The 115,343-nt window shown below is 46.3% G+C and carries 101 protein-coding genes and 2 pseudogenes (2 of these 103 cut by a window edge); 41 read left to right on the forward strand and 62 right to left on the reverse strand.

The window, feature by feature from the left end; genetic code table 11:
• Positions 1-529 carry the 3' portion of a paraquat-inducible protein A gene (locus tag L5L98_RS12670; protein ID WP_263141510.1) on the forward strand. The gene continues 107 nt to the left of window position 1, outside the view, so the window shows 529 of its 636 coding nt (coding positions 108-636); its start codon lies off the left edge, out of view; the stop codon is at positions 527-529.
• Positions 530-602: 73 nt separating this feature from the next.
• Here L5L98_RS12670 and L5L98_RS12675 read toward each other — a convergent pair whose 3' ends face one another.
• Genes L5L98_RS12675 through L5L98_RS12690 form a run of 4 tightly spaced genes read right to left on the reverse strand, consistent with a single transcriptional unit; the run spans position 603 to position 6,208 of the window.
• Positions 603-908, reverse strand: coding sequence for a DUF3240 family protein (locus L5L98_RS12675; RefSeq protein WP_006079422.1), 306 nt, complete (start codon positions 906-908; stop codon positions 603-605).
• Entirely contained in the window at positions 905-3,958 is a 3,054-nt protein-coding gene (locus L5L98_RS12680; RefSeq protein ID WP_263141338.1) for an efflux RND transporter permease subunit, read from the reverse strand. Before L5L98_RS12680 ends, L5L98_RS12675 begins: the two co-directional genes overlap by 4 nt.
• Before the next feature lies 1 nt (position 3,959).
• Positions 3,960-4,988, reverse strand: a complete 1,029-nt coding sequence (locus L5L98_RS12685; protein WP_263141339.1) for a membrane fusion-like protein — start codon at positions 4,986-4,988, stop codon at positions 3,960-3,962.
• Entirely contained in the window at positions 4,985-6,208 is a 1,224-nt protein-coding gene (locus L5L98_RS12690) for a metal transporter (RefSeq protein WP_219251444.1), read from the reverse strand. The genes L5L98_RS12685 and L5L98_RS12690 overlap by 4 nt, the downstream gene beginning before the upstream one ends.
• Positions 6,209-6,353: 145 nt before the next feature.
• Here L5L98_RS12690 and L5L98_RS12695 point away from each other — a divergent pair, with 145 nt between their 5' ends.
• Both L5L98_RS12695 and L5L98_RS12700 read left to right on the forward strand, forming a co-directional pair.
• Positions 6,354-6,899: a helix-turn-helix transcriptional regulator gene (locus L5L98_RS12695; protein WP_263141341.1), complete on the forward strand. Its 546-nt coding sequence runs from the start codon at positions 6,354-6,356 to the stop codon at positions 6,897-6,899.
• A 113-nt stretch (positions 6,900-7,012) separates the two neighbouring features.
• Positions 7,013-7,159 carry a hypothetical protein gene (locus tag L5L98_RS12700; RefSeq protein WP_105253023.1) on the forward strand — a complete coding sequence of 49 codons (147 nt, stop codon included), beginning with the start codon at positions 7,013-7,015 and terminating at the stop codon, positions 7,157-7,159.
• A 23-nt stretch (positions 7,160-7,182) separates the two neighbouring features.
• Here L5L98_RS12700 and L5L98_RS12705 read toward each other — a convergent pair whose 3' ends face one another.
• Together L5L98_RS12705 and L5L98_RS12710 are read right to left on the reverse strand one after the other, a co-directional pair.
• Positions 7,183-8,133 (reverse strand): YeiH family protein, encoded by a 951-nt coding sequence (locus tag L5L98_RS12705; RefSeq protein WP_219251443.1) that lies wholly within the window; start codon positions 8,131-8,133, stop codon positions 7,183-7,185.
• Positions 8,134-8,419: 286 nt separating this feature from the next.
• The gene (locus L5L98_RS12710; protein ID WP_011845404.1) at positions 8,420-8,983 is read right to left on the reverse strand and encodes a malate synthase; all 564 of its coding nucleotides are present in this window, start codon (positions 8,981-8,983) and stop codon (positions 8,420-8,422) included.
• 255 nt (positions 8,984-9,238) lie between these two features.
• Here L5L98_RS12710 and L5L98_RS12715 point away from each other — a divergent pair, with 255 nt between their 5' ends.
• The 4 genes from L5L98_RS12715 (at position 9,239) to L5L98_RS12730 (ending at position 12,588) form a co-directional block, all read left to right on the forward strand.
• On the forward strand, positions 9,239-10,771 hold the full coding sequence (locus L5L98_RS12715) for a DUF3612 domain-containing protein (RefSeq protein WP_263141342.1): 1,533 nt from the start codon (positions 9,239-9,241) through the stop codon (positions 10,769-10,771).
• Positions 10,772-10,781: 10 nt separating this feature from the next.
• Positions 10,782-10,955 carry a hypothetical protein gene (locus L5L98_RS12720; protein WP_263141344.1) on the forward strand — a complete coding sequence of 58 codons (174 nt, stop codon included), beginning with the start codon at positions 10,782-10,784 and terminating at the stop codon, positions 10,953-10,955.
• 225 nt (positions 10,956-11,180) lie between these two features.
• Positions 11,181-11,699, forward strand: a complete 519-nt coding sequence (locus L5L98_RS12725; protein ID WP_263141346.1) for a hypothetical protein — start codon at positions 11,181-11,183, stop codon at positions 11,697-11,699.
• Between the two features lies 1 nt (position 11,700).
• Positions 11,701-12,588 (forward strand): DUF4868 domain-containing protein, encoded by an 888-nt coding sequence (locus L5L98_RS12730; protein WP_259566200.1) that lies wholly within the window; start codon positions 11,701-11,703, stop codon positions 12,586-12,588.
• A gap of 326 nt (positions 12,589-12,914) precedes the next feature.
• On the opposite strand, the gene L5L98_RS12735 is transcribed toward L5L98_RS12730, so the two are convergent.
• The 17 genes from L5L98_RS12735 to L5L98_RS12815 form a co-directional block, all read right to left on the reverse strand.
• A complete protein-coding gene (locus tag L5L98_RS12735) occupies positions 12,915-13,241 on the reverse strand; it encodes a DUF3325 domain-containing protein (protein WP_263141348.1) in 327 nt (108 codons plus the stop codon).
• Positions 13,238-14,827: a PepSY-associated TM helix domain-containing protein gene (locus L5L98_RS12740; protein WP_263141349.1), complete on the reverse strand. Its 1,590-nt coding sequence runs from the start codon at positions 14,825-14,827 to the stop codon at positions 13,238-13,240. The genes L5L98_RS12735 and L5L98_RS12740 overlap by 4 nt, the downstream gene beginning before the upstream one ends.
• The gene (locus L5L98_RS12745; protein WP_263141350.1) at positions 14,824-15,192 is read right to left on the reverse strand and encodes a hypothetical protein; all 369 of its coding nucleotides are present in this window, start codon (positions 15,190-15,192) and stop codon (positions 14,824-14,826) included. Before L5L98_RS12745 ends, L5L98_RS12740 begins: the two co-directional genes overlap by 4 nt.
• Positions 15,185-18,352 carry an efflux RND transporter permease subunit gene (locus tag L5L98_RS12750; RefSeq protein ID WP_263141352.1) on the reverse strand — a complete coding sequence of 1,056 codons (3,168 nt, stop codon included), beginning with the start codon at positions 18,350-18,352 and terminating at the stop codon, positions 15,185-15,187. The genes L5L98_RS12745 and L5L98_RS12750 overlap by 8 nt, the downstream gene beginning before the upstream one ends.
• A gap of 4 nt (positions 18,353-18,356) precedes the next feature.
• Positions 18,357-19,406, reverse strand: coding sequence for an efflux RND transporter periplasmic adaptor subunit (locus tag L5L98_RS12755; protein WP_105250718.1), 1,050 nt, complete (start codon positions 19,404-19,406; stop codon positions 18,357-18,359).
• A gap of 27 nt (positions 19,407-19,433) precedes the next feature.
• The gene (locus tag L5L98_RS12760) at positions 19,434-20,075 is read right to left on the reverse strand and encodes a nickel transporter (protein WP_105250717.1); all 642 of its coding nucleotides are present in this window, start codon (positions 20,073-20,075) and stop codon (positions 19,434-19,436) included.
• Between the two features lie 39 nt (positions 20,076-20,114).
• Positions 20,115-22,301 (reverse strand): TonB-dependent siderophore receptor, encoded by a 2,187-nt coding sequence (locus tag L5L98_RS12765; protein WP_263141354.1) that lies wholly within the window; start codon positions 22,299-22,301, stop codon positions 20,115-20,117.
• Between the two features lie 402 nt (positions 22,302-22,703).
• Complete coding sequence (locus tag L5L98_RS12770; RefSeq protein ID WP_168826177.1) at positions 22,704-23,951, reverse strand: glutamate-5-semialdehyde dehydrogenase; 1,248 nt, start codon at positions 23,949-23,951, stop codon at positions 22,704-22,706.
• 48 nt (positions 23,952-23,999) lie between these two features.
• The gene (gene proB / locus L5L98_RS12775) at positions 24,000-25,100 is read right to left on the reverse strand and encodes a glutamate 5-kinase (protein WP_105250714.1); all 1,101 of its coding nucleotides are present in this window, start codon (positions 25,098-25,100) and stop codon (positions 24,000-24,002) included.
• An 11-nt stretch (positions 25,101-25,111) separates the two neighbouring features.
• Positions 25,112-26,608, reverse strand: a complete 1,497-nt coding sequence (gene putP, locus L5L98_RS12780) for a sodium/proline symporter PutP (RefSeq protein ID WP_263141356.1) — start codon at positions 26,606-26,608, stop codon at positions 25,112-25,114.
• Positions 26,609-26,611: 3 nt separating this feature from the next.
• Positions 26,612-26,788 carry a hypothetical protein gene (locus tag L5L98_RS12785; protein WP_168826181.1) on the reverse strand — a complete coding sequence of 59 codons (177 nt, stop codon included), beginning with the start codon at positions 26,786-26,788 and terminating at the stop codon, positions 26,612-26,614.
• A gap of 163 nt (positions 26,789-26,951) precedes the next feature.
• Positions 26,952-29,024, reverse strand: coding sequence for an FUSC family protein (locus L5L98_RS12790; RefSeq protein ID WP_263141359.1), 2,073 nt, complete (start codon positions 29,022-29,024; stop codon positions 26,952-26,954).
• 5 nt (positions 29,025-29,029) lie between these two features.
• Complete coding sequence (locus L5L98_RS12795) at positions 29,030-29,893, reverse strand: HlyD family secretion protein (RefSeq protein WP_263141362.1); 864 nt, start codon at positions 29,891-29,893, stop codon at positions 29,030-29,032.
• 6 nt (positions 29,894-29,899) lie between these two features.
• A complete protein-coding gene (locus L5L98_RS12800; RefSeq protein WP_113940196.1) occupies positions 29,900-30,100 on the reverse strand; it encodes a DUF1656 domain-containing protein in 201 nt (66 codons plus the stop codon).
• Between the two features lie 181 nt (positions 30,101-30,281).
• Positions 30,282-31,637, reverse strand: a complete 1,356-nt coding sequence (gorA, locus tag L5L98_RS12805) for a glutathione-disulfide reductase (RefSeq protein WP_113940197.1) — start codon at positions 31,635-31,637, stop codon at positions 30,282-30,284.
• Positions 31,638-31,783: 146 nt separating this feature from the next.
• Complete coding sequence (locus L5L98_RS12810) at positions 31,784-32,350, reverse strand: hypothetical protein (protein ID WP_198572471.1); 567 nt, start codon at positions 32,348-32,350, stop codon at positions 31,784-31,786.
• Between the two features lie 152 nt (positions 32,351-32,502).
• Positions 32,503-33,294: a hypothetical protein gene (locus tag L5L98_RS12815; protein ID WP_263141366.1), complete on the reverse strand. Its 792-nt coding sequence runs from the start codon at positions 33,292-33,294 to the stop codon at positions 32,503-32,505.
• 269 nt (positions 33,295-33,563) lie between these two features.
• Between L5L98_RS12815 and prlC the strand changes: the two genes are divergently transcribed.
• Positions 33,564-35,603 (forward strand): oligopeptidase A, encoded by a 2,040-nt coding sequence (gene prlC, locus L5L98_RS12820; RefSeq protein WP_105250706.1) that lies wholly within the window; start codon positions 33,564-33,566, stop codon positions 35,601-35,603.
• Positions 35,604-35,779: 176 nt separating this feature from the next.
• Positions 35,780-36,310, forward strand: a complete 531-nt coding sequence (locus L5L98_RS12825) for a thioesterase family protein (protein WP_011791203.1) — start codon at positions 35,780-35,782, stop codon at positions 36,308-36,310.
• 24 nt (positions 36,311-36,334) lie between these two features.
• Here the strand turns inward: L5L98_RS12825 and L5L98_RS12830 are convergent, their stop codons facing one another.
• Positions 36,335-36,982: a glutathione S-transferase family protein gene (locus L5L98_RS12830; protein ID WP_168826194.1), complete on the reverse strand. Its 648-nt coding sequence runs from the start codon at positions 36,980-36,982 to the stop codon at positions 36,335-36,337.
• Between the two features lie 206 nt (positions 36,983-37,188).
• On the opposite strand from L5L98_RS12830, the gene L5L98_RS12835 reads away from it, so the two are divergent.
• The 5 genes from L5L98_RS12835 to L5L98_RS12855 all read left to right on the forward strand — a co-directional run bounded on the left by L5L98_RS12835 (position 37,189) and on the right by L5L98_RS12855 (position 43,748).
• A complete protein-coding gene (locus L5L98_RS12835; RefSeq protein WP_105250704.1) occupies positions 37,189-37,878 on the forward strand; it encodes a DNA-3-methyladenine glycosylase I in 690 nt (229 codons plus the stop codon).
• 814 nt (positions 37,879-38,692) lie between these two features.
• Complete coding sequence (locus L5L98_RS12840) at positions 38,693-39,838, forward strand: efflux RND transporter periplasmic adaptor subunit (protein WP_105250703.1); 1,146 nt, start codon at positions 38,693-38,695, stop codon at positions 39,836-39,838.
• Positions 39,839-39,847: 9 nt separating this feature from the next.
• Positions 39,848-42,982 carry an efflux RND transporter permease subunit gene (locus tag L5L98_RS12845; protein WP_105250702.1) on the forward strand — a complete coding sequence of 1,045 codons (3,135 nt, stop codon included), beginning with the start codon at positions 39,848-39,850 and terminating at the stop codon, positions 42,980-42,982.
• Positions 42,983-43,123: 141 nt separating this feature from the next.
• Entirely contained in the window at positions 43,124-43,387 is a 264-nt protein-coding gene (locus L5L98_RS12850; protein ID WP_263141372.1) for a hypothetical protein, read from the forward strand.
• 37 nt (positions 43,388-43,424) lie between these two features.
• The gene (locus L5L98_RS12855; RefSeq protein ID WP_263141375.1) at positions 43,425-43,748 is read left to right on the forward strand and encodes a hypothetical protein; all 324 of its coding nucleotides are present in this window, start codon (positions 43,425-43,427) and stop codon (positions 43,746-43,748) included.
• Between the two features lie 56 nt (positions 43,749-43,804).
• On the opposite strand, the gene L5L98_RS12860 is transcribed toward L5L98_RS12855, so the two are convergent.
• Complete coding sequence (locus tag L5L98_RS12860) at positions 43,805-45,427, reverse strand: AbgT family transporter (RefSeq protein ID WP_263141378.1); 1,623 nt, start codon at positions 45,425-45,427, stop codon at positions 43,805-43,807.
• A gap of 559 nt (positions 45,428-45,986) precedes the next feature.
• On the opposite strand from L5L98_RS12860, the gene L5L98_RS12865 reads away from it, so the two are divergent.
• From L5L98_RS12865 to L5L98_RS12875, 3 genes and pseudogenes are all read left to right on the forward strand, one after another.
• Positions 45,987-46,553 carry a LemA family protein gene (locus L5L98_RS12865; RefSeq protein ID WP_173497831.1) on the forward strand — a complete coding sequence of 189 codons (567 nt, stop codon included), beginning with the start codon at positions 45,987-45,989 and terminating at the stop codon, positions 46,551-46,553.
• Positions 46,554-46,602: 49 nt separating this feature from the next.
• Positions 46,603-47,639 (forward strand): annotated as a pseudogene (locus L5L98_RS12870) (DUF3137 domain-containing protein).
• Positions 47,639-48,394, forward strand: coding sequence for a lytic transglycosylase domain-containing protein (locus L5L98_RS12875; protein ID WP_263141382.1), 756 nt, complete (start codon positions 47,639-47,641; stop codon positions 48,392-48,394). Before L5L98_RS12870 ends, L5L98_RS12875 begins: the two are co-directional and overlap by 1 nt.
• A 69-nt stretch (positions 48,395-48,463) precedes the next feature.
• On the opposite strand, the gene L5L98_RS12880 is transcribed toward L5L98_RS12875, so the two are convergent.
• The gene (locus tag L5L98_RS12880; RefSeq protein ID WP_263141385.1) at positions 48,464-49,309 is read right to left on the reverse strand and encodes a 23S rRNA (adenine(2030)-N(6))-methyltransferase RlmJ; all 846 of its coding nucleotides are present in this window, start codon (positions 49,307-49,309) and stop codon (positions 48,464-48,466) included.
• 93 nt (positions 49,310-49,402) lie between these two features.
• Entirely contained in the window at positions 49,403-51,667 is a 2,265-nt protein-coding gene (locus L5L98_RS12885) for a GGDEF domain-containing phosphodiesterase (RefSeq protein WP_105250693.1), read from the reverse strand.
• A 266-nt stretch (positions 51,668-51,933) separates the two neighbouring features.
• Here L5L98_RS12885 and L5L98_RS12890 point away from each other — a divergent pair, with 266 nt between their 5' ends.
• Entirely contained in the window at positions 51,934-52,680 is a 747-nt protein-coding gene (locus tag L5L98_RS12890; protein ID WP_063882138.1) for a class I SAM-dependent methyltransferase, read from the forward strand.
• Positions 52,681-52,908: 228 nt separating this feature from the next.
• Positions 52,909-53,556: a CatB-related O-acetyltransferase gene (locus L5L98_RS12895; protein ID WP_263141391.1), complete on the forward strand. Its 648-nt coding sequence runs from the start codon at positions 52,909-52,911 to the stop codon at positions 53,554-53,556.
• A 46-nt stretch (positions 53,557-53,602) separates the two neighbouring features.
• Here the strand turns inward: L5L98_RS12895 and L5L98_RS12900 are convergent.
• Positions 53,603-54,567, reverse strand: a pseudogene (locus L5L98_RS12900) (LysR substrate-binding domain-containing protein).
• Positions 54,568-54,752: 185 nt separating this feature from the next.
• Here L5L98_RS12900 and L5L98_RS12910 point away from each other — a divergent pair.
• The 5 genes from L5L98_RS12910 (at position 54,753) to L5L98_RS12930 (ending at position 60,408) form a co-directional block, all read left to right on the forward strand.
• Entirely contained in the window at positions 54,753-55,502 is a 750-nt protein-coding gene (locus L5L98_RS12910; protein WP_263141399.1) for a 3-oxoacyl-ACP reductase family protein, read from the forward strand.
• A gap of 413 nt (positions 55,503-55,915) precedes the next feature.
• Positions 55,916-56,326 carry a hypothetical protein gene (locus L5L98_RS12915; protein WP_212599483.1) on the forward strand — a complete coding sequence of 137 codons (411 nt, stop codon included), beginning with the start codon at positions 55,916-55,918 and terminating at the stop codon, positions 56,324-56,326.
• Positions 56,327-56,725: 399 nt separating this feature from the next.
• On the forward strand, positions 56,726-58,837 hold the full coding sequence (locus L5L98_RS12920; RefSeq protein WP_263141401.1) for a protein-disulfide reductase DsbD family protein: 2,112 nt from the start codon (positions 56,726-56,728) through the stop codon (positions 58,835-58,837).
• 136 nt (positions 58,838-58,973) lie between these two features.
• Positions 58,974-59,858, forward strand: coding sequence for a DsbA family protein (locus tag L5L98_RS12925; RefSeq protein WP_263141402.1), 885 nt, complete (start codon positions 58,974-58,976; stop codon positions 59,856-59,858).
• A 25-nt stretch (positions 59,859-59,883) separates the two neighbouring features.
• Positions 59,884-60,408 (forward strand): protein disulfide oxidoreductase, encoded by a 525-nt coding sequence (locus L5L98_RS12930; RefSeq protein WP_219254368.1) that lies wholly within the window; start codon positions 59,884-59,886, stop codon positions 60,406-60,408.
• A 111-nt stretch (positions 60,409-60,519) separates the two neighbouring features.
• Here L5L98_RS12930 and cyoE (L5L98_RS12935) read toward each other — a convergent pair whose 3' ends face one another.
• The 6 genes from cyoE (L5L98_RS12935) to L5L98_RS12960 form a co-directional block, all read right to left on the reverse strand.
• A complete protein-coding gene (gene cyoE, locus L5L98_RS12935; RefSeq protein ID WP_263141405.1) occupies positions 60,520-61,452 on the reverse strand; it encodes a heme o synthase in 933 nt (310 codons plus the stop codon).
• Between the two features lie 13 nt (positions 61,453-61,465).
• Positions 61,466-61,807, reverse strand: coding sequence for a cytochrome o ubiquinol oxidase subunit IV (gene cyoD / locus L5L98_RS12940; protein WP_168826283.1), 342 nt, complete (start codon positions 61,805-61,807; stop codon positions 61,466-61,468).
• Positions 61,807-62,427 (reverse strand): cytochrome o ubiquinol oxidase subunit III, encoded by a 621-nt coding sequence (cyoC, locus tag L5L98_RS12945; RefSeq protein ID WP_011787513.1) that lies wholly within the window; start codon positions 62,425-62,427, stop codon positions 61,807-61,809. The genes cyoD and cyoC overlap by 1 nt, the downstream gene beginning before the upstream one ends.
• A gap of 1 nt (position 62,428) precedes the next feature.
• The gene (cyoB, locus tag L5L98_RS12950; RefSeq protein WP_173248333.1) at positions 62,429-64,408 is read right to left on the reverse strand and encodes a cytochrome o ubiquinol oxidase subunit I; all 1,980 of its coding nucleotides are present in this window, start codon (positions 64,406-64,408) and stop codon (positions 62,429-62,431) included.
• 2 nt (positions 64,409-64,410) lie between these two features.
• On the reverse strand, positions 64,411-65,514 hold the full coding sequence (cyoA, locus tag L5L98_RS12955; protein WP_263141412.1) for a ubiquinol oxidase subunit II: 1,104 nt from the start codon (positions 65,512-65,514) through the stop codon (positions 64,411-64,413).
• 189 nt (positions 65,515-65,703) lie between these two features.
• On the reverse strand, positions 65,704-66,093 hold the full coding sequence (locus L5L98_RS12960) for a hypothetical protein (protein ID WP_317633955.1): 390 nt from the start codon (positions 66,091-66,093) through the stop codon (positions 65,704-65,706).
• Positions 66,094-66,707: 614 nt separating this feature from the next.
• Here L5L98_RS12960 and L5L98_RS12965 point away from each other — a divergent pair.
• Together L5L98_RS12965 and L5L98_RS12970 are read left to right on the forward strand one after the other, a co-directional pair.
• A complete protein-coding gene (locus L5L98_RS12965) occupies positions 66,708-70,355 on the forward strand; it encodes an EAL domain-containing protein (RefSeq protein ID WP_263141416.1) in 3,648 nt (1,215 codons plus the stop codon).
• A 97-nt stretch (positions 70,356-70,452) separates the two neighbouring features.
• On the forward strand, positions 70,453-70,929 hold the full coding sequence (locus L5L98_RS12970; protein WP_263141419.1) for a cytoplasmic protein: 477 nt from the start codon (positions 70,453-70,455) through the stop codon (positions 70,927-70,929).
• 24 nt (positions 70,930-70,953) lie between these two features.
• On the opposite strand, the gene L5L98_RS12975 is transcribed toward L5L98_RS12970, so the two are convergent.
• The 10 genes from L5L98_RS12975 to L5L98_RS13020 form a co-directional block, all read right to left on the reverse strand.
• Complete coding sequence (locus L5L98_RS12975; RefSeq protein ID WP_168826299.1) at positions 70,954-72,018, reverse strand: sulfate/molybdate ABC transporter ATP-binding protein; 1,065 nt, start codon at positions 72,016-72,018, stop codon at positions 70,954-70,956.
• A gap of 27 nt (positions 72,019-72,045) precedes the next feature.
• Positions 72,046-72,897 carry a sulfate ABC transporter permease subunit CysW gene (gene cysW, locus L5L98_RS12980; protein WP_198572436.1) on the reverse strand — a complete coding sequence of 284 codons (852 nt, stop codon included), beginning with the start codon at positions 72,895-72,897 and terminating at the stop codon, positions 72,046-72,048.
• 4 nt (positions 72,898-72,901) lie between these two features.
• Positions 72,902-73,726 (reverse strand): sulfate ABC transporter permease subunit CysT, encoded by an 825-nt coding sequence (gene cysT, locus L5L98_RS12985; protein ID WP_263141424.1) that lies wholly within the window; start codon positions 73,724-73,726, stop codon positions 72,902-72,904.
• Positions 73,727-73,794: 68 nt separating this feature from the next.
• Entirely contained in the window at positions 73,795-74,808 is a 1,014-nt protein-coding gene (locus L5L98_RS12990) for a sulfate ABC transporter substrate-binding protein (RefSeq protein ID WP_263141427.1), read from the reverse strand.
• A gap of 89 nt (positions 74,809-74,897) precedes the next feature.
• Positions 74,898-75,071 carry a YezD family protein gene (locus tag L5L98_RS12995; protein ID WP_011790691.1) on the reverse strand — a complete coding sequence of 58 codons (174 nt, stop codon included), beginning with the start codon at positions 75,069-75,071 and terminating at the stop codon, positions 74,898-74,900.
• A gap of 69 nt (positions 75,072-75,140) precedes the next feature.
• Positions 75,141-75,791 carry an alpha/beta hydrolase gene (locus tag L5L98_RS13000; RefSeq protein WP_263141432.1) on the reverse strand — a complete coding sequence of 217 codons (651 nt, stop codon included), beginning with the start codon at positions 75,789-75,791 and terminating at the stop codon, positions 75,141-75,143.
• A 259-nt stretch (positions 75,792-76,050) separates the two neighbouring features.
• Positions 76,051-77,553 carry a DUF3300 domain-containing protein gene (locus L5L98_RS13005; protein WP_263141434.1) on the reverse strand — a complete coding sequence of 501 codons (1,503 nt, stop codon included), beginning with the start codon at positions 77,551-77,553 and terminating at the stop codon, positions 76,051-76,053.
• A gap of 148 nt (positions 77,554-77,701) precedes the next feature.
• The gene (locus tag L5L98_RS13010; RefSeq protein ID WP_263141436.1) at positions 77,702-79,066 is read right to left on the reverse strand and encodes an ATP-binding protein; all 1,365 of its coding nucleotides are present in this window, start codon (positions 79,064-79,066) and stop codon (positions 77,702-77,704) included.
• Entirely contained in the window at positions 79,059-79,754 is a 696-nt protein-coding gene (locus tag L5L98_RS13015) for a response regulator transcription factor (RefSeq protein ID WP_105250672.1), read from the reverse strand. Before L5L98_RS13015 ends, L5L98_RS13010 begins: the two co-directional genes overlap by 8 nt.
• A gap of 2 nt (positions 79,755-79,756) precedes the next feature.
• The gene (locus L5L98_RS13020) at positions 79,757-80,059 is read right to left on the reverse strand and encodes a PepSY domain-containing protein (RefSeq protein ID WP_105250671.1); all 303 of its coding nucleotides are present in this window, start codon (positions 80,057-80,059) and stop codon (positions 79,757-79,759) included.
• Positions 80,060-80,426: 367 nt separating this feature from the next.
• Between L5L98_RS13020 and L5L98_RS13025 the strand changes: the two genes are divergently transcribed.
• Complete coding sequence (locus L5L98_RS13025; protein WP_263141439.1) at positions 80,427-81,374, forward strand: choice-of-anchor H family protein; 948 nt, start codon at positions 80,427-80,429, stop codon at positions 81,372-81,374.
• Between the two features lie 80 nt (positions 81,375-81,454).
• Positions 81,455-81,928 carry a peroxiredoxin gene (locus L5L98_RS13030; protein WP_113940228.1) on the forward strand — a complete coding sequence of 158 codons (474 nt, stop codon included), beginning with the start codon at positions 81,455-81,457 and terminating at the stop codon, positions 81,926-81,928.
• Between the two features lie 71 nt (positions 81,929-81,999).
• On the opposite strand, the gene L5L98_RS13035 is transcribed toward L5L98_RS13030, so the two are convergent.
• From L5L98_RS13035 to L5L98_RS13045, 3 genes are all read right to left on the reverse strand, one after another.
• A complete protein-coding gene (locus L5L98_RS13035; RefSeq protein WP_105250668.1) occupies positions 82,000-82,389 on the reverse strand; it encodes a YgiW/YdeI family stress tolerance OB fold protein in 390 nt (129 codons plus the stop codon).
• A 154-nt stretch (positions 82,390-82,543) separates the two neighbouring features.
• A complete protein-coding gene (locus L5L98_RS13040; protein WP_131525517.1) occupies positions 82,544-83,809 on the reverse strand; it encodes a sensor histidine kinase in 1,266 nt (421 codons plus the stop codon).
• Positions 83,781-84,449 (reverse strand): response regulator transcription factor, encoded by a 669-nt coding sequence (locus tag L5L98_RS13045; protein ID WP_263141443.1) that lies wholly within the window; start codon positions 84,447-84,449, stop codon positions 83,781-83,783. The genes L5L98_RS13040 and L5L98_RS13045 overlap by 29 nt, the downstream gene beginning before the upstream one ends.
• A gap of 86 nt (positions 84,450-84,535) precedes the next feature.
• Between L5L98_RS13045 and L5L98_RS13050 the strand changes: the two genes are divergently transcribed.
• Positions 84,536-85,828, forward strand: a complete 1,293-nt coding sequence (locus L5L98_RS13050) for a DUF5666 domain-containing protein (RefSeq protein WP_263141446.1) — start codon at positions 84,536-84,538, stop codon at positions 85,826-85,828.
• A gap of 37 nt (positions 85,829-85,865) precedes the next feature.
• Here the strand turns inward: L5L98_RS13050 and L5L98_RS13055 are convergent, their stop codons facing one another.
• The 3 genes from L5L98_RS13055 to ompR all read right to left on the reverse strand — a co-directional run bounded on the left by L5L98_RS13055 (position 85,866) and on the right by ompR (position 90,049).
• Positions 85,866-87,836: a methyl-accepting chemotaxis protein gene (locus L5L98_RS13055; RefSeq protein ID WP_263141449.1), complete on the reverse strand. Its 1,971-nt coding sequence runs from the start codon at positions 87,834-87,836 to the stop codon at positions 85,866-85,868.
• Between the two features lie 128 nt (positions 87,837-87,964).
• Positions 87,965-89,281, reverse strand: coding sequence for a two-component system sensor histidine kinase EnvZ (envZ, locus tag L5L98_RS13060; protein WP_263141451.1), 1,317 nt, complete (start codon positions 89,279-89,281; stop codon positions 87,965-87,967).
• A gap of 42 nt (positions 89,282-89,323) precedes the next feature.
• Complete coding sequence (gene ompR / locus L5L98_RS13065; RefSeq protein ID WP_006079507.1) at positions 89,324-90,049, reverse strand: two-component system response regulator OmpR; 726 nt, start codon at positions 90,047-90,049, stop codon at positions 89,324-89,326.
• Positions 90,050-90,443: 394 nt separating this feature from the next.
• Here ompR and greB point away from each other — a divergent pair, with 394 nt between their 5' ends.
• The 3 genes from greB to L5L98_RS13080 all read left to right on the forward strand — a co-directional run bounded on the left by greB (position 90,444) and on the right by L5L98_RS13080 (position 95,656).
• The gene (greB, locus tag L5L98_RS13070; protein ID WP_105250662.1) at positions 90,444-90,947 is read left to right on the forward strand and encodes a transcription elongation factor GreB; all 504 of its coding nucleotides are present in this window, start codon (positions 90,444-90,446) and stop codon (positions 90,945-90,947) included.
• Between the two features lie 162 nt (positions 90,948-91,109).
• A complete protein-coding gene (locus tag L5L98_RS13075; protein ID WP_263141456.1) occupies positions 91,110-93,473 on the forward strand; it encodes a Tex family protein in 2,364 nt (787 codons plus the stop codon).
• A 218-nt stretch (positions 93,474-93,691) separates the two neighbouring features.
• Positions 93,692-95,656 (forward strand): LTA synthase family protein, encoded by a 1,965-nt coding sequence (locus L5L98_RS13080; protein ID WP_263141458.1) that lies wholly within the window; start codon positions 93,692-93,694, stop codon positions 95,654-95,656.
• 99 nt (positions 95,657-95,755) lie between these two features.
• Here L5L98_RS13080 and L5L98_RS13085 read toward each other — a convergent pair whose 3' ends face one another.
• Positions 95,756-96,313, reverse strand: coding sequence for a hypothetical protein (locus tag L5L98_RS13085; RefSeq protein WP_263141460.1), 558 nt, complete (start codon positions 96,311-96,313; stop codon positions 95,756-95,758).
• 61 nt (positions 96,314-96,374) lie between these two features.
• Positions 96,375-97,169: a pimeloyl-ACP methyl ester esterase BioH gene (bioH, locus tag L5L98_RS13090; RefSeq protein WP_263141462.1), complete on the reverse strand. Its 795-nt coding sequence runs from the start codon at positions 97,167-97,169 to the stop codon at positions 96,375-96,377.
• 32 nt (positions 97,170-97,201) lie between these two features.
• Here bioH and L5L98_RS13095 point away from each other — a divergent pair, with 32 nt between their 5' ends.
• From L5L98_RS13095 to nfuA, 7 genes are all read left to right on the forward strand, one after another.
• Positions 97,202-97,984 (forward strand): ComF family protein, encoded by a 783-nt coding sequence (locus L5L98_RS13095; RefSeq protein WP_263141465.1) that lies wholly within the window; start codon positions 97,202-97,204, stop codon positions 97,982-97,984.
• 177 nt (positions 97,985-98,161) lie between these two features.
• Positions 98,162-98,908: a helix-turn-helix transcriptional regulator gene (locus L5L98_RS13100; RefSeq protein WP_263141468.1), complete on the forward strand. Its 747-nt coding sequence runs from the start codon at positions 98,162-98,164 to the stop codon at positions 98,906-98,908.
• 2 nt (positions 98,909-98,910) lie between these two features.
• Complete coding sequence (locus L5L98_RS13105) at positions 98,911-99,588, forward strand: response regulator transcription factor (protein WP_263141470.1); 678 nt, start codon at positions 98,911-98,913, stop codon at positions 99,586-99,588.
• Positions 99,575-100,819: a sensor histidine kinase gene (locus L5L98_RS13110; protein ID WP_263141472.1), complete on the forward strand. Its 1,245-nt coding sequence runs from the start codon at positions 99,575-99,577 to the stop codon at positions 100,817-100,819. Before L5L98_RS13105 ends, L5L98_RS13110 begins: the two co-directional genes overlap by 14 nt.
• A 174-nt stretch (positions 100,820-100,993) precedes the next feature.
• Positions 100,994-101,758, forward strand: a complete 765-nt coding sequence (locus L5L98_RS13115; RefSeq protein ID WP_263141474.1) for an outer membrane protein OmpK — start codon at positions 100,994-100,996, stop codon at positions 101,756-101,758.
• 92 nt (positions 101,759-101,850) lie between these two features.
• The gene (gene urdA / locus L5L98_RS13120; protein ID WP_263141477.1) at positions 101,851-103,599 is read left to right on the forward strand and encodes a urocanate reductase; all 1,749 of its coding nucleotides are present in this window, start codon (positions 101,851-101,853) and stop codon (positions 103,597-103,599) included.
• Positions 103,600-103,838: 239 nt separating this feature from the next.
• A complete protein-coding gene (gene nfuA, locus L5L98_RS13125; protein ID WP_006079591.1) occupies positions 103,839-104,417 on the forward strand; it encodes a Fe-S biogenesis protein NfuA in 579 nt (192 codons plus the stop codon).
• 84 nt (positions 104,418-104,501) lie between these two features.
• On the opposite strand, the gene L5L98_RS13130 is transcribed toward nfuA, so the two are convergent.
• Together L5L98_RS13130 and L5L98_RS13135 are read right to left on the reverse strand one after the other, a co-directional pair.
• Entirely contained in the window at positions 104,502-106,439 is a 1,938-nt protein-coding gene (locus L5L98_RS13130) for an alpha/beta hydrolase family protein (RefSeq protein WP_263141481.1), read from the reverse strand.
• Positions 106,440-106,519: 80 nt separating this feature from the next.
• Entirely contained in the window at positions 106,520-107,887 is a 1,368-nt protein-coding gene (locus L5L98_RS13135; RefSeq protein WP_263141484.1) for an MATE family efflux transporter, read from the reverse strand.
• A 22-nt stretch (positions 107,888-107,909) separates the two neighbouring features.
• Here L5L98_RS13135 and L5L98_RS13140 point away from each other — a divergent pair, with 22 nt between their 5' ends.
• On the forward strand, positions 107,910-108,956 hold the full coding sequence (locus L5L98_RS13140; protein ID WP_263141486.1) for a polysaccharide deacetylase family protein: 1,047 nt from the start codon (positions 107,910-107,912) through the stop codon (positions 108,954-108,956).
• Here the strand turns inward: L5L98_RS13140 and L5L98_RS13145 are convergent, their stop codons facing one another.
• The 5 genes from L5L98_RS13145 to L5L98_RS13165 form a co-directional block, all read right to left on the reverse strand.
• Positions 108,957-109,589, reverse strand: a complete 633-nt coding sequence (locus tag L5L98_RS13145) for an SCO family protein (RefSeq protein ID WP_263141488.1) — start codon at positions 109,587-109,589, stop codon at positions 108,957-108,959.
• A 47-nt stretch (positions 109,590-109,636) separates the two neighbouring features.
• Entirely contained in the window at positions 109,637-110,542 is a 906-nt protein-coding gene (cyoE, locus tag L5L98_RS13150; RefSeq protein WP_219251879.1) for a heme o synthase, read from the reverse strand.
• A gap of 14 nt (positions 110,543-110,556) precedes the next feature.
• Positions 110,557-111,534, reverse strand: a complete 978-nt coding sequence (locus tag L5L98_RS13155) for a COX15/CtaA family protein (RefSeq protein ID WP_263141492.1) — start codon at positions 111,532-111,534, stop codon at positions 110,557-110,559.
• On the reverse strand, positions 111,534-112,079 hold the full coding sequence (locus L5L98_RS13160) for a hypothetical protein (protein WP_263141494.1): 546 nt from the start codon (positions 112,077-112,079) through the stop codon (positions 111,534-111,536). Before L5L98_RS13160 ends, L5L98_RS13155 begins: the two co-directional genes overlap by 1 nt.
• 90 nt (positions 112,080-112,169) lie before the next feature.
• Entirely contained in the window at positions 112,170-112,934 is a 765-nt protein-coding gene (locus tag L5L98_RS13165; protein WP_263141516.1) for an SURF1 family protein, read from the reverse strand.
• Here L5L98_RS13165 and L5L98_RS13170 point away from each other — a divergent pair.
• Positions 112,933-113,151: a DUF2909 family protein gene (locus L5L98_RS13170; protein WP_105250645.1), complete on the forward strand. Its 219-nt coding sequence runs from the start codon at positions 112,933-112,935 to the stop codon at positions 113,149-113,151. The genes L5L98_RS13165 and L5L98_RS13170 overlap by 2 nt on opposite strands.
• Positions 113,152-113,155: 4 nt before the next feature.
• Here L5L98_RS13170 and L5L98_RS13175 read toward each other — a convergent pair whose 3' ends face one another.
• The 3 genes in view from L5L98_RS13175 to ctaD are tightly spaced (at most 1 nt apart) and all read right to left on the reverse strand, a layout consistent with a single transcriptional unit that may run on beyond the window.
• Positions 113,156-114,031: a cytochrome c oxidase subunit 3 gene (locus L5L98_RS13175; RefSeq protein ID WP_263141496.1), complete on the reverse strand. Its 876-nt coding sequence runs from the start codon at positions 114,029-114,031 to the stop codon at positions 113,156-113,158.
• Entirely contained in the window at positions 114,028-114,609 is a 582-nt protein-coding gene (locus L5L98_RS13180) for a cytochrome c oxidase assembly protein (protein ID WP_263141498.1), read from the reverse strand. The genes L5L98_RS13175 and L5L98_RS13180 overlap by 4 nt, the downstream gene beginning before the upstream one ends.
• Position 114,610: 1 nt before the next feature.
• Positions 114,611-115,343, reverse strand: the final stretch of a protein-coding gene (gene ctaD, locus L5L98_RS13185) for a cytochrome c oxidase subunit I (protein WP_105250642.1). It continues 860 nt past the right edge of the window; the window shows 733 of its 1,593 coding nt (coding positions 861-1,593); its start codon lies off the right edge, out of view; it ends in the stop codon at positions 114,611-114,613.

The following is a 115,343-nucleotide window of genomic DNA, read 5'->3' on the forward strand; positions in this document are numbered from 1 at the left end:
CGATAAGGCCAAGCTGGCGGAACAAGGCATAGAGCAAGTTGCCCAAAGCTTTGATGAGGACTCTGGGCGTGACAGTGCCCGCGGTATGTTAAGCATGGTCAGTGGTTTGCTTGGGTTTAATAGTCTTAAAGGTGAAGTCCAAGTGTTGCAGAAGACTCGTAGTATTTGGGGAACAGTGACCGAGCTTTATCACTCTGGTAATGGACTCGTCGCGGGATTAGTCATGTTATTCAGCGTGGTGGTGCCAGCCTTGAAGTTGAGCTTAATGTTGGCACAGCAATGTGTTAGCTCGATTGGCCTGAAACTGAGGATTAATGCCGTCGTCAATGCACTCGCCAAGTGGTCGATGGCCGATGTGTTTGTGGTAGCGCTGATCATCACCTTTATGGCGGGGAACGCCTCAGGTGGCATGGGGGAAATGTTAAAAACACAGGCGCAATTTGAAAACGGTTTTTATTTCTTTACCGCTTACTGCATTTTATCGATTCTGAGTGGGTTTTTAGTGCGGCGTCCAACGCCAATTCTTTAGTTATTTTAAAGGCATACTGACTTTAGTGACAAAGTGAGTATGCCTTGCTTAGTGAGATCAACATCAATCTAGATTAAGACAGAGTACCATTTTGATAGATGGGCATAATCCAATAGCGACAGGGATTATGTTTGCAGACCAACGCCAGTGCCGCGAGCAGCGCCGCTTGTTGTGCAGCGGGGTGCATGATTTCGAATTTACAAAACTCCCGATAACCTTCCACTTGTTCCTTGATATTAAAATGGCTGTGTTCACGGCTAAAACCACAAATATTACCTAGGCTAAAGCCCGATAAAAACTCCAACTCTATCAAGGTATCGACTATGTCGTCCTTAATATCATTTTGGGCGATCAGTACTAACAGTTGTTCTGTGCTCATTTACGTTTCTCCAGCCAAAAATACAGAATTGGCAGTAAATACAGTGTGGTAATGGTTGAAGTGAGCAGACCGCCAATCACCACAATCGCTAAAGGTTTTTGAATTTCAGCCCCAGGACCTGAGGCAAACACTAGCGGCATAAGACCAAACATAGCCGTTGTCGCCGTCATCAAAATGGGGCGTAAACGCCGCGCCGCACCTTGTTCTACCCGTTCGCGCAGATTACTGAACATGTGCTTGGTTTGTTCGTAATAGCTGACCATCACCACGCCATTGAGCACAGCAACCCCAAGTAGGGCGATAAAGCCAACCGAGGCGGGCACGGACAAATATTCCCCCGATAAATACAGGCTAACTATGCCGCCCATCATAGCGAAGGGAACATTGGCGAGGATTAAGCCCGCTTTGGCCAGTGAGCCAAATGTGGTGAATAAAATCAAAGTGATCAGTGCGATAGCAATGGGGATCACTAACAGTAAATTGCTGGTGGCTCGCTGCTGGTTTTCAAACTCGCCACCAAAACTCACGCTATAACCGCTCGGGAGTTTGATTTCCTTTGCGATTTTAGCGTTGAGCTCTTCTACAAAACTCACAATATCGCGACCCTGCACGTTGGTGGTGATCACTGAAAAGCGATTCCCTTGCTCACGCTCGATAAGGATGGGGCCTTGCTTATAGCTTAAGGTGGCGACATCACTCAGGCGTTTTAAGGAGTGATCTGGCATCACCAGTAACTGATTTTTAAGCTCATTAATGCTGCTTAAGTGGCTCTGATTATTAGCCATCAGTACGGGTGTGCGCTTCTTACCTTGCAGCACTTCGGTCACGATCACGCCTTCGAGTTGGCTTTTCAGGTAGCGAGCAAACTCCATGGTGCTCATGCCAAAGCTACGGGCGAGCTCGTTATCTAAGGTGAGGTTGATAAAAGGACTGCCTTCGATCATCGCCATTTTCACATCGACGCTGCCGCTGGTGGCATTAACGAGCTGTTGGATCTGGCTCGTGAGCTGGCCTAAGGTGTCGATATCATTACCAAAGACCTTAATCGCCACGTCGCCAATACTACCAGTGAGCATTTCGGACACGCGCATTTGTATCGGTTGAGTGAAGTTAAAATTAACGCCGGGATAGTCCAATAACACAGTGCGGATCGCATCGATAAGCGCTTCTTTATTGGCAAAGCGCCATTCGCTGCGGGGCAGAAGTTCTAAGAATACATCGGTTTCATTGAGCCCCATGGGATCTAAGCCGATTTCATCCGCGCCAGTACGCGCCACCATTTGTTTGATTTCAGGAACTTTAGCCAGCAAGGTTTGCTGAATTTGCTTGTCGATGGCAATCGAAGCTTCGAGTGAAATCGACGGGGATTTCTCCAGCTGCAGGATAATGTCGCCTTCATCTAAGGTCGGCATAAAGGTTTTTCCCACTAACCCGAACAAGCCTAAGCTGACGATAAGCAAGCTAAAGGCGATCACCATAAAGCGTTTTTGATGGCTAAACGTGCTCTTGAGGCTGGCCAGATAAAGCTGTTTAAGCTTTTCAATCGCCTTAGGTTCCTTGGCGGCTTTTTCGTTGACGAGATAAGAAGCGATAACCGGAATAACGGTTAACGACAACACCAGCGCCGACAGCATGGCAAACACGATAGTGACCGCAACTGGGGTAAAGAGTTTGCCTTCGAGCCCGCTCAAGGTCAGTAAGGGCGAGAACACTATCATGACGATCACAGTGCCCGACACTACGGGAATGGCAACGTCCTTGGTCGCGCGAAAAATCAAATGCAGCCGCGGTAATCTCTGCTTAGTAGCGATAAGATTCACCATGTTTTCGACTACGACCACAGATGAATCCACTAACATGCCGATGGCGATAACTAGTCCGCCTAGGCTCATTAAGTTCGCAGAAAGATTGAAGTAATCCATCATCAAAAACGTCATCAACGCGGCAAGAGGCAGCGAGAGTGACACGACCAATGCGGCGCGCACGTTACCTAAAAATAGCGCCAGCAAGATGATCACCAACACTACGGCTTCGAATAAGGCATTGGAGATAGTATCAATCGCGGTATTGATCAGATTCGCGCGGTCGTAAAAGGTGTTGATCTGGCTGCCTTCTGGCAAGGTTAGGCTGATTTGATCGAGTTTCTCTTTAATGTTTTTGACTACTTGTGCGGTATTGGCGTCTTTCAGGGCGATGATTAAGGCTTCGGCGGTTTCATTGCCGTCTTTCGTGACTGCGCCATAGCGGGCTAAGTGGCCAATTTGAATATCGGCTAAATCCTGCAGTCGATACACTCTGGCATCATCGGCCTTGATCACCAATTGTTTGAGTTCGTCGATATCATCGATGCGACCTTCGGCGCGTACTATGATGGTATCTGTACCAATCGTGAGCTTGCCCGCACCTTCGTTGTGATTATTCTCAACTATCGCCTGTTGCAGCGCCGCAAAACTTACGCCCGCGGCCGCCATAGCCGCAGGTTTGGGGGTCACACTAAAGCTTTTGGCATAGCCACCGAGGATATTCACATCGGCGACACCTGCAACGGTTCGCAGTAGCGGACGGATTTCCCATTCGAGCAACTGCCGTCTTTCCATCAGCGAAAGATTGGGATTTTCGAGTGAAAACATAAAGATTTCGCTGAGCGGCGTACTCATAGGCGCTACGCCGCCCGTCACACCTTCAGGAAAACTGTCCCACACGGCGGCGATGCGTTCGCTCACCTGCTGGCGCGCCCAATAGATATCTGTGCCTTCGTCAAAATCGAGGGTGATATCGCTGATGGCGTATTTAGTGGTTGAGCGCAGAATCGATTGATGGGGAATACCTAGCAGTTCGGTTTCAATCGGCACGGTAATTTGCGCTTCGATTTCCTCCGGCGTCATGCCGGGTGCCTTGAGGATAATCTTCACTTGGGTGGGCGAAATATCGGGAAAGGCATCCAAAGGAATGGAAAACCAGGCTCGCGCTCCCGCTAACATGATGATCAGCGCCACAATCAGCACAAATAAGCGCTGCGTAAGCGAAAAGCGGATGACTGAGGTCAGCATCTTATTCGCCTCCTAGGCCAAGCATTATGCCTTTGACTGCAGCAACCGACTGGGATAACACTTGGATTTGGCTGAGTTCTTGATCGCTTTCAACGATATATTGCTCTGGGGTTGAACCGAGAATATCGATCGTAATCGAGGTGAGCGTGTCTGCGGTTTTAGTGAAGACTTGGCTGTCTTGCTCCCAACTGAATACGCTATTTTTAGGCAATAAATACACCGCCTTTTGATACTCGGGTATCACAGTGATCTGTTGTCCTAACAGTAAGTTACATTCCTGCGGCAAGGGTGATGACCAAGCGGTCACAAAGGCACCTTCGGCGATGGCCGACACGGACTCAATGGCGATATGGCACTGATTGATATTCACCGCCGAAAGTGAGTGCGACTGACTCATTGGCACACTGACCTTGACGCGAATGCTGTCGCTGGGCACCAGTGAGAATAGCTGTGAACCCGCCATATAAGGCCCATTCACTTGGTTGAGTTTAACGATCCCCGCCACTGGCGTGCCTACCACTAGGGAGTCTGTGGTGGCATCTGTGCTTTTGACTATCTCCATAAAATGCTGCATGTGCTCGTATTCGAGGTGAGTGCTGAAGTAGTCTTGGCTGATCTCGCGCCATTTTTCGGCGCTGATACTGCCATTGTTTAATAAGGGTTTATTGCGCTCATAACGGCTCTTTGCCAGTTGATATAAGCTGCCAGCAGCTTCGACTTGTGTGAGGTAGTGGAACACTTCTGGCCCAGTCAGTTTAACTATTGCTTGGCCTTTAGTGACGAGCTGGCCTTGGCCGACGAGGAAGCTGATCTGCTGGATATTCTCCGGCGTGCTGATCCAATAATCGTTACCGGGGAGGATTTCAACCTGCGCGGGCAACGGGCTGCCCTCATAACTGGCGACTTTCTGTGGTTGTACGTAGCTCAGGTCTAAATTACCGAGGGAGCTTATCGTTAAGGATTCAGCCTGCACTAAAGTGGCAACACTGGCGGATAAACAGAAAAGGCATGCGCCGTACTTGGCCATCATAATGAGATTCCTAAGGCTTGCAGTTGTTGGGAGTGCAGTTGTTGCTGCGCGACTTGGTTCAGTGCTAAGCGGGATTCGGTATCGAGGGCATCCATATAGCGGCGCAGCCAGACTTCGTAGCTAACTTGGTTTTGGTCTTTGACCTTGGCCAGCTCTTCAGTGATGGTGCGGCTAAGGTGTAAGGCTTGGGTTAGCAATGTTTGTTTGTCGAGTAAGTTTTGTTGCTGTTGCTCTAGCTTTTTAAGCTGAGTTTTTAGCTCGATATAGGTACGGTCGAGGTTGAGCGTGTGCTCGGTATTGGCTTGTTGCCATTGGGATAATTCGGTTTGTGATAGGGCAGAACCTAAGGTCAGTGGTACAGAAACGGCGATGCCAAGTTGTTGATCATCGACTTGATTATCGGCGGTATTTTTGGCCGTGAGTGAGACAGCCCAAGGATCGTTATTCCCTGCTTGCTGACTCTGGATGATCAACAGCTGTTGCTGCTTCTGCAGGCTCAATAGTTGCCATAATGGATGCTGCGCGAGCATGTCATTGGGTTGGTTGTTGGCAGAAAGTGGCCGCGCGGTTTCGGCTATGTTCTGCGGTATTTGCTCTTGTCCGGTGAGTTGTTGATAGAGGGCACGCGCCTCGGCCTGTTGCTGATTAAGATCGACCCGCTCCAGTGCAATATCCACCAGTTCGCGTTCTAACAAGAGTATGTGGGCAATCGGCAGTTCGCCCGCATCTGTGAGTTGCTTTTGCTGACTATGAAGCTTGTCGAGTAATTGGCTCTTGCGATCTAATTGGGCCAGTTTCACTGCAGCAAGACGATGTTCCCACAGGCTTTGTCGCAATAATCCCGATAAATACAGGCCTTGCAGCGCGGCTTGTTGCACCTGAATGCCTTGGGTGAGTTGTTTAATTTGCTTATCGCTGCTGTGCAAAGCAGGGGATTTTATTGGCAAATTGAGTGAGAGTTCCTGCTCGTAGCTGTTACCATTATCTAGGCTACCTAAGTGACTCAAGCTAATGCTCGGCAGGCCATTGAGCCAAGATGAACTGCTTAAGCTTATTTGTGATTGCGGTAACTGACCGCCTGATTGAGATAGAGAATGTAATCTTGCTTGGCTGGTGGTGAGTGCTTGAGATAGCTCGGAATGCGCGGCGTGGCACAGGAAACTGCTGCTGACTAAGGTCGCCAACAGACATAACTTGATACAAGACGTACTGACAGACATAGGACGATTCTATGGTAATAAAGTGTGCTGTTAGTGTAGGGATTGGTGGGCGAAAGTCGTGGGGGACATGTATCATAAAACCGTCTATGGTACATATGTCCCATAAATTAATGGGTTGATTTTGCTTTTATTTAGGAGTTTTTCGATGAAGGATCTTGTCATTATTGGTCTGTTGGCCTTGATCATATGCTTTAAGCTTTTTGACATCACTTCCGACATTCAATTGGGCATTCCCCAATGGCATATTGCCCAGGAAGCCATGTTATTAGTGCTCACTGTGATTGGTGCCATGTACTTAAGTTATGACCTTATGCGTCGCTCCCGCGAAGTGAAAGCGTTGGCTAAACGGTTGGAGCATGCGGATAAAAAAATCGACAATATGTCGACGCAAATGCGCTCTGCCAGACAAGAATACAGCCAAGCGGTGTCGCAGCAATTCGAGACTTGGGGCTTTACTAAGAGTGAGCAGCAAGTGGCATTTTTACTGCTTAAGGGTTTAAGTTTTAAAGAAATTGCTGAAGTGCGCCAGACTAAAGAAAAAACCGTCAGACAACAGGCATCGACCATTTACGGTAAAGCGGCAGTCGATGGACGCCATACTTTTTGTGCTTGGTTTATGGAAGATTTTATTCAAGAACATAATCAAGATCTTGCTGCGAATGAAGCGGCATCAAGCCCTAAGGCGGCTTAATCAACGCAGGATTGGCTTAGCTGTTATAGCTATTTGTTATTGAAAATCGATATTTGCTGAGTTTTTAGTTCTAAACAATAATGAGCATCCCCTAAGTTTGCAGGAAGATGCAATTGAAAAACTGGCTGATTATCGTGTTTTGCCTGATTGCCTTGGTCGCTTCGACGCAAACCACAGGACTCGTGCGCTCACTTATCGAATTCTCCGCCTTTGTTGGCGTCCTCTACTGGGCTTGGCGAATGAAGCCGACAGCAGAGTAGATTGGCTTTGAGTTAAATCTTAGCTATTGAAAATAAAGAATATACACTAAAGACGTGATACCAATCGCTGCCCACAGCATCACCCCAAGCAACAAAGGTTTGGGGCCACTCGCCCGCATCTTCTGCACTGTAATTCCTGCACCAATCAAAAACAAACACAGGACTAATGCCCGTTTCGACACCATAAATAAGGTGTCATAAACAGCGTGGAATTGTGGCAACCAATGGGCCACGGCAATGGCTAAACAATAAAAACCGATAAAATACGGCAGGTTAAGCTTGCGCTTATTGCCACCAAACAACATAGCGCTGACCAATGCGATCGGGATAATCCACAGGGCGCGGGCGAGTTTTATGGTAGTTGCGGTTTTTAAGGCTTCATCGCCGTAGGCTGAAGCCGCGCCAACAACCGATGAAGTATCGTGGATGGCGATGGCACTCCACACGCCAAAATCGTATTGGCTCATATTGAGCAAGTGGCCGAGTGCAGGGAATAAAAATAGCGCGACTGAATTGAGCACAAATACGCAGGCTAATGCAGTGGCGGTTTGATCGTTACGCGCATTGATGGCCGGAGCGACTGCGGCAATGGCACTGCCACCGCAAATAGCGGTACCAGAGGCGATTAAGTGGCCCGTGACATGATCAAATTTCAGGGCGCGGGTGAGCACAAACCCTAAGCTGAGGGTGAAAAAGATTGAGCCAACAATCAGGCCGAAGTTGTGGGTGCTCGCCTCGATCGCCGCGTTTAAGTTAATCCCAAACCCTAAGCCAATGATCGAATAAGACAGGAGTTTTTTGGTGAGTGCGGCGATATTCCATTGCACTGGCACCCAACCAAGGCTGGCTAAGGTAAAACCGAGCACTAGCGCCATGGGCGATGAGATAAAAGGCGCGAGGCATAACAAACCCGCACAGATGAAAACAATGCGATGAGTCTTATTATCTTGCTGTGATGTTGATGAAGAATTCATAACGCCTTAGGCTCGAGCGATTCGGTTTATCGTTCCAACCACAGATCTTCACATTAAGCGACGGATACAAAATGGCGATCAATTGGATTGATCATGGAGACAGATGCAAGAGGGCATTATAGCTGTGTGTATGATCCTCAATAAAATCAATTAAACTTATCTAGTTAATCAATTTTATTGACTCTTAGAAGGTTTGGCAAAGCAGGAGGGTAAATCGAAGAAGATGAACTGAGCTCAGTTCATCTTCTTAGCTAGATAATAAATGGCGAGGTTACAAAACGTGAAATTATAAATTTACGATACTTTTCAAGTTGTAATCGCTGCCATCCTTTGCGGTAAACAACTTATCTTGGGTGTCGTTGGCGCTGGACATACCCGCATGTAATAGGCTGAGCCAATGGCGCGATGCGGCAGAACGTGACTCTGGTGTTCCGACTACCATGTTTAATGACGTTCCGATTTGGATATCTTCCAGATTGGCAACGTCTCTCGCACCTATCATGCCACTGCGGTCGAAACTGAGTTCAACGTGGCAACCTAGGTCCTGTAACACTATGGCGCAAGGCGCATCTTTAGTGCCGTTAAAGGCCACAAACTGTTTTGGCTGACGTAAACCACTGTGGCTGCCGTCGGCAAAAAAGGCCAACAGGTGTTGGTAGTAAACCACATAGCTGCTCACATCTTGGTGTGAACCAGAGTTAAGTGGAAAGAGGCGGTCGAGGAATTGTTTCGCATTAGCGATCTTCTCGTGCTCGGCGACATTCACTTGGGCCACGGCTAGCACTTCTTCTGCGATGAGGCTGTTTAGATTCGGTTGGATCTGGTTGCTCTTGATTATTGACATATTCATCGCTTGTTCCTCTCACTCTTTCAATTTAAAAAAATTCAGGGTTTTGATTTAACTTTTGGCTTATCAAAGTTTGTCTTCAATTTGGTTTGTCCGCTTTGAGTGCTTAGCCACTTTTAGTGGGGGTGGTTAAGCATTTCTTGTACTGGAATGGCTTAGCTTGTTCGCATTAGCCTTTCCTTGATTGCTTGATTTGTAGTCTAGTCTTTTTTTGACTACAATTTCACAATAAAAATTTTACACTGTGAATTTTACAAAATGCGCAATGACCAGAGCTTGATGAGAAAATCACATTTCCTAGGCACAAAAATACGTAACCTACGGAAACGTAATAATTTAACTATGGAAGATTTGTCGGCACGATGCATTCGAGTCGACGCGGGAAGTGCGCCTTCTGTGTCATATTTGTCGATGATCGAACGTGGCAAGCGTGTGCCGAGTGCCGGAATGCTGGCTGTGATCGCCGCGGTTTTTCAAAAAGACGCCGAATGGTTCTTAGACGATGTGCCTGAAGAAAACGCCATTACGCCAGACAAGGGCCGACGTGGTGGCATAAGTGGTATGGCACTCGAACCCAGCTTTTTGTTTTCCAATGATATTTTACAAATAGCGATACCTGAGATGCTGTCGCAGACAGGGATCTCAGGTAGGCAGTTTGCCCATTTATTGATCCGCGCCCATCAAGAACACCATCAAAATCATTTCCCCGACCTTGAACGTGCCGCCGAAGAAGTCGGCCTCAAACGTATGCCCTTATCTCTGGACGACATGCTGGATATTGCTAAGGGAATGGGATTAAAAATCAAGTGGATAGATAGTACGCCGCAGGAAGTTATCGATGAAATGGGCGTGAGTTCACGTCAGTTGGTCACCTCATTTATTGAGCCGCCGAGCACGATTTATGTCAATAAAATCCTCAAAAATCGCCCCAACAGACTCAAATATGATTTAGCCGTGCACATAGGTCATTGCGTGTTGCACAACAAGGACGGCCTCAAGAGTGTGATGATCTCAGGCCGCAAATTAGAAGTGGATGAAGAGGCGGGTATGCAGTCCAATACCTTGAACGCGCAGGATATCTTGCATGCGTGGCGCGATTTTGAATCGAGCTTCTTCGCCGGTGCGCTGCTGTGCCCTAAAGTGCCTTATCGCCAATTACTCGACCGCCACGGCTATGAGATTGAAGTACACAAGCAACTGCAAGTGTCAGCCTCAGTCGCCATGCGGCGCATGACAGTGGTATCTCCTTATCCTCATTGGCATTATTTCGACGCTTACGCACCAGGCAAGCTCAAGGCCGTTTACCGTGGTAACGGTATTCCACTGCCTTGGGGCAATATGCGGTTAGTGGAAGACCCTTGTCAGCATTGGGCCGTCTTTAGGATGATCAGTGAGCCGACGGTCGGTACTTCGGCACAGATTTCGATTTTAAACGTCGGCAACGAACCCCGCATTTACTGCTGCGAGTCGATTAAAGTCGAAGACTCGGCGGGCAACCCGCATGTCCTCTGTGCCGGTATCGATTTGAATCCGGCGATTGAAGCCCAAGGCAAAGATGCCCTGTCTATCGCCCACGATTTGAAGAATGCCTGTGTCGCCAGCGGCGGTTCAGTCGCTATTCCCAAACACATTAAAAGCGATCTGGTGAGCGTCGCAAAAATCCTCAATATCAACTGGATAGAGCGCGGGATCAAAAACGACGCCCGCCTTATTTGCTCTCGCGGCGCCGTATGCCCACGCCAACCCAGTTGCTATCAAGCTGGTAAATCACAGTGTGATGGTACTGAATAAAGTATCGCAGATGGGATTGATGTTAAGCACTCTCACTCCAGTGACTCGCCGTAAACTCGTCCCTGAGGGCTCGACGACGGCATCCATGCCGCCAACGGTCACTGCCGCGAGAGTGCTTAATGTAATTAACCTTTTTATCTATCTGTTGTATGCGAAAGTTAATATTTCACACAGTATTAAGTAAAGCGTGGGTTGTTCGGCAAGGGTTGTTAAATTATTTGTTTCAAAATTGTATAAAAACAACTACCAAGCTAAAACAAATTCCTATAGCATGAAAACTAGATAATATGGATGTTGCAGTTTATAAGTCTAATTCTCGCAGTTGTTCCTTATAAACGGCACAAGGCTTAAGTATTAATTCGTCTATAAGTTAGTAATACTCAGGCCTTAATTAAAATAGGGAGATTATGTGTTAAGCACTGTTGCAAAAATACTACTTACAAGTACGGCCATTGCTCCAGTGGGGTTTACTTATGCGTGGGTAGCTTGGTTTAGCGGAGATAAAGTTTTTTCAGGATTGGCAATTGCAGCGTCACTATTTTTAGTTTTAGTATGTATTTGGATGCTTCGATATGCAAAAAGAAAAATGGAGCGTTTTAATTTCTCTGTGGCCACTGTAGAAGCAGCTGATCGAGAAAATATGGGTTTTTTGCTGCTTTACTTGTTACCACTATTTACTTCGAGTTTTAACTCACTTAATTGGATGGTGTGGGTTCCTACATTGGTTATCTTCGCTATCATTACAAGCACAGGTTACAGCTATCATTTCAATCCACTTTTAGGTGTAATGAAATGGCATTTTTATAAAGTAGGAACTCCAGAAGGCGTCACTTATGTTCTCATTACAAAAAAAGAATTGAGACATGCTAGCCAGCCTTTAATTGTAGCGCAATTAACAGAATACATAGTTATTGACGTAGAGGATTGAAATGACAGCACAGCAAAATTTTTTCGCATTTATTAAGGATGATAGCGGTAGCTGTCAAATTAAACGGGTTGGAGTTAATTTACCACTTCAAACAGAGCTTATTAGGATTTTTGAAGAGCAACGTGCATTATTCGAGCTTAATATTGATACTGAAGTGGTATTCAATGGTGACTGGAAACCTGAAAGTAATGAAGTTCTGACGCTGAATGATGTTACTGAGTCTCAAATGATGATTGATGCAGTTAATGCTAATGCAACTTCTTTTTCTAATTTAGTTTTGTCAAATTTTATACGTGAGCCTATAAGAGCATTATTTACAGGAATGACAGTAAGTGGTGTAACTAAAGTTTTCGTACAAAAGTTCTCTTCGAGGCAGGCATTATCTTTATACCAGTTACCTATTATTAAAATGCAGACTGGGAACATATTTGTTAAATCGACAGATGATATATTCACCATTGATAATAAGCTAGTAGCTATAATTGAAGGTAATAAAACAAAGTTCAAAAGCTTTCATAATGCTCGCATGGTTTTTGATCTTGTAGATTTCTATAAAGAAGCCACTGATGATGATTTAACAGAGTTATCACAACATGGGTCTATAGAAATTAATGATTTACCCAATTTCATAGAGCAAGCTGACTCACAAGTCAGGAAAATGGTTCATTCTATTAAAAGTTCAGATATCCTTAATGCATACAGTGTAAATGATATTTCGACTGCTGCCGCTAATTTTGCTAATTTACATATAGTTATGAATAATGGAAAAATCACGCTACCTAGCGATAAGAAAGAACTTAAAGAAGTTCTGCACTTCTTGTTAGAGGACCTTTATAAAGGGCCTCTATCAGGCAGCGATTACCTAACAAACTCCAAGCGTGTGCGGTAATTAAGCTTTAAATGTAGAGGTTACAGAATACTTCAGGTGTTAACGAGATTAAGCACTCGCGTGTAAGTGACCGTTGGCGGCATGGATGCCGCCGTCGAGCCTATAGGGATATATTCACGGCGAGTCACTGGAATGAGAGTGCTTAATCATTTCAGCGTCGCTTATTAATATGTTCGGTCTAGAATTTAAAGGTGCGATTGGCTTCAATCAGAACCATTATCTAGCTAATGGTTAGCGGATAGCAGCATTAATTCCAGTAGTAAAAATTCCCTAAATCTTGTCTGTATTGAGCCTGATTGACGCCATTTGGTGTTTAAAATCATGGATTAATACAACAAACCGAGCAAACACACTACGGTGCTGGCGGGCAATATGGGTTGTAGCCAGTGTGGTTTGTAGCTGAGTAAAATTACTAGGATTATCGAACTCAAACATACCCAGCCGAGCAGTAATACGCTGGCGTACGCTGGGCCGTAATGACGACTGGCAAGCCAATAGCACAGGACGAGCGTTGCAGTACCAGCGGTGCGAAATCCGCGTTCCTGTGCATCGGTTAACGGGCGGTTACGCACGGCGCGGTGGTGGCTAAAATAAGATAAGGCCAACAGCCCCATGGCGATAAAACAGGTTAACAATTCGCCTGTGGCTGTCATGATTCAACTCCTAATTCTGCCGTCGTTTTGGTTACCCGTGTAGCCAGCACTTTTTTAGGGCTACGCAAGCGTTTGGCTGCCATGTAAAACAGCGCTGCAAGTGCGAGCATCATGAGATCAAATCCTGCGAGAACATAGGCTTGGCGCTGTAGATTGCTTATCAGCTGATACTGTGAAGTCATGGCATTAAGCAGAGGTAGCAGGCCATAAAGCAAGGATGTGAGTAAAAAAAGTCGTTGCCATGTTTGTTTATCTCGTTTGAAACAAGCGAGCAGTGTGACTAACGCCCAACTGATAAAGAAACAATGGATTTCCCAGTACTCTCTATCCGCAAAGGTGACGGGTAAGAGTCGATTGGCATAAAAATAACAGGCTAGCGCAATGGGCAGGCCAGCAAAGGTGGCGAGATTCAACATGTTCACTAGCGTCAGCCCACTATGATTTTTATCTTTTTTAAGCTGCTTTTGTGCCAGTTTATCGGCCCACATAATTGCGCCGCTGGCGATCATCACGCAGCCTGTTAATCCCGCCAGTAAATACAGTAAACGTAGGCCTTGGCCTGCAAAGCGACCACTGTGCAGGGCTATCATGACACTTTGGGTTTGATTCGCTCCCGAAGTCACAGCCGACTGCGCCAACACAGCACCTGTCACAGTAGACAAGTGATACCAAGGCGCTTGCTGATTTAAGCTGTGCTCAGGGGAGATTTTGACTGTTACGCTGGCATTGCTGTCGTTGAGATTATCAAACTGCAAGCCTTCAAGTGGCGACTCACCCACGACACTGTGAATCGCACTGAGTAAACTTTGACTATCGAGCATAGTGGCTGGTGTGCCAGTGGCGGCGGGAGTTTGGTAAATGGGTTTCCATTGCGAATAAAAGGCTTGAGTTTCATCACCATATTGCGTGTTAAGTCCCCATGGCATATACATAAACATCAGGGTCACTAGGCCGGTATAAGTGATCATAAGATGAAAGGGCAATGCGAGAACTGAGCTGGCGACATGGGCATCTAACCAAGAGCGCGGGCCTTTTCCGGGGCGAAAACTAAAAAAATCCTTAAAAATACGTTTGTGGATCACTATCCCGCTGATGATGGCGACCAGCATGAACATAGTGCAAAAACCGACGATCCAACGCGCCGTGAGTACACTCATGTAGTACAAGTCGAAATGCAGTCGATAGAGAAAGTCGCCCCCTCGGCTTTCCCGTGCTTTAGGTAAGGCTTCACCTGTCGCAGGGTTAATAAAGCCTTGATGATAATCACCAAATCGCTGGCCTTCAGCGGCGGGATCGCTCCATGCATAGGTCAGTAATGGCACCCGTTGTGTGGGTAAGTAAATCCACCATGACTCAGCGTCAGGCGCTTGTTGTGCCAAGGACGTGAGGCCATTGAGTATCAATTGTTGATTATCCGCATTGGCATCATATTGGCTGCCGTGGTTTTCGGGTTGCATCCACAGGTTGATTTCAGCACGGTAATAGGCCGCTGTTCCGGCGAAAAAAACCAGAAACAACACCCAGCAGGTTAGCAATCCAACCCAAGTGTGTAGCCAAGTCATTGAACGAAAAAAGGAGTCTTTCATAATCCACTCCCTTGAGCACTTGTTGCATCAAACGCTTTAGCTGCGAGGTAAGCTAAATACAGCAGACCGCTGAGCGCGAATAAATCCAGCCAGTATCGCCATGTTGATTTAACGCTGAACACCCAAATCACGGCGCAGGTGTACACAGTAAATGACAGCATCATGGCGGTTAACACCCGATCAACCTGAGATAACGGCAGGATTTGCGCGAATAAAATAGTCGCTACTGCACTTAACAAATAGCCGCCAAAGGTTGCTGCGAGGCAGCGATTACCTATGTGCAGGCTATCGCTCCAGATGGCTGACGTTTTCCAGCGCATCAGTCTTTGTGTTAACGGCGGAGTCATGTTGGTTTTTTCAGTCATGATGGTGTGCCACTTCTGCTGAATTTGTCTTGTGAGTGCGGGATAGCACAGAGATTAACAGGGCGGGTAAAAAGGTTAAGCTGAGTAGCGTTGCCACGATAAGACCTGCCAATACCACTATGCCAACGCCGCGGTAGAGTTCGCTGCCAGCACCGGGGAATAACACCAGCGGCAATAAGCCAAACAAGGTCGTCGCGGTAGACATTAGAATCGGTCGTAATCGACTGGCAACGGCAGATTTGACGGCATCAACGACACCAAGCTGACCCGATTGCAGGTTTTTACGGCTCTGTTCCACGATCAAAATCGGGTTGTTAACGACAGTGCCGAGTAGGATTAAAAATCCAAGCATAGTAATCATATCAAAGGGTTGGTGCCAACCTTGGCCGCCAAGATACGCAAATAAGCTGCCAATAGAATTAAGCGCTTGTAAGCCGATTAAACCGCCCGCAAGTCCGAGCGGGATAGTGATCAGCACAAACAACGGATAACCCCAGTGATTAAAAATCGCGACTAATAACAAATAGATGATCAACACGGCGACCAGAAAATTGCTGGAGAGTGCCGCTTTCGTCGCTTCGAGCTGATCGGCTGCGCCCGAAATATCCAAACTGACATCTTTGCCGACAGCACCCTGTTGATAGAGGATGGGGACTAATTCTTCCCGCACCTTAGCCACTGCGGTTTCCAACGCAATGGAACGCGGCGGAATAATGTAAAGGGTCACGGTTCTGCGGCCATCGACGCGGCGTAAACTGTCGCTATCCATTTGCTCGCTAATGTCGGCCAAGGCTTGCAGTGGCAGTACATTACCTTTAGGCGTGACTATCGGAGCGAGTGCCAATTGCGACAGACTCTGTTGATTGCCTGCCAGACTTAATAGAAAGATATCCACCTTGTTATCATTGAGGAAAAACTCGTCGACATAGGCGCCATCGCTCAGTGCCGAAACCGCATAGCCAAACTCGCTGCCGCTAAAATCTTGTTCTACAAGACGTTGCCAGCGAGGGGAAATCTGCCAAAGTGGTTGGTCTAGCGACAAGGTCGATGGGTCAGAATACAGCTGAGGTTCGGCAAATACTTTTTCCGCCGCTTGATACGCCGCTTCTGCAGCACGATAGAGGCTGGCTTGATTTGGGCCAGAAATATCCAAGGCGACAGCGCGGGTTCCACCATCGTTGCTGGAAATAATGGAACCCCGCGATGAATAGGCGCGCATGCCCGGATATTGCTCAAACAAGGCGGTGAGTGAGCTCATCATGGCATCCATATCTTGGCTGCGAACGGGCTCGCTCATCACCCAAATACTGCCGACACCCACGCTGAGGGTATAGTATTTTAGCGGCGGGATCTTTTGCTCACCACGTTCAAAGGATGCCGCCTCGGCATTGACTCTCGCGGATAGCTGAGTCGTTAATTCTTCAGCAATTTTAGCCATTTCCGATAGGTTGTAACCCGGCGGCGCGACCATAGAAGTAAAGGCTTTTGGTTCTTCGCCTTCGGGTAAATATTCGGCCGGAGGCATCAGCCAAGCCGCAAGCCCGATCGTCGAGACGAGTGACAGCACAATCACAAAGGTGCGGCGTCTTGCCGACAGTACAAGTTGGCTGACTAAGCTCAATATGCGTGATGCTTTGGGCGGCTCACTTTGGTTTGTCTGCGCCGAGTGCATCTTACCGAAACCAAAACGGGCAATAGCGGCGGGTACGATGAACACCGCGACCAGCATAGAAGCGATAATGGATGAAGCGATGGCAATCGCGATATCCGAGTACAGTTGCCCCGCTTCTTGTTTGATAAATAGAATGGGTACAAACACTAGCACTGTGGTGAGCGTCGAGGCTAATACTGCGGGCCAGACATCGTAGATACCACTTATGGCTGCTTCGATACGCTCTAATCCGCGTCTGCGCGCTTGTTCAATACTTTCGAGCACCACGATGCTGTTATCGACCGTCATGCCTATGGCAAAGGCAACACCCGCCAGCGAAATGACATTAATAGTGCGATCAAACACCAGCAGCCCGACGAAGGCGGCTAAGGTACATAGCGGAATACCGATAACACCAATCAGGGTGGCTCGATTCGAGCGCAAGAAGAGGTACATGACCAAGGTTGCCAGTAAGGCTCCAAGACCTAAATTGACCCACACATTTTCAACCGAATTTTGCACATAGCGCACATCATCACTGAATAGCTCTAACTGCATGGCGTGCTGGGCGAGTTGATTTTGATTAATCTGCGCTACCACTGGCATCATGGCATCTTTGATGGCGATAACGTTAGAACCAACATCCCGTTTGACCGCTAAGCTGAGGGTGCGTTCTTGTTCGGCAAAGGACAGTTCACGGATCTCGGCGTGGTCTAGTTTTATCTCGGCCACGTCTTGCAGCAGAATATTAGTATTACCTTGGCGTTTTAAAATCAGTTGCTTAAGTTGATTTAAATCCTCGAAACGGCCAATCACCCGCAGTAAATAACGTTTTTTACCACTGTCGATATCGCCAGCTGAGGTGTCCTTGTTGCGATCTCTAATGGCTTGGCGTACATCCATAATGCTGATGCCGCGTTGGGCGAGTTTGGCGGGATCGAGCCGTATTTGAATTTGCCGTTCGGCGCCGCCTTGAATGGTGACGGAGGAAACGCCTTTGACGCGTTCCATTTGTGGGCGAATAAAGTCGTTAGCAAAATCGCGCATCATGTCTATGTCTAGATTCAGCGGGTTCCCCGCGACAGGCACGAGGCGGAAATACATGAAAGCGTTGTCTGAATATGAACTGCTATAAAGCCGTGGTTGGTCGACGTTTTCTGGATAAGACGATACTTGGCTGAGCGCATTGCTAACACGAATAAGCGCGTCACTTATCTCAGTGCTTTGGGGGAATTCGAGTTCGATCCATGCCGAACCCGTATCAGCCCAAGATGTCATGCGTTGTAAGTTGGGCAGGGTGCGCAGGTAGCGTTCCTGCTCAAGCAGAATTTCTTTCTCGACGTCTTGCGGTGTTGCTCCCGGCCAACCTGTGGCGACACTGATGGTGCGCACATCTAAGTCGGGGATCATTTGGATTGGGATACGCAGTGCTACAGCCGTGCCCAACACGCAGAATATCAAGACGATGACAGACAGTAAGGTGCCATGTTTAATTCCAAACTTCAGCATCCCACTAACCTCCTACAGCAGAGTTGAGTACAGAGACTGGCTGTTGGTCTTGTAGGCTCTCGTTACCGCGGATCACCACGGGCGCGTCTTTGGGTAATGGGCTAAGGATTTCAATCCCTATGGCGCTCGTGTGGCCCACTTGAACGGTATGCCGTTGGGCTATGTTGTTTTGCACGGTAAAGACACTGAACTGGCCGTCCGGGTGACGGACTAGCGCATCTTGCGGCACGACAACACTGTGTTGCGCCCGCTGTAAGTGGAAGGTCGCAGTGGCCGATGTGCCGGGCATCAAAAGTCCACTCGCATCAGGAATGGTTAAGCGCACCAAGAAGCTGCGAGCATTGTGGTCGCTCACGGGGACGAGTGCATTCACATGGCCGATAAACTGCTGTTCAGGCAGCATATCTGCGGCAATATCGACTTGAGTTGCAGTGGCTATGTTTTGGAACATTTCCTGTGGGACTTGAATATCGAGCCAGAGCTGTTCTTGGGATACTAAGGTGAAGATTTCAGTGCCGACATTGACCCATTCACCAGTTTCAGTTTGTTTGCTTGAAATCACTCCCGCAAACGGCGCGATCAGTTGGTGGCGGGCGACCACCTCTTTTTGGTGTGCTAATGCCGCCGTTAAACTCTGCAGATTAGCTTCGGCTTCGGTTAACGCCGCTTGGCGAATCGCGCGCTCAGTTTCGGGGAATAATTGCTGAGAACTGAGTGTTTGCGCTTCGGTGAGGAGTCGCTGTTTTTCTGCCAGCATGGTCTTAGCGGCCATTACATCGGCCTGACGCTGTGCTAATTGGTGTATGGCTAAGGTGTCATCGAGTGCGAGTAGAGGCTGGCCAGCGCGGACTTGCGAGCCCGCATCGACCAGCACTTTGGCGACTAGGCCATCGGTACGTGCAGATAAGCGGGCTACCCGTGCGGATTTAATGGAGCCACTGAGTGGCAAAAGTTCATTGGTACTGCCTGTTTGGGGCAAGGCGACTGTTACAGGTGCTGTGCTTGCGTGGACTGCAGAACACAGCATGTATAAACCTATCATTAAATAACGCACGTTAACTCCATCTCACTATTAAGATTATTACTGAGTGATAAAACTCGTGGTGGTGATGTGTAAAACGCTATCAACCTCGTTGCCTGCGAGTGTTTGTTTACCTTCTGTGGTGTGATTACTGACGAGTAAGTAGCGGCCCGCATCTGGGGTATCGAGGGCGAATTTACCTTGGGCATCGGTGGTGAAAGACTTGCTCCAAAAACCGGGGCGATACACTTGCACTGGATGATTCACCAGTGGCGCGCCTTTATAGCTAAGCACAAACTCGGGAACGCCTGACTTTACTGGCGTAAATTCAAAATCTTGCAGCGCTTTTGTGTGTTCTTGTCCCGTGCGGGCATAGAGTATTGCGGCCTGCAATCCGGTCTCGGTTTTCCATGGTTGCCACGCGGTATCGGCATAGAAACTGATGTCACTCTTGCTATCTTGGGTTTTGACCAGTAGATGATCGGCCTGTGCTGTGGCGGTTAACGGTGTCTTGGCATTGGCGGCGAAAATACGCGCCGCGCTTAACGATGCTAACTCTTCTGCCGAAGCCTGCTCTGAACCCGGTTCGCCAAATTGCACTTTAACCGAACCATCGTTATTACGCTCAAGCCATACTTCATGTGCTTGAGCCGAAAAAGCGATACCGCCGAGTAAAGTGAGTATCACAAGTGCTTGTTTCATTTGATCATCCTTAATGTTATTTGGGGTTAGGGCTATGTTTTAGAGCGTCCAACGTAGTGATAGTGTGGCATTACGTGGCTCGCCAAAGTCGGCGTAACCCCAGAGTGAACGGTTGTAGTTCTTGTCGAAAATATTGTTAATGTTCAATTGCATAGAAATAGAAGGTGTGATTTGGTAGCCAAACATTAAGTCAACGAGTGAGTAGGCGGATTGTGTTTGGCGGTAAGCCACATTCGGCGCGCCATCGACACCCCAAATAGTGCCTTGATAGAAGGTGCTGCTCTGCCAGCGCCAGCTCGCACCTGCAGTAATGCCCGGCAGAATGTCTTCAAAGTTATATTTAGTGGTGAGTTTGAAGATATCTTCGGGCAGATAAGTTTGACGACGTAGGCCATCTTTATCTTCTGCATTGTTGTGGGTATAACCACCGCTGATATCCCATAAGTCGGTAAGACGTCCGGCTATTTCTAACTCATAGCCCTTGGTGGTAATCCCATCCACACTTTCGTAGATAGAGTCGCCGGAAGGTAGTTGACCTTTACCTGCATATTCGGGTTCGTTGTCTTTATTGGTTTCGTAGACTGCAGCTGACATGTTTAGCGTGTCATCGAACAGCGCGACCTTGACGCCGCCTTCGACGTTTGTGCCTTCTGCAGGTTCGAGCAGTTGGCCATCTTCACCAAAATAGGTGCCAGGTTTGAAGATTTCAGTACGGCTAGCGTAGACAGCGATCTGCTCGGTCACATCGTAGACTAGGCCGTAGTAGGGGATGAAAATACCGGTTTTTTCCATGGTCGCATCTGTGCTGTTACCCACGAGATCATGCTTTTCATAGGACCAGTTACTTACGCGTCCACCGACCATTAATTTCAGTGAATCCAACAGATTGACACGGACAGTGCCGTAAACACCCGATTGGCTTTGCTCATTGGTTTGGCCATTGGTGGGTGAATTAGGAATATTAGGCTTGGGGTAATTGCCCTGATCCGCGACGTTATAGCGACGTTGAGGGGCGGAGTTCGTGTTGATGTTATCGAACTCGTTGTCACCATAGTTAAAACCGATCACAGCGCTATGTTCACGGCCGAGTAAGTCGAAGTTACCCGTTGCATACAGGTTGAAACTGTTGGTATCTGACTCGCGATCATGTTGGGCGGCATAAGTATCGCCCCAAGGGCCAACAAATTCGCCGGTTGATTTGACGATATAATCGCCTGGGTAAAAGGCCAATGCGTCTATGGTGGCGTTGGCGATACGATAGGCACTGACGAGTGACCAGTCGTTATCGAATCTATGTTTAAATTCGGCCATGAGACTCTTTTGGGTCACGTCCCAATGGGTCCAGTCCTGTGAGCTAGAGTAGTTGCGGCCAAAATCGACAGCTGTGCCATCGGTATAAAATGCGGGATTAGAGTTCCAGTTATACACACCGTCGGTTTGTGATTTTTGATAGTCCGCAAACAGTGACAAGCTAGTATCGGTACTTAGACTCGTTTCAACTACGCCATAGAGCACTGTGGTATCGCGTTGATAGCGATCGATAAAAGAATCGCCTTTCTTCACTGCACTTACGAATCGACCTTTCACATTGCCCGAATCCGTTAGCCAGCCAGAAACATCGGCCTCAAGTCTATAGGTATTCCATGAGCCATAACTTGCACTTGCCGTGGCACGGGTGTCATCCGTTGGACGTTTACGAATAAAATTAACCGTGGCAGAAGGTTCACCTAAACCGCTTAAAATCCCTGCCGCCCCTTTTAATACTTCAACCCGTTCGGCAATCACAGGGTCTAAACCTTGATCAATTGAGCCGCTGTAAACATGGGATGAAGAGGTTGTGATTAAGCCGTCAATTTGAACACCGCTGTCTAGTGCATAGCCGCGCACGAATATCTGACTATTTTCAGAGGCATCGCCCACCATAGTCACGCCAGGAGTGTGATTTAACACTGACTCCATAGTGACCAAACCTTTGTCGCTAATCATCTCTTCGGTAATCAAAGTGACGCTTTGTGGGGTTTCTTTGAGTGACATAGACAAACCCGTGGCGCTATTCATTGCCGCGCGGGTGTATGTTCCTACCACGTTCAATCTTTCTATCTGTTCTGTATCTTTTTTCTCATCTTGCTTAGGGTCAGTATTGGCTTGAACCGTCAGAGTAAGTGTGCTGAGAAGTACAGGGATCAATGGCGAGCGCCAAGACGTTAAAACAGATAGGGGAGGCATGGTATTTCAATCCTTTCAGGCGATTTCAGATTAAATAATGATTGGTGATCCTGAGTGCAAATAAAGTGTTTAGGTGCAAATGAGAATCGATCGCATGATAGGTTTGTTGAAAATAAATGCAATATGCTCAATGTGTAAATTGTTTAAGCTGGGTTGTAACTTATTGGCGAATAGCTTGTCAGCGAGCTGTGACAAGCCGTCGCAGTAGGATCTGCACTTTTAGCGCATGCCTTACTATAACTCGGTTTCAGGGCATTGACTGGGAACTCAGGCTGTTGTGGATAGGGTCAATTTAGCCAACAAAAAGGCCACAGACGTTACTGACTGTGGCCTTTAATCTTTACAATTGAATCGAAATCCAGCGGACTTGTTAAGCCTAAAAGTGTGATTTACACCTTAGGTTTATGCCCGTACTTGGCCTGTGCCTGAGACTAAATACTTCTCAGCGGTCAAGGATTCGAGTCCCATTGGGCCATAGGCATGTAGCTTAGAGGTCGCGATGCCGATTTCTGCTCCAAGGCCGAGTTCGCTGCCGTCGGAGAAGCGCGAAGAGGCATTGACCATTACCACAGAAGCATCGACCGCACGTTGGAAGTGTGCGGCTGTGACTTCGTTTTCGGTGCAAATCACTTCGGTGTGCTGGCTACCAAAACGGGCAATATGTTGGATAGCATGGTCAAAGTGATCGACTTGGCGAATGGCAATTTCGAGATCTAAATACTCTTGGCCGAAATCGTCTTCTTCCATGTAAGTACAGTTTTCAAAATAACCACCGGCTTGAGTACAAGCATTGATTTTAACCTTATGCTCGGCCAGCGCTTTGGCTACTTTAGGCAGGAATTGCGAGGCAATTTCTTGGTGTACTAATAGGGCTTCGAGGGCATTACATACGCCAGTGCGCTGGGTTTTACCGTTGAGCAGTAAGTCCATAGCAATATCCAGATCGGCATCTTTATCGACGTATAAATGACACACGCCTTTAAAATGCTGGATCACTGGGATTTTACTGTTGTCAGTCACAAAGTTTATCAAGCCTTCGCCGCCGCGGGGAATGATCACATCGATATAATCTCGTTGCTGCAGCAGTTCTAGCATGAGGGCGCGATCTGGGTCTGGCACCACTGTGATTAACGCCTCGGGCAAACCGTATTGTTTCAATACGCTTTGCAAAATAGTGGCGATAATTTTACTGCTGTGCAGCGCCTCTTTACCACCGCGCAGGATCACGGCATTGCCGGATTTAAAGCACAGGGCACCCGCATCGGCGGTGACATTGGGGCGCGCTTCATAAATCATACAAACTACGCCTAAGGGAACGCGCATCTTACTGATGGATAAGCCGTTAGGTCGCTGACCAATATAGCGTTCGTTGCCAATCGGATCGGGTAAGGCGGCGATGGTTTCAATGCCTACCGCCATAGCTTCTATACGCTCTGGCGTTAGCGTTAATCGGTCGAGCATGGCTGGGCCGACGTTATCGGCGGTCGCTCTGTGTAAGTCGATTAAATTTGCGCTTTGGATTTCATAGGACTTTTCGCGTAATGAGCGTGCCATATCGAGGAGTACAGTATTTTTAAGCTGTTCGTCAACTTGGGCGAGGATCAGAGCCGCCTTGGCAGCTTCTTGAGATAAATTTTTGATTAAAGTCATATTTACTCCGCTTAGATGTTTACTCGCTTAGTTTTATTCGGCTGATGCTTATTCGAGAATGGCGATGTTTTTCTCGGAAATAATCGGCCCAGTCTTTTGCTGAAATTCACTGGCAAACTCGCGATCGTCTTGGTCTGTAATAAAGCTAAGTAAACAACTGCTGTAATTGGATTTGGCCTTGGCCAATTTAGTGCCATCGTCTTTGCGTACTAAAATGGTGTCACCGACAGAAAAGTCCCCATTGATGGCAACGACATCGTCACTGGTCAATTGCTCGCTATGGATATCAAGGGCGATATTAAAGTCATTTTCAACAATGACTTCGCCTTGAGCCTGCGAGGTATGTGTCATCCAGTGCAAGTGATCCTGCATTGGCTTCTCATCGGGGGTAAATAAGGTTCCTGGGTTTTGGCCCTTCAACAATTGGTTGAATGAGTCGGCATCAAAACCATTGATAATAAAGGTTTCGATCCCGTGGGAAATCGCCTTCTTGGCGGCTTGTATCTTAGTCCGCATTCCCCCCGTACCGACGGCACTGCTGGCGCCGCCTGCCATGGCGTAGATCTCGGCATTAATCTCGGTCACCTGCTTGATAAGCTGTGCATCGGGATATTCATGGGGGTTTTGTGTGTAAAGCCCATTCACATCCGAACAGATAATCAGCGTATCGGCATCGGCCGCCGCGGCGACCATGGCCGAGAGATTATCGTTATCGCCAACTTTGAGCTTGTCGGCGGTGACGGCATCGTTCTCGTTGATGATAGGCAATAGCCCATGTTCGAGTAGGCTGAAAATCGTGTCTTTAATACTAATGTAACGATCTCGATTGCGTAAATCACCGTGGGTTAACAGTAGCTGTGCGGTTGGGAAATCGAATAACTTGTTCCATGTGGCCATCATATCGGCCTGACCCGCTGCAGCCATGGCTTTCTTCACTGTGACGCTCGGTTTATCAACCTCGCCAAAGTGATGCCATCCTGCAGCGACTGAGCCCGAAGAGACCAAGACAACTTGGATCCCTTGGGCACGACAATAAGTAATAAATTGGGCAATGCCGAGTAAGTAGTGGCTGCTGCAACCTTGTTTGTGTGGAGCAATCAGGGCACTACCTACCTTAACGACAATGCGTTTCCAGGGTAAGTCAGTCATACCTGCGCGCCTCATCTGTCTTCGGCTAAAACACGGCCAGCCTTATGGAATAATTTAGTGGTTTTGGCACAGGGATCAGTATCGAGTAACGAGACTATCCAAATCACCACACTGCTCACGGCAAAGCCGGGGATCATCTCATACACCACTGTGGTTAAAGCTTTACCGTCAGCAAGTACTGGTGCATAAATCCAAAACAGCACTGTGGCTGCGCCTGACACTATGCCGGCAATCGCGGCTTTGTGGGTTAGGTTAGCTTTATACAAGCTAAACAAGACTAACGGACCGAAGGCGGCACCGAATCCTGCCCATGCATTACTCACCAATGACAGCACACTGCTAGAGCGGTCAAGCGCTAGTAGACTTGCGACAATTGCCACGCCAGCTACGCCAAAGCGTCCCATTTTCACCATGTCTTTTTCGCTAGATTCTTTCTTCGACATCACGCGATAGATATCTTCCGTTAGCGAGCTTGATGACACTAATAGCTGCGATGAAATGGTGCTCATGATCGCGGCCAGAATTGCGGCTAATAAGAAGCCACTAATGATCGGATGGAACAACAACTCAGAAAACACAATAAAGATGGTTTCAGGATCGGTCAGCTTCATGCCAAATTTATTGGCGTAAGCGATACCGACAAGACCTGTTGCCAGTGCACCCACAATGGTCACTGTCATCCAGCCCATACCTATGTGTCTGGCGGTTTTAATGTCAGCGACTGAACGAATTGCCATAAAGCGCACAATAATATGCGGTTGGCCAAAGTAACCGAGTCCCCAAGATAAGCTTGAGATAAGCCCTAACATAGTGACGTTCTGCATGGCATCGGTGAAGTGTGGAATCGATTGATACGCAAAGTTCAGCATAGTGTCAGCGCTGGTAAACTCTTGATATGCCACCACAGGCACTAAGATTAAAGCGACAAACATGATACAGCCTTGGACAAAGTCAGTGAGGCTCACTGCTAAGAATCCGCCCAACAAGGTATAAGAAACCACTACGCCGAGGGTGACGACTAAACCTATGTCGTAGTTCAGGCCAAATGCTGACTCAAATAACTTACCGCCAGCCACTAAACCCGCTGAGGTATACAAGGTAAAGAAGATCACAATGATCACGGCCGAGATAATTCGGATACTGCTGTTGGCATTGCCGAAGCGTTTAGCAAAAAACTCCGGGATAGTAAGGGCGTTATCCGCGACTTCGGTATAGACCCTTAATTTGGGTGCAACGACCAAGTAATTAATTAGAGCACCAATCAATAGTCCAAGTGCGATGTAAATGGTTTCGAAACCAACCAAAAACATTGCGCCGGGAAGACCCATTAGCATCCAGCCACTCATGTCAGATGCACCTGCTGAGAGTGCGGTGACCTGTGGGCTCACCTTGCGGCCGCCCAAAATATAGCCGGATACATCGCTGGTGGATTTTTTATAGGTGAATAAGCCAATAGCAAGCATGGCGATAAAGTAAATCGCTAAGGAAACGTAAGCCAGGTAATTCATGGGTTATTTGTCTCCTAACGCTTTGTTATTTTGAATAATACTCGGTTTCAAAATGACAAAGAGATAGGTGCTTAATATTGCGCATAAACACATAAACTGCATGGTTTCCTTGGCGTGTAATCGGGTAAAGCTTGCTACTTGCGAGATAAGATTTTCCTCTGGTGGGTTCTCCGTAGACATAATTGCTCCTTGGTTGATAATTGAATTTATATCACCAATATAGTTAGTGATCTAATTATATTAAGGCATTTTATCGGCCAAATATCAAGCTTCTATTGGATTTAAATGGTTTTGGCGGCAGCACGAGAGTGGCTTTTTCGGCGGAAAATAGTTTGAGAACTGACTATTTTTTAGAGGTGTTTTTCTGCTCGGCGATATTGTGGGCAGTGCGTTCGAAGGTTAATGTGATGCGTTCAAACATCCCAGTAATCAGAGTGAATTGTTCGTGGGGTAACGGGCATTGCGCCAGCGCTTGTAATAAGGCTTCGCTGCTGGTGTTAAACTCTTCTGCGACTTGGCCGTGGGCGCAGGCGATAAATGCCTGACCTAAATTGTGTTGCCAGAGGTTGAGTGCATTTTCTAAGCCTAAGTCTGAGTGCGTATCTGAAATCCCCTGCAACATGCGCCGCATTCGAATCGACACATGGCCTAGATTCAGTGCAGTGAACACCAGATCGGTAAATACCCTCGAACTCTTGCCCGAGCCTTTTTCGTAACTGGCTATCCGCAGCAGTCGATCGCCCATGCGGGCGTTAAACCAAGGCTCAGGATCATCATGTTGCGCGATATGCACTAGATCTTTTTGGATAGATTGCAGCAGACGATATTGCATCAACCGCTGGCTAGGTTCGGTAATCAATTTAAACAACCAATACAGCACAGTGACGCCAACAAAAATCGCTAAGGCATTGCTGACGGTGTTTTCTATCGCAAATGAAATGGTATTACTGGGCTGTACTAATACCGCAAACGGCACGCAAATCCCGAGACCATAGGGTAAAGTCGGTCGATTCGCTAAAGCGAGTAGCCCAATAAAAAAGGGGCCTGCGAGCACTAAAATGAGGATTTCGAAATCGCCGCTACTCTCTGCCAGCAAAGGTAAAGCGTAAAACACTGTGAGGGGTACAGCGATAGTGATACCGACAAGAATACGGCGCAAAATCGTGGTTAGCATCGGCAGTGGCTGGCGCGCCATCATGATGGAAAAAACCACTGGCATCAGGATCATCATGAGTACCGCGCTCGATCCTGTGCCGATCCACAGCGAAGCCCCAATGACAAATACCGCCATGCTGCGTAGACCGGTCGTAAACCCTATCAGTGGATCTCGGTGAAATTCCATTGGCGGCGCGTTGAGTTGTACCGCAGAATTGCTTGTCAGTACGTTATAACTCTTGAGCACCATGATCAGATCGGCGCTTAACTCCATCGCAACTTTGAGTAAGCGAGTCTCTAATGGGGTTCGGTCGCGGTATTGCATCAGGTTTTGTTGGAGTTGATACCTTAAAGTACGCGCCATTTTGTAGCATTCTTGGTCATCAGTGGATTGCGCCATCAGGGTAAAACTGCTGCGCATATTGGCTAAGGTTTTCGCGAGCGGTTCGCTGACCAGATGGGAGTGATTACGTTGTAGTCGGCCAAATATTTGGATTGCCGCCAACAGCGAAAGGGTTTTATTGCAGAGAAAGTTCGCCGCATGGCTCTGCCCGCGTCCTTCGGGACCTTCATAAATCACCGCGCTGGAGTCGTCACTCAGCGCCGATACTGATTCCATAATAGTGTCGATATGTTCATGGCGGCTCGCATGTACGCCCTGTAAATCGAGTTCTAATGCAAGATAGTTAAGCGTTTGATTAATTGTGTTTTTAGCATGCAGTTGCAGGCCATGTTTTACCTTAGTCGGCCAAAGTAGCGAACTGACCAAGACGGCACAAATTGCGCCGACGATAATTTCGCTGATCCTCGCCTGCGCCACATCGAATATTTTTGCACTATCGGCTGTGCCTGGGCTCGCCATCACAATGAGCACTATCAAGCAGGCTGTCATGCCCGCCATAGCAAAGGCATAGACAAAGTTTTGCTGGCGCACCATGGCCGACAACCCAGAATTTAACCCTATCCAGCAGGCGAGTAATCCTAAGGCGAGTTCGGGATAGGGTGTAAACCCGTTGAGTATGGCAATCCCTGCAAGTGCGCCGACTAAGGTGCCGCCAATTTGGCATAAGCCCTTTTCGATCACGAGGCCACTTTCGGGGCGAATTTGCAAAAATACCGCTGACACCAGCGCCCAATATGGCCGTTCTAAATTTAAAAACATGGCCACATATAAGGCGAGCGCCATCGAGATCACGCCTTTAATCGCGAAGATGAGGGTTCGTCGGTCAGGAAAAAATAAACTCTTAAGTAACAGCGTCATAATGACTATTTGTCAGTCTGTAGCTGGATGGAAACTGTCATGCCGACGCTCAGCTCTATGTCCTTAGGAATGCTATCTAGCTGGATATCGACCGGAATCCGCTGCGACAACCTCACCCAATTAAAGGTTTGGCCGATTTGCGGCAATAACTGCCCATTAGTGGTGACATTGGTATTGGCAATCGCCTTACCTATGCTGACCACTTTGCCGTGCAAGACATGGCCGCCACTCATTAGGCTGACATCGGCGTTTTGACCTATGTGAACCAAGGGGATTTTGGTTTCTTCAAAATACCCTGTGATATAGAGAGAGTCTTGTTTAACGAGCGAAAATACTGAGTTGCCTTTGCTGACATAGTTGCCATTACGCAGGCTTAAATTGATCAGGGTGCCATTTTCGGGAGCGTGAATTTGCGTCCGCGCTAAGTCAATTTTGGCGGTATTCAATTGTGCCTGTGCGAGTTCATAACTGGTTCTTGCCAGTTCGGTATTGATAAAGGCTTCGTCGAAGGTTTCTTTGCTGACTAAGTTGGCGTTGGTCAAACCGATACGGCGTTTGTATTTATGTTTTGCCAGTTCCCATGTCAATTTTTGGCTTTCCGCTTTGGCATTCAATTCGGCAATGGTGGCTTTGTAGCGGGTATCGTCCACTGTGAACAATACATCACCTTTATTAACGACTTGATTGTCTTTTACATTCAGTTGGTTTACCCAACCGGATACATCTGGCGCTATGGTAATGATTTCGGCGCGAACTCGGCCGTCGCGGGTCCAAGGAGAATAAAGGTAGTGCGACCATATCCAATGTCCGGCGATACCTGCAATCGCGACCACAATAAGGGTGAGGCTGATACGAAAGATTTTTCCCATGAACAATCAACTCCCAAGCAAGTAAATGACCGACGCCAGATAGCAGATAAACAGCCCAACTTCGAACCAAGCTGCGCGCCACAGCTTGTGATAGAGCCCAGTTTGATAGAGTACCCCGCGAGTGATGCAGGAAAGCAGAAAAGCTAAGGGGATAAAGATAATTAATGGACTAAATAACAAACCATCGAACGCGAGTTCTTTAAGCATTACGCTATTCATCCCGATAACAGTGGCGCAGCGATAACCGCGCTAGGTGTTTAAAATGCAAAGTACTCAGTCGAGATTATAGGAAAGTCGCGTGAGAGTTAATGGTTTTATGCTATCTGTGATCAATTAGGGCCAGCATAAGCTGGCCCTAAATATGATGAAATCAAAGCGAAAATCGCTTCTATCTCATAGTAACAAACTCTTCCGCGCCCGTTGGGTGGATAGCAACGACCGCATCGAAATCGGCCTTAGTTGCGCCCATTTTCATGGCGACGCCGAAACCTTGAAGGATTTCGTCCATACCAAAACCAATACCATGAATACCGACGACTTTTTCGTCCTTGCCAGCGCAGACTAGCTTCATCTTACAGGCTTGGCGATGGGCCGTGACGGCTGTGTACATGGAGGTAAACGTCGAGGTATACACTTTGACGTTATCGTCGCCGTATTGAGTACGGGCTTCTGGTTCGGTCAAGCCCATAGTGCCGATAGGTGGATGGCTGAATACAACTGTTGGGATCAGGTTGTAATCCATTTTGGCATCTGTCATACCGTTAAATAAACGCTCGGATAACAAACGGCCCGCTTTAACCGCAACAGGGGTGAGCTCTACGCCGCCCGCCATAATGTCGCCGACACAGTAAATCCCTTTGTGAGTTGTATTTTGCTGCTCATCAGTGATGACATAGCCTTTGCTATCTAATTGCACTTCGGTATTTTCTAGGCCGATATTGCCTGTTGCAGGTGAGCGGCCAATTGCCCAAATCAAGCAATCGACTGTAATGCTTTCACCGTTTTCTAAGTTTAATGTCAGGCTGTCATCGGCATTTTTAACCACGGCTTTTGGTACGCTATGGGTGTGTAATGTCGGGCCTTCGGTTGCCATCGCATCGACGAGAGCATCGACTAATATAGGGTCAAAGTTACGCAGCGGCGCATGTTTACGCACTAATAAGTGAGTTTCACTGCCCAGAGCGTGTAACACGCCAGCGACTTCAACAGCGATATAACCCGCGCCAACAACGGCAACGCGCTTAGGTTGCTCGCGTAGGGCGAAGAAACCATCGGAGTCGATACCGTATTGCGCGCCAGGAATGTTCGGAATCGTCGGCGCGCCGCCAGTGGCGATAAGGATGTGATCGGCAGTGTAATGTTCGCCGTCCACTTCGATGGTGTTGCCATCCACAAAACGGCCGTAGCCATTTAACAGCGTCACTTTGTTGTTGGCAAAACCACGGCCATAGGCATCGTGAATACGACCAATGTAGGCTTCGCGGTTTTCGACCAAAGTGTTCCAATCGAATTTATTAACAGTGACGTCGAAACCATAATCTTTGGCGTAAAGGTTCATCGCTTCGGCAACATGGGCGCCATACCACATGACTTTTTTGGGTACACAACCTACGTTTACACAGGTGCCACCCACGTGTTTGGCTTCGATGAGTAGAACCTTAGCACCACGCATTGCCGCTCGGTTTGCTGAGGCGATACCGCCGCTGCCTGCGCCTAGGCAGATATAGTCAAAATGTTGAGCCATGAGTTTCTCCGTCTTACTTCAAGGATGAGATGCTTTACAGCAGAAGGTCATTGTAGGGGGCTTTGCGGTAACAGACCAGCCTATTGCATCACTAACGTATAAGGCATTGCTTTTAATAAAAATACTCCTAAAGTTGCATTCAGTTGTTATCGTGTGGCTGTTTCGCGGCGATATTGGCACTTAGAGTGATCGTTTTGAGCTGGGCCTTCTGCACCACATTTCAAACATTGCCACTCCTTTTGGCGGGCGCTGAGTTCATCGGCTTGATGCTGAGCAGCGTTATCTTGCTTGTCGCCGAGTAGGGACTCTAGCTGATCCATACGTTTATCGAGCCAACGGCAGTTAGGATCATTGGCGACATGTTCACGACTGGCGAGCTGTTGTTTGCGACTGAGTTTTTTACTCTTAGCGGCTTTGTTCGATTGAGTGGCTTTAGTTGATTTAGTGGTTTTGGATGGCTCTGCGGGTGTGACAGTGGGGGGTGAATACTCGAATGCACTTTGCACTTGGTTAGGCACATTAATCGGCTTGCCCTCATTGTCGAGCAAAGTGCCTAGGGGCAAAGGCGCGGTTTGTGTCGGTTGCGCTAAGGACTCTAGACTCGGTTCAGGCTCAGATACCTGTTGCGCATTAGTCGAGCTTGTCACTGGGATAAAAAGCAGGGGCAAGGTAATGATAGCGGTTCGGATAAGATAGAAATGATGCGTTAACATTCCCTGTTCCTCGGCAAAATCGATATGAATAGTGAGTCGCTCCGTCGACATTTTGAGTTTAGTTAGTGAGCTTTGTTTTTGCCAAATGTCGCGGGATAAATTGACAGAGGAAGGTTGCAATACAGCGCTAGAAACACAGAGCTAAAACGACGTTAAAACGTTATTGCAAAGTGGATGCCTGCATAGGTTTGATCCTGTGAACTCATATCGCCGTTGGCTGAGGCTTCTTGCTCAATATCACTCTGGGCAATGCTGTGGCTAATGTGCCCGCTAATATTCATGCTTGGGGTCAGTTGATAATTCGCTTCGAGGCCAAACTGCAGGTTATTACTGCCATCGTGTTCTTCTGTGCGGTATTTAAAATCAAACCCTTGAGTGATATAGGGCGTGAGGCTGAATTGGTCTGTGATATTCCAATAACTGTGCAAACTCACTTCAATAAAGTAGCCTGCCGCCTCTGTGGAATAGACATAATTCACCGATGGTACCAACCAAGCTGTGGCGCTGTAGGCGAGTTCTGCAAATAGCTCGTTATCTTGGCAGCGGCTATTGCTATAGCCTTCAATGCGCTGATATCCCAGATTGGCCTCTAGGTTTTCGGCTAAGTCGAACCCATATTCAAGGCCGATATTCCACTCTGTATAGGCTTGGCTATCACCGCGTCCGACTAAGGCATAAGTGGTTAAGTTGCCGTGTTGAACAGCAGCATTGAGCCAATAAATACCCCCATTTTGCAAGTTATTGCGACCCTGTGAGACATATTTGCTGTCCCAACCTAAATCCAGCGTCACCGCCAAAGGTTCTGTTATCTGGCGGGGTAATATGGTGTTTGAAATACTATCGACTTGTTCTAGGCCCTCATTAGCAACTGCGTTGTGACTAAGGCAGTTGATCCCTAATGTGCAGAGGACGCTGGCGATAAGTTTCACTGAGTGTGTTGCCATATTTTTGCTGATTTTGGTCGAGGTACGTTAGTTATGCAGATAATACCTTTCCCACATACAAACATTAATGCGAATTGATTCGATTTGCGATCGAGATTGCAACAATGTGTAGGTAAATAAAACGTAAATCCTAAATGCGAACTAGTTCACTTTTTTTCAAGGGAAATAGGGTTAAGTAAGGCGTTCGAAGGGGACAATCGGTTTTCTCGCCTTGATAAATAGGCCATTAGCCCTTATTTATAACAGATACAGATTGTTGAGGAGTCAATATGAGCAACCCTTTGCTTAGCGGCGCAAAATTACCGCTTTTTTCACAGATTAAACCGGAACATATTCAAGTCGCCGTTGAGCATGCCATTGCTCAGTGCCGCACTAAGATTGATGAAGTGCTGCAGAACCAAGGTCCTTTTACGTGGGACAACTTGGTCGCGCCATTAGAACAGGTTGACGATGAGCTAAGCCAAATTTGGTCGCCCGTTTCTCATATGAATTCAGTGACTAGCACAGATGAGTGGCGTGCCGCCCATGATGCTTGTTTACCTCTTTTATCGGAATACGGCACTTACGTTGGCCAACACCAAGGTTTGTATCAAGCCTATAAAGCGCTGCGAGCATCCAATGAATTTGCACAATTGAGCCAAGCGCAGCAGATGGTGATAGAGCACAGCCTGCGCGACTTTGAATTATCAGGTATTGGCTTAGATGACGCGCAAAAAGTGCGTTATGGCGAGATTGTAAAACGTCTTTCTGAACTCACCAGTGGCTTTTCGAATCAATTACTGGATGCGACGCAAGCTTGGACTAAGTTGATCACTGATGAAGCTGAGCTTGCTGGTTTGCCTGAGTCTGCCAAAGCCGCCGCTAAAGCGATGGCGCAGTCGCGTGAGCTAGAAGGTTGGTTATTTACCTTAGATTTTCCATCTTACCTACCCGTCATGACCTACAGCGAAAACCGCAGTCTTCGGGAAGAATGCTACCGTGCGTTTGTCACTCGCGCTTCAGATCAAGGTCCCAATGCCGGAGAGTTTGATAACAGCCCGCTGATGGACGAAATTCTTGCTTTACGCCACGAACTCGCATTGTTACTCGGTTTTGACAGTTTTGCTGACAAATCCCTAGCGACGAAAATGGCTGAAACGCCGGCGCAGGTGATGGCATTTTTAAATGAATTAGCGCTGCGCTCAAAGGATCAAGCTAAGGCAGAACTGGCTGAGCTGAGAGCGTTTGCCGAGGCCGAATATGGCGTGACTGAAATGGCCTCTTGGGACTTAAGTTTCTATGCTGAGAAGTTGCAGCAGCATAAGTATGAGATTTCACAGGAAATCCTGCGTCCGTATTTCCCCGAAGATAAAGTGCTCTCGGGTTTGTTCTACACTGTATCGCGTTTGTTCGGCCTTAAAATCCTTGAGCAAAAGGATTTTGACCGTTGGCATAAAGACGTGCGTTTCTTCGATATTTTCGACGAAACTGACGAACACAGAGGCAGTTTCTACCTCGATTTATATGCCCGCACAGGTAAACGTGGTGGTGCTTGGATGGATGACTGCCGTGTGCGCCGTCAAACCGCCAATGGATTGCAAAAGCCAGTGGCTTATTTGACCTGTAACTTTAATGGTCCGGTCGATGGCAAACCCGCGCTGTTTACCCATGATGAAGTGACAACCCTGTTCCACGAATTTGGCCATGGTATCCACCACATGCTGACCAAAATCGATGTTGCAGGCGTGTCGGGTATCAATGGTGTGCCTTGGGATGCGGTCGAGTTACCAAGTCAATTTATGGAAAACTGGTGTTGGCAGGAAGAAGCATTAGCCGAAATTTCTGGCCACTTTGAAACCGGCGAACCATTACCTAAAGCCTTATTAGATAAAATGCTGGCGGCGAAAAACTTCCAGTCTGGCATGATGATGCTGCGCCAACTCGAGTTCTCATTGTTCGATTTTAGAATGCACCACGAATACGACCCAGCTAAAGGCGCGCGCATTCAAGAAACCTTAGACGAAGTGCGTCGTCAGGTAGCCGTATTAACACCGCCAGATTTTAACCGTTTCCAACATGGTTTTGCCCATATTTTTGCGGGGGGTTATGCCGCAGGTTATTACAGTTATAAATGGGCTGAAGTGCTCTCGGCGGATGCGTTTTCCCGCTTCGAAGAGGAAGGTATTTTTAACCCTGAAACGGGTCGTCGCTTCCTGCACAATATCCTCGAAATGGGTGGCTCAGCCGAACCTATGGACTTGTTCAAACAGTTTATGGGACGCGAGCCGAATATCGATGCCCTGTTAAGACATTCAGGTATTGCTGCATAAGCAATTGTGAGTTTTGATAAATCAGCCCATTTTAATGGGATGATTATCTGAGGGTATTTAGCTTAATCGAACGATAAAAAGACGCCTTAGGGCGTCTTTTTTTGTGAGCTATATCCCGCTTGCCCTGTGGTATGACCTCTGTTAGCCTGTGGCTCTTATTTCAAGGGTGGCGCGTTATGAATCTGTATTTTCGTTTGTTTTGGTTGTTATTCTGGCGCACGCGCCATTGTCGTAAGATCGATTTTCTAGGGACAAGCCGTATCACTTATCGTGCTTTACCGAGCGATTGCGACATTAATTTCCATCTGACTAACTCCCGCTATCCCGCGTTTATGGATCTGGCGCGGACCTATATGTTGGCTGAGATGGGTCTGCTGAAACGTTTCTTAAAGTTGAAGTGGATGCCGATAGTCAATGCCGCCGAATTTACCTATATTCGCGATATTAAGCCGCTGAAAACCTTTGAGATTGAAACCAAAGTCGTCGGTTGGGATGAAAAATATTTCTATATTGAACAACGTTTTGTGAGCGAACGTGGCCTACATTGTATCGTCCATGTACGCGGTGTGTTTGTGTGCAAAGGTAAGCAAGTGCCGCTAGATGTGTTAGTGAAAGAGGCTGGTTATACCGATCCTGCACCTGAGTTGCCGCCCGAAGTCGTGAAGTGGAAAGCGTTTTTGCAGTTGAAGAAAGAACGCAATATGTGATTGTGTTGAGGCATGACTTACTCGCTAAGGTATGCCTCTTATTCCTGCCGTTTCCTCCATCTCAGCCAGTAACACCTCTTCTTGTACTAACATCCAAGCGCCACGCAGTTGTGCCTGTTGCCAATAGCGCACGATTTCATCTAAATCCAACAGGTTTAGATGTTGGAAGCTATAGCTTAAGCAAGGGATGAGTGCACAGTCGGCTAAGGTAAAACTGTCGCCACAGACCCAATGATGTTGTGTGAGTTGCGCGTCTAAGCGTTGAAACTGTGCCAGTAGTTGCTTCTCTAATTGTTTGATTTCGAATTCATTACTGTCTTCTATATGCTTTAACTTTTCTAATTGAAATAATGGGTTGTTAATATCATTGTCTATGATGCGATCGAACAAACGTACCTGTAAGTTGCGTTGTGGTTCTTGTGGCAGCAGCTGGGTACTGTTTTCAAAATGCCTATCTAAGTACTCGATAATAATGCTGGATTCGGGTATCAGCTGTTCATTTTGGGCTTTAAGCAGGGGGATTCGCGCTTGCGGATAACGTTGGTGAAATTCCTTGCGGGACAAAGGGTCGCGTAGATCTATGATTCTGGGATAGAAGTTGGCCTGCTTTTCATAAAGTGCGATGAGCACTTTCTGTGAATAGCGTGATAACGGGTGATAAAAAAGCTCCATAGGCACTCACTCCAAACCCAGTCTTTTGCGGACTTTACGTTTTAACTTTAGTCGTAATTGAAGCGCCTGCTGTAAGAGTTTTTTTAAAAAATGCTGGAACAAACACAATTTTTCTTGGCAAAGCCAAGTGATCCATCAGGGATAAAAATCGGTATTATGAGCCCATATAGAAAGTGTCGGGATTTAATCATTTTAAAGGTAATAATATGAGCCAGTTAGAGCGTTTTTCATCTATTTATGCCAGAGCCAGTGAGCGCAAAGGCGGACCTGCTGGACTCGAAGCCTTATTGTCTGGTTGCCTGTCTGATGATGAAATTCGCCAATATCGGGATGCTGAATTATTGTCGGCGATGAGCCGTCAGGTGTTTCAAAGTGGTTTTGTATGGCGGGTGGTTGTGAACAAATGGCCCGAGTATGAGAAGTCTTTCTTTGGGTTCGAACCGCATAAAGTATTAATGTTATCGCCTGAGCAAATTCAAGCGCGGGCAAGTGATGCGACCTTGATTCGCCATCTTAAAAAGACTCAAGCCATTTATGATAATGCTCTGATGATCCACGATGTTGCTCGCGAACATGGCAGCTTGGCGCAGCTGATCGCCGCTTGGCCGACGCAGGATATTATTGGTTTGTGGGCGTTGTTGAAGAAACGAGGTACTCGATTGGGCGGCAATACGGGTCCCTATTTTCTGCGCGGTATTGGCAAAGATACTTTTTTGTTAACCGATGATGTACAAGGCTATTTTAAAGCACATAAGTTAGTCGATACGGGTTTTTCATCACAAACGGCGCTTAAACAAGTGCAAGCCGTATTTAATCAGTGGCAACAGGAGTCGGGTCGTTGTTTGGCTGATATCAGCCGTATTTTGGCTTGCAGCGTGGGCGATAATCGAATTTAGTCCTGTTAAGTTGTGATTGAAGATGAACAAATTAGTTTTAATAGACAAATATTGCTTTGCTAGCAATATTTTTCATTACAGAAGCATTATTTGTGGGAGTCTGAGTTTCATTTAATGGGGTATTAATCTGAATTTCGGGTTTGCTCCGTTTTGGGGTAACCACTAAAATAGCCCGCTAGCTATTATTTGTGACGGTTTAATTGTGTGGCGTTGACTCATAACGCTGGCGCTGCCTTTTAGCCGTGCACAAATAGTAGATGTAATAAACTGCACAGCAATCCGCTATCGGATGTATTCATGTTTTTACGCACAAGCAGTCTGAAGCCAGCTCTTTGCTTACTCTCTTTCGGTATTGTCAGTCTTGATAGGGTCGTTTTTAACGACTTGATGCTGAGAGTGGCCTGAGTAAAAACAAGCGCGCTGCGTTTTCGTCTCTATGTACAAATTATTGCAACAAGTGACGGTTAAGCTAACGTCATTGAGCTGTGGGCCTTGGCCTGCCGCAAGTCTAGAATATGAACAGATTTGCAACATATTCAATATGGAGTAGGCTTATTGGGTGTTTTACGGCATATCCCCCTAACAATGCCACTCAAAGTTAACCGATTTTTTAAATCGAATAACAATTCGATGAATATAGTAATGCTGAATGAGTGAAAATTTTCATTAGTTTACAATTTAGTTTCGTTATCTTCCTTGTTGATTCATATAGGCTATGAGATAAATAACGGATTTGATTTTAGTTACAATTACGGCTCGTGTCAGCGCAATAAGTGTACTGGTATGTGGGCAGTTAATATTTGAAGGAGTTCTCATGCGGCAGACAATTAAACTTGCCTCAGTTATAAGCGTGGCGTTATGGATGGCAGCTTGCAGCCCTCAAGAAGAGAGCGCTCAGGCGGGTGCTGGTCCACGTAGTATGGAAGTGGGAATCCTTAATGTTGTTGCCCAGCCACAAGTGATTCAGGTGGAATTACCAGGACGCAGTAAAGCTTTCCTCGAGGCTGAAGTTCGTCCACAGGTTAACGGTATTATCACTAAGCGTAGTTTTGTTGAAGGTGGCAATGTGAAACAGGGTGAATCCTTGTATCAGATTGACTCTTCAACTTATAAAGCTGCTTTAGTGAGTGCCAATGCTGATTTAGCCAGAGCGAATGCGGGCTTAGCCTCAGCAAAAGCTAAGGCGGCACGTTATCAGCAATTGGTAAAAACCAACGCCATCAGTAAGCAAGAGTTCGATGAAGCTGAAGCGGCTTATAAAGAAGCATTGGCAAATGTTACCGTGGCTGAAGCTGCGATTAACACCGCTAAAATCAACCTGCAATATACTGAAGTATTAGCGCCTATCTCTGGTCGTATCGGTAAATCGAGTGTGACTGCGGGGGCGTTAGTGACTGCCAACCAAAGCCAAACGCTGGCGACGATTCAACAACTTGATCCTATCAATGTGGATATCGCGCAATCGAGTGCTCAGTTGTTACGTCTTAAAGCTAAGTTGCAGCAAGGTAAGCTACAAGCTTCAGAAAATGCAGACGTGAAATTATTGCTTGAAGATGGTACTCAATATAGTCATCCGGGTAAGTTGCAGTTCGCTGAAGTGAGCGTGGATCCAAACACTGGCTCCGTTATTCTGCGCGCAGAATTCCCTAACCCTGAAGGTATCTTGTTACCTGGCATGTATGTTCGCGCTATGTTAAATGCGGGCACTGATCCACAGGCTATCTTGGTTCCACAAAAAGCGATTACGCGTAACTCTAAGGGTGAAGCTGTGGCTATGGTGGTGAATGACCAAGGTTTAGTCGAAGCGAAAACAGTGACGACCGCAGAAGTGATTAACAACCAATGGCGAGTCACTTCTGGTTTAACTGTGGGCGACAAGTTGATTGTGGAAGGATTACAGAAAGTTCGTCCCGGCGCTCCAGTAACCACCAAAGTTATTTCTGAAACGCAAGCACAATAGGGCATAGCTATGGCACGTTTTTTTATTGATCGCCCCATCTTTGCGTGGGTGATCTCCTTGATTATTATGCTGGCGGGGATCCTCTCGATCCGCTCGCTGCCAGTGTCCCAATATCCTAACATTGCACCACCAACCGTGGTGATCAGTGCTAACTATCCTGGCGCTTCCGCTAAGATTGTTGAAGATTCTGTGACTCAGGTGATTGAGCAACGTATGACGGGTATCGATCACCTCCGTTATATCGCCTCAGCCAGTGACAGTTTTGGTAATGCTGAGATCACTTTAACCTTTAACGCTGAAGCCGATCCGGATATTGCACAGGTTCAAGTGCAGAACAAGTTACAGGGCGCTATGACCCTGTTACCGCAAGAGGTGCAGGCGCAAGGGGTTAACGTTAACAAGTCGAGTTCAGGCTTCTTAATGGTATTAGGCTTCGTATCGACCGATGGTTCGTTAGATAAAGGCGATATCGCCGACTATGTTGGTGCGAACATTCAAGATCCTATGAGTCGCGTACCGGGCGTAGGTGAAATTCAGCTGTTTGGTGCCCAATATGCGATGCGTATATGGCTAGATCCGTTGAAATTGACTCAATACAACTTGACCAGTTTAGACGTTATCGCTGCGATTCGTTCTCAAAACGCTCAAGTTTCAGCTGGACAGTTAGGTGGCGCGCCCTCTGTGGCTGGCCAAGAGTTGAACGCAACTGTATCGGCTCAAAGCCGCTTACAAACGGCAGAAGAGTTCCGCAAAATTATCCTTAAATCGGATATTTCAGGCGCAAACGTCTTCCTAAGTGATGTGGCACGAGTTGAATTAGGTTCTGAAAGTTATGCTGTGGTGTCACTGTATAACGGTCAACCTGCGACAGGGTTAGCGATTAAGCTGGCAACGGGTGCTAACGCGCTTGATACTGCTGAAGCTGTTCGTGAAAAAATTGCTGAGATGAAACCTTTCTTCCCGCAAGGGCTAGAAGTTGTTTATCCTTACGATACAACGCCTTTCGTTGAAAAATCGATAGAAGGTGTAGTGCATACCTTGCTTGAAGCTATTGTACTAGTGTTCATCATCATGTACCTCTTCTTGCAAAATTTCCGCGCAACTTTGATCCCGACTATTGCGGTACCTGTGGTATTGCTGGGAACCTTTGCGATTCTGTCGTTAGCGGGTTTCTCGATTAACACTTTAACCATGTTTGCTATGGTGCTCGCCATTGGTTTGTTGGTGGACGATGCGATTGTGGTGGTGGAAAACGTTGAGCGGGTAATGGCCGAGGAGGGCTTAAGTCCACTGGAAGCGACGCGTAAGTCGATGGATCAAATTACCGGTGCTTTAGTCGGTATCGGTCTGACCCTCTCCGCAGTGTTTGTCCCTATGGCATTTATGTCAGGTTCAACGGGGGTTATTTATCGTCAGTTCTCTATCACTATCGTATCTGCGATGGCGTTGTCTGTTCTAGTTGCTTTGATTTTAACACCTGCACTTTGTGCGACTATGCTCAAACCGATTAAGAAGGGCCATGCTCATATCGAAACTGGCTTCTTTGGTTGGTTTAACCGTAGTTTCGATAAACTGACTAATCGTTATGAGTCGAGCGTTGCTGGGATCATCAAGCGCGGCTTTAGAGTGATGGCGATTTACGTTGTGCTGGTTATTGCAGTGGGTTGGATCTTTATCCGTATGCCTACGGCGTTCTTACCAGATGAAGACCAAGGTATTTTGTTCACGCAAGCCATTTTGCCGACTAACTCAACTCAAGAAAGCACCTTAAAAGTATTGGAGAAAGTGTCTGATCACTTTATGGCTGAGGAGGGCGTGAGATCGGTGTTTAGCGTGGCGGGCTTCAGTTTTGCGGGTCAAGGGCAAAACATGGGTATCGCCTTCGTTGGTTTGAAGGATTGGTCTGAGCGTGAAGCACCTGGTATGGATGTGAAGTCTATTGCTGGTCGCGCTATGGGTGTGTTCGGTCAGATGAAAGATGCCTTAGTATTCGCCTTCGTACCGCCTGCGGTAATCGAGTTGGGAACAGCGAACGGTTTCGACATGTACCTGCAGGATAAGAACGGCCAAGGCCACGAGAAGTTAGTGGCGGCACGTAATCAACTGCTTGGTATGGCGGCACAGAATCCAAATCTGGTGGGTGTGCGTCCAAACGGTCAAGAAGATGCGCCAATTTATCAATTACATGTAGATCACGCTAAGTTGAGCGCGTTAGGCATTGAAATCACTAATGTGAACAATGTGCTTGCAACGGCTTGGGGTGGTTCTTATGTGAATGACTTTATTGACCGTGGCCGCGTGAAGAAAGTATATGTGCAAGGTGATGCCCAGTATCGTATGCAACCGGGAGATTTAGATTCTTGGTACGTGCGCAATAACAAGGGTGACATGGTGCCATTCTCTGCGTTTGCCACAGGTGCATGGGAATACGGTTCTCCACGTTTAGAACGCTTTAACGGCTTACCATCGATGAACATTCAGGGTGCCACGGCTCCTGGTTTCAGTACCGGTGCAGCTATGACAATTATGGAAGACTTAGCCAAGCAGCTTCCTCCTGGTTTTGGTGTCGCGTGGAACGGTCTATCGTATGAAGAACGTCTATCGGGTAACCAAGCACCAGCGCTGTATGCTCTGTCAATCTTAGTGGTCTTCTTAGTATTGGCAGCACTCTATGAAAGCTGGTCGGTACCCTTTGCAGTTGTGCTCGTGGTTCCGCTTGGGATCATCGGTGCCTTGATTGCAATGAATGGTCGCGGCTTGCCAAACGACGTGTTCTTCCAAGTGGGGCTGTTAACCACAGTAGGGTTAGCGACTAAGAACGCCATCTTGATTGTGGAATTCGCTAAAGAGTTCTATGAGAAAGGTTCAGGCTTAGTTGAGGCGACCTTACATGCGGTGCGTGTGCGTCTTCGCCCCATCTTAATGACGTCTCTAGCCTTTGGTCTGGGTGTTGTGCCGTTAGCTATCAGTACCGGTGTAGGCTCTGGTAGTCAAAACGCCATTGGTACAGGTGTACTCGGCGGTATGATGAGCTCGACTTTCCTAGGGATCTTCTTCGTACCATTATTCTTCGTGATAGTGGAGCGTCTCTTCAGTAAGCGCGAGAAGAAAGGTAAAGAACAGAAGCCAAACTCAGCTGAATAAGCTCGATCGTTTCTAAACTTCTAAACTAAAGCCCTGCAATTGCAGGGCTTTTTGTTATTTTAATGCTGTTAGTTATAAAGATGGATAGGCACTGTCCGCGAGTTCTGGCATATTGCGCTGAGGCAGTTAAGAGGACGAAACATGGATGATGCTGCGTTGGAATTGCAAAAACTAGATGCACTCATTGCTAAGGGTAAGATGTACGTCATTTTGGTCTTTGGCGTATTGTTCTGGGGTATGCTGACGTCCCTCGTGGTCGCCTTAATACATTATTTTATCTCGGGCGATCCATTCTGGGCGGAACTGCAAAGAGCGCTCTATATTTATCCCATTGGCGGTATTTTATTTGGTTGGTTTGTGTGGGTGCAGATTAATCGTAAGCGAGATAAACTTCGCGCCCAATAGTATCAATAGTTCTGGTTAAGCTGAGTGTAGGAGTGACATGGCGTTTTCGTGGGGTAATCTTGCCACTAAGCAACTTATCGTGGGAATGGTATGCCATGGCATAGCGCTGGCATTTTTGGCCTATGGCATTTATGCATTTTACTTGCAGGAGCTTGTACTACCAGAGTTAACTCGCTGTGTCGGTGCTGCAGTGTTATTTGTAGGAATGGGGTTAGCCCCTCAATTATTTTTTATGTCAGTGAGCCAGATAGTATCGCAAGCTGAGGACTCGACATTAAAATCTACCCTACAGACCTATGTGTTTAATCTAGGTATTTTTTTGATGATCTGCAGTCTGTTAATGGAATGGCTATACGACTAAAGCTATCGAATAAAGAAAGGGCGTCGACTTCACCATCGACGCCTTTTTTATTGCGATTAAGGCGTGTAGTAAGTCGCGGCTCCCGGCCCAACGGGCAGACCAAAGCCAAATACCCACAGGAAGAAGAACGCTGTCCAACCCACGAAAAACACGAGCGAGTACGGCAGCATAGTGGCGATCAGCGTACCTATCCCTAGGTTTTTCTGGTAACGACAGGCAACCGCTAAGATTAAACCAAAGTAGCTCATCATAGGTGTGATTAAGTTAGTCACCGAATCCCCAATACGGTACGCCGCTTGAATCGTTTCGGGCGCATAACCAACCAGCATCAGCATAGGCACAAAAATAGGAGCGGTAATGGCCCACTGGGCCGAGGCACTGCCAAGCATCAAGTTGATAATGCCGCAGAGCATAATAAAGAACAAAAATACGATCGGGCCCGTCAAGCCAATGGATTGCAGAGCATCTGCACCTAACACCGCCAATACTGCACCTAAATTACTCCAGTTGAAGAAGGCGACAAACTGCGCGGCGAAAAAGACGAGGACGATATACATGCCCATAGTGCTCATGCTGTGGGACATGGCATTGATGACATCTTTATCATTTTTGATGCTGCCCACGACTTTGCCGTAAATAAAGCCAGGTATGGCAAAACAGATAAAGATAAAGGCGACTATGCCCTTGAGGAATGGCGAACCTGAGATGAGACCGGTTTCAGGATGGCGCAGCGGTGCGCCTTCTGGTACGACTGAAATCGCTAAAATAACCGCGAGCACTAACATAGATAACCCAGCCCATTTTAAGCCGCGTTTCTCAATAGTACTGATGCTCTCCATCGATTGCAGTACGGTTTCGTCTGCATCATCATCTTGGTATTGACCTAACTTAGGTTCGACGATTTTTTCGGTGACAAAGGCGCCAAGGAAAGTGATCACAAAGGTGGAGACAAACATGAAGTACCAGTTTACTTCTGGGCCGACGTTGTATTGAGGATCTATCATGCGCGCCGCAGCTTCGGTAATGCCCGATAGCAAGGGATCGACAGTACCAAGCAACAAGTTAGCGCTATAACCTCCTGAAACCCCGGCAAAAGCGGCAGCTAAACCTGCAAGTGGATGGCGGCCAAGGGAGTGGAAAATCATCGCCGCCATAGGGATAAGTACCACATAGCCAAGCTCGGCAGCGGTGTTGGACATAATGCCGGCAAATACTATGGTCACAGTGACTAATCGTTTAGAGGCACCCATGACTAAGGCGCGCATAGCCGCAGATAATAAGCCAGAGCGTTCGGCAATCCCGACGCCGAGTAGCGCCACGAGTACAGTGCCGAGCGGCGTAAAGCCGGTAAAGTTGGTCACTAGATGCGAGACTATCATCCGCAAACCTTCGGCGTTCATCAGGCTCACCACATGGATTAAACCGTCGGCACTGTGGCCGTGTGAGCCAATAGGTCTAGGATCGACCACGGTTAACCCAAAGTAGCCCGCAATACCTGAAATAATGACCACGGCAACGCAGAACAGTGCGAATAAGGTGATTGGATGGGGCAGCAGATTGCCTAAGCGTTCAACAATATTGAGAAAACGTACAAACCAACCACTAGAGCTGATATCGCCCTGTTGTGGATTGGGTTCAGAAGCTTTTTGTGGGGGAATATCGCCGGAATTAAAACTCATCGTCCTTCCTTTATGTCGACCTTTACGCAGCGCAATATTTTGACCCTATAACAGACTCGAGACATTGCCGACGGCCGATTGTGGATGACGTGGCTGAGGGGATAACTCTAGGTGCAAGACTCGGAGTGAAAGCTAAGGTAAAAGTTAAAAAATTAGCGGCAAAGTATGATTGTTAAGTTTTAATTGAAACTTAAATGTTGCTATTGTCTGTGTTGAGGTGAGGAGGGCTAAAATTAGGATAAAAAAATGGACTCTCGAGGAGTCCAGTATTCACGAGCAAAATTGGATGCTCTAATGTTGTGCCATATCACTATAGACCTTGTTTGCTGTATCGGAGCTGAATATCGATAAATTTATAGGTTAAATACTGTTTTTTATGCAGATGATCACTTTTCATCGCTGAATATGGCCAGTTTCGTTGATGATTGCTCGTTAGATGACATCGCCAGCTCTGACCAGCGAGTAATTTCATTGTCTTAATCAGCCCGCAGGTGAAATTTTCACTCATTTATGGTTAGCTGTATCCTATTAACAAGAATAAGAAACCTAAGGATGGAAGATGGAAAAATTGTTATTGGGATTAACGCTGATTTTTATCGTGACCTATCTTTGGTACGTCAGCCTAGTCAAAAAGCGCAATACCGCGCTCGAAGCCTTGTCGGGTATTGATGTACAGCTGACCAAGCGTGCCGACCTTGTGCCTAATATTCTAAAAATTGCTAAACGATTTATGGAGCATGAAAAGTCATTGCTCACTGAAATCACCGAATTACGCACTCAGCTCAGCAATAATTACAACAAGGCCGATCCGAGTGCCGTTAAAGAGCATTTAGTTCAGGCCGAGCGGTTGAACGACAAAATGAGCACCTTGATGGTGAATGTGGAGAACTATCCCGAGCTCAAATCTGACAACACTATGTTGCAGGCGATGCAGACCTATAACGAGGTCGAAGCGCATATCTCAGCTGCGAGGCGTTTTTACAACTCGGCAGTTTCCGAGCTTAATACTGCGGTAGAAATCTTCCCCGGCTCGATTATCGCTTCTATGGCGAGTATTAAAGTGATGCCATTCTATGAGGTAAGTGAAGCGGCAAAAGCGCCCGTAGATGCGGCCGAATACTTGTAAGCTTAGCTGTGCAGGGTGAGTTATCACCCTGCAATACTATGACATCAATATGAATATCATCACTTTTATTTTAGGTAGCCCGATTCGGACTTATCGGGGCCTGTTGGTTTGTCTGCGGATTTTGACGAACTACCTCAACTCGAAGCGTATTACGAAGAACATATCGCGCCCATCAGTCGCAAATATGAAACTAAGCGTGTGGCTTGCCTTAAGGCGGCGCGTAAACGTTTGTATTTGAGTTTGATGATAGTGCTTGGGCTGAGCTTGCTCACCGTTATTGGCTACTACAGCGGCGGCGCTTATTTCCCGCCTTTGCCATTGCTTGCCTTAGTCGGATTAAGCTGGTGGAGCTTTGCTCCGACTCGTGAGTTTAAGCATTTGGTTCAAAATGATATTTATCCGCTGATGTTTAAATATTTCGGCGATGATTTTATTTATAGCCGCGAAATGCGCCTCGACATGAATCGACTCGTTGCGGCTAAAGTATTACCGCGATACGACAAAGTCAGCTTCGGTGACTATATACAAGGCTGCTATAAGGGCGTTGAGTTGACGGTCAATGAGCTTACCTTGACCAAGAATGTGCAAGTCGAAGAGCTGGATGTCGGTACGAATAGCCGCAGAAGTGTGACCCGCACGGAAACCCAGTTTCGTGGCTTAGTGGTTGAGCTGAGTAGCCATAAAGCGTTTATGGGTCATACTGTGGTGCTGAGGGATCGCGGTGGTGTAGCAAATTTCCTGTCCGACAGCCATGCGGGACTGGTACGAGTCAAACTTGAAGATCCGCAATTTGAAAAAGAGTTCGACGTGTTTTCAACGGATCAAATCGAGTCACGTTATTTGCTCAATACGGCATTTATGGAGCGCTTACAGGAGCTTGCCAAACATTTCGATGGCAATATTCAATGTGCATTTTTCCGCAATAAACTAACTTTGTTCCTGCCGAATCGCAGAACGCATTTTCAAATGCAGTCCATTTTTCATGGCGCAACCTTTTCAGTAGAATTTAGTCAGATAAACCGAGAAATGAAGCAACTCTTTGCTATTATTGAAGTACTTAAACTTAATCAGTACACGGGACTTTGATGTTGCTTACTCGCTTAGCGCTTGCTCGTACACTGACTTTTGCAGCCTTTTCATTGCCCTGCAGATTTGAGGTGTTAGGCCTGTGCTTATTATTGATATCGAGTTTGATGATAAATGCAAATGCTGAGGAGGCGCGCGAAAAAGCTAAGCCGCGTATTGTGGCGCGGTACTCACAGAGCGGCATAGTGAGTAGTGAAGGTCTAGAAAAACTCAAAATTTATCAATACCAACAAGCTAATGGTGTCACCGTATTTACCGACAAAGCCCCCGCAAATAACCAGTATCAAATTTTGTTATATGACTGTTTTGCCTGTCGTCCCGATTCGACCATAGACTGGAATGGTATTCGGCTATTTACCGCTAATTATGATGCCTTGATCTCCCATGCAGCCCATAAGCATCAACTTGATCCCGCCTTAATCCGCGCTGTGATCCACGCGGAATCAGCCTTTAATGCGCGTGCACTTTCGCGAACTGGCGCCATGGGATTAATGCAATTGATGCCAGAAACAGCAAAAGAAATGGGTGTAGCGAATGCATTTTTACCCGAAGAGAATATCTTAGGTGGCAGCAAGTATTTGGCACAAATGCTAAAACAGTTCAATGGTGATGTCGCATTGGCCTGTGCGGCTTACAATGCGGGGCCGACGACCGTGGTTCAGTACAATGGTATTCCGCCCTATCCTGAAACCCAAGCCTATGTTGAGCGTGTGAAAATTTTATTGAAGCGTTACCGCGAGCAGAAGGACGTTTAGTAACCGTATTGATAAGCTAAAATGAAGTGGCGAAAATCCGGAGATCATCGCCGCCATTTGAGTCGAAGGTTACTCGCCGACTTCCCATTTTACGGTAATGTCACCGTCCACTTGTCCAAGTGTTTTACCCAAGTAATCCATTAATTCAGTTGCGATTTCGTCTAACTGCCAAGGTGGATTGATGATCCATAATCCTGCCGCTGTCATGCCAAATTCATCTGAATCGGGCTTAATGGCTTGTTCAATTCTCAGCTGACGTTTAATGCCACTGCTGGCTAGGCGCGATAACATACCTTCGGTCTGAGCGCGATTTACGACTGGATACCACAGGATAAACACACCCGTAGCAAAACGCTTGTGCGCTTTTATCAGGGTTTCGGCCACATCTTGGTAGTCGGTTTTCATCTCGTAGCTAGGATCTACTAGCACCAGAGCACGACGCTCTAATGGTGGTACTGCGGCGATAATGCCTTTTAAGCCATCACCTTTGATCACTTTAACTTGTCTGTCTTCGCAGAAATAATCATCCAATAACACATAATCAGTGCTGTGCAGCTCGTGCAAGACCATGCGATCTTTAGGCCCTAGCTCCATGTCGATAATGGCGGGTGAACCTGGGTAGAAGTTTAGTTCGTCTGGATTTTCTTCATTAAAATGGCGCACGGCGGCGACATAGTCCTGCAGTGATTGTGGTAGGTCAGTTTTATCCCAAAGCTTAGCTACACCTTCGAGGTATTCACCTGTTTTCTGTGCAAATTCATCGCTTAAAGCATAACCACCCGCACCTGCGTGGGTATCGATATACACGAGTGGTTTGTCTTTTTTGTGCATCAGCTGCAAGGTTTGTAGCAAGATGGCGTGTTTCAACACATCGGCATAATTGCCAGCGTGATAACCATGACGGTAACTTAACATGGGGTAATCCTAGTAATTTGCAAACATAGCAAAGAGAGGCAAATGCCAGTCGGCAATTATACCTGCGATGGTTCTAGGCGTAAATTTAATGCCTCAGTTGGCGCTCTTTTTATTGGCAAACCAATGTGTGGGGGTTTGCATTTGAAAGGTTTTCAGCCAGAGATTCGCTGGTGCGGGTTTACCGAATAAATAACCTTGAAATTGTTCGCATCCTAGCGCAGTGAGTTGCAATAATTGGGCTTCGGTTTCGATACCTTCGGCAATGACGTTGAGTTTTAAGCTCTTGGCTAACAGGATGGCGGCGTTAACAATTTGGGTATGGCGTTCACTAATGCCCATTTGACTGACAAAGTAACGGTCGATTTTAATTGTGTCGGCACTGATATCAATGAGCTGGCTTAATGACGCATGGCCAGTGCCAAAATCGTCAATGGCGATAGAAACCCCCATGCGAGCTAAGGTGTTTAAGCGTCGTCCTGTTTCTTTATGGGTTGAAAATACAGAGGTTTCAGTAATTTCAATTTCCAACAATGGGATGAGTTCAGGATGATTCATATAGGTTTGGATCAACACCTTAAAGAAGCGATCCGACAGAATATCTTGCCCAGATAAATTAAAGGCAATCCTAACCAGAGGCACATTTTTAGGCCAAGAACGGATCAGTTGTAGTAATTGCCTGAAGACTTTTATCGCAAAAATCGCCTGCAATTGAGATGACTCTATGATGGGGATAAAAGTGTTCGGCATGATCATAGTGCCGTCTTCATCAAACATTCTGGCTAGCGCTTCAAAGCTAGTAATGTGGCCATTGGCCATCACTTTAGGTTGCAGCCACATTTCAAGGCGGTTGTGTTTCAGTGCGTCACGGATTCTGGCTTTTTGCGATGAAGCTTCGAGAAGATTGTTAATCAAACCAATGTAATACACCATCACTGGGCTAGCTTGGGTGGTTTGTTTTATGGCAATTAAACATTGCTCCGCGGCTTGCTGCGGTGAGGCTTTATTACCTGAGCTGCAACCGACTCTGCACTCGAGATGATATTCAGTCTGTTGTTCTTGCTTAAGTTGTAGGTTTGTTGGAATACGCTCGCGTAATTGTAGCGCTAGGTTTTCAGGGGAGATAAGCGGCAGGCTAGTAAACTCGAGTGCAAACGATGCTCCTCTAAATCGGTATATTTTTGCGATATGACCAAAGCGATTTTTGAGTTCAATAGCAAAGGCTTTTAGGATGGCATCTCCGACGCTGATACCGAAAGCAGCATTAATTTGGCTAAGATTATCAATTTTGATTAAGGCTACGGTCATTTCCTGATGGATCAAGCTTGGCGCTGGGTTATACCAGTGATTTTCGTTGGGTAATCCTGTCACTAAATCATAGAAATGCGTGCTGATGTGGTGCTTTTTAAGTCGACTCAGTTCAATCGCATGGTTTGCCTGTTCTGTGACATCGTGGCAGTGAAACAACAAAGTATCATGGTGCTGTAATGAGGCTTTTTGCAGCAGATATTTAGTGCTGTTATTGTTCTTTAAATGGGTCGGAAACGAGGCCGCCAGTAAATTCGTGCTGGTATCTTCGGTAAGTTCAAAAATGTCACATAGGCGAGTGCTGTTTAGTGTGACTTCTCCAGCGATTTCCCTCGCGGCATTATTCAGGTTGAGAATGACTCCATCCTCATTGCAGAAGAAGGAGGCTGTACCATTATTTTCAAAGATTTCAGCATATTGATCTAATGTATGTTGCAGTGCATTTTGATGCTGGATCATTTGCTGTGCATGGATTTTCTGGGTTTTTAGCAGGCGCATCGCCGACAACGGGATGCAGATATTAAAAAACATAAACAGCAAACCGTTTAGATAAGCGTGGGTCGCAGGTAGGCTGATATCAATATCGATAATGGGAGGCAGGTTTTGGTTACGCAGTAGCAGTAAAAAAGGCAATACGTTGAAACACATCATAATAAAAGCGACTTTTCTGCCAAACAGGAAAAGCGCCATCAAGGGCAAGGTATATAAGAAAGTAATACCTACCTGCGATAAGTTAAAGTCAGGGATAAACAACAGCATAGATAAACAGGCTGCAATAACCATCGCCAGCAGGCTGATAGAGCTGACGAGTAAATATTTGCGCGTAAACCATAAAGACAGGAATAGTACGGTTAAAAAACTGACCGTAATGCTGATAATGAAAGTGAGGTTTAACTCATACGCAATTAAAGAGCTATGCAGCACTATGCTAGTGGTCAAGATGGCACCACTGAGCAGAATAATCCGCAATAAGCTGGTTTTTAATATCGTTTTGTCAGGATTTAAAAAATCTTGCTCCCTGATAAACAAAAAACCTTTTAGCCATTGAAGCAAAAAAAGTCCTTATCCCGTACGGAAGTCACGCAGGTTGGCTGGGGACGTAACATATAACATAAATCACTAAACTGTTATACAAATAGATTGCCGCCTTTATAAATCAGTATATTACAGTGTGATACTTGTTTGAATTATTAAGGGCGCACTGAGACAAATTGGCTAATACAGTGATGAGCTTGGTGATGTGTTTTGCTTACTAGCATATTCATAAACGAGATTTTTAGGCATAATGGCCATCATTTTCGTTGGTTAGAAGACAGCCTGTGACCCCGATTTTTTTCAATCAGCAATACCCAACACTTGTGGATATTTGTGCACGTTGGCAACTCGTCTACGATGCGAATGCGACCTTCGAATTGCGTTTTGAATCAGATACTTTATCACTGCATAAACGCGATGAGCCTAAGCTCGATGGCATAGTGGTGGATTTTGTGACTGGCGCCGTCGCTCATAGACGTAAGTTTGGTGGCGGTCGTGGCCAATCTATCGCTAAAGCGGTGGGATTAAAGCAAGGGGTAACACCGAGTGTGGTCGATGGCACTGCGGGTTTAGGGCGCGATGCATTTGTGCTCGCAAGCCTTGGTTGTACAGTAACTATGGTTGAACGTCATCCTGTGGTTGCCGCATTACTTGAAGATGGCTTACGCCGCGCCTATCAAGATGCTGAAATTGGCGATTGGATGCGTGAGCGGATGCGCCTATTTCATGGATCTAGCCTAGAAGCACTATCGAAATTGGCACAAGAGGTGGATGTGGTTTACCTCGATCCTATGTACCCCCACCGTGATAAATCGGCCCTTGTTAAAAAAGAAATGCGTGTATTCCAATCCTTAGTCGGTGCCGATTTAGATGCCGATGGCTTACTCACCCCAGCTTTAGCTTTAGCAACTAAACGTGTCGTCGTTAAGCGCCCTGATTATGCCGAAGATTTGGATGGGGTTAAACCTAATACGGTTATTGAAACCAAGAAAAACCGTTTCGATGTCTACGTAAAAGCCGCGATGAAATAGCGAAGATTTTTCTCATCGCGAACATTGTATGCTTTCAGTGACAACGGCTAGCCCATGCCGATATTTCAGTTTTATGGGCTATTTTCTTTTTTTATACCCACTTGTGATTTTTTATATGAAACTCATTCCTCTGCTAAAACAGCCGCGTATTCACTGACTATTCTAATGTGAAACTTCTCATAACATTATGTTTCGTATTAACTATTTTGTTTATAAAGAGGATTTGCAATGCGGAACAAGCATTGGTCAAAAGTTCAGTTATTGCACGAGGTGGTCACCAATCCCAATATCATAGTCAAAGGTCAGCATAGCTATTACAGTGATTGCTGGGATGCTGGCTTTGAGGGAGCAGCGGTGAGATATCTTCATGGCGATGAAGTGAGCCGTGAGTGGGAACCTAAGTGGTCTATCGATAAACTTTATATCGGTAATTATGTGTGTATCGCTGCCGAAGTTGTGATCTTAATGGGCGGAAATCATACGCATAGAGCAGATTGGTTTTGTTTATACCCCTTTATGGATTTCATCGAGGATGCCTACGTAGGCAAAGGTGATACTCATATTGGTGATGGGGCTTGGTTAGGCATGAGATGTATGTTGATGCCAGGTGTGACGATAGGTGAAGGTGCGGTTGTTGCCGCAAATAGTGTTGTCACCCAAAATATCGAACCCTACAGTATTGTGGCGGGATCACCCGCGCAATTAATCAAGTATCGGTTTGATAAAGACGTTATTACTGAGTTACTGGCGTTAAAAATCTACGATTGGCCTGGCGAAAAGTTTGAAAGCTTAAAGCGGTATTTGTGTTCGGCGGATTTTGACGTGCTCAGCAAAGCGATCACTCTCTATGACCAATCCGTACATCAAAGCAAGTAACCGTTAGTCCCAAAGTCAAAGGTCTCGCTCAGTCGAGGCCTTTTACTTATCCTGCCTTAAATCTGCTTTTGGGCGCTTTCGCTAAGTCGACCAGTTCTTCGATGATCACCCGTAGCTTGGGTTGAAGGTAAGGGGTTTTAAGCCAAATTAGGTGGATGGGTGTGTCGTCACTGGCAAGTTCGTCCAGTACTGAGATAAGTTCACCAGTTTTAAGATAGTCCTCAACCAACCATATTGGCACCTGCGCTAAACCCACTCCCGCCAGTGTGGTCGCTAAAATGGCTTCGCAATCAGCGATTTCGTGGCGTACTGGAATGTCATAGGCCTCAGTGACCCCATCCTCATTTTTAAGTAACCAGCGATGTTGCTGCCCAAGCGGCCAGCCGACAATGCATTGGTGCTGGCTGAGATCTTCTTTGCCTTGTGGCGTGCCAAGTCGAGCGAAATAGGCGGGAGACGCGCAGATCACTCGGCGTTGTTCCCCTAATCTGCGGGCGACTAAATCCACAGTGTCGCCGAGTTGTCCGACACGCACCGCCAAATCAATGCCATCATTGAACAGGTCAGTCGCTCTATCGTTAAAGGTAATGGATAACTCGAGCTTGGGATATTTTTGCGATAGCGATAATAGGGTTGGCAGTATATATCGCCGCCCAAACGTCACAGGTAAATCCACTCGCACTCGACCTGAGGGAATTTGCTGTTCGCTGCCGAGTCGGCTCTGTGCATTGTCTAGGATTGCCATGGCATTTTGGCAATCTGTGAGGTATGAATCGCCATCATTGGTTAAGCTCACACGCCTTGTGGTGCGGTGCAGCAGCTTAGTGCCTAAGCGGGTTTCTAATCGCACTATGCTTTTACTGAGCGCCGAACCAGTCATGCCTAACGCCTGCGCCGCTAAGGAAAAACTGCCGAACCAGTCATGCCTAACGCCTGCGCCGCTAAGGAAAAACTGCCGAGCTGGGCAACTGTGACGAAATGGCGTATCTCAACAAATTGATTATTTATCACGGCAATTGATTCCTTATAGGACTTAGTGAAGGTCATTTTAGTGACTTAATCATGGCAAGTGAATCACGTAAGCTACTACCACAGTATGAAAAAGAGCGTTAACTAACGGGCGAACGCCATTTTGTGATTGATTAAAAAGGTTTTTCTATACAATCAACCTTAACTTCCTATTGAGTGAGCAAACTATGAAATCGTCAAATAATCTGCAAGGTAAAGTGGCTTTTGTGCAAGGTGGTAGTCGTGGTATCGGCGCTGCTATCGTTAAAAGATTGGCGAGTGACGGCGCCGCAGTTGCCTTTACCTATGTGTCATCTGAAGCCCAATCACAATTGCTTGTTGACGAAGTTATCACCCATGGTGGTCAAGCCATTGCCATTAAGGCCGACAGCACAGAGCCGGAGGCGATTCGTCGTGCCATCCGCGAGACCAAAGCGCATTTCGGTGGCTTAGATATAGTGGTCAATAATGCGGGTACGTTGATTTGGGATAGCATCGAGAACCTGACGTTAGAGGACTGGGAGCGAACAATTAACACTAATGTGCGCAGTGTGTTTGTGGCCAGTCAAGAAGCCGCGCTGCACATGAATGACGGCGGCCGGATCATCAATATCGGTAGCACGAACGCTGAGCGTATTCCGTTTGTAGGTGGTGCGATTTACGGCATGAGTAAATCGGCCTTAGTCGGCTTGGCCAAAGGACTCGCGCGGGATTTAGGTCCAAGAGCTATTACGGTGAACAATATTCAGCCTGGACCTGTGGATACCGATATGAACCCTGATAACGGTGATTCATCTGAGCCCGTTAAAGCGATGGGCGCCCTAGGGCGTTTTGGTAAAGCCGAAGAGATCGCAAGCTTTGTCGCCTTTATCGCGGGTCCAGAAGCGGGCTATATCACTGGTGCGAGTTTGATGATTGATGGTGGGTTTTCTGCATAAGCTTTGTCTGTATTTATCTTTTAGGCAAAAGTAGGCAAAAAGTTTGATTCCAGTCATTAATAAGCCTGCACAAGAGTCACTCTGGCGGGCTTTGCTTAAGCTGTGGCTAGTTATGCAGAATCAATATGTTAGAGCATAAAAACTTGTTGAGTATGATGGTAAGAACTTAGGTCGTTGTTACTCAAATTATCCGTCAGCAAAGCGCGGTTTTATTGAAATGGTGGACTATGGCTTGACTCAGGCAAGGCAAAATAATTTGCTTGTTGATGAACTATTGTTACAATCCGCCGGTCTTATCTTCAGCTATCTGTTGAAAGACACTCATTTTTTATCTTTATTATCAAAGAATAAGACGAAGGGAAATCCAAATTTCTAAGTTATCGACTAAGCAAACAGGCAACCTATGGGGCGTGATGGTGTTTACCATTCTGACCTTGTTCTGTTTGACTCAAAATAGTGGAATACTTAACTTGTTGCTCAAGGAGTCGAGCGCGCAAGCGATGTCGGCTACGTCTTTTTCTGGTGCTGGTTTTAGCGCCAACTCAGCTTTAAACGCCAGTTCAGCTTCAAACAATATGGCTAGCCACGCCGATGCTCAAGCGGCGGGTACTGAGCTGGTCAAAAGTGAACCTAAAAAATGTGAATTGTCTGAGAAATCGATCCGAACCTGTATCGACACTCCGAGTACCATCCCATTTCTTATCCTGCTGTTCCTACTGCCGTTACTTCCCCGCGCCTCCCGCGTGATAACACTGTTACCCATACAAGGTTATCAAGCTAAACCTAGGCGAATACATCTCACACATTGTCGCTTTCAAGAATAAAAACTTATTTATCAATTTGATAGGTGGGTTTGTTTAGGCATGCTTTCTCTCAGTCAATATTTGACTTTTCTCGCCAGTTTGCCGGTAGAAAAGAAAGTTAAGCGGCTGCAGAACATCCGATTTTACACATCACACCTCCCTATCTGACTGCTTGAACTTAAGCCTGCTATCACGCTGATGTTTCTTAAGCCATTACGATATTGGTAACCAGAACATAGCGTTAGCCAATATTTATATGGCCTAGAAGCAAGGTAAGCATGCACGCAGCATCACAGAGTCTTGTTTAACTTAGCTTGGTCTAACAGCGCTTAAGTATTGCAATGGCAAATGCTGACGATATATCGAAGAGATTAATATGCAATTGAATAACAAACAGTTAATGCATATTTGGGGGACAAAATGAGTACATTAAAATCCATGTTAACCAGATTCTGGATACTCGCCTTGATAGTGACGAGTCCGTCGCTAATGGCCGCATCGACGGGGTGGTTGGTTAATGATAATCACCCGCCAGCCAAAGTACGTTTTATGCTAACGGGGGAGGTTGATCCTGCAACGAATACTTTGCCCGCTGTGCTTGAAGTACAACTTGAGGGCGATTGGAAAACCTATTGGCGTAGTCCTGGGGAAGGCGGTATCGCGCCGACGATAAAATGGGATGGCTCACGCAATCTACAGCAAGTGGATTGGAGATGGCCTGTGCCAGAGGAATTCTCATTATTGGGATTACAAACCTTTGGTTATAAAGGGAATACCACCTTTCCATTAACCCTAAAAGTCGATGATATCGCTGCGCCAACTCAGCTGCGTGGCAAAGTGACCTTGTCGACTTGTACCACTATCTGTGTACTGACGGATTATCAGATTAGTCTCGACTTCACGCCCAATGCGCTGCAAGCGGACACCGATGCCATGTTGGCTTACAACAAAGCCGTGTCGCTTGTGCCACAAAAAGTGTTGACCCAAGAGGGCCAAAATCCTGCTATGACAATGGGTTGGGATGCCGCCAAAGGTCAACTTGAAGTCAGACTCAATGATGCCAACTGGCAAAGTCCAGCCGTGATTATCGATGGCGAGCCAGATACCACATTTAAGCTAGTGAGCTTAAAACCGAGTGAAAGCGATGTTAACGGCAAGCAATTGGTCGGTATTTTTAGCGGTAAAAGTTGGCTGGGCGAGCCTGAAGTCTTAGGTAAATCGCTGAACATGACTGTCGTCGATAGCGAGCGGGCGTTGGAATACTGCGCCGAAGTTAAGCCTGTGGTGATTACCCAAGAAAGCACCTCGATATTTGGCATGATTTTGTTAGCGCTTATCGGTGGTTTGATCTTAAACGTCATGCCTTGCGTGTTACCAGTACTCGGCATGAAGCTCAGTTCAGTGGTTGCTGCGCCTGATCTTAAGCGTAATCAAATCCGTCAACAGTTCATCGCATCAGCGCTGGGGATATTGGCCTCATTTTGGTTACTGGCTGGCTTTATCTTAATGCTTAAGCTCACGGGTCAAGCGATTGGTTGGGGCGTGCAGTTCCAAAATCCTTGGTTTATCGGCTTTATGGCGCTGGTGACCACAGTGTTTGCATTCAATATGTTAGGTGTATTTGAGATTAACTTACCCTCTAACGTGCAAACCAAGTTAGCGACAACGGGCGGCAATAATAACAGCGGGCACTTTTTACAGGGCATGTTTGCTACGCTACTGGCGACACCGTGCAGTGCACCATTTTTGGGTACTGCGGTCGCCTTCGCTTTGGGCGCCGATGTACTGAGCTTGTTTGCCATCTTCACCGCGTTGGCCGTGGGTATGGCGTTCCCTTGGTTGATAGTAGCGGCATTTCCGCAGGTGGCGGGTTATTTCCCTAAACCCGGTCGCTGGATGAACACAGTCAAAGTGTTTTTCTCCGGCATGTTGCTACTCACCAGTTTATGGCTCATTAGCCTGTTGTCCAGCTTCATTGATACAATCTACCTGTGGCCATTATCTGGCATTATTACACTGATATTTATGGTGTTTATGGCTAAAAAATATGGCGCGATTGCCATTGTGAGCTGCTTAGGTATCGGCATTTTACTGTCGGCGGTTATTGCATTTATGACGGCGAACCAGTGGGCTAAACCTTTACCTGCGGATCTTGCTTGGATGCCATTGGATCAAGCATTGATTAATCAGCAGGTCGCACAAGGCAAGACAGTATTTGTCGATGTGACTGCCGATTGGTGTATCACCTGTAAGGCCAATAAAGTTGGCGTGATCTTGCAAGACCCTGTTTATAGCCTGTTGCAACAGCAGCATATTGTGCCGATGAAGGGCGATTGGACCACGCCTTCTGAGCCCATTACTCACTACCTGCAAAGCCATAATCGTTTTGGGGTGCCATTCAACGTGGTTTATGGCCCGGGTGCGCCGCAGGGGATTGAGCTGCCGGAAATTCTATCGACTGAGCTTGTGCTTGCTGCGATTGAGCAGGCCTCAGCGTCCCCTGAAAAGTCATCCGTAGCGGAAGGGAAATAACGCTAACGAACAGCCATTCACTCGGACATGTCACTCGGCAATATCACTGGCGAGTCTCATTCAATAGCGAGTCGAGTGGCACTCAACAAATACTCAGGTCAGGGATAACTCTGACTTAAGACAATGGAAATCGATTATGAAACAGACAATTGAAGCACAAAACAACACTGAATCAATGCAGAAAACTCAAGCCATTGGAGGCACCCAAATGTCGAAATTTAGCTCTTTATTCAAACATCGCAAGTTACAGATGTTTGCTGTCTCGGGTGTCGCCATGGCAATGCTGGTGGTTTCCTTGCCTTCGGTGAGCACCATGACCTATGCCAAAGACAGCAGTTTATCGGCGGCCCAGCAGCAAGAGGTGCGAGCGATTCTTAAAGATGCCTTGATCAATGATCCTGACCTAATGAGAGAAGCAATTATTGCGTGGCAAGCAAGGGAGCAAGAGGGGGCCAATACAGCCATGCAAACGAGCCTAGTGACCCACCATAAAGCCATGTATGAGACCAAAAGCGATCCGTGGAAGGGCTCTGCGACACCTGAGATTGAGATGGTGTACTTCACCGATTTTAACTGCCCATACTGCAAGAAAATCGAGCCTTCGCTGAACCAGCTGATTGAAGAATTTCCGCAGTTAAAAATCATAGTCAAAATGGTGCCGCTGCAGGGCGAAGGCTCTAAAATGGCGGTCGATTTTGCCCAAACGGTTTGGTTAAACGAGCCTGAAAAGTATCTCAAGGTGAAGGATATGTTGATGTCGAGTCCGCGTGGACTCGATGCCGCCGCCATCGCTAAGGTCGCTAAACTGACGGCAACTGAGCGTTGGGTCGGCAACACAGATGCGCGCGTGGCTAAAATGGTCGATGACAATGTTAATTTAATGAATGAGTTAGGCATAGGAGGCACGCCAAGTATGATAGTGGCCGATACGCTTATTCCCGGATTAGTGCCTTACGAAGTGTTAAAAGAGCAGCTCGAAGCCGCGATTGCCGCTAAAGATAAGACGCAGAAGAGCAGTTAAGATGCCGCCAAAGGAAACTGAAAATATGAGCGCCGAACAGGTTTCGACATCTTTACCTAAACGCATATTGGGCTGGATTAAGCAGCTGGCACTTTGGCTGCTCATTGCTCTTATCGTGACCAGCGTGATGGACATCTGGCGCGGCAAAGATATCCCGCGGGATAATTTGCCGCAGCTCCAAGGGACGACGTTGGCTGGGGAAGCACTTGATATTGCCAAGTTAAGCCAAGATCAGGCGGTATTAGTGTACTTCTGGGGCACTTGGTGCCCTGTGTGTAATTTTGTCAGCCCGGCAGTCAATCAAATGTCGGCCTATTACCCCGTGGTGACGGTTGCCATGAATTCGGGGGAGGATGAGAAACTGAGAAAATATCTTCAGCATCAAGGCTATGGCTTTGACACTATTAACGATAGTGACAGCAAGATTGCCCGTGATTGGTCATTGCAGGCGACGCCAACCATTATGATCTTTAAAGAGGGTGAGTTAAAACACTACACGACTGGCTTTACGAGCCTGCCTGGTATGTGGTGGCGAATGATGTTCACTTAGAAGTGATGCATCAGGGGCTGTTTTAGGAGAGAAAAAAAGCGCTAATCTTGGTTAGCGCTTTTGTATTATCAACTTATTTCAGGACTAGACAACTAGCTGAAAGCTTAGGGTTTACTTCACTAAAGTGAGTAGTGGTGCCTGACTCACAACTTGGAAGTCGAGCGCCATAGTCACACTGAGCGCCGTAATAGTGATGATTGAAAAACCAAATACTTGGCGAGCCCAGCGGTGCATGTCGACGCCGTGGCGATAACCTTTTAATGCCATGGCAAGCCACCACAGGCTGGTTGCGCAGGTGACTGCCATAAAGGCGATACCTGTATAACCCGCGAGTGGCAGCAGCGCACTGACTAAGGCGAACACGGCAATATAAAGCACGATATGCAGTTTTGCTTTGGTCATGCCTTCTGCAACCGGCAGCACAGGAATATTAGCGGCCGCATAGTCATTAAAACGGAAAATCGCGATGGCATAGGAATGTGGCATCTGCCATAGACTGAACATCAACAGCAAAATAGCTGCACCCATGTCCATTTGCCCTGTCACGCTGCAATAGCCAACCACGGGCGGTACTGCGCCCGAGAAGCTGCCAACCAAAGTGCCATACACTGAGTTACGTTTCATGTAGAGGCTATAAACCCCCACATAAACGATGTAACCAATAACGGCAAATAGCAGGGCTAATGCATTGGTAAACAAGGCTAAGATGCTAAAGCCTAACACACCTAAGGCGAGTCCAAATGCAAGTACGTTACCCACGGCAATTTCGCCCGTGACGGTCACGCGTTTGCAGGTTCGCTGCATTTTGGCGTCGATATCACGGTCAATACAGTTATTGACAGCGCAGCCCGAGGCTACAACCAAGGACAATCCTACTAAGCTCGCCAGCATCAAGACCAAATTTACGTCGCCTTTGGCGGCTAATAAAAAACCGCCAGCAACGGAAATCAGATTCCCGAAAATGATGCCAGGCTTAGTAACCTGCACATACCCTTTGAAGCGTGCTTTCCATTGCGGTGACATAAATCTGTCTTGTGTTTGCATAGACTGTTTCTCGTTACATCATCAAAGCGTTGGCTTCGAGTATGATCCACACCGACAGGCCGACGACCATGACAATAATCAGGGCGGTAAACAGGAAGGAGAAGGTATTTACTTTGCCTTCTTTCGAGAAATCTAAGTGCAAGAAGTACTTAAGATGTACCACTATCTGCACTATCGCCATCACTAGCACTAAGCTGAGGGTGGTCGCTTTCTCGAAGTGATGGGTCATTACGGCCCAAAATGGAATGGCGGTTAATACCACTGACAGCACAAAGCCCATTAGATATGACTTAATGCTCGCGGCCAGATCGTCAGTGCCATGGCTATGCTTATCAGTATGACTATGTGCGCTCATTACAGTGCTCCCAATAAATACACGACCGTGAATACACAAATCCACACTATGTCGAGGAAATGCCAGAACAGGCTTAAGCAGCTCAGGCGGGTGATGCTGCGATGACCTAAACCGGTTTTCGCCACTTCAATCATCATAATCGCCATCCAAATCAGACCTGCGGTCACGTGCAAGCCGTGCATACCGACAAGGGTGAAGAAGGACGACAGGAAAGCGCTACGCTGTGGGCCATTGCCGTGTTCAATCAGGTGATGGAACTCATAGACTTCCATCCCGATAAACACACAACCGAGGGCGAAGGTGACGAGTAACCAAGCCAAGGTCGCGGCTTTGTTATGGCGTTTAGCAAAAATCAGCGCCATGCCATAGGTAATACTACTAACGAGCAGGGCGGCAGTTTCGATCAGCACAAAGTCCAATTCGAAAATGTCTTTACCCGAAACGCCACCGTCCGTGTTCATGTAGAGCACAGCATAGGTTGCGAAAACCGAGGCAAACAAAATGCAGTCGGTCATCAGGTAAATCCAAAAACCAAACAGAGTGTTGCCACTCGTATCATGGTGTTCGTGATGATCTTCTGCGTGAGCTACTTCTAAATCTGCTGGGATTGCAATACTCATATCAGCCCCTTACTACATTGTTTAAGTGGGCATTTTCAATGCGAGCCACTTCATCGGGTTGCACGTAATAGTCGACGTCATTGTTATAGGCACGGAATAAGAACACGATAAACGCGCCCACTAAGCCCACAATGGCTAACCAGAGAATGTGCCAAATAGCGGCAAAACCCGCGGCAGTGATCCCCAGCGCCATTAAGATACCGCTTGAGGTATTTTTCGGCATATGGATTGGCTGATAGTGTTTGAGGCCTTGATAAGCCAAGCCTTTTTCTTTCGCATCGGTAAAGGCATCGATATCAGCAACCTGTGGCAGCTTAGCGAAGTTATAGAACTGCGGTGGGGAAGCGGTTGACCACTCTAAAGTATGGCCATTCCATGGATCGCCCGTAGTATCGCGGTTTTGGTCGCGGTCACGGATACTCACGTACAGTTGGATAAACTGCAGAATGATACCGACCATGATGATGCAAGCACCCACGGCGGCTAAGTAGATCCACAGGTTCCATGCTGGGTTATCCGTATGACTAATTCGGCGCGTCATACCCATAAAGCCTAATACGTACAGCGGCATAAAGGCCACGTAGAAACCGATTTGCCAGCACCAGAATGACGCTTTACCTAAACGTTCATTCAAGTGGAAACCTGTCGCTTTCGGGAACCAGTAAGCAAAGCCAGCTAAGTAACCAAATACCGCACCACCAATAATAGTGTTATGGAAATGCGCGATTAAAAACAAACTGTTATGTAGAACGTAATCGGCTCCCGGTAAGGCTAATAGCACACCTGTCATACCGCCTATGGTGAAAGTCACCATAAAGCCTAGCGTCCACAACACAGGTACAGTTAACCGTAGGCGGCCACGGTAGATAGTGAACAACCAGTTAAACAGTTTCACCCCGGTTGGAACCGCAATCACCATAGTCATCACCCCGAAGAAAGCGTTGACGTTGGCACTTGAGCCCATAGTGAAGAAGTGGTGTAACCAAACGATGAAACCTAAAATTGAAATCGCACCGCTCGCCCACACCATAGAGGTGTAACCGAACAAACGCTTAGCCGTAAAGGTTGAGATCACCTCGGAGAAAATACCAAAAGCAGGCAAAATCAGGATGTAAACCTCAGGATGTCCCCACGCCCAAAATAGGTTGATATACATCATGGCGTTACCGCCACCGTCATTGGTGAAAAAGTGGAAATCCATGTAACGGTCGAGCGTTAACATGGCTAACACGGCGGTTAAGATTGGGAATGACGCGACGATCAGTATGTTCGCCCAAGTACAAGTCCAAGTGAAGATTGGCATTTGCATCAGCTTCATGCCTGGGGCACGCATCTTCAGTACGGTGGCGATAAAGTTCACCCCGGTTAAGGTCGTCCCTATGCCTGAAATTTGCAGTGCCCAGATATAGTAATCGACTCCAACCCCCGGACTGTAAGCCAGCTCTGAGAGGGGGGGATACGCCACCCAACCTGTCTTAGCAAATTCACCTAAACCCAATGAAATATTGATCAGCACAGCGCCAGAGGCGGTCAGCCAGAAACTGAGGTTATTCAAGAAGGGGAAGGCAACGTCGCGTGCGCCAATCTGCAGCGGCACTACTAAGTTCATTAGACCTATCATAAATGGCATCGCCATAAAGATAATCATGATCACGCCGTGGGCGGTGAAGATCTGGTCGTAATGTTCTGGCGGCAGATAACCTGCGGCGCCGTTGGTGGCGAGTGCTTGCTGGGTACGCATCATAATGGCATCGGAGAAGCCACGAATGAGCATCACCAAAGCCAACACTATGTACATGATACCGAGGCGTTTATGGTCAACTGAGGTTAACCAATTATTCCAGAGTACACTCCATTTTTTGTGTTTAGTGATCAAGGCTGCGATATACAAACCTACCACAGCGACGACCGCTAGGGTCACCATGATGATGGGCTCGTGATACGGAATCGCATCTAAGCTTAATTTACCGAGAAATGACATGATTACTCCGCCTCCACTTTGTGAGTGGATGAGTGCTCTAATGATGAAGGTTCTGTGGATGAGTCTTGTGTTAATGACGGTACAGAAGGTGTTGAGCTATCCATGTCGGCCATGTTCTGTGTATTTTCCATCGCGTGCTCGCCTGCCATATGTGCCATGTCGTGCATACCTTTCATGTCTGCCATGTCAGATGTGTGCTCAGTGCCCATGTGTTCCATGCCTGCGTGCATGTCCATTCCTTCGTGACCTTTCATGCCCTCATGTGAGTCCATGTGCATGTATTGCATCACGATTTGGTCAAACATCCCTTTGCTCACTGAGCCAAAGTATTCAACTGGATTGTATTCACTCGGTTTAGCCAGTGTGGCATAGGCCGCTGAGTCCAATGTCTTGCCCTGTTGTTTTAACTTGGCAACCCATGCCTCGAAGTCAGCAGGTGTTTGAGTGGCAATCGCTTTAAACTTCATGCCCGCAAATCCAGCGCCGCTGTAGTTAGCCGAGATACCGTCGAAGGTGCCTGGCTCGTTAGCGATCAAATGCAATTTAGTGGTCATGCCCGCCATAGAATAAATCTGGCTGCCTAACTGAGGGATGAAGAAGGAGTTCATCGCAGTGTCAGAGGTGATCTTAAAGTTCACCGGCACATTGGCCGGGAACGCCAACTCATTGACCGATGCCACGCCTTGTTCTGGGTAAATGAATAACCATTTCCAGTCCAGCGACACTACTTCAACCGTGACGGGTTTAGCTTCGTGTTCTAAAGGTTTATAGGGATCAAGATCATGGGTCGAACCCCAAGTGATCACACCGAGCACTATCACGATCACAATCGGCACTATCCACACTACGGTTTCAATCGCCGTTGAGTGTGCCCATTTAGGCGCGTAGATTTCCTGATCACGGCCATCGCGGTATTTCCACGCGAAGTACAATGTCATGGCAATCACAGGGATAACGACAATGAGCATGAGTAGGGTGGCGACGATAATCAGGTGTTTTTCATCGATACCGATTTGGCCCTTAGGGTCCAACACACCGCCATCACAACCCGCGAGCATGAGTGCTACTGCCGCGATTGCTGCTTTACTTAATTTTCGAATTAACAAAGGAAGATTCCTCTAACCCTAAGGTTTACAACTCTGCCAAGCATTAACCGGCAGTCGCACTAAGCGGCGTTATCTGAGCGCAAATCCTGAGACCCAAGAGGCATGACACAACAATGTGCCGCCATTCCGAGGCAAATCTAAGATCAGCTTTCAGCGCTTAATGCTTAATTTGAATTTAAAAACAGAGGGTTAAAATGGCGGAGCGCGACAACCGTGGGCGGTATGTTCGAGGGATTTTAGCCTTGGGGGTGCTAAAAAAAGTGAAGCGTTAGTTAAATCGAGATGATTGAAAAATTTGAAGCAGCAGTCGATTAAATGCCATAACTGCAGGATAACGAGGGGGTTGAGCAATAATAGGCTGAGCAGACTGGCGCCGATAAACTCGACTAAAAAGCCATTGCTGAGGCTGATTAATTCACTAATATCGACACAACCGCCGATCAACACGGATAAAACGTCAGCAATAGGCAGCACAAACAATAACCCGAAAAACAGGGTTAGATTTGTCATGCTAAAGGTTGAAAGCCGAATAGTTAGGTTCAATCTTTCAGCAATGAATTGGCTAAGAGCTAATTTCAATTAATGAGTCCGGCTGAACGGGAAAAGGAGTCAGTTGGCAGAACAAAAAATATTCAGCATGTAACTTTTTTATGCGGCAGGAGGATACCAAGAAGCGGCTATTGAATGAAAGCGGATCCCCGTAGTAAAAGGGCTTTAGCATTAAAAAAACCTTAATTAAAACTAAATTTGATCGTTAACTTTACAAAATTAACAGAATTTAAACTGATTTCGTTCTCATAAAATAAAAAATTGTGAAGCCTCTCATTTATTCATTTTAACTAAAGTTGATTTGCTTGTGGTGTCATTGAGTTGATTACAGCCCCTATAAACATGTTAGCTTTACCCGCAAAAAGACTAAGCTTAACTTCTATGGCGGGCTAATGTTGCCGATAGTTGTCTTGATGGGTTAGCTTGTTTGTCGCAAGATTGGGCTCGCCAAGTTTGGCTGTGTGATTAAGTGCATTTGAGATCGGCATCCCAAATAAAAACATCACGTTAAATGAGTGATTGCGTCAGTCATTTACGCTATTTACATTAGATAAACCGATTATTAAACTGTGAACTTATCTCGCCCCTGATATGTGCTTGAGATTGAGCCTGTGAGTAGGGCATGATGCTTCTCAATTCTTGAAGTGCGTCAGCATGAAGGACTACACATAAAGTCATTTATCCCATACCTTAAGGTAAACATTTTCATCGCCTTAGCTTACATTGTTGTAGGTAAATTAGGCTTGATGATTGCTTTACCGCCCGGATATTCTGCTGCAATTTGGCCTGCCGCAGGTATTGCTATTGCCGCTTGTGTTTTATGGAAAGAATATGCGCCTTGGATTGGCGTGTTTATTGGTTCCTTGCTGATCAACATCAATATTGGCGGGCATATCCATTTTGGTTGGTTACCCTTTGCCATCTCGATTGGAACTTGTATACAGGCTGTGCTTTCAGCCCATGTTCTTGGGCGAGTCGATCATTTATTCACCTTAGATAATCCTAATACCGTCATTAAATCCTGCTTGAGCTTAGCCTTCACTTGTATTGTGGCGACCGTTTTTGGCAACAGTGCCTTAGTGATCCACGGTACGATTCCACAGTCAGATTTACTGGGAAGTTTAGTGAATTGGTGGACGGGGGATTTGCTCGGCGCTGTGATTTTTATCCCTCTGACTATGTTGTTATTTGATAAGCGAGTTATTTGGCGTTCTCGCCGCATTCAGACGGGTGTGCCTTTGCTGGTGGGTTTTTTATTTTGCGTGGGGATTTATTACTACTCTGATATGAACCAGCGCCAACAGTTACAGGATAAGTTTCAGATCCAATCTAATGCCGTGATTAGTAATATTGAAAGTTTTCAAGATGCTAACCTGCAGCAAATCGTTGCCTTAGCGAGCTTGTTTGATAATAGCGATCAGGTTTCTGAGGATGAGTTTATACAGTTTGGCAAACGAAATATGTTGATGAAAGATGGCTTTAGAGCTTGGTCTTGGTCACCGCTTGTGGCGGCAGCCGATCAGCAAAGTTTTGAGGCATCCATTCGTTCTGTGGTTGGTGGTTCCTACAAAGTGACTCGTCCCGAAGGCTGGCAGGCGAATACTGATGGTTGGCTAGTCCCTGTGATGTATATTCAGCCGCAGATAGGTAATGAAGCGGCCTTGGGATTAGATCTCAATAGTGAGCCGACGCGAGCCGCAGCCATCGCAAAAGTGCGTGCGACGTTAGCACCCGTGATGACAGCCAAGATTCAATTAGCACAAGATCCCAATGGCCCTGGTGGCACCTTACTCATTGCTCCTGCTTTTGACCGATTGGGTAAGATCTCAGGGTTTTGTTCAGCTGTAATTGATTTGCAAGGCATTATTGATGATGTTGATAGTGTAAAAGGGTTGCAGTGGCAACTGACAGATATGAGTGCGGGCGGTACCTTACTTTATAGCAATACTCAAAAATCGTTTCCCGAATTTAGCAGCAAGCTCTTCAGCGATAAAACTGGGCAGTATTTTCAGGCAAATCTGATGTTAGCTGATCGTCATTGGCATATAGTGATTTATCAATCCTATGCGGTACTGATGGGCGATACTTTTAGCTTATCGCTACTGATGCTTCTGCTCGCCTTTATCACTTGTGCGGTCGTGGGCGGTATGACACTGGTTTCCTCCGGCGAGCGCCAACGTATTGCCGAAAAAGTGACAGAAAAAACCATGGCATTGTCGAAGGAAATTGCCCGCCGTCAGGCTTTTCAAGCTACCTTGGTCGAAAGTGAGCAAAAATATCGAAACCTATTTGATAAGGCCCCAGTGGGGCATGTGCTTAAACGTTTAGACGATGGTCAATTTGTGGCGATTAACCCCGCCTTTCAAGCGATTACGGGTTATTCACTCGATGAGCTTAATCAACTTGATCCTTGGGTTCTTACCCCAAAGCGTTATCAATTAAGTGAAGATGAGCAATTAGAGCGCTTAAAGCAGACGCGCCGTTACGGCCCCTATCAGAAGCATTATTTACATAAAAATGGCCAATTAGTTGCGGTGCGCCTTAACGGGGCTTTAGTTACTGGTGCCAATGGTGAACAGCTAATTTTGTTTATCGTCGAAGATATTACCGAGCAGGAGCGTACCGTTGCGCGGGTAAATCTCTTGGCGCAAGTATTTCAGCAGAGTGGTGAAGGCATCACGATTATGGATGCCAACGATATTATTGTGGATGTGAATAGCGCATTTTCTCAGATCACGGGTTATTCCCGAGAGGACATTATTGGTAAAAACTGCCGTTTTATAGAGGCTGAACGAACGGATAAAAGTATCGATTCTCAAGTCCGTGCTGCCCTCGAGCAAACGGGTTTCTGGCAAGGTGAAGTCTGGGATAGGCATAAACAAGGCTACGATTTCCCGAAATGGTTGATGATGTCTGTGGTGCGGGATGATTCTGGTGCTGTGAGTCACTATATTGGCAGCTTTACCGATATCAGTGAGCGTAAAGTCAGTGAGGAACGCATTCATTTCCTTGCCCATCATGACTCTTTGACCTTATTGCCTAATCGACTGAGCTTGCAGTCGCGCCTCGAAGTGGTGTTTAAGGATGCTCTGGTATCCCACAGCCAAATAGCGGTAATGTTTATCGACATGGACCACTTTAAAAATATCAACGATACCTTGGGCCATCATGTGGGCGATCAACTGCTGCTAGAGGTTGCCCGACGTTTGAAATACATCGTTGGTGATAATGATACTGTGGCGCGTTTGGGGGGCGATGAGTTTGTGGTTGCCTTGTCTGATACAAACCATGATGAAGTGGCCAGTTTAGCCGAGGCGCTGCGCAGTGGTTTGAGTCAAACCTATGTGATTAATAATCAAGCATTACATTCGTCGCCAAGTATAGGGATCAGTTTATTTCCCAATGATGGTGACAGTGTTGAAGCCTTGATGAAAAATGCCGATATGGCCATGTACCGCGCAAAAGCGGCTGGACGCAATAACTATCAATTCTTTACTGCGGCAATGAACACTTTGATCACTGAGCGCCAGCATATTGAAACTGGCCTGAGGCAAGTGTTAGCAAACGACGAATTACGACTGCATTATCAGCCACAAATTGATATTAGAAGCGGGCAAGTGGTCAGTGTCGAAGCGCTTGTGCGCTGGCAGCATCCCGAATTTGGCATGATAGCGCCTGACCGTTTTATTCCCATTGCCGAAGAGATCGACATGATCATCCCAATTGGTCAATGGGTGTTAGAAACGGCGATGGCGCAACTTGCTGTCTGGCGTGCTGCGGGTGCCACTGAGTTGCGAATGGCAGTGAATCTGTCAGCGCATCAACTCCGTAAGGATACGATAGTCGCCGATATTACCAATGTGCTGGTGAAGCATAAGTTGGGCAAAGGCGCGCTGGAGCTGGAGATTACCGAGAGTGTGGCGATGCAATATCCTGAGCAGAATGCGCGCCTATTAGCGGAATTACGTCAACATGGTATCGAGCTCGCCATCGATGATTTTGGTACAGGATATTCCTCTTTATCCTATTTGAAACTCTTGCCCTTAGACAGGTTAAAGCTCGACCGATCCTTTGTGAAGGATATTGAGACCGACTCGAACGATGCAGCCATTAGCGCTGCAACTATTTCTATGTCCCATGAATTGGGGTTAACTGTGGTCGCTGAAGGGGTTGAAAACGAGGCGCAATTGGTATTATTGTCGAGCATGGGGTGCGACTTAGTGCAAGGGTTTTACTTTAGTAAACCCTTAGCGGCAGAAGAGTGTTTCCGCTTTATCCAGCGTAATTTATAACGGCAGAGTGTTGTTGTTTTTCTAATGCTGGCGCAGAGTTGGACTATACTTGAGTTCGCATTATGCATGCGTTAATCAAAATACTAAGGATGGTTTTATGCAAGTCATCTTCACTAAAGGTACTCAGCGTTATGGCCAGTTGCGCTGCGTGCGCATGGACGGTAGTGCGACTCAAACCCAAATGCCAGAACAGGGCATTGCTCCCCACGATATGATTCATTATGTGGTTGAAAAACGTCTGCATATTCAAGGGGCTTTCTTCTCGCAGATCAGAGCTGGCGCCGATATCAGCTTCGCCTTGGAACATAATGAAACCTCCCGCGCTATCGCAGATAAAACGGAAGTGTGGCAAACCGAATCCATAGTCGAGACCTTGCAGTCGCTACTCTGGTCGGGCGAAACGCCAACCTATGACGGCTTTATTTATCTGTTAGAGCAAGCCTGTAGCAGTCGAGACTTAGCCGTTCCTACTGTTAACCAAACAGATTTTGATCATATTCTCAATGAGATTATGGATTTGAGTGTTGAGTGGCAGGGAATGGGAGAAGGTCAGTCCTTGACCTTGAAGTTCTGATCTATTGATTATGGCGGTGAGTGGCTAAATGCCTTCCCCTAAAAAGACTTTGGTATAGCGTGGCTGGATCCAAGCGCTATCACCTTTGTTTATGCCAAGCTGTTTAAATTGCACTTTAGATAATTCAACATGGATCAGTTGGTTATCTAGCTCAGTTAGGACTTCTAATCTCACTGCAGGGCCAACTATGGTCACTAAGTCTAAACTGACTTTAAGGGCATTTTCAGTTGGTTGTGTCAGTACCTCGATTTCGTGTGGGCGAACATAGGCCAAGCCTTGTTGCTCTTCGCTAATTGTGTGTTCAGGTGAGGGTATGTGGATATTGCCTATAGTGCTATGCCCTTGTTTTACCCGGGCATGAAATAGGTTCACATTGCCAAGAAACTCGTACACAAAAGGATTGCTTGGATTATCATAGACTTCTTCTGGCGTACCTTGCTGCTCGATACGACCTTGATTCATCACTACAATTTTATCTGCGACTTCGAGTGCTTCTTCCTGATCATGGGTCACAAATACGGTAGTGACATTAATCTCATCGTGTAAGCGTCTTAACCAGCGGCGTAATTCTGCGCGGACTTTTGCATCGAGCGCGCCAAAGGGTTCGTCTAACAGTAGAACCTTAGGTTCGACCGCAAGCGCGCGGGCGAGTGCGATGCGTTGCCTTTGACCGCCTGAAAGTTGTGATGGATAGCGATTAGCAGTCCAATCTAATTGGACGAGTTTGAGTAATGAATGCACCTTATCGGCAATGTCTGCCTTACTCGGACGTGTTTTTCGTGGTCTGACTGTGAGTCCATAGGCGACATTTTCGAATACAGTCATATGTTTAAATAGGGCGTAATGTTGGAATACAAAACCGACACCGCGTTCACTCACATGCTGTGTGGTGATGTCTTCGCCATTAAATCTGACTATGCCACTGTCGGCCTGTTCGAGTCCGGCAATAATCCTGAGTAAAGTTGTTTTGCCTGAGCCGGATGGGCCTAAAAGGGCTGTCAGCTCTCCGGTTTTGATCTCTAAATTGACCGAGTCCACGGCAACAAAATCACTAAAACGCTTATTAACTTGTTGAATGTGTATGCTCATAATGCTCTGTTCCCAAGGACGTTGCGTTTAGTTAATTTGATGTTTGCGCTCATCTTTCCACTCCACAAGGCTTTTCAGCACTATAGTGACCAGTGCTAAACCTGTGAGCAGGGATGACACGGCAAACGCGGCCGTAAACATGTATTCGTTATAAAGCACTTCTATGTGTAGCGGCATAGTATTGGTCTCACCGCGAATGCGCCCAGAGACCACTGCTACCGCCCCAAACTCGCCCATAGCACGGGCATTACACAGGATCACGCCGTAGAGTAAGCCCCACTTAATGTTAGGCAGTGTGACGTACCAAAAGGTCTTTAAACCACTGGCACCTAGGGTGAGTGAGGCCTCTTCTTCATCTTTGCCCTGTTGTTGCATCAGTGGGATGAGTTCACGGGCAATAAAGGGTAAAGTGCCGAACATGATGACAATGACTATGCCCGGAACGGCAAAAATCACTTTTAAATCATGGGCAGCAAGCCAAGGCCCAAACCAGCCTTGGGCACCGAAGAGGATCACAAAAATCAGCCCGACCACTACGGGTGAAATGGCGAAGGGCATATCGATTATCGAGATCAGTATGGTTTTGCCTCTAAACTCAAATTTAGCAATGGCCCAAGCGATGGCGACACCAAAAATAGCATTAGTGGGTACAACAATAATTAACACTAACAAGGTGAGGCGAATGGAAGCGAGCGCATCGGGATCGGTCACGGCTTGCCACCAGACCTTGAGACCCGCTTCGAAGGCGCCGTAGAGCACAACCGCTAATGGCAAAACCAGAAACAGTGCGAGAAAGCTTAATGCGATCCCGATTAAACTCCACTTTATCCAAGGTGCCTCAGTGGTAGCGTGATGATTTACAGTCGATATTTGACCCATAGACTTAACCTCTTTTACTCGCCCACCACTGTAGGCTATTAATTAATAACAATAAGAGGAAAGCTGCTGCGAGCATGACCACGCCGATAGCCGCTGCGCCGTTATAGTCATATTGCTCAGCTTTGGACACTATCAGTAGCGGAGTAATTTCGGTGCGATAGGGCAAATTGCCCGAGATAAAAATGACGGAACCATATTCGCCCACTGCACGTGCAAAGGCTAAGGCATAACCCGTTAATAATGCAGGTAATATCGCAGGTAGGATTACTCTTCTTATGGTGGTTAATCGATTAGCACCGAGGGATGCTGAGGCTTCTTCAAGTTCCTTTGAAAAGTCAGCCAAAACCGGTTGCACTGTTCGTACGACAAAGGGCAATCCAATGTAAGTTAAGGCGATTACAACACCAATTTGACTGTAGGCGACTTTAATGCCCCATAAGTGTAAATATTGACCTACCCACCCGGTAGTCGAATAAAGCGTTACGAGCGCGATACCTGCGACAGCCGTCGGTAAGGCAAAAGGCAGATCGACTAAAGCATCGACGACTTTTTTACCAAAAAATTGATAACGTACTAACACCCAAGCGACGAGAGTCCCAAAAATGGCATTAATGCTGGCGCCAATAAAAGACGCCGTAAATGACAGCTTGTATGAGGCTACAACCTGAGGATGACTAATTGCGACCCAAAAGTCAGCCCAACTCATTTGCAGCGTAAACAGAACTAATCCGGCTACAGGAATAAGAAATAGCAAACTTAAATATAAAACTGAGAAGCCTAAGGTAATACCAAATCCAGGTAGCACAGATTTTATGACAACCTTGCTCATATCATTATTCCGTCGCGAGATAAGTGAAACTCATGGGCGGTTTCGTATGAGTGAAACCGCGTAAAAGATTACTTGCTAATCTTGGTTAAAATAGAATCGAATTGACCACCATCATTAAAATGCGTTTTTTGTGCTTTGTTCCAGCCACCAAAAACCTCATCAATGGTAAAGAGCGTCAGTTGTGGAAACTTGTCTTTGTATTGCAACTCAATGTCTGGGTTTGTCGGGCGATAAAAGTGTTTTGCGGCTAAGTGTTGTGCTTCATCAGTATAGAGATGTGCTAGGTAAGCTTCTGCTAACTTACGTGTCCCTTTGCGCTCGACATTTTTATCTACTACTGTAACTGGTGGCTCAGCAAGAATGCTGACACTTGGAACAATGATTTCAAATTCACCTTTTCCTAACTGCTCAACAGATAATATGGCTTCATTTTCCCAAGCGATGAACACATCGCCAATTTTTCGCTGTACAAAGGTATTGGTTGCGCCACGGGCGCCTGAGTCCAGCACAGGTACGTTTTTATAAATCTGAGTGACAAACTCTAACGCTTTTTCTTCTGAGCCGTATTGCTTCAGTGCATAACCCCAAGCAGCGAGATAGTTCCAGCGCGCCCCGCCTGAAGTCTTAGGATTTGGGGTAATGACTTCTACACCTTCACGAACTAAGTCATTCCAGTCATGGATATTTTTGGGATTTCCCTTGCGAACCAATAGCACTATGGTCGAGGTATAGGGCGAGCTATTGTGTGGCAGGCGACTTTGCCAATTTTCAGGAATTAAATCCGCTTTTTGCCTTAATGCATCAACGTCATAGGCCAGTGCCAGAGTGACAACATCCGCTTCTAATCCATCAATAACTGAGCGAGCTTGCGAGCCTGAACCACCGTGAGATTGACGTATGGTTGGGGCTTTATGGCCTTGTTTTTGCCAATATTGGCTAAAGAGTTGGTTATATTCCCGATAGAATTCACGGGTTGGATCATAGGAAACATTCAATAGCGTATCTTCAGCGAGTGCGAGAAAACTAGTAGAGGCCAAAACTAAGGTGAGTGTTGCTTTTTGTAGGTGAGATAAAATATTCATACCGAAATCCTCATATTATTTAATAAGGCTTCCGGTTGACCGGTCAGCGATGTGGTCTAACTGTGTTGATTGGGTGGTAAATTTCGTTTTTATTTCGACGGCGTAACTTGGTCTAAACGAATTTTTTCTTTCTTTTCTAATTGCACTAATTTCCCATGGTGAAAGGTTAATTCCACTGTCCCAAACTCAATTCTACCCAGTAGTTTTTCTAAACTATTGACGAGCAAGGGGATCACGGTTTGTAGATCTTCTTTGGTTGCCATATAAGTCCTCATGTAAGTGGTTTTTGACAACGTAATTGGAATTATAATCAAATATTGATAACTAAAAAGTTACATTTTGCGATTTGATATTCTTTTATGTAATAAGTGTGTCTTTTGTGTGTTTGAGTTTACGAGATCGTTAGACTGGCTCTGAGTTGCACTTTCTATTTGATAGATAAGATTACCAATAAGCACATCAATGAGGGGCCACTGTCCATGTCCGGAATCGACATTAATGTGGCCACTTAACCCTAAGTTGATTGTTGGGAATCCCAATTTTTTTGCCAGTTTTGCAGCTTGATTAAAGGGCATCCAAGGATCGTTTTCACTGGCAATGACAAGCCCAGTGACACCTAAGGGATGTCTTGGCAACAAGTGTTTGATCGTTTGAGTGCCATCGTGTTCAGGCAGAATGTGTCCATTCTCAGAAAATCGTGCTGGTGATGCTGGCGCGACTAAAATCGCTGCTGCTACCCGCTGTGGATGATGAGCGATGGCAAGGCTTGTCGCTAAACAGCCAAAACTGTGGGCGAGGATGAGGATTTCACCTTCGATTTGATCGATTGCGCGGCAAATGGCATTGGCCCAGATATGAATCTTAGGCTCCAATAGTGGTAAGTCATTGACCCATATAGCTGATTCATATTTTTGTGCAATCCAACTTTGCCAATGTAAAGGGCCGCTACCACCAAACCCTGGCACAATTAATAAGGTTGCCATATTTCATCCTCCAAGATGTGAGTTGATAAGAGAGCCAAATGACGACCGGATGAAGCCAGTTTGACTCGCACTCTGACTATATCTGCAAATTTGGTTATTAAAATTGTTATTTGTAGTTCATTTTGGAATATGAGATATATTTAGGATCTTAACTCTGGAGGAAGTTGCCTTTGTGAGGTGATGTTACAGATAAATAATCCATAAAAATGCCCAGTAAGAGGGTGAGTCTTCTGGGCACTCGTTTTCAGTTTATATCTTGTTATTCCCTATGACGGCGTTCTTGGCTTTGAGTTGATCGACCTTGGTTATGTTCTACCGAGCGAGCGGTTTGCGCATTTTGGCGTGGCTCACTTTGTCTCACTCTCACTTCTTCGCGTTGTCTAGGCGCCGCTTGTCTTGGTTGTTCAATCCGTTGTGGCTCTGTACGTCTTGTTTCAGGCCGTGGCGTTTCAACTCTTGGGGTCATAGTTCTTGGTTTTTCTTGCCTTTGTGACTGTGCCCTTTGTTGATCGATATTACGCGGTTGTGACTCCCGAGTTTGATATTGCCTTTGCTGAGACTCCTTCGATGGCATTGGTTTTGACTGCACGGGTCTTGATTGCGCGTCATTACGCTCCTTGTGAGTCGGCGTTTGTACCATAGTCGCAGATCGACGTTCCTTTAACTCGGCTTGCGTTTTCTGATAACTCGGCGTGCGGTTATCACGTTCACGGCTGACGTTGTGATAGTCTTTATTATCACGACTTTTATTGCCCTGATTACTCATATTACCCAGATTACTATGGGTATCTTGGCGTTCTTTAGACTTCGAATATTGGCTATTGAAGTGCTGTTTACTGCCGCTTGAGTGTGAATCTCTGCCGCGATATTTATCATCATGGTAATAGCGTTGTTTTACCACTGGATTGTGATAACTCACACCGCGTCTATGTTCGGGTTTATGTTTCCAAGGTTGTGCGCCATGGCTAACACTGTATCTTTCCCGTGGGCGATATCGGTGTGAATGGCGATAGTCGATCACCACCACTTTATGGTTGTGCCAGTGGAACGAACTGAAGAAGTAGTTAAAGGAAATATGGATGCCCGGTGACCAGTAGAAATGGTTATGACTCGGACGATAGGGATAGCCAGCATAGCCGCCAAATTCCCAATATACAGGTGGATAAGCCACACCCCAACGCCATGTGCCGTAAACCACGCGTGGATCGTAATAGGGGACGTAGACGATTTCTCGCTTCGCGGGTTCTATGATGATCTGATTGTTGGCGCGTGTAATTGCCATGTTATCCATGTCCGCTAAGCTATTCGCTTTATCAGCCTGTTGTCTTAGGGACTGAATGCTGTTCATCACTTGGCCTTCATCTTCTAAGAAGGCTTCACCGAGTCTTTGAGTCCATTCGAGATCTTCACTCATTTTTTGCAGCAGAGTCGGGAAGGCCAGCAAGGCTTTGACGCTCGGGTCCCAGTCCTGATCTTCGGCTTGCGACATAATTTGGTCGATCGATGATTTGGGGCGCTGGGTTAACCAACGCTGTGCCTGCACTATTTCGAGTGGATAAGTTGAAGCGATAAGTATGTGGGTCAGTAAGCTATCGGGATACAGGGCAATAGGCGCCAGCATTTGTTCGAGTTCGGCTTGGCTTGCCGCTGTGCTCGATCCTTGGCTCACAGATACGCCCGCAGCTTGGGCTGTGGTAGTGAAAGGCAAGGCCACTAATGCCGCCGTTAACACTAGCCAATTCCATCGATGTAGTCTGTTCATGGTTTGCTCCAATAATCCTGTTCGAGGATGTTATGGGCATATTAGGCGTGTGAATATGAACATAAGCTGAAAGTGTTTTGCGGTTAAATATTTATCTATATCCAAGTTTTAAGAGAAGTAATAAATCTATCAAATTGAAAATAAAGACTTAAACTGAGTGTGCAAAGCTGATGCTAAATTTGGCACCACCTAAGGTTTCTGAACGAGAGACAGAAATTCTGCCGTTATAGCTGTCGACTAAATCGCGCACGATAGCAAGCCCAATACCATTACCTTGAAGGTAGGAGTCTGCGCGAATACCACGTTCAAAGATTTGATTTTGCAGGGCTTCACTGATCCCAGGGCCATCATCTTCGATACAGATTAGCAGTTGATAGGCATCGCCTGTGACCGTTAATGTCACCGTAGACTTCGCGGCTTTACAGGCGTTGTCGAGTAAATTGCCCAGAATTTCAGTCAGATCTGCTTCATCCCCTTTGAATACTGCGTGTTCTACCATCTCGCCGCTGAGATTGATTTGTGGCTCTCGATAAATTTTAGCTAACGTGCGTAATAACTTAGTGGCGACTTCATCGACACGAATACCTAAATGCCACGAGGCCGCCGCTGCAGTTTGGGCGCGTTTTAGCTGGTGGCCAATGATCCGGCTGATCACTGATACTTGCTCACTGGAGGATTCGCTTAAGTCGGCCTGACTCTTGATCACCGCCAGTGGTGTTTTGAGGCTATGGGCTAGGTCGGCCAAGGCATTACGATAGCGTTTTCGTTGGGTTTGTTCGGTATTGAGCAAAATATTAAGCTGCCGAGCAACCGCTTGTAATTCAGTGGGGTACTGGCTACTTAGCTGCATCGACTTACCTTGCTCGACGGAATGTAACTCTTGGGTAAAGCGTGCTAAAGGTCGCAACGTCCACAGCAACCAACTTAATTGAAACACTAACATGACTAACATTAAGATCAGCAACCAAGTCCAAAGCTGTTGATTAAACTGATCAATTTGCTGCTGAAATTCTCGCTCGTCTTTAATGATGTGGATTGTCACTGGCACGTTTTGATTTTGGCTGGCAAAACTGACACTAAAGCTATAAATCAAATGGAGTTGATCGGCGAGCTCAATTTGTTCAAATGCGCTTTGACCCGTGGCTGGGATGGTAAAATGTGGCGGTGGCGTAATCCCCATAAAAGATTGCGAATGCCACACTATATCTTGTTTGCCGCTGGCGTCTTCAGTGGTTGCAATGGCATACAGTCCTGATTGAATGAGGTTAAAACGATTCTCTAACACTAACTCTGGGATGGAGATTTGTTTGTTTTCGACTTCAGTCACCGCGAGAATCGAATAGACATAGGCACTGAGTTCATTCTTGGTTGCGCTTTTAACTTGTTCGGTAAAGGCATCGTTTAAGGCAACGCCGATCAAAGGTAATAACACTAAGATAAATAATAGCGCGCTGGCAACTAAGCGTGCTTTTAGGGAGTTCAACACTTGCCACGCCATGGCGCGTTTACTCATCGGCTGCTTGCCCGGACGTTAACGCTTTTAGGCGATAACCTTGGCCGCGCAGAGTTTCAATTAAGTTGTATTGATTATCTGGGTCGAGTTTTTTGCGTAACCGGCGGATAAAGACTTCGATGACGTTAGAATCTAAATCAAAATCCTGATCGTAAATATGCTCTGTGAGTACAGTTTTTGATTTGACTTCGCCTTGATGCAACATAAAAAATTCGAATAGCTTGTATTCAGAACCACTGAGATTAACCAGTTCTTCGCCTTTACGTACTTCTAGACTGCTGGTGTTAAGGCTAAAGGGGCCGTTGTAGATCAGGGGGCTGGCCTTACCGGCGGAGCGACGGATCAGGGCTTTTAGTCGTGCGATGAGTTCTTGGGGATGGAAAGGTTTCGTCAGATAGTCGTCGGCACCGGCATCGAGTCCTTCAACCTTATCTTGCCAACTGTCCCTTGCGGTTAAAATCAGGATAGGAAAGTCGCGTTTTTGTTCACGCACGCTACGGATCAAGGCGATACCATCGAGTTTAGGTAAACCTACATCGATAATTGCTGCATCATAGTTGTATTCGAGCGCTTGAAATAAGCCTTCTTCACCATCACTCGCCACATCGATACTGTAATGGGCATCGAGGAGATGTTGCTTTAAGTTAGTCTGTAGTTCTATATCATCTTCAACTAGTAACAATCGCATCGTTAGTTCCTCGAGACTCGGCCCGTTGCGGCATCTACTGAAACAGAAAATACTTGGCCATCATTATTGAGGATTTTAATACGATATCCCGATCCGCTGGATTGTACGCTCAATACTTTGCCTTGAAATTGTCGTTGCGCCATTGCCACCGCTTGATCAGGGCTATTGACCGCCAGACGGCGCTGTTCATTCTTCGCACCTTGGTTACGAGGCTGATTGCGATCATCATGTCTATCATTACCTGCTATGCAACCAAAGGAGGCTGATAAGCAAGTGATTAGGGCCAAGGTCAAACCAAGTTTCATATCGGGTACCCGCAATGTTCAGCGATCTTAAGTTAATGAGTGAGATGGATAACTTATCGAGTCGACTAAGAATACCTCATCACCTTAACAAACACATAGAGATCAGCCAATTGGTTGGCACAATTCCTTCAAAATTAACTCTGACAGTTATTTTGTTATTCGTGACAGAACTGAAGTTCTGTTGGCGAGTCTATCTCTATGCTCGCGCTTGTATCGTTTAAGTTTTGTGAGTGTTACCCATTCCAGATGAACTCGGGCTGAACGTATCTTCTGGCTGAGAACAGTGAGCGTTGATGTTCAGCTTATGTTCACCTTCATTGCACTTTAATAGCTCCAATTTGAACGGGTTATCCATAGGATATTCAAGATGAACACACTCAATAAGCAAGATATGGCAGCCACAGTTAATATTAAGCTGTTTATGGCAACGGCTATTGCTGCGCTGTTTTTAGCGTCCCCTGCCGCTAGCGCTCAGCCCCGCGAACTGGAGTCATCGCAAAGCTTAACGCCATTTACTGCCGCCAGTGTTGGTATTGCCAAAAAAGCAGAAAATAGCGAGCAAGCTGCTGAGCAGGAACAACAAGCTTTAGCTTTGTTACAACAAGCTGCGCCCGCAAAAAATGTCACTGAAGTCGCCGCTGCAGCCGTGAAATCCTTGGCGCCAGCAGCCTTATCATCCAAAGCGCAGACGACAAACCGAGTGCAACTTATGGGCGCCTCGCCGATGACGCGTGAGCAAGTAACAGCGAAACATGCGAGCCAAGGGATTCCGAGTTCGAGTGCGACCAGTGAAGATCCCTACCGCGCACCTGTGTATCACAGCTTTTCGATTTTTGATGCCAGCAGTCGTTTGTTTGAAGACTTTGACTACGATGGTTTTTATCAAACGTTTAGCGTGACCTTCGACGTTGATGTCAATGGTTCATATCTTAATGAAAGAGCTGATTTATTTGCCGAGCTTTATCTCAGTCGTGATGGTGGCCCTTGGGTGCATTACTACACCACAGACGTATTTACCATTTACGGCGATTCGACACAGGACGATTACGAAGTGTTGACCACGCTCTACACGGGTTATGCGACGGATCACTATGATGTGTTGATTGATGTGTATGAAGTGGGTTACAGCGATATTGTTGCGACCATTAGCGCCGATGAGACCGATAGTTTGTATGCGCTGCCATTGGAGAGTAGCGATCGAGACAGAGAGCCCGACATTATCGTTGTTGAGGAAAGTGGCGGCGCCTTCTCAGTATTAGGTTTGTTATGTCTTAGTTTGTGTGCGGGGCTGCGGTTGAATCGAACTCGAGTCTAATCGCCCTTATTTCTCTCGGTGTTTATCTGCGGTAAATAGGGCTAGTATGGATGAGTTATTTTAACTAAATGGAGAAAGACATGATTGCTCAAGGTCAAACATTACCCGCGGCCACATTAGGTCAACTGACTAAAGATGGCATGGTGAATCACCAAGTTACCGAATTGTTCGCGGGTAAAAAAGTCGTATTGTTTGCAGTGCCAGGTGCTTTTACTCCAACGTGTTCTGAAGCGCATTTACCTGGCTATGTGGTATTAGCCGATCAATTTAAAGCGAAAGGCGTGGATTTGATTGCCTGTGTTGCTGTGAACGATGCCTTTGTGATGAAAGCGTGGGGCGAAGCCCAAAATGCCTCTGAATTAATGATGTTAGCCGATGGCGATGCCAGCTTTACTAAAGCCTTAGGTTTAGAGATGGATACTGCCGGTTTTGGTGGCGTGCGTTCACAACGTTACGCCATGATCATCGATAATGGTGTAGTGACTCTACTGAATGTAGAAGAACCAAAGGCTTTTGAAGCCAGTAAAGCTGAAGTTGTTTTGGCTGCTATCTAAGCGTATTTAAGACATGAAGTTTGAATGTGACCAAAGCCAGCCATTCATTGGCTGGCTTTAACTAAATCAATTTATTGTACGATTTGAATGTTGTCTGCATCTATGGTCACTTCAGACCAATCTTTATCCACTTCACCACGAATAATGACCTGAGTCTCAGGTGTTACTGTGTTGCCGCGCCATAAATCATCATCAATTTCGACCTTAATATCACCCGTAGCGTCACGGAAAATATAATCATCGTGTCCAATGGAAGAAATGATATGGCCCGTTAACTCAATTTGGGCGTCATCACTGGCATTGAGCGCGCTCACCACATCATGAATCACTTGTCTTGCGCTCGGCCCTTGGAAGCCACCCTGTATTTGAGGTTCACCCGTTGTAGGTTGAAAGCCTGCTTGGCTGGTCATAGTCGTGAATGAAAGTGCCATTGCGAAAACGGTAAGAGTCATTTTATTCATCTGTTTGTCCTTTCTATGGTTTTATGTAACTCAGCCTCAATGGCTATTACAGTGTTGCGAGCATAGTGCCAAGACAAGCGTGAAGCGGTTGTGAAGATTGGGTTTGCAACTCAGAATTTGCTAAAACGAGGTCATTTATCCAAGCTAACTTCAGTTAATGGGCATTATCTATAAACTGAACATAAGCCTGATAGCTAGCACCATCGTTTTGGGTTGAAAATGCCCAGCCCATTCGCTCGCAAATACGTTCAATAATAATTAATCCGCAGCCATAGCCTGATGTATCAGTACTTTGAGTGCTTAGTGGATTCAGTATCCATAATTGGTTGCTTTGCATCGTAATTTCAATGTTTCCGGCACTGTAATTGAAAGCATTTTTAATTAAATTACCTATCACTATGTCAATAAAGCTCAGTGGCGCCTTGATGCTCAAGCAATCTTTAAGCGTTAAGCTGTAGGTGATTTCTTGCTTGGCAAAATGCTGCGCCATTTCAGCTAAAATGTGTTCAAGGCGTGGTGCTAAATCAATTTGACTGTAGTGCTGGGATTCAATGTCTTCTTTTCCGAGAAGTAAAAAGGCCTCGGTGAGCGTTTTCATTTGATGCCCTGCGTAATCAATACGTGTAATGGCTTTTTTGACCATTAATTGTTGAGCCTCGGTTGTCGCATTGGGGATTTTTTTGAGCAATTCGACCGAACCTTGGATCACCATAATGGGCGTGCGTAGTTCATGGGAGGCAAAACGGCTAAATTCTTGTTCTCGAGTGAAGTAGGCGGCAATTTTAGCTTTGTTGCTTAATAGGGTTTGCTCAATCTGGCGGGTTTCACGGTATGAAGTACTCGGTGTTGATGTCGGTCTTTTTGGTGATAGTTGATTGATTTTATTTTCAATCTCAGCGAGTGGACTGGATAGCAGACGTACAAAATACAATCCATACGCCATGATAAACAGGAGCAAACCGATCCCCATAATAGAGATCAAAATGTGCATTCTATCTTCATAGCTATCAAGGAAATCGTCCGCGTCATCCTTATAAACCACATACAGCAGCCCTTGCCCAGAAGGATGAGCGGATATCAAAAAGTGTTTATCTTCGTCACCCAGTTGATGTTCGTAAAATCCGGTATTTTGATAAGGTTGCAGCCAAGCTGGTACAAACTCTTTGCTCCAATATGTTTTCAATTCATTGATATCGGGGAGCTGTGCTTTATCACCAAACCTTTGATAATTCTTTAGATATTCGCGAGTCTCTGTGGCCAGCGTTTGCTCGAGGCTAATCTTCTCAATTTGTTCTTCGGCGATATAAATGAGGCTCCAAAAAATGGCAAACATCAAGCTAGTTAATACTAAAAAAGTGAGGCGGATTTTTTTATATAAACTCGGAAAATGCTCAGGGGATAAGTCGGTAACCTTGGCCATGGATAGTCTCTAATTTTGAGTCTGAAAAACCTTTATCGAGTGCACTGCGTAAGCTGTATATGTGGCTGCGAAGTGAATCACTCGAAGGTGCATCATCTCCCCATACTGTATCTACCAATTGCTCTTTACTCACGATAGCGGGCGCATGTTTTAGTAACAGTGAAAGAATGGTGCGCTGAATTTTACTGAGCTTAATTTCTTTACCAGCACGGGTAACTTGATGGGTTTGCAAATTTAAACTGATATCACTGAAGCGCAAAATACCCACATCTAAACGTGGGCCACGATTATGCAGTGAATGCAGTCGTAAGCATAATTCTTCCATCGCGAAAGGTTTATTTAAAAAATCATCCCCACCTGATGTAAAAGAATCAATTTTATCCTGCAGGCTATCTTTGGCGGTTAAAAATATAATCGGTGTATTACAATAAATTTCTTCACGCAATTTTTTGACCGTATTAATACCGTCTAATTTGGGCATCATAATATCCATTATGATGACATCGTAATGGTTTTGTTGAATTAAATTGATTGCACTTTCCCCGTGATATACACAGTCGGCAATAATACCCTCTAGGGTTAAATAATCCATGATTGTTTCAATAACATCATGATTATCATCAACAATTAATACTTTCATCGGTTAATTCATTTCTTCACATTTGCTTGACGATCTTCATACTAAGATGCCCAGCACTGATTTAACAAGACATAATAGGGAAGAAAATGAATAAACTCTTAGTCTGTATTACGGCCATTTTGCTGGCAGGTTGCGGTGGTAATGATTCATCAACAGATACCTCTAAACCTGATCCTATCGTTCCACAACCTACGTTACCTGCAAAAATTAACGGTACAGTAACAAATATTGCTTCTGACAATAATTCGATTACGGTCAACGGATATAACGTCAATATCGCTAATGCTAAGATTCACTATGGTCAACAGCCGTTAGAGGTTAATGCCATTCAAATGGGGATGAGGGTCAAAATTGATAATGAAGGCCAACAGGCTAAAAATGTCATATTAGATCCAAGCCTCGTGGGTGAAATCAGTTCCGTTAATCAAAATACTATTGCCGTTAATGGGATTAATTTAGTCGTTAAACCAGCGGACGCGACCCAGTATAAAGTAGGCGATTGGGTGGCGGTAAATGGTTATCCAACGGTAATGGGAGAATGGCAGGTTAATTCTATAAACCTTATTCCCAATTTTGCGTTTGCTGAAATCGAGGGACGTGTCTCTGGATTAAACAAGGCTGCGCAACAATTCAATATCGGTTCGGCAGTGATTAATTATGCCAACGCACGTTTAGAAGGCAGCTTACAGGAAGGCGCATGGGTTGAAGTGGAAGGCCAGCAAAGTGGTGCTTCATTTTTGGCCTCTGAAGTCGAGGTGGAAGATACGGCGTCTTTTAACGATATGGAGCTAGAAGGGACTATTACTTGGGTCAACCAAGATAAGACGCAGTTTGAGCTTAATGCCCGTACTCGACTCTATGTCACTACAAATACTCAATTTGAAGATGGCAAGCAAGCTAACTTGGTTGAAGGCAAGTTAGTCGATGTAGATATTCAATCTATGCCGCAGGGTTTATGGGCCAGAGAAGTTGAATTTGAAACATCACATGATAATGGTGGAATACCTCCAACCTTAGGTAAAAAGTTCGAGCTAGAAGGTCTGGCGACACTGACTACCAATAATCAGCTACAAATTAATGGATTTACATTTGATATTGATGCCAGAACTCAATTCGATGACGGTTTAACCTTAGCGACACTTGACCAAAAATGGATTCAAATAGAAGGTGTTGAACTCGCAGACAACCAGTGGTTAGTGAAAGAAGTTGATCTTGAAGTGCGAAGCAATGAGCTTGATTTGTCGGGTTTAGTGATGCAAAAGACCTTGTGGGGCTATCAAGCGACTGATGCTTCATTAACGCCATTTGAAGGCAAATGGGTTGATGTCGAATGTCAGTTCGATGGCTCTAATATCCACAATTGTCGAATCGACGATTAAACACAAATAGAGAAATTAAGTGAGTAAACGTGCGGTTTTAGGCCGCACGGTTTATTTGGCTTTGCCCAATCCCCAAGCTGGTTTCAATATCTTCTACACTCTGCTGTACTTCTTGGGCGATGACCTCACTTTGCTGTGAACTGGTTTGCGCTTGTTCTTTTAAACTATCCATAGTGCGAACAAATTCATCGAGATAATCGACTTGCTCTTTGGCATTTAGCGAGCCTTGTTTGGCGGTATTAGCCATTTCACTTGCTTGGTTTTGCACTGTTTGCGCCACTTGCCACAGGCTCTGAGCACGCAGTTTTTGGCTGCTTGTCGCCTGTGCTATGCCATCGACACTCTCACTGAGAGCATGATTTGATTGGGTCAGTTGTTGCAGAATTTTCACGATCTCATTCAAAGACACTTGGGTGCGTTGGCTTAAATTACGCACTTCATCGGCCACCACGGCAAAGCCGCGACCTTGCTCGCCAGCCCGCGCAGCTTCGATGGCAGCATTAAGGGCGAGTAAGTTAGTTTGCTCGGCAATATTGCCAATCACATCAATGATTTTCGATACATCCGTCACTGAGTTATTCAGGCTTTCAAGGGACGAATGGCACAGACCGACCGCGGTTTGTGTTTGCTCGGTCGCGCTCAATACCGCCTCGGCTTGTGCTTGACTCGACTGCATTTGGCGCATGGTTTCGGCGGCGCTGTCTTCCACAAGTGCCGAAGTGTGGCTCACCTCATTGGCGAGGCTGCGGATATGCTCGGTCTGTGTTTGCGTATCGGCCACAATCGTTTGGGTATGCTCTGTGTGTTGTGATAGCTGAGTAATACGCGCCACCAGTTGGCTTAATGATTGAGAAACCTTAGTGATTTGCTGGCGCTGTGCCTCGTCTTCCTGTTCAAACCTGTGCAGCAACTGGTTGAAATGACCTGCGATTTGGCCCGTTTCGCAGCGACGATTAATGTCTAAACGCTCGCGGCTGTTCGATTCACTTAATTTCATAAAAGCTTGGTTGAGACGTTTTAGCGGTTTGACGACGCGATTTTGCTGCAGGATTAAATAACCAATCGCAAACAAGGCCATGATGGAAACCATAGTGTAGAGGATTAGCTGTAACTCATATTTCAGCTGCTGGTTCTTTGCTGCCTGAGCCTCACCTAAGCCAATAAGCTGTTGTTCCACATTGCTAATCGCTTGAATGAGTTGATCTTGCATCTCTTGGTTTGTTTGCAGTAATTGGTGGGTATTGGCGACTTCTTTGTTATATCGATTGGCGAGACTCAGCAGTTCACTGCGGTCACTCTCGCCGATTTCAATTTGTTCCGGTTCGCTGGCGCCGAGTGCAAATTCATCGGCTTCTTGCTGTTCATATACGCCAATTAACGGCAGTGCGCTGAGGGTGTCGTGCCACGTATTTAGCTCTTTGCTGGTGCTGTCTAAAATGCCCTTGAGCTGCTGATTTTTACCGATCAGATAACCATCGGTCAACTGGGAAAGTTGGTAGACGATAGAAGGTAAATCGCGGCTCAATTGCAGATATTGTTCGGCGACCGCCGCATTTGTGGCTAAGCCTTTATCGGCATAACTGCCCAGACGACGGTTGTAGTCGAGCATTTCAGATTCGGCGTGGGCGAGCAGTTGCCTAGGATTGCCAGCGAGTTTACCCGCGGCGCGGTACTTGGTATCTAAATCTTGAATGAAGTTGCTTAGGCTGGCTTGCAAGTCATTGTCGGTCGCGCCCATGGCTGCGAGGTTAAGCTGCGTGAGCTGGTTTTTAATGGCGCTGAGTTTGGTTTTCGCTTGTTCCAGTTGGCTAGCGTTGCCACTGGCTAAATAGCCATCGAGATCGCGGCGTACACCGACGAGAAAATCCTGCTGAATAGCTTGTAATGTCAGTGTTTGCTGCTCAATTTGTTGCCGCTGATCACTGCTCCACAGCACTACGGCTGCTAGCAATCCCGCGAGCAATAACAATAGGGCAGAAGCAGAAAGCGACAGCGTTGAAATTTTCATTTTGCAATCTTCATAATGGTCAGAGCCAGTAACTGTGCTGAGTTTATGAATTTAAGGTGACATTAATATGACAAGTGCTCACTTGGATGTCAGCGTTGTCATTTGATTTGCAAATATGTGATCTCGCGTTATTCCAGCGGCAGCCACACTTGGGCTTTTAAACCGCCTTCGGCGCGGTTGGAGAGGGTAATTTGCCCTTGGTGTCTGTCGATAATCCGTTTGATAATGGCGAGGCCTAGGCCCGAACCAACACTACCACGGGCGATATCACCTTGGGTAAAAGGTTGAAATAGTTTGGTAATTTGCGACTCATCGATCCCTGGTCCATTATCTTCAACACTAAAACCGATACGCTTGCCATCGAACTGCGAGCTAATGCGGATCCAGCCAGAGCCATAGCGAAAGGCATTTTCGACTAAATTACTCAGTACCCGTTTAATGGCAATCGCTTGGAATTGGGCTTCTGGGCAGTCAGTTAACACCACTTCAATTTCACCAGCGCGATTGGCTTCTGCTTGAGCGATATCTTGAATGAGTTTATTGATTTGGCCTAGCTCACGGCTGGTTTCCTGATCTTGGCGAATATACGCAATAAACTGGCTGATGATGGCGTCCATATCTTCGATATCATTGACTATGCCATCTTTAAGATATTGATCTTCCTCAACCATCATCTCAGAGGCGAGGCGAATACGGGTGAGCGGTGTGCGCAAGTCGTGGGAGATCCCCGCCATCAATAGCGCTCTGTCCTGCTCCAGTTGCTTCATGCTGTTCGCCATCTGGTTGAAAGCATTGGTAACTTCGACAATTTCACTCGAACCTTTTAGCGGCAAGGGATCGGGAAATTCACCGCGGGAGACTGAAATCGCGGCTTTTTGTAGTCGCCTAAGTGGGCGGTTTTGCTGGCGAGCAAACCACCATCCCCCAGCGACACTAAGTGCGCCAATCACCATTAAATAAAGGGTGAGTGGCGAAAGATCTGAAACATTTTGGCCGATAAGTGGCACTTTTATCCAAATCGAGGGCGCCTGTGGTGGACGGATCCAAATCTGTAATACGCTGCCATGGGTGACGCGGACTTCGGCATCGCCACCAAGATATTCCGACATCTGCGATGACCAGAAACCATAGTAAGTGGCTTGCTCAATACCCGCTTCATGCGCTTGCTGTTGATTGTAGATTTTCATGCCATCGTCGTGGACTTTGGCATTAAGGGCATCGACTATGGTTAAGTGTTCGCGGCCAATATCTATGCCGTCGACAAACAGTAATTTGACTTGGCGAGCGATTAACTGATTGATTTGTTGGTAACTTGGCTTAAGTACATAGACGGCGACCGTGACGTAAGACACCAGCTGATTGATCAGTAATAGGCAACCAATCAGCATCACGGTTTGACTAAATGCGCTGCGAGGAACAAACCGCCACCAAAACTTAGGTTTCATCGTAGGCTCAATAACCGCAGGAGATTAAGATGGTAGCGTGGTTCATCGACGCGCTGCACCATCGGGTACAAACACATAACCTAAACCCCAAACCGTTTGAATGTAGCGAGGATTCGCGGGATCTTTTTCGATTAAGCGGCGCAGACGTGACACTTGCACGTCGATGGAGCGTTCTAGCGCCGAATAATCGCGGCCACGGGCGAGGTTCATTAACTTATCCCGAGACAAGGGCTCGCGTGGATGGGTGACGAGCACTTTAAGTACGGCAAACTCACCGCTAGTGAGTGCGATGGATTCGTCGCCGTGGTACATCTCACGGGTCGCTAAATCCAGCGAGAACTCACCGAAGCTAATCTGTGCTTCCTGCTGAGCGGGCGCACCGGGCACATCTTGGGTTTGGCGACGCATCACGGCTTTGATCCGCGCAAGTAATTCCCGTGGATTGAAAGGTTTTGGCAGATAATCGTCAGCGCCCAACTCTAAACCAATAATGCGGTCGACTTCATCGCCCTTGGCCGTCAGCATCACGATCGGAATGGGGTTACCTTGCTGGCGCAGCCTACGACAGATAGACAGGCCATCTTCACCGGGCAACATCAAGTCGAGCACGAGTAAATGGAAGTTTTCACGTTCTAATAGGCGGTCCATCTGCTCGGCATTGGCCGCGCTGCGCACCTGATAACCTTGCTCCATCAGGTAACGCTCGAGTAACGCTCGCAGGCGCATATCATCATCGACGACGAGGATTTTCGAGGTTTCTTGTCCCATGGGATGTCCTTTAATTGCTCAGATTGGTGCTTATTCTACTGACGAGAAACAGTTAAGATTAACCAACTGGCTGAAATTGAAAACGAATCTGCCTAATATAGCCGCATTCAACCAAGGCGACTAGCTCACCTTAGTAACTTGAATGCGATAAATGCTGACATTGATTGCCCAATGTTAATACTAAGCAAATGAAATTGCATGGGAATACTCGCGTTTATTCACGCTATAGCTGAAATTGTAACTAAATTGGCATCAGTAAAAGAGGTGATTTAAAAGCCATTATGCACAGAGATGATTTAGTGAGTTAACTTTAGCGTCCAGTCTGAGTATCATCAGTCTAATATATTATCCCGCATCAATTGTGGTCGTTTAATCCAACGATTGAGTAATGAGTATGAAAGCGCATTTGATCACCCGACAGGGTTGGCAAACTTTAGATAAAGAATTGAAGTATTTGTGGAAGGAATATCGGCCGCAAATCACCCTTAAAGTCCAAGAAGCGGCGGCGCAGGGCGACCGTAGTGAGAACGCGGACTACACCTACAACAAGCGTTTGTTAAGACAAATTGATGGCCGAGTCAGATACTTAGTTAAGCGGTTAGAAGAATTAAAAATCGTCGATTACTCGCCGCAGCAGGAAGGCAAAATATTCTTTGGCGCTTGGTTTGAGCTTGAAAATGAAGCAGGTGATCGAGTGCGTTATCGGATCGTCGGTAAAGATGAGCTCGATACAAAATTAGGCTATATCACCATCGACTCGCCCATGGCGCGTGCCTTAATCGGCAAGCAAGTGGATGATGAGGTGCTAGTGCAAACGCCATCGGGTCCAAAAGAGTGGTATATCAATCAGATCCGTTATACCCCTTTTGAAACTACTCTCGCCAGCGAGGCGAATTAACCACAGACTTGCCGCTCTTAAAATAGCGGCGGTAGTCACTGGATTGCGGGAAAGATCAAACTCTCTGATTTGACCTAGGCTTTAGCATGAAACATACGGGGCGCCTGTGGTATCTTTGGCGCAATAACGATTTACTTTACAGTTAGGCACGACACTTTATTTATGCAAACTAATGCACATAACATCGCTCTGATTATCGCTCAAGAACTGAATGTTCGTGAGCAACAAGTTGCCGCAACCATCACTCTGCTCGACGATGGCGCGACAGTTCCCTTCGTTGCCCGTTACCGTAAAGAAGCCACAGGCGGTTTAGACGATACACAACTGCGTACCTTGTACACACGTTTAGGTTACCTGCGTGAGCTGAACGACAGACGCCAAGTGATCCTGTCTAGCATCCAAGCTCAGAGTAAGTTAACGCCAGAATTACAATGGGCGATTGACGAGGCAGACAGTAAGACACGCCTCGAAGATTTATACCTGCCCTTCAAACCTAAGCGTCGTACTAAGGGCCAAATCGCTATCGAGGCTGGGCTTGAGCCATTAGCCGATGCATTACTGGCTGATCGTAGCGTAGATGTCGAGACTACAGCGGCAGGCTATATCAATAGCGAAGCGGGTTTTGCCGATGTTAAAGCTGTGCTCGAGGGCGCGCGTTATATCCTGATGGAGCGTTACGCCGAAGACGCTGAATTACTGCGTAAAGTGCGTGAGCATTTAAGCCAAAACAGTGTGTTAGAAAGCCGTTTAATTGCTGGCAAAGAGAAAGACGGCGCGAAGTTCCGCGATTATTTTGAGCATACAGAACAGTTAGCTAAGATCCCATCACACCGTGCACTGGCTATGCTGCGTGGGCGTAATGAAGGTTTCTTAACCTTATCTATGAATGCCGATCCAGCCGCTGAAGCGGGCCAAGGTAGTTACTGCGAAGTGATTATCTGTGATCATTTAGGGCTGAAATTAGGTGATAGCAGCGTTGATCAATGGTTGAAAACTGTGGTGACGGCGACATGGCGTATTAAGATTGCCCTGCAGATGGAAACTGAGTTTATTTCGCAAATGCGCGAACGCGCTGAAGCCGAAGCGATTAAAGTTTTCGCCCGTAATCTAGGTGATTTATTGATGGCCGCTCCTGCGGGCGCGAAAGCCACCATGGGACTCGATCCTGGTTTACGTACCGGTGTTAAAGTCGCTGTGGTCGATAACACGGGTAAGTTGTTGTGCCATGCGACTATTTTCCCACACGCACCGCAAAATCTGTGGGAAAAGTCGATCCGTACTTTGGCTAACTTAGTCAAAATGCATAAGGTTGAGCTGATTGCGATTGGTAACGGCACTGCATCACGGGAAACTGACAAACTGGCTGCTGAGCTGATTGCTGAAGTGAAAGATACCCATCCACATTTGACCAAAGTGATGGTCAGTGAGGCGGGTGCGTCTGTGTATTCTGCATCGGAATTGGCGGCGTTGGAGTTTCCTGATCTTGATGTGTCGATTCGTGGCGCTGTGTCTATCGCCCGCCGCTTGCAAGATCCATTAGCCGAATTGGTGAAGATTGAGCCTAAGTCTATCGGTGTCGGTCAATACCAACACGACGTGAGTCAAAGCCAATTATCGGGTTCGCTGGAAGCCGTGGTGGAAGACTGTGTAAACGGCGTGGGTGTAGATCTCAACATGGCCTCAGTGCCGTTATTGTCACAAGTGGCAGGTTTAAATAAGACGTTAGCGAAAAACGTGGTCGATTATCGCGATGCCAATGGTCAGTTTAAGAATCGTAAAGAGCTGCTGAAAGTGCCGCGTTTAGGGCCTAAAGCCTACGAGCAAGCAGCGGGCTTTTTGCGTATTCGAGAAGGGGACAATCCACTCGATGCCTCGTCTGTGCATCCAGAGGCTTATTCGCTAGTGGAAACTATCGCTAAGACTAAGCAAGTAGAGTTGGCGAGCCTGATGGGTAACTCTGATTTGCTGCGCAGCATCAAGGCAGAAGAGTTTATTACGGCGGAATTTGGTTTGCCGACGGTGACGGATATTTTAGCCGAACTGGATAAACCAGGACGCGATCCCCGCGGTGAGTTCAAAACCGCTAAGTTTAAAGATGGTGTTGAAGAACTTAAGCATCTGAAACCAGAAATGGTACTCGAAGGCGTAGTGACCAACGTGACTAATTTTGGTGCCTTCGTCGATATTGGCGTACATCAAGATGGGCTCGTGCATATCTCTTCTCTAACCGACAAGTTCATCAGCGACCCGCACACTGTGGTGAAAGCGGGAGATGTGGTGAAAGTCAAAGTGATGGAAGTTGACGTTGAGCGCCGCCGCATCGGTTTGAGCATGCGTTTGGATGAAGCTATCGACCAGAGCAAGCCACAGCAAAGACCACACAATCCCGCCAGAACTAATCATGGTAAAACACCGCAGTCAGCGAAACCGGCTGCGCGTCCTGCGCAGAAGCAAACACCTAAAGCGCCAGCAAACGCGGCCATGGGCAATGCCTTTGCCGATGCCTTCGCTAAGCTGAAAAAGTAGACGCTGTAATGTTAATACTCGGACATACGTCATGTCCGAGTCGACTTTTTAACCTGTTACTCACAAAATTGTTGCATAAATGCCGTCTTAGGGAATATAAAGTCGGCATTTAATGCAACGTTAAGCAAAATCGGTTGTCATAGCACAGCTTATTCACCGATTTTTCAAATTGACACTCCAAAGCAGAGTGGCTCTTTTTACACGTTTTGGGGTAACACATGCAATCTGGTTTATCACCTCGCGGGCGAAACAATGCCCATGGGCCTTTTCGCGCCATCTTTATCTTTTCGTTATTAGTGCTTTTCATTGCTACCGCGAGCCGTATCGCTTTAGGGCTGTGGCAAGCGGATCGCGTGGCTGCTGTGGATGGTTGGTCGCATCTATTAATCCAAGGTTTACGCGTCGATATCGCTACTCTGTGTTGGTTATGGGGTATTGCCGCCTTAGGGACTGCATTATTTTCAGGTGATCATTTTATTGGCCGTCTATGGCAGCCGATTTTACGGGTGTGGTTAACTGTCGGTCTGTGGATCATACTGTTTTTAGAAGCATCGACCCCCGCCTTTATTGAAGAATACGGTTTTCGTCCGAATCGTTTGTATGTGGAATATCTGATCTACCCGAAAGAAGTGCTTTCTATGCTGTGGGCGGGTCGTAAGCTTGAGCTTATTTTCTCAATATTATTAACCATAGGTACACTCTGGGGCGGTTGGGTTCTCAGCGGTAAGCTGACGAAAAACCTGCGCTTTCCACGCTGGTATTGGCGTCCAGTATTAGCATTAATCGTTATCGCAATTACGATATTAGGTGCCCGTTCAACCTTGGGTCATCGTCCGCTTAACCCCGCTCTGGTGGCTTTTGCTGACGATCCATTAGTGAACTCTTTAGTTATTAACTCTGCTTATTCCTTGGTGTTTGCCATCAAGCAGATGGATAGTGAAGAAGATGCTTCTAAAGTGTATGGCAAGCTAGATAACACGGAGATTATTGCAACGATTCGGCAGGAAAGTGGTCGCCCTGAAAGTGCCTTTACTTCAACGGATATCCCATCACTGAGCTTTAACCAAGCCAGTTATACTGGTAAGCCAAAGAACTTAGTGATCCTACTGCAAGAAAGCTTAGGCGCCCGTTTTGTCGGCAGTTTAGGTGGGTTACCCCTGACACCGAATATCGATGCCTTGTCTAAAGAAGGTTGGTATTTCGATAACTTGTACGCTACTGGTACACGATCTGTTCGCGGAATCGAAGCCGTGACAACAGGTTTTACGCCAACGCCAGCTCGCGCTGTGGTGAAGCTAGGTAAGAGCCAAGTTGGCTTTTTCAGTATTGCTGAATTACTTAAAAATCATGGTTATACCACGCAGTTTATTTATGGTGGTGAGAGCCATTTCGACAATATGCGTAGCTTCTTCTTGGGCAACGGCTTTAGTGACATCATAGATCAGAAAGATTACAAATCTCCGGCCTTCGTGGGCTCGTGGGGCGCGTCAGACGAAGATTTAATGCGCAAGGCCAACAGTGAGTTTGAGCGTCTGCATAGCGAAGGTAAGCCTTTCTTTAGTTTAGTGTTTAGTTCGAGCAACCATGATCCATTTGAATTCCCAGATGATCGTATCGAACTTTATGAACAACCTAAGCAAACTCGCAACAATGCGGCGAAATATGCTGACTATGCGGTTGGTGAGTTTTTCAAATTGGCGAAAAACGCGGACTATTGGAAAGATACGATTTTTATCGTGGTTGCCGACCATGACAGTCGAGTGGGTGGTGCGGATCTGGTGCCAGTGTCACGTTTTCGTATTCCGGGTTTAATCCTTGGGGATAATTTAGCGCCAAAACGCGATCATCGTATCGTGAGTCAGATTGATTTACCGCCAACACTGTTATCATTGATTGGTATTTCAGACTCTTACCCTATGCTGGGCCGTGACTTAACTCAGGTCAGCGATGATTGGCCAGGGCGTGCTCTGATGCAATACGATAAAAACTTTGCCCTGATGGAAGGTAAAGATGTGGTCATTCTGCAACCAGAGAAAGAGGCACAGGGTTTCGAATATAATGAAAAAAACGAGCAGTTAACGCCTCATCCACCCGCTGCTGCCGCGCTAGAGAAGAAAGCCTTAAGTTGGGCATTGTGGGGCAGTTTGGCCTACCAGCAAGAGCTGTATCGTTTGCCTAAATAAGCGTTAAACAGAATGGAAAATGCCGCTATTTTTAGCGGCATTTTTGTTTATCATTCAGGTTAATTTTGTGCGCAAACGGATTCATACGATTGGAATAGGTTAAATCCACGTCGACATGGCTGATTCTTGTTCTGGCTGAGTCTGCTGCTGATAAAACTGACCAATACGCTGCCCGAGTTGTTGATAAAATTGGCTCGATTCGCCTTGAAGCGATTGCCTTGCCGTACTGCTGGTATTCGCTTTGGCGTTACTGCTGGCATAATTTGCCGCACCTTGACTGACCTTTAAGCGTATATCCTTACGTTGCAGCGCCGCTTGGCCTCTTGCAGCAATTTTTAGCGTTTTAGGTAAAACACGCTCGGCCACTACAAGGGGCGCTTTTTTCTCTTGCTGTTGTTGGTTCTGTTGCTGTGAGGATTGCTGTTGCTGCTGTTTTTCTTGAACTTGTTGCTGATTATGCTCGAGCGTTTTTGCCTGTTGTTGAGCTTGATCCGCAGTGCGTTCATTCTGTGGATTAAAGGCGCGTTCTTCGTGACCTTTAGTTGCCGCTTGTGGTGGGATGACCACAGGTTTCAGTTGGTTGTCGACCCGAGCCGAGTCCGTCGCGACATTACTGGTCGCTAGCGGGACTTGGGGGTAGTTACTGACAACTAACATGGAAAATTCCTTGGCACATTAATGGTTAAATACTAGTCATTAATCGCTCAAAGATAAAGCGTTAACGTGTCTGTAACGTTAACCAAGGCATAAATACCTGCAAAAACTCCTGCTGATGGGAAATAAAGGGCGCGTGAGAGGCTTTAGCGAGCATCACATCCTCACTTTGAGCTGTGATGGGCATTTTAGGTGGTACGCGTTTGGGCACTAGCCCGTCGAGTCGGCCCCAGATCCTTAGCCAAGGTTGTTGCAACTCTATCAGTTGCTGCCTTAAGTCGACGTCGGTCAGCATATTTAGGCCTTGAGTTAAGGCTCTGGTATTGGGTAAAGGACGTGCGAGGACAAGATCGCGCAGTTGTTTGATATCTTCCTTGGCGGTTTCGCTACCCATGGCTTGAATCGCCAGAAATCTCTCTATAGTTTTAGGTAAATTTTGGCCGAGTTGTTCTCTAAATTGATGAAGGACTTGTGGCGGAATGCCCGGCCATGCTTCGTCTTCCCTTGCCATAAAGCAAGGGGATGAGGCAATAGTAATCAAGCCTTTGATTTTTTGTGGATAACTTAACGCTGCCTGAGTCGCAACTAGCCCACCGAGTGACCAGCCGGCCCAAATTGCGTGTTCAGGCAATACAGCGACTAAGGTATCGACCCAGGTTGATAGGCCACCTTCAACCATTTGGCTATGGCCAAAGCCCGGCAAGTCTACATAGTGCACCCTATACTGAGACAGTGACTCATGTAATGGCGTAAACACAGCGCTATTCACTCCCCAACCGTGAAGCATCACCAGATCTGGCCCTTGGCCGCTGATTTCAATATGCAAATTTGCTTGGTTTGTGGATGTGACTTGGCTCACTTGAGTGCCTCAAAAATGGATTAGGTGAATGTATGCCGCACTTTGTCAAAAGGATTTGGCCGCAATCTGCTTTACGGATAATGCGTTTAGGCTATCAACTCGGTACAAGGTGGTTGGCGGGCAGTTTACCTAACCGTTGCCTGCTGTGCCACCAATCCATATCACTTCCCGAGACTGGCATTTGCGCCGTTTGTCTTCAATCTGGCTTATATCATGGGCCTATTTGCTTAGGTTGCGGTAAGTCGATGCAAATAGAAGTCGATTATTGCGGTGAATGCCAAAAGCGCCAGCCACGTAAAGTCATTGCGCCTTGTAGTTATCATCAAGGTTTGGGTGCTTGGGTTGGTGCGATTAAATATCAAGGTCAACTTGCCGCTTTGCCCGTGCTGTGTAGCGCCTTAGTGGCACGCATTAAGGTATTAGAACAGCAAGGATTAATCTCGCTGCCTCAAGCGATAGTGCCAGTCCCATTGCATCCAAAACGCTTACAACAACGGGGATTTAATCAGGCGTGGTTAATTGCCCATGAGTTATCACAGCTCTTGCAACTGCCGTTAGTGAGCGAAGGGTTAACGCGCCAACAAGACACTCGATCGCAGGCGGGGCTTTCGGGTGCACAGCGACGACGCAACTTACATGATGCCTTTATGTTAGCGGATGATTTTGCGTTCCAGCGTGTTGCATTGGTGGATGATGTGGTGACCACCGGCACTACAGTCTCTGAAATTGCTCGCTTATTCGAAGCGCGTTATGTGCATGTTCAAGTATGGTGTTTGGCAAGGGCAGAGGCGCCAGGCTTGTTGGATGATATTTAAAAAGGTTAAAAGCATTGCTCCATTATATCTTTGTGTATGTCAAAATTATGTCAAAAATACTGCGTAAAAATGAATAAGTTTTAATTTTGCGACAAGATGTAAGTATCTGTATCAATGGGTTTTGTTTATTTTTTGTATTGAGATACCTTTCTATGTTATTTCGTTTGGAGGGTATTTATGGACGCTAAACTGGCGCGATCAAATGCAGATACGGCATCAACGCTGAAGGACGTTATTCAGGCGATAAACTACTCTTTGAAGCTACATGGTTTTTGTGGTTTCTGGTTTCAAGGAGTCCCTCATTGCGCGTATGAAAACTATCACTTTCCAAAAGAAACCAATCTGTTCTCACAAGCTTCGCTGCGTAAACCTAATGCCAGCGTAGCTTCATCACCTGTAGTTGCTGAACTGCAGCGTTTTTATCTAAGTCAGGTTGCCGCTAATGATTTTAATTTTGGTTTTTCGTTAGATACTTCAAAATCTTATATGTATCGCTTGTCGTGTGATAAAGGTGATAAAGCTAGCCTACTTTTTAGTAAGCATCATATTCAAACCGTATTAAGTTGGCCCGTTACATGTCATAGCAATCGACATTGGGCGGGTCGTTTTATATTGCTGAGTCATCTGAGTGATTCAGACATCCTATTAACGGGTTTGAGTGCAACCTTAAAAGAGGCTCAAAACAAGCTATTTGAATGTAATAAGCCATTGTTTAATCCATTTCTTCAAAGTTCTCTACTTAAAGATAATGCGAGAGATATCTTACTTATGGTCGCAAACGGCCTGCAGAATGACGAAATTTCAACCCAGCTCCCGATAAGTATCAGAGGCGTTGAATACCATATGGAATCCATGCGTAAGAAGTTTGGGGCGACGAATCGAGCAAACTTAATTCATCTCGCCCATCAATATGAGTTGATCTAAATATGTTGGTATTACTGGTTGAAGACAATCGGCTTCTCTCTAACAACATCATTCAATATCTTGAATTGAGTGGCATAGAGTGCGATTACGCGTTCAACCTAGCACAAGCGGATATGCTCATTAGTCAGCAGCAGTTCGACGCTATTATTCTCGATCTAAATTTGCCGGATGGTGATGGGATTGAAGCGTGTGAACGCTGGAAAGGACAGTGCATTACCTCACCAGTAATCATGTTAACTGCACGTAGTAGTCTGAATGATCGCTTGAGTGGGTTTGCTGTGGGCGCGGACGATTATTTAGTAAAACCCTTTGCAATGGAGGAACTGGTCGCGCGATTGAAGGTGGTTGCTCAGCGTCGTCCCGCGCCCCAAAGGTTGACTATTGGCGACCTAGAAATCGATTTTGCAAACCACATGGTGTATCGGCAAGGGCAACTGCTGGCTTTGTCTAAAACCGGATGGCAGATCTTGGCTTTATTAGCTAGGCGTAGTCCAGAAACGGTGAGTAGAGAAGAGATTGAGCGAATGCTTTGGCCCGACAGCGCACCTGATAGTGATAGCTTGCGCAGCCATATTCATCTTTTGCGCCGAGTGATCGATCGCCCCTTTGAACGGCAAATATTACATACGATTCGTGGCGTTGGTTTAAGCCTTAGAGATGATATCAATGCAAGCGCCTAAACTTAGCCTCAAGCGTAGCTATCAAGTGTGGGGAGTTATTTTTCTATTAATAACCTTAGGCGTGAATAGTTTTATCCCGCTTTGCATGATGTGTGCAGGTATGATTTCTATGCATGAGGTCACAATGCACAATGCAGGGCAAGCGGCCGAAGCATTACTGAAGATGGCGGAGCCAACTCAGCAATCATTACTTCATCAACCACTTCTAAAAACCGATAACTTAACTGTCTATCCTCATTGGCGAGATATTCCGCTGCAAATTCGCGAGTTAAGTAACAATGAAGTCTTAACTGATGCGAGCAAAATTCACTATGAGCATGCAGAAGGTCCCATTGTTAACGCGTTAAGTGTGTACTACACCCAAACTGGCCAGCCGCTCTACGTTTGGCTGCAGTTTAGTGTTACCCATGATTTGCAATTTGCCCCTAAAAATATGACGGCGATCTTGCTGCTTGTCTTGATAACCTTTTGTGCCAGTGCAAGCTTAGCGTTTTATATGCAAAGTAAAGTGATTACGCCTGTTCATCAAATTAGTCATGCGATTAAACAACATGATTGGGAAGGAGGAGGAAAACTGAGTTTACCAGAACAAGAATATGCTGAATTAAAGGCAATTGTTGATGCTTTAGATAACTCGATTTTACAACTTCAGGAGGCTCAGCAGCGAGAACTCAATTTTTTACGCTTTGCTAGCCATGAGTTACGTACGCCAGTCGCCATATGCCAATCTTCATTTGAAATCCTCGCATTACAACAAGGTGAGCTTACGGGGGCAACTCTGTATGCTTCCCAAGCGACCAATCAAATGAAGTCACTCATTGAAACCCTACTATGGTTAACTAATAAAGAGTGTTCAAACCTAGAAAAGGAAAACGTAGCATTATCGCCTTTACTTGCCAGTATTATCGAGGAGCAGCAACGGGTACATGGTTATGAGCAAAAAATTCAATTATTGTGTGACGATACTTGCTTGCCCGTCCAGCTTCATCCGCTAAAAATAATCTTAAGCAATTTATTAAGGAATAGTATTGAGCATGGTGGGATGGATATTCGCATTACTCAAGATGCTTGTTGTATAGAAATAACTAATTCCTACAATAGTAAGGGCCGTCATGGATTTGGTTTAGGGCTTTTACTGGTGAAACGTCTCGCTAATCAACTGGGTTGGATTTTTACTAGCTCATCTGCAAATAATTTATTTACAGCTAGGCTGGTCATATCTAATAACTAAAGAATGGGAACTATAGATTTACTGCATTAAACCACACACTTTTAAAATGCAAAAGCGCCGTTGGGCTTAGATCACATAGTCATCATGCTATTCGTAGTAACTTTATTATATAAAGTTTACTGGTCGATAAGTATTTTAAAATACTTCCTAGAATACATGGTTGAGAGGGGCTCTATGTGTAAAAAAAGTGTGGCATCTATTTTAGTCAGTGCAATTATTTTTAGTGGTTCAGTATATGCTGATGTGAATAAAACGAGCGTGGATTTAGGTTATAAGTTTTATACCAGTGAAGCAAAAAATGATAACCCGGGTGTTTTTAATCAACCTTTTGTAAAGTTGAATCATTTAGGTATTGCTGATTGGGGTACTTACTTTGCTAATCTTAAGCTCGAAAACCCTGCTGAAATCGCGGAAAATCAGAAGAACCTTGATGGTAAAACTACCATTAAGTCATTATTGATACTTGAAAATAAGCTGGGAGAGTCGCAGTTCAACTTTTGGACTCAGAACTTTATCTCTGCGAGTGAAACGCTAGTTGAAGATAATCTTTACTTAGGTATTACCCATAATGCAAAAATTCAAAATTTATCAGTAAACTATGGTGTCGGTTTAAATTATACCATTGGTAGCTTTTCCCCCACATCAGAGAAGTTTAATGATCTGTCAGGTTATGCCGTGGTTTTAAATGCAAAGTACCCATTTGAGTTACTAGGGTTAAAACATAGTTTAAGTTTGAATTATGAAGCACAAATTGATAGAGATGAAGCGCATCAATCATTATTTTCATATGACAGCTATGGCCATCAGATAATTACAACGTTACAAACAAACCTCACAGATTCAATATTTTCAAAGTTATATATCACCCATTATGATAGCTGGGGCTCGCAATATAACGATGGGATTGAATACGGTATATCTGTTGGTTATCAGTTTTAACGGTTTATCAAATAGGTTGAATTTTTGATAAGTAGAATCTCATTTAATTTGATGCTGTTCTAGTTTTCATTAAAAATAATAAGGGAATTGTAATGCATTATAAAAAATCCATTATTGGTATTGCTGCCACGGCAACAGCAATTATTGTCGGTTGCCAAGTTACCCATCAAATAGTAAAAAGCCAGGGAACCGCTCAAGGCAAGCATGGCGAAGTGCAGGTCGAAACCACATTCAAAGACGGACACATTGTGGCGATTGATGTACTAAAGCAAAAGGAAAATAAGGTCCTTGCTGGTGCCGTATTTAAAGATGTTAAACAGGCGATTATTGATAATAACTCTATCGAGGTTGACGGTATTGCAGGCGCAACCGTAACGTCTAAAGCGCTTAAAGAAGCTGTGGGTAAAAGTATTGAAGCCGCAGGTGTTACGTTAGTTGCTGTCGCTTCAGCTAAAAAAAATGAAGCATTAACACCAGCAGAATATACCTATGATGTGGTGATTATTGGCTCGGGTGGTGCAGGTTTCAGTGCTGGTTTAGAGGCTATGGCCGCAGGCCGCTCCGCCGTTATTATTGAAAAAATGCCAATTATTGGTGGTAACTCATTGATCTCGGGTGCTGAGATGAATGTGGCTGGTAGTTGGGTACAAAAAAATATGGGTGTTACCGATAGCAAAGACCTGTTTATTAGCGACACGCTAAAAGGCGGCGATTTCAAAGGTGACCCTGAAATGGTTAAGACCATGGTCGATAATGCGGTTGATGCAGCTGAGTGGTTAAGGGATTACGTCAAAGTAGAATTTTACCCAGATCAATTATTTCAGTTTGGTGGACACAGCGTGAAACGAGCGCTAATCCCTAAAGGTCATACCGGAGCAGAGGTGATCAGCAAGTTTTCTATTAAAGCTGAAGAAGTTGGCTTACCAATTCATACCAATACTAAGGCTGAAAAGTTAATTCAAGATCAAACGGGCCGAATTGTGGGTGTAGAAGCGACTCATAATGGCAAAACGGTAACCTATTATGCAAAACGCGGTGTTGTGATTGCCACGGGTGGCTTCTCGTCTAACATGGAAATGCGTAAAAAATATAACCCAGAGTTAGATGAACGTTATGGCAGTACTGGTCATTCAGGTGGTACTGGTGACGGTATTGTGATGGCAGAAAAAATACATGCAGCAGCTAAAAATATGGGATATATCCAGTCATATCCCATTTGTAGCCCAACCTCGGGTGCGATTGCCTTGATTGCAGACTCTCGCTTCTTTGGTGCGGTGTTAATCAACCAGAAGGGTGAGCGCTTTGTTGAGGAATTGGAACGCCGAGATGTGATTTCACAGGCCATTCTAGCCCAACCAGGCCGTTATACTTATGTGCTCTGGAACCAAGCTATTGAAGATGTTGCCCATACTGTTGAAATGCATCAAGGTGAACTGAAGGAATTCACAAAAGACGGGCTAATGTATAAGGTCGACACCCTAGAAGAAGCCGCCAAAGTCTTTAATATTCCTGAAGACAAGTTGTTATCAACGATTAAAAACGTGAATCGTTATGCCGCAACAGGAAAGGATGAAGCCTTTAATCATCGCTCAGGATTGGTTGATTTAAGTAAAGGACCTTATTGGATTTTAAAGGCTACACCTTCTGTGCACCATACAATGGGTGGACTAGCGGTTGATACACGTACTCGTGTACTTGATGAACAAGGAAAAGTGATTCCGGGCTTGTTTGCTGCGGGTGAAGTGACTGGTTTAACCCATGGAACCAATCGACTCGGTGGAAATGCTTACACTGATATCATTGTCTTTGGTCGTATCGCGGGACAAGAAGCGGCTAAATAGTTTGTATTTTATGTCTGGCTTAAAGCGACCCAATTGGGTCGCTTTTGTTTGTAAATGATGCAGTTCACTCGCGTACAACACATTCGTTTAAAGCTTGTTTATGATGAATAAATCGTGATCGCTATGGCAAAAATCCATAAACTTGCTATCCAAAGGACTACAAAGCGAAGGTGAGTCGGAGTATCATACGGCTAATTCTTACTAAAACACTCAGGTATCCCCTGACGGAGCAGGTTTTCATGATTACCATTTCCGATGCGGCTCAAGCCCATTTTGTTAAGTTGTTAGCAGATCAACCTGAAGGCACTCATATTCGCGTATTTGTGATCAGTCCAGGAACCTCGCAAGCCGAGTGTGGTGTGTCTTATTGTCCACCGGATGCAGTGGAAAGTGATGATATTGAAATCGAGTTCACTGGCTTCAATGCTATGGTCGATGAGAAGAGTGCACCTTTCCTTGAAGATGCCACTATCGATTTTGTGACTGACCAATTAGGTTCACAACTCACGCTCAAAGCGCCTAACGCAAAAATGCGTAAAGTGTCTGGCGATGCTCCATTAGTCGAGCGTATCGAATACGTGATCCAATCTGAGATCAACCCTCAGTTAGCCGGCCATGGTGGTAATATCATGCTGGTTGAAATCACTAAAGAAGGCGTGGCTGTACTGCAGTTCGGCGGTGGTTGTAACGGTTGTTCTCAAGTAGATATCACCCTAAAGGATGGTATCGAAAAACAATTGTTAGACATGTTCCCTGGTGAATTGACTGGCGTACGTGACGTGACAGATCACCAACATGGTGAACATTCTTACGCTTAATCTTGTTTGTTAAGCTGAATGAAAAACGCGACCTCAGAGTCGCGTTTTTTATATTTGGCTTTCGCTTTAAGTGCAGTTGCTAAGTTATAACTTAGGGTTGAGATTATCAGCTAAGAACTTATCTAAGGCTTTAAACGTCGCGAGTCTGTTGTCGTTATTGCTCAGGTAATGATCACCATTTTCCAACTCAATATACTCCACTGGTTTATTTAGTGATTTGAGCTCGTCATACATTTCTCGGCTATGTTGAACCTTGACGACTCTGTCCTTATCGCCATGTAGCAGTAATACTGGGATGTTAATTTTATCTGCTTTACTGATAGGTGAGCGCTCATAGAGGGCATCGAGATCATCTCCTATTTGCTCTTTAACCACTTCATAGTTGGTATGTCTGCGGCTTGATTTTACTAGGTAGGCCACATCGGTCACACCAGCTACACTGATGGCGCAACGGTAAAGATCGGGAGTCATGGCAGCCCCCATTAAGGCCGCGTAACCACCATAACTCGCACCGGCAATACAAATGCGTTTGGGATCGCTAATCCCTTGAGCTATTAGGTAACGAGTCCCGTCTTCAACATCGTTTTGCATTTCGAGCCCCCAGCTTTTTAGGCCAGCCTTCATAAACTCATAGCCGTAACCTGCCGACCCCCTGAAATTCATTCGAAATACCGCATAACCCCGATTAGCGAAAAACTGCGCCCAATAGTCAAAGCCATTACTGTCGTAACTGATCGGGCCACCATGGGGGAAAATAATCGTCGGTAGCTGTTTAGCTTCGAGTCCCTTTGGCACTGTTAGGTAAGCATCGATTTTGAGCTTATCCCTTGCTTCGTAAGTTAGATGTTGGGTGTTGGCGAGTAGCTCACTATTGAGCTTGCCGTATCTGTTCGCGATGGGATATAACGTTTTTTCGTCCCTATCGCCGAAATAATAAGTGCCAGGCTCGGTCGAGCTGGTGGAATACACTATGTAGCGGCGTTCATTTGCACTGAATTGAGTAATATAGTTGTGAGCATCGGGTAATACAGCCTTAAGACCATTTTGTAGTCCGACATATTCTGTTTCCCAGAAGGTGTATTCCTCGCCGTCGCCTTCACTGATACCAATGACTTTTTTCTTTAATTGCGAGTAGAGTAAATCCCCTTCGACGTCAGTTGCTTCATTGGCGTAAACCAACTCTTTTGTAAGATTAGGGTCGGTCAGGTTCACTTTAAAAATGGCTTCGAAACCTTGGTGATAGGCGCGAACGTAGAGGATATTAGGGTCTGCATCAAAACCTAATGGCCAAACAGTGTCCTCAGAAAAAGCTTTAAAGGTCCAAAGCAAGCGTGAATCACTCTTTTGCTCGGCCTGTTCATAAATGCGGTACTCAGTATCATCGTTGTAGATAGAAATTCGGACTTTGTGCTGCCTGTCGGTAATCCAACTGATGATCTTCTTTTTAGCATTTTGGGTGTAACTGGATTTCCCCTGCGCTAAATTGACTTTCAGAACGCTGTCTTCGCCTACGTTTTCGCCCATTCCGTCTAATGACAGTAAAATATTATCGGGATCATCTGGCATAAGATCGATAATTTGCCCCTGATGTTGCGGGATCCAATTAAGACGGTCTAAGACGCTGCGCGGAAGGACACTCGAGGTCTTTTTCGTGGTCAAATCATACTTAACAAGGCGGGTTTCGGTTGTAGGTGTACCGTAACGGTTAGCCGGAAACTTAGCACTGATCAGTAAGATATTATCGTTTGCCCACTGCAGAGACAGGATGACAAATTTTTGGTTATCCGTGTGCAGCGGAATGCTTTTTTCGCCTGTTTCTATATCTTGGATACTAACGACAGTACCTTTGAGTTTGGCTTGATCGACCCGTACAACAGAAGCGATTTTTTTGCCATTAGGCGAGAGCTGCACAGAGCTAACATCTGGGATGCTTGCAAAGGCTTCAACGGGTAATTGTGGCGCAGTGTTGGCAACCGTATAGTTACATAGCCACAGCAATAGCAGCGGTAAAATCCTTTTCATTATTGATTCACATCTTTGTTACAATTGTAAAATCAACATAATAATGATTTTGAGATTAGTAAACCACTGTCTTTACGGATTTATTTATGTAAAAAGGCCTGACTGAAATAATAATGCCCTGCGAGCGTTAGGCTTCTGACGATCATAAAGACACTCATCGCGGCCCAGAGGGCATGGTTGCCTTGCTCTGGCAGTAATAGCTGCTGCAGTAAATACCATGTTGGGAAAAACGCGCCAAAGGTGGCGAGTATCATGCTATTGCGCATCACTTTTCCTTTAGCGGCACCTATGTAAACCCCATCGAATAAATACGAGCTAAAGGACCATAAAGGCAAGAATATTAGCCAGATAAGATAGGTTTGCGCAGTGGCTCTGACCTCATTAATGCTGGTCAATAACGCGATAATATTACTGCCAAAAAGACTAAATACAGCGCAGAATCCTAGTGCCGTTATGGCCGACCAGCACCAAGCTAAGATCACAGCTTCCCTTAATTGTTCTGCCTGTTTTTGCCCATAGGCTCGACCGACTTCTGCCTCGGCATAATAGGCAATGCCATCGAGTGCATAGGAGATTAATAGCAGTAAATTCAATAACACGGCATTGGCCGCAACGGTATTATCACCTAGACCTGCACCATGGAATGTCATAAAGGCAAAAGCTGCCTGCAAACAGAGACTGCGGACAAAAATATCTGTGTTGAGCCTCAGTAATTTGCCATAACCCGTTAAGGTGACATGGGGAAATAGCTGAGATAAGTGAAACTCGGGTGCGCGCTTGAGTTGTTGTAACACCATAGTGAGTGCGACTGAGAAAGCGGTGATATCGGCAAATACTGAGGCGAGGGCAGCGCCTTTAACGCCCCAACCCAAGCCGAGGACAAACACCACATCGAGAATAATATTGGCAAGGTTCGCTAAAATCAACTGCCACATGGCGGCTTTAGGTTGTTGTCGCCCTAAGAGCCAACCTAACATCACTAAATTGAGCAGGGCGAAGGGCGTTGACCAAATCCGTACCTGAAAATACTCGCGGCAATAACGTTCGACCTCGCTACTCGCTTCGGATAATCCTAACGCTAAATTCAATATCGGGACTTGCAGTGCGATAACGCCTGCGCCCAATAACATTGCTAGCATAGCGCCTTGGACTAAGAGTTTGTGCTGGGCGTGAAGATCGTCAGCACCAAAGGCTTGCGCGACTAAACCTGTCGTCGCCATACGCAAAAATCCCAATAACCAAATGATTAATGTGATAATCGTTGACCCGACAGCGACTCCCCCTAAATAATAGGCCTCACTCAGATGACCTATAACAGCCGTATCGACTAAGCCCAACAGCGGGATAGTGATATTGGAGAGTATCATCGGCAGGGCGAGCGCTAGTAACTGGCGATTTTTCGCGCCGTTGAGCATGAGGTCGAGCCAAGTTGATTTAGCAGTATTCATTAATTTCAGAGGTGTTCACATTATGGTTAAACGTGTGCTGTTGGCACTCATAGGGCTAATGACGTTTTCTGCCCATGCCGTGGTCATTCTGCAATATCACCATGTGTCAGAAACCACTCCGGCGGCAACCAGCGTTACGCCCGCGCAATTTCGTGAGCAAATGCAGTTTCTCGTCGATGACGGCTTTAAGGTGATCCCGCTTTCTAAAGTGGTTGAAGCGATCAAGCAAAAACAAGATTTACCCGCTAAAACAATCGCAATTACCTTCGATGATGGTTATCGCAGTATAGCGACGACGGCGCATCCTATCTTAAAGGAATTTGGATTCCCCTACACCTTGTTTGTGGCAATTGAGCCGATTAAACAAAAGTTTACCGAGATGATGACTTGGGATGAACTCATCACACTATCCAAGGAAGGCGCCGATATCGCTAACCACAGTTGGGCGCACGAACATTTGATCCGCGCCTTAGAAAATGAATCACAGGCGCAGTGGTTAGCGCGGATAAAAGCCAATATCTTAGATACAGAAAAAGCGATTGCAGATGCCACAGGGCACAATTTTAAAATGCTGGCGTATCCCTACGGTGAGTACAATCAAGCGTTGCAGGATATGTTAACTGAGAACAGCTTTGTCGCTTTTGGGCAACAGTCCGGTGCCGCGGGGCCCTATTCGCCATTAACGGCCCTGCCGCGTTTCCCCGTTGCTGGACAATATGCTGACCTAAAAAGCCTTAAGGCAAAGTTATACAGCTTAAATATGCCTGTGATTGCACAAACCCCAAGTGATCCTGAGTTAAAGGGCGGTCATTGGCGTCCAGAGCTTAAAGTGACCCTCGATATGAGTGATATCTCTGCTAAGCAAGTGATGTGTTACATCCAAGGTCAAGGCTCAAAACAGCCGACTTGGCTCAATGAAAACGAGTTTAGTGTTCAAGCGGATTTAGCCTTGCCTGCGGGGCGCTCGCGTTATAACTGCACAGCGCCAAGTAAGGCGCGCAATGGCTACTATTGGTTTTCTCAGCCTTGGGTGAGGCCAAAGGACGATGGCTCTTGGGTTAAAGAGTGATCAGCGGCTAGGTTTGTATTGCGCCACTATTTTTTCAAAATCGCTAATTAATTTATCATTTAATACCTGCGGCGGTTTGCCTAACGCTGCCGTAGGTTTAAATACCGCAACTCGCGTTCCCTGTGGCGACACCAACACATAACCCGCACTATGGTCGACTTGGTAATTTTCTCCTTCACCCACCATGGCATAAGTGAGTCCTAAGCTGCGGGTGAGGGGAAATATCTGCGTTTGTTCACCCGTTACAGCTTTAAACTCTGGATTGAAAAAATTCACATAGGTTAAGAGTTTATCCTGTGTGTCCCGTTTGGGATCGACGGATAAAAACACTACCTGCAATGGCGCTATTTTGTTTAGATCAGGATAAGCCGCCGCAAGTTTATTTAAGGTCGTAGGACAAACGTCGGGGCAAAAGGTAAAACCGATAAAAAATAAGCTCCATTTCCCCTGCAAACTGGCATTGGTAAAAGCTTGCTTGTGTTGATCGACCAATTCAAAGGGCGCTAATTCATAGGCCTGTGGAAACAGAAAACCGCTCTCTAACTCGATAGGTTTTGGGGGATTAAATTTCACCGCAAATAGGCCGCCAAGACCGAACAACAAAATGGCGATGACTAAAATTCTTTTCTGCATTATTCGCTCCATAAATACAGGTTAGCGCGACAAACTCGTTCCATACACTAGTTCCACAAATAGTGGTCTAGCAGTAATGCCATAAATAACAACATTAAATGGTAGATAGAGAAGCGGAACACTTGCATCGCCAAGCCATCATGATCCCGATATTTAAGTTGCCATGCTTTATAGATAAATCCCGTACTGAGTAAACTCGAGCTGACGAAATACACTGGCCCACACATACCAACCAGCACAGGTAACAGGCAAGCAATCGCCAGCAATACTGTGTAGAGCAAGATGCAGGTTTTCGTAAATTCGACACCGTGGGTGACTGGTAGCATGGGAATATCTACTTTGGCATATTCGGCGCGTCTGTGAATGGCCAGTGCCCAAAAATGTGGCGGCGTCCACGTAAAAATGATGATCACTAGCAATAACGCATGGCCGTGAAATTCGTTCGTCACTGCCGTCCATCCCAGTAGGGGTGGCATGGCTCCCGCAAGGCCGCCGATCACAATATTTTGTGATGTTGCGCGTTTCAAATAGGCAGTATAAACCAAGGCATAGCCAATCAGGCTGGCAAAGGTCAGCCAAGCTGTGAGTGGATTGCCTAAGGAATATAAGACGATAAAGCCAAGACTACCTAAGCTAGCGGCGAAAATTAACGCGCGTGTGGCCGAAATACGCCCTTTGGGTAGCGGGCGATTGTAGGTGCGTGCCATTAAGCCATCGATACGGCGATCGATCAGATGATTCAACGCCGCCGCTGAACCTGCCATCATAGCAATACCCAGCATACCGGCGATTAAAGGTTGAACGGGGACCGCATGGGGCACAGCAAGACACATGCCTACTAAGACAGTGAGCAGCATCAGTGCGACGACTTTAGGTTTGGTCATTTCAAAATAGGCGCGCCATGTTACGCTGAAAGTGGGCAGGCTACTGGTGATTGAGAGTGGTTTTGCCATCTTGGATCCCTCGCTTATGCTTTGCGCCATAAAAAATAGTTGATTGTGACTAAGGTCAGTAGCAGTAGTGCCGCACCACCGTTGTGAGACACGGCAATACCGAGTGGTAAATGCATCACTACGTTAGAAATACCTAAGCTCACTTGTAGTATGACTAGCCCCACTAATAAAAGGCTTAAAGCCTTAAGTCCTGTAGCGCCAACAAATAATCGGTAGGCGAGCACGAGTAACAAGCTGGCAGTGACGATAGCACCAATTCTGTGGGCTACATGGATAGTCATTCGTGCAGGGTAATCGAGCACCCCAAATTCGAAGCTAGGGTGTTGGCCTTGGAACGGTGAAAATGCCTCGGTTATTGCTAAGTTATCTACCCAATTTCCCTCACAGATGGGTAAAGAGGTGCAGGCGAGCGCCGCATAATTCGATGATGTCCAAGCGCCCAACATAATCTGACCCACAAGGACGAATAGGCTCACCAATGCTAACGGTGCGAGATGTCGAGCATGGGTTTCGCTATTAAATATACGCCGAGGTCGGGTTCGCAGGTAAAGGAGTAACAGCAGCGAGATTAGGCTAAAGCCACCAATAAGATGCGACATCACAATTATTGGCATGAGTTTCATGGTCACAGTCCACATGCCTAGCGCTCCTTGAAAAAGGATCAGCAGCACTATGATGATCGGCAACTTTTTGGGTGCTTCCGGTGTTTTTAAGCACAAAATTAAGATGAATAACACCAGTAAGCCAAGTCCGCCTGCGATATATCTGTGGATCATTTCCAGCCAAGCTTTCTCTGGATTGATATCGTGATCTGGGAATATAGTTTGCGCATGGGCGATTTCATGGTCTTGGGTGGGCACTTTAATATGGCCGTAGCAGCCTGGCCAATCGGGGCAGCCGAGTCCTGCATCCGATAGGCGGGTGTAAGCGCCCATTAAAATCACCAATAGGGTAAAGACTAAGGTTAAGCGTAGGATCCAAGTTAGTTGCATCAATCTACCCTCGACAGTTTTAACAACTTACGCAGATCCGCAATCAGCGCCTTGCCTTGAGCTAAATGTGCTTCTTTGCCCTGCACTTGAGGATAGCGCAGTACTAAGCTGCCTAAGGGATCGACTATGATTAGCTGCTGTTCATCTAACCATTTGCTTAAGCCTGCATTGGCGGGACGAGTATTGAAGTTAAAGGTGCTTAAGGCGTTAAGATCGCTGTCGGGATGAGTGAGGATAAGCGGTTCTACTCGCGCCTGATCTGACCCTAGCGCTGTGTGGCTTTGGCGCAAAATATACAGGCGTTCGCGGCAAGCATCGTTGCATTTGGCGGGTAATAAATACAGTAGCTGCCATTCTTTGGGATTAGAATTTTCAACCCCAAGGCTGGCATAGCTGGTTTCGGGACTGATCAGCTCGCCATGATTGGTGGCACCGCCATGGTATAAATTGAGGCTCAGCACTAGCTTAGCAATCACTACGGGTGCAATAAACGCCAGCAGTAATAGCCCTAATGCTTTGTGTTTAGATTTGTTCTGGGAGTTCATGCTTGCTCCTCTCATTCAAATTATCCCTAATTTATTGTTTTATATTTATTTAGTTTTATTAGTGTCTTGCTAAGTATGGTACTAATTTCCCTATTTGCTCCTTGAGTTTGCGACTGTTTGGGCGCTATGGCGTTTTACATATTTAATCCCTTGCCACAGCATTAGCCCTGCAAATACGGCTGCCATCGAAAACCACTGCAACGCATAGCCCCAATGTTTTTGTGCCGACAGTGGGAAAGGTTGCCAAGGATGGGGCAATGTGAGGGAAGGTAATTGCTCTGGTTGCAACACGACAGGTAACACTGGGTGCCCTAATACCTTAGCCATTTCGGGCATATTTAAATTTTGAAAGCGAATACTTGTCCCTGTTTCTGCCATTAAAGCTTGGCTCAAAGGATTGATTTGCTTTTGATAAAGCCTGCCTTCGATATTTAATGCCCCGCTTAGGGGAGTAATGTGAGGCAACTCATCACGATGGGAACCCGCGGCAACAAAGCCTAATTCGACCAGCAACCAAGGTTTTTCAACTTCTACTTGCAGGGGTTGAAAGGCTAAATATCCCACTTGACCTTGATAGATTTGATTATCCAGCAGCCAGATTTGTGAGCTTGCGGGAGTGGCGTGTACTCGCAGTTGATAACCAGTCACACCTTCTTTGCCGACCTTGAGTTGGAGCTGCTCAAAACTTAATGGCAGCAAAGCTTGCCTTGCTTCCATTTGGGCTAAAAGCGTCGTTTTATCTTCACCACGGGCTAACTGCCATAAACCCAACTTGACCAATATAGTTAATACAGCCACAGTCAATATCAGTAGAAAAACCGTTAATTTATTCAGCAGAACATGAGGATATTGTATGAATAGCCTGTTTATTTTTAAGTTGGTCTTAGTTCTGCTGTTGCTATTCATCATTTTTAATCTAGGTCGCGCCTTGTTTATTATGGTGAAAGGTGATGAAAAAGTGCCTATGAGCCGTTATCTTGGTCGGCGAGTGATTTTCTCTGTGCTCGTTATCTTGTTATTGTTGGTGGCCTTAGGGACTGGGTTAATTAGCCCCAATCCCACGCCTTACTAAAGCACTAGAGAACGTAAACGAAAATAAACAAACACAGCCAGACCACATCCACAAAGTGCCAATACCAACTCCCCGCTTGGAACGCAAAATGTTTATCTGCGCTAAAGTGCCCCTTCAACACTCTGAAAAACAACACGAATAAAAAGAGCGTCCCCAGTGTGACATGCATGCCGTGAAAGCCAGTTAACAGGAAGAAGGTGTTGCCATAAATCCCCGAGGTTAAGGTGAGTCCCATCTCCTGATAGGCGTGGATATACTCTTCAGCCTGCAAGGCAAGGAACCCCATCCCTAAGAGTATGGTGATACCAAGCCAGAGAGTAATGGCAGAACGTTTACCTTTTTCTAGGCTGACATGGGCGAAATGTAAGGTAACTGAGGAGGTTAGCAGTACGATAGTGTTGATTAATGGCAGTCCAGTCCATGGCATAGCTTGGGTTTTAGTGCCATCTGGCGTAGTAATGAGCGGCCAAATAGCTTCAAACTGAGGCCAGAGTACTTCGTGGGTCATGGCATTATTCGATGCGCCACCGAGCCAAGGCACTGCGAACATGCGGGCATAAAATAGTGCCCCGAAAAAAGCCCCGAAAAACATAACTTCCGAAAAAATAAACCAGCTCATACCTTGGCGAAACGATCGATCCATTTGGTTAGAATAGAGCCCTGCCATCGACTCTTGGATCACGGTTCTAAACCAACCCACCAGCATGAATAGGATCACAGCGATCCCAACCAGCAGCACATAACCGCCACCGGATGCACCTGATTTCAACTGCTGCACGAAAAGGCCTGCACCAGAGGCGATTAAGAACAAGCCAATGGCACCTATAATAGGCCAGACACTTTGGGATGGAACGTAGTAAGTCTGATGTTTCGTTGTCATTTTGCAGCTCCTTGCTCTATGGCAGACGCTAACTGCTTGTCGGTAATGTCGTAGAGAGTGTAAGAGAGGGTCAGAGTGTGGATAGACTCAGGTAACTGAGGATCCACATAGAAAATGAGCGGCAGCTCAGCGCTAGTGTCCGCCGCTAAGGGTTGTTGATTAAAGCAAAAGCATTCTGTTTTATTAAAATAAGCGGCACCTTGTCCGGGCGAAACTGAAGGTATCGCTTGGCCAATCGTTGCTTTAGCGGACATATTGCGCGCCAAAAATGCCGTATGAATTAGCTCGCCAGGGTGAACTTCGAGCCGCTTGGTTTGTGGCGCAAATATCCATGGCATGCCTGTTTGTACCTGAGAAATAAATTCTACAGTCACTATTCGGCTTGTATCTACTGTGATTGCTTGATAACTACTCGCGGTATTGGAGGGTTTTCCATTGATACCGAGTTGCTCGCACAACACATCGTAGAGCGGCACCAGCGCGAATCCAAAGCCAAACATGCCAATACAGCCGAGAACTAACATGCTGATAAGTTTACGATTTGACTTAGGTTTATCTTGCTGGTGTTGGGTTGCCATTTCATTTCACCTCAGGTGGTGTCGTGAAGGAGTGGTAAGGCGCAGGGCTTGGCAATGTCCACTCTAAACCCTCGGAACCTTCCCAAGGTTTAGCGGGAGCTTTTTCGCCGCCACGGATGCACTTAATTACTAATACTAAGAAAATCAATTGCGATAAGCCGAAGGCGAACCCACCAATCGAGACGATTTGATTAACATCGGCAAATTGAATCGAGTAGTCAGGGATACGCCTTGGCATTCCTGCCAGCCCAAGGAAATGCATCGGGAAAAATAGCACATTGACTGAAATCACCGAACACCAGAAATGCCATTGTCCCAGTCGCTCGTTGTACATGTGCCCCGTCCACTTAGGTAGCCAGTAATAGGCCGCTGCCATGATGGAGAAAATCGCACCAGTCACGAGCACATAATGGAAATGTGCCACAACAAAATAAGTATCGTGGTACTGGAAGTCGGCGGGTGTAATGGCGAGCATTAATCCCGAAAAACCGCCAATAGTGAAGAGTATGATAAAGGCTACAGCAAACAGCATGGGCGTTTCGAAACTGAGTGAGCCGCGCCACATAGTGGCAACCCAGTTAAACACTTTCACCCCAGTTGGCACTGCAATCAACATAGTGCAATACATGAAGAACAGCTCGGCAAACACAGGCATACCTGTGGTGAACATATGGTGCGCCCACACGAGGAACGACAGAATTGCAATACTAGCCGTAGCATAAACCATGGATGCA

The organism is Shewanella sp. SM23, assembly GCF_025654295.1.
GTDB classification, from domain to species: Bacteria; Pseudomonadota; Gammaproteobacteria; order Enterobacterales; family Shewanellaceae; genus Shewanella; species Shewanella oncorhynchi.

Excerpts from the sequence above, each read along its gene's own strand:
- L5L98_RS12675 (WP_006079422.1), bottom strand. The coding sequence starts at position 908 with ATGAGCACAGAACAACTGTTAGTACTGATCGCCCAAAATGATATTAAG.
- L5L98_RS12680 (WP_263141338.1), bottom strand. The coding sequence starts at position 3,958 with ATGCTGACCTCAGTCATCCGCTTTTCGCTTACGCAGCGCTTATTTGTG.
- L5L98_RS12685 (WP_263141339.1), bottom strand. The coding sequence starts at position 4,988 with ATGATGGCCAAGTACGGCGCATGCCTTTTCTGTTTATCCGCCAGTGTT.
- L5L98_RS12690 (WP_219251444.1), bottom strand. The coding sequence starts at position 6,208 with ATGTCTGTCAGTACGTCTTGTATCAAGTTATGTCTGTTGGCGACCTTA.
- L5L98_RS12695 (WP_263141341.1), top strand. The coding sequence starts at position 6,354 with ATGAAGGATCTTGTCATTATTGGTCTGTTGGCCTTGATCATATGCTTT.
- L5L98_RS12705 (WP_219251443.1), bottom strand. The coding sequence starts at position 8,133 with ATGAATTCTTCATCAACATCACAGCAAGATAATAAGACTCATCGCATT.
- L5L98_RS12710 (WP_011845404.1), bottom strand. The coding sequence starts at position 8,983 with ATGAATATGTCAATAATCAAGAGCAACCAGATCCAACCGAATCTAAAC.
- L5L98_RS12715 (WP_263141342.1), top strand. The coding sequence starts at position 9,239 with ATGCGCAATGACCAGAGCTTGATGAGAAAATCACATTTCCTAGGCACA.
- L5L98_RS12720 (WP_263141344.1), top strand. The coding sequence starts at position 10,782 with ATGGGATTGATGTTAAGCACTCTCACTCCAGTGACTCGCCGTAAACTC.
- L5L98_RS12730 (WP_259566200.1), top strand. The coding sequence starts at position 11,701 with ATGACAGCACAGCAAAATTTTTTCGCATTTATTAAGGATGATAGCGGT.
- L5L98_RS12735 (WP_263141348.1), bottom strand. The coding sequence starts at position 13,241 with ATGACAGCCACAGGCGAATTGTTAACCTGTTTTATCGCCATGGGGCTG.
- L5L98_RS12740 (WP_263141349.1), bottom strand. The coding sequence starts at position 14,827 with ATGAAAGACTCCTTTTTTCGTTCAATGACTTGGCTACACACTTGGGTT.
- L5L98_RS12745 (WP_263141350.1), bottom strand. The coding sequence starts at position 15,192 with ATGACTGAAAAAACCAACATGACTCCGCCGTTAACACAAAGACTGATG.
- L5L98_RS12750 (WP_263141352.1), bottom strand. The coding sequence starts at position 18,352 with ATGCTGAAGTTTGGAATTAAACATGGCACCTTACTGTCTGTCATCGTC.
- L5L98_RS12760 (WP_105250717.1), bottom strand. The coding sequence starts at position 20,075 with ATGAAACAAGCACTTGTGATACTCACTTTACTCGGCGGTATCGCTTTT.
- L5L98_RS12765 (WP_263141354.1), bottom strand. The coding sequence starts at position 22,301 with ATGCCTCCCCTATCTGTTTTAACGTCTTGGCGCTCGCCATTGATCCCT.
- L5L98_RS12770 (WP_168826177.1), bottom strand. The coding sequence starts at position 23,951 with ATGACTTTAATCAAAAATTTATCTCAAGAAGCTGCCAAGGCGGCTCTG.
- proB (WP_105250714.1), bottom strand. The coding sequence starts at position 25,100 with ATGACTGACTTACCCTGGAAACGCATTGTCGTTAAGGTAGGTAGTGCC.
- putP (WP_263141356.1), bottom strand. The coding sequence starts at position 26,608 with ATGAATTACCTGGCTTACGTTTCCTTAGCGATTTACTTTATCGCCATG.
- L5L98_RS12785 (WP_168826181.1), bottom strand. The coding sequence starts at position 26,788 with ATGTCTACGGAGAACCCACCAGAGGAAAATCTTATCTCGCAAGTAGCA.
- L5L98_RS12790 (WP_263141359.1), bottom strand. The coding sequence starts at position 29,024 with ATGACGCTGTTACTTAAGAGTTTATTTTTTCCTGACCGACGAACCCTC.
- L5L98_RS12795 (WP_263141362.1), bottom strand. The coding sequence starts at position 29,893 with ATGGGAAAAATCTTTCGTATCAGCCTCACCCTTATTGTGGTCGCGATT.
- L5L98_RS12800 (WP_113940196.1), bottom strand. The coding sequence starts at position 30,100 with ATGCTTAAAGAACTCGCGTTCGATGGTTTGTTATTTAGTCCATTAATT.
- gorA (WP_113940197.1), bottom strand. The coding sequence starts at position 31,637 with ATGGCTCAACATTTTGACTATATCTGCCTAGGCGCAGGCAGCGGCGGT.
- L5L98_RS12810 (WP_198572471.1), bottom strand. The coding sequence starts at position 32,350 with ATGTTAACGCATCATTTCTATCTTATCCGAACCGCTATCATTACCTTG.
- L5L98_RS12815 (WP_263141366.1), bottom strand. The coding sequence starts at position 33,294 with ATGGCAACACACTCAGTGAAACTTATCGCCAGCGTCCTCTGCACATTA.
- prlC (WP_105250706.1), top strand. The coding sequence starts at position 33,564 with ATGAGCAACCCTTTGCTTAGCGGCGCAAAATTACCGCTTTTTTCACAG.
- L5L98_RS12825 (WP_011791203.1), top strand. The coding sequence starts at position 35,780 with ATGAATCTGTATTTTCGTTTGTTTTGGTTGTTATTCTGGCGCACGCGC.
- L5L98_RS12830 (WP_168826194.1), bottom strand. The coding sequence starts at position 36,982 with ATGGAGCTTTTTTATCACCCGTTATCACGCTATTCACAGAAAGTGCTC.
- L5L98_RS12835 (WP_105250704.1), top strand. The coding sequence starts at position 37,189 with ATGAGCCAGTTAGAGCGTTTTTCATCTATTTATGCCAGAGCCAGTGAG.
- L5L98_RS12840 (WP_105250703.1), top strand. The coding sequence starts at position 38,693 with ATGCGGCAGACAATTAAACTTGCCTCAGTTATAAGCGTGGCGTTATGG.
- L5L98_RS12845 (WP_105250702.1), top strand. The coding sequence starts at position 39,848 with ATGGCACGTTTTTTTATTGATCGCCCCATCTTTGCGTGGGTGATCTCC.
- L5L98_RS12850 (WP_263141372.1), top strand. The coding sequence starts at position 43,124 with ATGGATGATGCTGCGTTGGAATTGCAAAAACTAGATGCACTCATTGCT.
- L5L98_RS12855 (WP_263141375.1), top strand. The coding sequence starts at position 43,425 with ATGGCGTTTTCGTGGGGTAATCTTGCCACTAAGCAACTTATCGTGGGA.
- L5L98_RS12860 (WP_263141378.1), bottom strand. The coding sequence starts at position 45,427 with ATGAGTTTTAATTCCGGCGATATTCCCCCACAAAAAGCTTCTGAACCC.
- L5L98_RS12865 (WP_173497831.1), top strand. The coding sequence starts at position 45,987 with ATGGAAAAATTGTTATTGGGATTAACGCTGATTTTTATCGTGACCTAT.
- L5L98_RS12875 (WP_263141382.1), top strand. The coding sequence starts at position 47,639 with ATGTTGCTTACTCGCTTAGCGCTTGCTCGTACACTGACTTTTGCAGCC.
- L5L98_RS12880 (WP_263141385.1), bottom strand. The coding sequence starts at position 49,309 with ATGTTAAGTTACCGTCATGGTTATCACGCTGGCAATTATGCCGATGTG.
- L5L98_RS12895 (WP_263141391.1), top strand. The coding sequence starts at position 52,909 with ATGCGGAACAAGCATTGGTCAAAAGTTCAGTTATTGCACGAGGTGGTC.
- L5L98_RS12910 (WP_263141399.1), top strand. The coding sequence starts at position 54,753 with ATGAAATCGTCAAATAATCTGCAAGGTAAAGTGGCTTTTGTGCAAGGT.
- L5L98_RS12915 (WP_212599483.1), top strand. The coding sequence starts at position 55,916 with ATGGTGTTTACCATTCTGACCTTGTTCTGTTTGACTCAAAATAGTGGA.
- L5L98_RS12920 (WP_263141401.1), top strand. The coding sequence starts at position 56,726 with ATGAGTACATTAAAATCCATGTTAACCAGATTCTGGATACTCGCCTTG.
- L5L98_RS12925 (WP_263141402.1), top strand. The coding sequence starts at position 58,974 with ATGAAACAGACAATTGAAGCACAAAACAACACTGAATCAATGCAGAAA.
- L5L98_RS12930 (WP_219254368.1), top strand. The coding sequence starts at position 59,884 with ATGAGCGCCGAACAGGTTTCGACATCTTTACCTAAACGCATATTGGGC.
- cyoE (WP_263141405.1), bottom strand. The coding sequence starts at position 61,452 with ATGCAAACACAAGACAGATTTATGTCACCGCAATGGAAAGCACGCTTC.
- cyoD (WP_168826283.1), bottom strand. The coding sequence starts at position 61,807 with ATGAGCGCACATAGTCATACTGATAAGCATAGCCATGGCACTGACGAT.
- cyoC (WP_011787513.1), bottom strand. The coding sequence starts at position 62,427 with ATGAGTATTGCAATCCCAGCAGATTTAGAAGTAGCTCACGCAGAAGAT.
- cyoB (WP_173248333.1), bottom strand. The coding sequence starts at position 64,408 with ATGTCATTTCTCGGTAAATTAAGCTTAGATGCGATTCCGTATCACGAG.
- L5L98_RS12970 (WP_263141419.1), top strand. The coding sequence starts at position 70,453 with ATGCAAGTCATCTTCACTAAAGGTACTCAGCGTTATGGCCAGTTGCGC.
- L5L98_RS12975 (WP_168826299.1), bottom strand. The coding sequence starts at position 72,018 with ATGAGCATACACATTCAACAAGTTAATAAGCGTTTTAGTGATTTTGTT.
- cysW (WP_198572436.1), bottom strand. The coding sequence starts at position 72,897 with ATGGGTCAAATATCGACTGTAAATCATCACGCTACCACTGAGGCACCT.
- cysT (WP_263141424.1), bottom strand. The coding sequence starts at position 73,726 with ATGAGCAAGGTTGTCATAAAATCTGTGCTACCTGGATTTGGTATTACC.
- L5L98_RS12990 (WP_263141427.1), bottom strand. The coding sequence starts at position 74,808 with ATGAATATTTTATCTCACCTACAAAAAGCAACACTCACCTTAGTTTTG.
- L5L98_RS12995 (WP_011790691.1), bottom strand. The coding sequence starts at position 75,071 with ATGGCAACCAAAGAAGATCTACAAACCGTGATCCCCTTGCTCGTCAAT.
- L5L98_RS13000 (WP_263141432.1), bottom strand. The coding sequence starts at position 75,791 with ATGGCAACCTTATTAATTGTGCCAGGGTTTGGTGGTAGCGGCCCTTTA.
- L5L98_RS13005 (WP_263141434.1), bottom strand. The coding sequence starts at position 77,553 with ATGAACAGACTACATCGATGGAATTGGCTAGTGTTAACGGCGGCATTA.
- L5L98_RS13010 (WP_263141436.1), bottom strand. The coding sequence starts at position 79,066 with ATGAGTAAACGCGCCATGGCGTGGCAAGTGTTGAACTCCCTAAAAGCA.
- L5L98_RS13015 (WP_105250672.1), bottom strand. The coding sequence starts at position 79,754 with ATGCGATTGTTACTAGTTGAAGATGATATAGAACTACAGACTAACTTA.
- L5L98_RS13020 (WP_105250671.1), bottom strand. The coding sequence starts at position 80,059 with ATGAAACTTGGTTTGACCTTGGCCCTAATCACTTGCTTATCAGCCTCC.
- L5L98_RS13025 (WP_263141439.1), top strand. The coding sequence starts at position 80,427 with ATGAACACACTCAATAAGCAAGATATGGCAGCCACAGTTAATATTAAG.
- L5L98_RS13030 (WP_113940228.1), top strand. The coding sequence starts at position 81,455 with ATGATTGCTCAAGGTCAAACATTACCCGCGGCCACATTAGGTCAACTG.
- L5L98_RS13035 (WP_105250668.1), bottom strand. The coding sequence starts at position 82,389 with ATGAATAAAATGACTCTTACCGTTTTCGCAATGGCACTTTCATTCACG.
- L5L98_RS13040 (WP_131525517.1), bottom strand. The coding sequence starts at position 83,809 with ATGGCCAAGGTTACCGACTTATCCCCTGAGCATTTTCCGAGTTTATAT.
- L5L98_RS13045 (WP_263141443.1), bottom strand. The coding sequence starts at position 84,449 with ATGAAAGTATTAATTGTTGATGATAATCATGATGTTATTGAAACAATC.
- L5L98_RS13050 (WP_263141446.1), top strand. The coding sequence starts at position 84,536 with ATGAATAAACTCTTAGTCTGTATTACGGCCATTTTGCTGGCAGGTTGC.
- L5L98_RS13055 (WP_263141449.1), bottom strand. The coding sequence starts at position 87,836 with ATGAAAATTTCAACGCTGTCGCTTTCTGCTTCTGCCCTATTGTTATTG.
- envZ (WP_263141451.1), bottom strand. The coding sequence starts at position 89,281 with ATGAAACCTAAGTTTTGGTGGCGGTTTGTTCCTCGCAGCGCATTTAGT.
- ompR (WP_006079507.1), bottom strand. The coding sequence starts at position 90,049 with ATGGGACAAGAAACCTCGAAAATCCTCGTCGTCGATGATGATATGCGC.
- greB (WP_105250662.1), top strand. The coding sequence starts at position 90,444 with ATGAAAGCGCATTTGATCACCCGACAGGGTTGGCAAACTTTAGATAAA.
- L5L98_RS13075 (WP_263141456.1), top strand. The coding sequence starts at position 91,110 with ATGCAAACTAATGCACATAACATCGCTCTGATTATCGCTCAAGAACTG.
- L5L98_RS13080 (WP_263141458.1), top strand. The coding sequence starts at position 93,692 with ATGCAATCTGGTTTATCACCTCGCGGGCGAAACAATGCCCATGGGCCT.
- L5L98_RS13085 (WP_263141460.1), bottom strand. The coding sequence starts at position 96,313 with ATGTTAGTTGTCAGTAACTACCCCCAAGTCCCGCTAGCGACCAGTAAT.
- L5L98_RS13095 (WP_263141465.1), top strand. The coding sequence starts at position 97,202 with ATGCCGCACTTTGTCAAAAGGATTTGGCCGCAATCTGCTTTACGGATA.
- L5L98_RS13100 (WP_263141468.1), top strand. The coding sequence starts at position 98,162 with ATGGACGCTAAACTGGCGCGATCAAATGCAGATACGGCATCAACGCTG.
- L5L98_RS13105 (WP_263141470.1), top strand. The coding sequence starts at position 98,911 with ATGTTGGTATTACTGGTTGAAGACAATCGGCTTCTCTCTAACAACATC.
- L5L98_RS13110 (WP_263141472.1), top strand. The coding sequence starts at position 99,575 with ATGCAAGCGCCTAAACTTAGCCTCAAGCGTAGCTATCAAGTGTGGGGA.
- L5L98_RS13115 (WP_263141474.1), top strand. The coding sequence starts at position 100,994 with ATGTGTAAAAAAAGTGTGGCATCTATTTTAGTCAGTGCAATTATTTTT.
- urdA (WP_263141477.1), top strand. The coding sequence starts at position 101,851 with ATGCATTATAAAAAATCCATTATTGGTATTGCTGCCACGGCAACAGCA.
- nfuA (WP_006079591.1), top strand. The coding sequence starts at position 103,839 with ATGATTACCATTTCCGATGCGGCTCAAGCCCATTTTGTTAAGTTGTTA.
- L5L98_RS13130 (WP_263141481.1), bottom strand. The coding sequence starts at position 106,439 with ATGAAAAGGATTTTACCGCTGCTATTGCTGTGGCTATGTAACTATACG.
- L5L98_RS13135 (WP_263141484.1), bottom strand. The coding sequence starts at position 107,887 with ATGAATACTGCTAAATCAACTTGGCTCGACCTCATGCTCAACGGCGCG.
- L5L98_RS13140 (WP_263141486.1), top strand. The coding sequence starts at position 107,910 with ATGGTTAAACGTGTGCTGTTGGCACTCATAGGGCTAATGACGTTTTCT.
- L5L98_RS13145 (WP_263141488.1), bottom strand. The coding sequence starts at position 109,589 with ATGCAGAAAAGAATTTTAGTCATCGCCATTTTGTTGTTCGGTCTTGGC.
- cyoE (WP_219251879.1), bottom strand. The coding sequence starts at position 110,542 with ATGGCAAAACCACTCTCAATCACCAGTAGCCTGCCCACTTTCAGCGTA.
- L5L98_RS13155 (WP_263141492.1), bottom strand. The coding sequence starts at position 111,534 with ATGCAACTAACTTGGATCCTACGCTTAACCTTAGTCTTTACCCTATTG.
- L5L98_RS13160 (WP_263141494.1), bottom strand. The coding sequence starts at position 112,079 with ATGAACTCCCAGAACAAATCTAAACACAAAGCATTAGGGCTATTACTG.
- L5L98_RS13170 (WP_105250645.1), top strand. The coding sequence starts at position 112,933 with ATGAATAGCCTGTTTATTTTTAAGTTGGTCTTAGTTCTGCTGTTGCTA.
- L5L98_RS13175 (WP_263141496.1), bottom strand. The coding sequence starts at position 114,031 with ATGACAACGAAACATCAGACTTACTACGTTCCATCCCAAAGTGTCTGG.
- L5L98_RS13180 (WP_263141498.1), bottom strand. The coding sequence starts at position 114,609 with ATGGCAACCCAACACCAGCAAGATAAACCTAAGTCAAATCGTAAACTT.